The sequence below is a fragment of the Bradyrhizobium erythrophlei genome, from assembly GCF_900129505.1.
GTDB classification, from domain to species: domain Bacteria; phylum Pseudomonadota; class Alphaproteobacteria; order Rhizobiales; family Xanthobacteraceae; genus Bradyrhizobium; species Bradyrhizobium erythrophlei_D.
On the sequence record NZ_LT670818.1, the window covers coordinates 3084193 to 3196239 of the forward strand.

The 112047-nt window shown below is 60.7% G+C and carries 115 protein-coding genes, 2 tRNA genes and 4 pseudogenes (1 of these 121 only partly in view); 60 read left to right on the plus strand and 61 right to left on the minus strand.

Going from position 1 to position 112047, the window contains the following annotated elements; translation table 11 throughout:
- A protein-coding gene (locus B5525_RS14260; RefSeq protein ID WP_197687920.1) for a hypothetical protein crosses the window boundary here: on the plus strand, nt 1-1046 show its 3' portion. The gene continues 460 nt to the left of window position 1, outside the view; only the last 1046 of its 1506 coding nucleotides appear in the window; its start codon lies beyond the left edge, outside the window; the stop codon is at nt 1044-1046.
- A 964-nt stretch (nt 1047-2010) separates the two neighbouring features.
- Here the strand turns inward: B5525_RS14260 and B5525_RS43890 are convergent.
- Nucleotides 2011-2196 (minus strand): hypothetical protein, encoded by a 186-nt coding sequence (locus B5525_RS43890; protein ID WP_154073213.1) that lies wholly within the window; start codon nt 2194-2196, stop codon nt 2011-2013.
- Nucleotides 2197-2432: 236 nt separating this feature from the next.
- On the opposite strand from B5525_RS43890, the gene B5525_RS14265 reads away from it, so the two are divergent.
- A complete protein-coding gene (locus tag B5525_RS14265; protein ID WP_079566574.1) occupies nt 2433-2591 on the plus strand; it encodes a DUF2934 domain-containing protein in 159 nt (52 codons plus the stop codon).
- A 527-nt stretch (nt 2592-3118) separates the two neighbouring features.
- Here B5525_RS14265 and B5525_RS14280 read toward each other — a convergent pair.
- From B5525_RS14280 to B5525_RS14315, 10 genes are all read right to left on the minus strand, one after another.
- Nucleotides 3119-3430, minus strand: coding sequence for an H-NS family nucleoid-associated regulatory protein (locus B5525_RS14280; protein WP_079566577.1), 312 nt, complete (start codon nt 3428-3430; stop codon nt 3119-3121).
- A gap of 143 nt (nt 3431-3573) precedes the next feature.
- Complete coding sequence (locus B5525_RS14285) at nt 3574-4035, minus strand: PepSY domain-containing protein (protein WP_172899874.1); 462 nt, start codon at nt 4033-4035, stop codon at nt 3574-3576.
- 181 nt (nt 4036-4216) lie between these two features.
- Nucleotides 4217-4378, minus strand: a complete 162-nt coding sequence (locus B5525_RS43895) for a hypothetical protein (protein ID WP_154073214.1) — start codon at nt 4376-4378, stop codon at nt 4217-4219.
- A gap of 331 nt (nt 4379-4709) precedes the next feature.
- A complete protein-coding gene (locus tag B5525_RS14295; protein ID WP_079566579.1) occupies nt 4710-5000 on the minus strand; it encodes a hypothetical protein in 291 nt (96 codons plus the stop codon).
- Between the two features lie 368 nt (nt 5001-5368).
- Nucleotides 5369-5662: a hypothetical protein gene (locus tag B5525_RS14300; protein WP_244567897.1), complete on the minus strand. Its 294-nt coding sequence runs from the start codon at nt 5660-5662 to the stop codon at nt 5369-5371.
- Nucleotides 5663-5757: 95 nt separating this feature from the next.
- Nucleotides 5758-5949: a hypothetical protein gene (locus B5525_RS14305; protein ID WP_079566580.1), complete on the minus strand. Its 192-nt coding sequence runs from the start codon at nt 5947-5949 to the stop codon at nt 5758-5760.
- A gap of 607 nt (nt 5950-6556) precedes the next feature.
- Nucleotides 6557-6727 (minus strand): hypothetical protein, encoded by a 171-nt coding sequence (locus B5525_RS43900; RefSeq protein WP_154073215.1) that lies wholly within the window; start codon nt 6725-6727, stop codon nt 6557-6559.
- Between the two features lie 94 nt (nt 6728-6821).
- The gene (locus B5525_RS43905; RefSeq protein ID WP_154073216.1) at nt 6822-7016 is read right to left on the minus strand and encodes a hypothetical protein; all 195 of its coding nucleotides are present in this window, start codon (nt 7014-7016) and stop codon (nt 6822-6824) included.
- 89 nt (nt 7017-7105) lie between these two features.
- Complete coding sequence (locus B5525_RS47185; protein WP_276328850.1) at nt 7106-7234, minus strand: hypothetical protein; 129 nt, start codon at nt 7232-7234, stop codon at nt 7106-7108.
- A 239-nt stretch (nt 7235-7473) separates the two neighbouring features.
- Nucleotides 7474-7716, minus strand: coding sequence for a hypothetical protein (locus tag B5525_RS14315; RefSeq protein WP_079566582.1), 243 nt, complete (start codon nt 7714-7716; stop codon nt 7474-7476).
- A 998-nt stretch (nt 7717-8714) separates the two neighbouring features.
- Between B5525_RS14315 and B5525_RS14320 the strand changes: the two genes are divergently transcribed.
- Nucleotides 8715-9386 carry a helix-turn-helix domain-containing protein gene (locus B5525_RS14320; protein WP_079566583.1) on the plus strand — a complete coding sequence of 224 codons (672 nt, stop codon included), beginning with the start codon at nt 8715-8717 and terminating at the stop codon, nt 9384-9386.
- 5 nt (nt 9387-9391) lie between these two features.
- On the opposite strand, the gene B5525_RS14325 is transcribed toward B5525_RS14320, so the two are convergent.
- The 4 genes from B5525_RS14325 to B5525_RS14340 form a co-directional block, all read right to left on the minus strand.
- A complete protein-coding gene (locus B5525_RS14325) occupies nt 9392-9715 on the minus strand; it encodes a hypothetical protein (RefSeq protein ID WP_154073217.1) in 324 nt (107 codons plus the stop codon).
- A gap of 673 nt (nt 9716-10388) precedes the next feature.
- Nucleotides 10389-11822 carry a DUF1254 domain-containing protein gene (locus tag B5525_RS14330; protein WP_079566585.1) on the minus strand — a complete coding sequence of 478 codons (1434 nt, stop codon included), beginning with the start codon at nt 11820-11822 and terminating at the stop codon, nt 10389-10391.
- Nucleotides 11823-12001: 179 nt separating this feature from the next.
- The gene (locus B5525_RS14335; RefSeq protein WP_197687921.1) at nt 12002-12652 is read right to left on the minus strand and encodes a hypothetical protein; all 651 of its coding nucleotides are present in this window, start codon (nt 12650-12652) and stop codon (nt 12002-12004) included.
- A 634-nt stretch (nt 12653-13286) separates the two neighbouring features.
- Nucleotides 13287-13544 (minus strand): LexA family protein, encoded by a 258-nt coding sequence (locus B5525_RS14340; protein WP_154073816.1) that lies wholly within the window; start codon nt 13542-13544, stop codon nt 13287-13289.
- Between the two features lie 46 nt (nt 13545-13590).
- Here B5525_RS14340 and B5525_RS14345 point away from each other — a divergent pair, with 46 nt between their 5' ends.
- The 6 genes and pseudogenes from B5525_RS14345 to B5525_RS14370 all read left to right on the plus strand — a co-directional run bounded on the left by B5525_RS14345 (nt 13591) and on the right by B5525_RS14370 (nt 22412).
- Nucleotides 13591-14730: an IS630 family transposase gene (locus tag B5525_RS14345; protein WP_079566206.1), complete on the plus strand. Its 1140-nt coding sequence runs from the start codon at nt 13591-13593 to the stop codon at nt 14728-14730.
- A gap of 242 nt (nt 14731-14972) precedes the next feature.
- Nucleotides 14973-15520, plus strand: a pseudogene (locus tag B5525_RS14350) (transporter substrate-binding protein); the annotation flags it as partial.
- 413 nt (nt 15521-15933) lie between these two features.
- Nucleotides 15934-16659, plus strand: a complete 726-nt coding sequence (locus tag B5525_RS14355) for an endonuclease/exonuclease/phosphatase family protein (RefSeq protein WP_079566587.1) — start codon at nt 15934-15936, stop codon at nt 16657-16659.
- 1319 nt (nt 16660-17978) lie between these two features.
- On the plus strand, nt 17979-20546 hold the full coding sequence (locus B5525_RS14360) for a bifunctional diguanylate cyclase/phosphodiesterase (protein ID WP_244567898.1): 2568 nt from the start codon (nt 17979-17981) through the stop codon (nt 20544-20546).
- A 254-nt stretch (nt 20547-20800) separates the two neighbouring features.
- Complete coding sequence (locus B5525_RS14365) at nt 20801-21394, plus strand: hypothetical protein (RefSeq protein ID WP_172899875.1); 594 nt, start codon at nt 20801-20803, stop codon at nt 21392-21394.
- A 637-nt stretch (nt 21395-22031) separates the two neighbouring features.
- On the plus strand, nt 22032-22412 hold the full coding sequence (locus B5525_RS14370) for a cupin domain-containing protein (RefSeq protein WP_079566589.1): 381 nt from the start codon (nt 22032-22034) through the stop codon (nt 22410-22412).
- Nucleotides 22413-22955: 543 nt separating this feature from the next.
- Here B5525_RS14370 and B5525_RS14375 read toward each other — a convergent pair.
- Together B5525_RS14375 and B5525_RS14380 are read right to left on the minus strand one after the other, a co-directional pair.
- Nucleotides 22956-23423, minus strand: a complete 468-nt coding sequence (locus B5525_RS14375) for a phosphate-starvation-inducible protein PsiE (protein WP_079566590.1) — start codon at nt 23421-23423, stop codon at nt 22956-22958.
- Between the two features lie 127 nt (nt 23424-23550).
- Nucleotides 23551-23766 (minus strand): annotated as a pseudogene (locus B5525_RS14380) (2Fe-2S iron-sulfur cluster-binding protein); the annotation flags it as partial.
- Nucleotides 23767-23837: 71 nt separating this feature from the next.
- On the opposite strand from B5525_RS14380, the gene B5525_RS43910 reads away from it, so the two are divergent.
- The gene (locus tag B5525_RS43910; RefSeq protein ID WP_154073218.1) at nt 23838-24044 is read left to right on the plus strand and encodes a hypothetical protein; all 207 of its coding nucleotides are present in this window, start codon (nt 23838-23840) and stop codon (nt 24042-24044) included.
- Between the two features lie 525 nt (nt 24045-24569).
- On the opposite strand, the pseudogene B5525_RS14385 reads toward B5525_RS43910, so the two are convergent.
- The 3 genes and pseudogenes from B5525_RS14385 to B5525_RS14395 form a co-directional block, all read right to left on the minus strand.
- Nucleotides 24570-25374, minus strand: a pseudogene (locus B5525_RS14385) (IS30 family transposase); the annotation flags it as partial.
- A gap of 362 nt (nt 25375-25736) precedes the next feature.
- Nucleotides 25737-25952 carry a hypothetical protein gene (locus B5525_RS14390; protein ID WP_154073219.1) on the minus strand — a complete coding sequence of 72 codons (216 nt, stop codon included), beginning with the start codon at nt 25950-25952 and terminating at the stop codon, nt 25737-25739.
- A 187-nt stretch (nt 25953-26139) separates the two neighbouring features.
- Nucleotides 26140-26304 (minus strand): DUF3309 family protein, encoded by a 165-nt coding sequence (locus tag B5525_RS14395; protein ID WP_079566593.1) that lies wholly within the window; start codon nt 26302-26304, stop codon nt 26140-26142.
- 296 nt (nt 26305-26600) lie between these two features.
- On the opposite strand from B5525_RS14395, the gene B5525_RS14400 reads away from it, so the two are divergent.
- From B5525_RS14400 to B5525_RS14415, 5 genes are all read left to right on the plus strand, one after another.
- Complete coding sequence (locus B5525_RS14400) at nt 26601-26852, plus strand: hypothetical protein (protein ID WP_079573365.1); 252 nt, start codon at nt 26601-26603, stop codon at nt 26850-26852.
- A gap of 629 nt (nt 26853-27481) precedes the next feature.
- On the plus strand, nt 27482-27862 hold the full coding sequence (locus tag B5525_RS46280) for a hypothetical protein (RefSeq protein WP_244568040.1): 381 nt from the start codon (nt 27482-27484) through the stop codon (nt 27860-27862).
- On the plus strand, nt 27751-27993 hold the full coding sequence (locus tag B5525_RS45340) for a hypothetical protein (protein WP_172899775.1): 243 nt from the start codon (nt 27751-27753) through the stop codon (nt 27991-27993). The genes B5525_RS46280 and B5525_RS45340 overlap by 112 nt, the downstream gene beginning before the upstream one ends.
- A gap of 811 nt (nt 27994-28804) precedes the next feature.
- A complete protein-coding gene (locus B5525_RS43915; RefSeq protein WP_154073220.1) occupies nt 28805-29008 on the plus strand; it encodes a hypothetical protein in 204 nt (67 codons plus the stop codon).
- An 87-nt stretch (nt 29009-29095) separates the two neighbouring features.
- On the plus strand, nt 29096-29485 hold the full coding sequence (locus B5525_RS14415) for a hypothetical protein (protein ID WP_244567899.1): 390 nt from the start codon (nt 29096-29098) through the stop codon (nt 29483-29485).
- 446 nt (nt 29486-29931) lie between these two features.
- Here the strand turns inward: B5525_RS14415 and B5525_RS14420 are convergent, their stop codons facing one another.
- The 5 genes from B5525_RS14420 to B5525_RS14440 all read right to left on the minus strand — a co-directional run bounded on the left by B5525_RS14420 (nt 29932) and on the right by B5525_RS14440 (nt 32777).
- Nucleotides 29932-30126, minus strand: a complete 195-nt coding sequence (locus B5525_RS14420) for a hypothetical protein (protein ID WP_079566596.1) — start codon at nt 30124-30126, stop codon at nt 29932-29934.
- Between the two features lie 51 nt (nt 30127-30177).
- Entirely contained in the window at nt 30178-30450 is a 273-nt protein-coding gene (locus B5525_RS14425; protein WP_079566597.1) for a hypothetical protein, read from the minus strand.
- 551 nt (nt 30451-31001) lie between these two features.
- Entirely contained in the window at nt 31002-31187 is a 186-nt protein-coding gene (locus tag B5525_RS14430; RefSeq protein ID WP_244567900.1) for a hypothetical protein, read from the minus strand.
- Between the two features lie 200 nt (nt 31188-31387).
- Nucleotides 31388-31648, minus strand: a complete 261-nt coding sequence (locus B5525_RS47805; RefSeq protein ID WP_079566598.1) for a DNA-directed RNA polymerase subunit alpha C-terminal domain-containing protein — start codon at nt 31646-31648, stop codon at nt 31388-31390.
- Nucleotides 31638-32777 (minus strand): IS630 family transposase, encoded by a 1140-nt coding sequence (locus B5525_RS14440; RefSeq protein WP_079566206.1) that lies wholly within the window; start codon nt 32775-32777, stop codon nt 31638-31640. The genes B5525_RS47805 and B5525_RS14440 overlap by 11 nt, the downstream gene beginning before the upstream one ends.
- A 46-nt stretch (nt 32778-32823) precedes the next feature.
- Between B5525_RS14440 and B5525_RS14445 the strand changes: the two genes are divergently transcribed.
- Nucleotides 32824-33081 carry a LexA family protein gene (locus tag B5525_RS14445; RefSeq protein WP_154073816.1) on the plus strand — a complete coding sequence of 86 codons (258 nt, stop codon included), beginning with the start codon at nt 32824-32826 and terminating at the stop codon, nt 33079-33081.
- A gap of 62 nt (nt 33082-33143) precedes the next feature.
- On the opposite strand, the gene B5525_RS14450 is transcribed toward B5525_RS14445, so the two are convergent.
- Together B5525_RS14450 and B5525_RS43920 are read right to left on the minus strand one after the other, a co-directional pair.
- Nucleotides 33144-33389 carry a hypothetical protein gene (locus B5525_RS14450; RefSeq protein ID WP_079566599.1) on the minus strand — a complete coding sequence of 82 codons (246 nt, stop codon included), beginning with the start codon at nt 33387-33389 and terminating at the stop codon, nt 33144-33146.
- A gap of 140 nt (nt 33390-33529) precedes the next feature.
- Nucleotides 33530-33676 (minus strand): hypothetical protein, encoded by a 147-nt coding sequence (locus B5525_RS43920; protein ID WP_154073221.1) that lies wholly within the window; start codon nt 33674-33676, stop codon nt 33530-33532.
- Between the two features lie 501 nt (nt 33677-34177).
- Here B5525_RS43920 and B5525_RS14455 point away from each other — a divergent pair.
- Nucleotides 34178-34822, plus strand: coding sequence for a sensor histidine kinase (locus B5525_RS14455; protein WP_172899876.1), 645 nt, complete (start codon nt 34178-34180; stop codon nt 34820-34822).
- A 15-nt stretch (nt 34823-34837) separates the two neighbouring features.
- Here B5525_RS14455 and B5525_RS14460 read toward each other — a convergent pair whose 3' ends face one another.
- Nucleotides 34838-35026 (minus strand): hypothetical protein, encoded by a 189-nt coding sequence (locus tag B5525_RS14460; protein WP_079566601.1) that lies wholly within the window; start codon nt 35024-35026, stop codon nt 34838-34840.
- 127 nt (nt 35027-35153) lie between these two features.
- Here B5525_RS14460 and B5525_RS14465 point away from each other — a divergent pair.
- Nucleotides 35154-36237: pseudogene (locus B5525_RS14465) on the plus strand (IS630 family transposase).
- 333 nt (nt 36238-36570) lie between these two features.
- Here B5525_RS14465 and B5525_RS43925 read toward each other — a convergent pair.
- The gene (locus B5525_RS43925) at nt 36571-36858 is read right to left on the minus strand and encodes a hypothetical protein (protein WP_154073222.1); all 288 of its coding nucleotides are present in this window, start codon (nt 36856-36858) and stop codon (nt 36571-36573) included.
- A gap of 37 nt (nt 36859-36895) precedes the next feature.
- On the opposite strand from B5525_RS43925, the gene B5525_RS14475 reads away from it, so the two are divergent.
- The gene (locus tag B5525_RS14475) at nt 36896-37573 is read left to right on the plus strand and encodes a Crp/Fnr family transcriptional regulator (RefSeq protein ID WP_079566603.1); all 678 of its coding nucleotides are present in this window, start codon (nt 36896-36898) and stop codon (nt 37571-37573) included.
- A 666-nt stretch (nt 37574-38239) separates the two neighbouring features.
- On the opposite strand, the gene B5525_RS43930 is transcribed toward B5525_RS14475, so the two are convergent.
- The 4 genes from B5525_RS43930 to B5525_RS14495 form a co-directional block, all read right to left on the minus strand.
- Nucleotides 38240-38791, minus strand: a complete 552-nt coding sequence (locus tag B5525_RS43930) for a hypothetical protein (RefSeq protein ID WP_154073223.1) — start codon at nt 38789-38791, stop codon at nt 38240-38242.
- A 175-nt stretch (nt 38792-38966) separates the two neighbouring features.
- Nucleotides 38967-40937 carry an ice-binding family protein gene (locus B5525_RS14485; RefSeq protein WP_079566605.1) on the minus strand — a complete coding sequence of 657 codons (1971 nt, stop codon included), beginning with the start codon at nt 40935-40937 and terminating at the stop codon, nt 38967-38969.
- Nucleotides 40938-41393: 456 nt separating this feature from the next.
- A complete protein-coding gene (locus B5525_RS14490) occupies nt 41394-41702 on the minus strand; it encodes a LysR substrate-binding domain-containing protein (protein ID WP_079566606.1) in 309 nt (102 codons plus the stop codon).
- A 135-nt stretch (nt 41703-41837) separates the two neighbouring features.
- Nucleotides 41838-43259, minus strand: a complete 1422-nt coding sequence (locus B5525_RS14495; RefSeq protein ID WP_172899877.1) for an SEFIR domain-containing protein — start codon at nt 43257-43259, stop codon at nt 41838-41840.
- Nucleotides 43260-43401: 142 nt separating this feature from the next.
- On the opposite strand from B5525_RS14495, the gene B5525_RS14500 reads away from it, so the two are divergent.
- Entirely contained in the window at nt 43402-43692 is a 291-nt protein-coding gene (locus B5525_RS14500; RefSeq protein ID WP_079573369.1) for a hypothetical protein, read from the plus strand.
- Between the two features lie 1014 nt (nt 43693-44706).
- On the opposite strand, the gene B5525_RS14505 is transcribed toward B5525_RS14500, so the two are convergent.
- The gene (locus B5525_RS14505; protein ID WP_079566608.1) at nt 44707-45129 is read right to left on the minus strand and encodes a TIGR02300 family protein; all 423 of its coding nucleotides are present in this window, start codon (nt 45127-45129) and stop codon (nt 44707-44709) included.
- 400 nt (nt 45130-45529) lie between these two features.
- A tRNA-Thr gene (locus B5525_RS14510) sits at nt 45530-45604 on the minus strand.
- A 353-nt stretch (nt 45605-45957) separates the two neighbouring features.
- On the opposite strand from B5525_RS14510, the gene B5525_RS14520 reads away from it, so the two are divergent.
- The 7 genes from B5525_RS14520 (at nt 45958) to B5525_RS14550 (ending at nt 51215) form a co-directional block, all read left to right on the plus strand.
- Entirely contained in the window at nt 45958-46167 is a 210-nt protein-coding gene (locus B5525_RS14520) for a hypothetical protein (RefSeq protein WP_154073224.1), read from the plus strand.
- Nucleotides 46168-46220: 53 nt separating this feature from the next.
- A complete protein-coding gene (locus tag B5525_RS14525) occupies nt 46221-47936 on the plus strand; it encodes an FAD-dependent oxidoreductase (protein WP_079566611.1) in 1716 nt (571 codons plus the stop codon).
- Between the two features lie 42 nt (nt 47937-47978).
- On the plus strand, nt 47979-48287 hold the full coding sequence (locus B5525_RS14530; RefSeq protein ID WP_079566612.1) for an EthD family reductase: 309 nt from the start codon (nt 47979-47981) through the stop codon (nt 48285-48287).
- 6 nt (nt 48288-48293) lie between these two features.
- Complete coding sequence (locus B5525_RS14535; protein WP_079566613.1) at nt 48294-48602, plus strand: UBP-type zinc finger domain-containing protein; 309 nt, start codon at nt 48294-48296, stop codon at nt 48600-48602.
- Between the two features lie 39 nt (nt 48603-48641).
- Nucleotides 48642-49556 carry an alpha/beta fold hydrolase gene (locus B5525_RS14540; protein WP_425305268.1) on the plus strand — a complete coding sequence of 305 codons (915 nt, stop codon included), beginning with the start codon at nt 48642-48644 and terminating at the stop codon, nt 49554-49556.
- Nucleotides 49557-49694: 138 nt separating this feature from the next.
- Nucleotides 49695-50198: a hypothetical protein gene (locus tag B5525_RS14545; RefSeq protein ID WP_079566615.1), complete on the plus strand. Its 504-nt coding sequence runs from the start codon at nt 49695-49697 to the stop codon at nt 50196-50198.
- 192 nt (nt 50199-50390) lie between these two features.
- A complete protein-coding gene (locus B5525_RS14550) occupies nt 50391-51215 on the plus strand; it encodes an alpha/beta fold hydrolase (RefSeq protein ID WP_079566616.1) in 825 nt (274 codons plus the stop codon).
- A 28-nt stretch (nt 51216-51243) separates the two neighbouring features.
- On the opposite strand, the gene B5525_RS14555 is transcribed toward B5525_RS14550, so the two are convergent.
- On the minus strand, nt 51244-51882 hold the full coding sequence (locus B5525_RS14555) for a TetR/AcrR family transcriptional regulator (protein ID WP_079566617.1): 639 nt from the start codon (nt 51880-51882) through the stop codon (nt 51244-51246).
- Between the two features lie 101 nt (nt 51883-51983).
- On the opposite strand from B5525_RS14555, the gene B5525_RS14560 reads away from it, so the two are divergent.
- From B5525_RS14560 to B5525_RS14605, 10 genes are all read left to right on the plus strand, one after another.
- On the plus strand, nt 51984-52922 hold the full coding sequence (locus tag B5525_RS14560) for an SDR family oxidoreductase (protein WP_079566618.1): 939 nt from the start codon (nt 51984-51986) through the stop codon (nt 52920-52922).
- 31 nt (nt 52923-52953) lie between these two features.
- On the plus strand, nt 52954-53613 hold the full coding sequence (locus B5525_RS14565) for an epimerase (protein WP_079566619.1): 660 nt from the start codon (nt 52954-52956) through the stop codon (nt 53611-53613).
- A gap of 234 nt (nt 53614-53847) precedes the next feature.
- Nucleotides 53848-55137, plus strand: coding sequence for a UDP-N-acetylglucosamine 1-carboxyvinyltransferase (gene murA, locus B5525_RS14570; RefSeq protein WP_079566620.1), 1290 nt, complete (start codon nt 53848-53850; stop codon nt 55135-55137).
- An 18-nt stretch (nt 55138-55155) separates the two neighbouring features.
- Entirely contained in the window at nt 55156-55611 is a 456-nt protein-coding gene (locus tag B5525_RS14575) for a DUF2948 family protein (RefSeq protein WP_079566621.1), read from the plus strand.
- Nucleotides 55612-55805: 194 nt separating this feature from the next.
- A complete protein-coding gene (gene hisD, locus B5525_RS14580) occupies nt 55806-57101 on the plus strand; it encodes a histidinol dehydrogenase (protein WP_079573370.1) in 1296 nt (431 codons plus the stop codon).
- On the plus strand, nt 57098-57592 hold the full coding sequence (locus B5525_RS14585) for a UPF0262 family protein (RefSeq protein WP_079566622.1): 495 nt from the start codon (nt 57098-57100) through the stop codon (nt 57590-57592). Before hisD ends, B5525_RS14585 begins: the two co-directional genes overlap by 4 nt.
- A 6-nt stretch (nt 57593-57598) precedes the next feature.
- The gene (locus B5525_RS14590) at nt 57599-58066 is read left to right on the plus strand and encodes a low molecular weight phosphatase family protein (protein ID WP_079566623.1); all 468 of its coding nucleotides are present in this window, start codon (nt 57599-57601) and stop codon (nt 58064-58066) included.
- Nucleotides 58067-58353: 287 nt separating this feature from the next.
- Nucleotides 58354-58977 carry a Maf-like protein gene (locus tag B5525_RS14595; RefSeq protein WP_079566624.1) on the plus strand — a complete coding sequence of 208 codons (624 nt, stop codon included), beginning with the start codon at nt 58354-58356 and terminating at the stop codon, nt 58975-58977.
- The gene (gene yacG / locus B5525_RS14600; protein ID WP_079566625.1) at nt 58967-59185 is read left to right on the plus strand and encodes a DNA gyrase inhibitor YacG; all 219 of its coding nucleotides are present in this window, start codon (nt 58967-58969) and stop codon (nt 59183-59185) included. The genes B5525_RS14595 and yacG overlap by 11 nt, the downstream gene beginning before the upstream one ends.
- Before the next feature lie 163 nt (nt 59186-59348).
- Nucleotides 59349-59424 (plus strand) — tRNA-Phe (locus B5525_RS14605).
- 66 nt (nt 59425-59490) lie between these two features.
- On the opposite strand, the gene B5525_RS14610 is transcribed toward B5525_RS14605, so the two are convergent.
- The 12 genes from B5525_RS14610 to B5525_RS14665 all read right to left on the minus strand — a co-directional run bounded on the left by B5525_RS14610 (nt 59491) and on the right by B5525_RS14665 (nt 74060).
- Nucleotides 59491-60666 carry a tyrosine-type recombinase/integrase gene (locus tag B5525_RS14610; RefSeq protein WP_079566626.1) on the minus strand — a complete coding sequence of 392 codons (1176 nt, stop codon included), beginning with the start codon at nt 60664-60666 and terminating at the stop codon, nt 59491-59493.
- Nucleotides 60663-60935, minus strand: a complete 273-nt coding sequence (locus B5525_RS14615; protein ID WP_079573372.1) for a hypothetical protein — start codon at nt 60933-60935, stop codon at nt 60663-60665. The genes B5525_RS14610 and B5525_RS14615 overlap by 4 nt, the downstream gene beginning before the upstream one ends.
- A 206-nt stretch (nt 60936-61141) precedes the next feature.
- On the minus strand, nt 61142-62995 hold the full coding sequence (locus tag B5525_RS14620; RefSeq protein WP_079566627.1) for a prohead protease/major capsid protein fusion protein: 1854 nt from the start codon (nt 62993-62995) through the stop codon (nt 61142-61144).
- Nucleotides 62996-63028: 33 nt separating this feature from the next.
- Nucleotides 63029-63490: a hypothetical protein gene (locus tag B5525_RS14625; RefSeq protein WP_079566628.1), complete on the minus strand. Its 462-nt coding sequence runs from the start codon at nt 63488-63490 to the stop codon at nt 63029-63031.
- Nucleotides 63491-63655: 165 nt separating this feature from the next.
- Nucleotides 63656-64426, minus strand: a complete 771-nt coding sequence (locus B5525_RS14630; protein WP_079566629.1) for a hypothetical protein — start codon at nt 64424-64426, stop codon at nt 63656-63658.
- Nucleotides 64427-65347: 921 nt separating this feature from the next.
- Nucleotides 65348-67819 carry an arylsulfatase gene (locus B5525_RS14635; RefSeq protein WP_079566630.1) on the minus strand — a complete coding sequence of 824 codons (2472 nt, stop codon included), beginning with the start codon at nt 67817-67819 and terminating at the stop codon, nt 65348-65350.
- A 105-nt stretch (nt 67820-67924) separates the two neighbouring features.
- Nucleotides 67925-68518, minus strand: a complete 594-nt coding sequence (locus B5525_RS14640; protein WP_079566631.1) for a hypothetical protein — start codon at nt 68516-68518, stop codon at nt 67925-67927.
- 401 nt (nt 68519-68919) lie between these two features.
- Entirely contained in the window at nt 68920-69132 is a 213-nt protein-coding gene (locus tag B5525_RS14645) for a hypothetical protein (RefSeq protein WP_154073225.1), read from the minus strand.
- A gap of 321 nt (nt 69133-69453) precedes the next feature.
- Nucleotides 69454-71028: a primase-helicase family protein gene (locus B5525_RS14650; protein ID WP_154073226.1), complete on the minus strand. Its 1575-nt coding sequence runs from the start codon at nt 71026-71028 to the stop codon at nt 69454-69456.
- Between the two features lie 191 nt (nt 71029-71219).
- Nucleotides 71220-72296 (minus strand): DUF2336 domain-containing protein, encoded by a 1077-nt coding sequence (locus tag B5525_RS14655; protein ID WP_172899878.1) that lies wholly within the window; start codon nt 72294-72296, stop codon nt 71220-71222.
- Nucleotides 72297-72549: 253 nt separating this feature from the next.
- A complete protein-coding gene (locus B5525_RS14660; RefSeq protein ID WP_079566635.1) occupies nt 72550-72948 on the minus strand; it encodes a thioesterase family protein in 399 nt (132 codons plus the stop codon).
- Nucleotides 72949-73082: 134 nt separating this feature from the next.
- Nucleotides 73083-74060, minus strand: coding sequence for a LacI family DNA-binding transcriptional regulator (locus B5525_RS14665; protein ID WP_244567901.1), 978 nt, complete (start codon nt 74058-74060; stop codon nt 73083-73085).
- A 218-nt stretch (nt 74061-74278) separates the two neighbouring features.
- Here B5525_RS14665 and B5525_RS14670 point away from each other — a divergent pair, with 218 nt between their 5' ends.
- On the plus strand, nt 74279-75583 hold the full coding sequence (locus B5525_RS14670; protein ID WP_079566637.1) for a M24 family metallopeptidase: 1305 nt from the start codon (nt 74279-74281) through the stop codon (nt 75581-75583).
- A gap of 143 nt (nt 75584-75726) precedes the next feature.
- Entirely contained in the window at nt 75727-76689 is a 963-nt protein-coding gene (locus B5525_RS14675; RefSeq protein WP_079566638.1) for an NAD(P)-dependent oxidoreductase, read from the plus strand.
- A 7-nt stretch (nt 76690-76696) separates the two neighbouring features.
- Here B5525_RS14675 and B5525_RS14680 read toward each other — a convergent pair whose 3' ends face one another.
- Both B5525_RS14680 and B5525_RS14685 read right to left on the minus strand, forming a co-directional pair.
- Nucleotides 76697-77707 carry an aldo/keto reductase gene (locus tag B5525_RS14680; protein ID WP_079566639.1) on the minus strand — a complete coding sequence of 337 codons (1011 nt, stop codon included), beginning with the start codon at nt 77705-77707 and terminating at the stop codon, nt 76697-76699.
- Nucleotides 77708-77903: 196 nt separating this feature from the next.
- A complete protein-coding gene (locus B5525_RS14685) occupies nt 77904-78326 on the minus strand; it encodes a PaaI family thioesterase (RefSeq protein WP_079566640.1) in 423 nt (140 codons plus the stop codon).
- Between the two features lie 80 nt (nt 78327-78406).
- On the opposite strand from B5525_RS14685, the gene B5525_RS14690 reads away from it, so the two are divergent.
- Both B5525_RS14690 and B5525_RS14695 read left to right on the plus strand, forming a co-directional pair.
- Nucleotides 78407-79039: an NUDIX hydrolase gene (locus B5525_RS14690; protein ID WP_079566641.1), complete on the plus strand. Its 633-nt coding sequence runs from the start codon at nt 78407-78409 to the stop codon at nt 79037-79039.
- Between the two features lie 79 nt (nt 79040-79118).
- Entirely contained in the window at nt 79119-80264 is a 1146-nt protein-coding gene (locus B5525_RS14695; protein WP_244568042.1) for a hypothetical protein, read from the plus strand.
- 138 nt (nt 80265-80402) lie between these two features.
- Here the strand turns inward: B5525_RS14695 and B5525_RS14700 are convergent, their stop codons facing one another.
- A complete protein-coding gene (locus B5525_RS14700; RefSeq protein WP_079566642.1) occupies nt 80403-80714 on the minus strand; it encodes a hypothetical protein in 312 nt (103 codons plus the stop codon).
- 218 nt (nt 80715-80932) lie between these two features.
- On the opposite strand from B5525_RS14700, the gene B5525_RS14705 reads away from it, so the two are divergent.
- From B5525_RS14705 to B5525_RS14725, 5 genes are all read left to right on the plus strand, one after another.
- A complete protein-coding gene (locus B5525_RS14705; RefSeq protein WP_079566643.1) occupies nt 80933-81415 on the plus strand; it encodes a hypothetical protein in 483 nt (160 codons plus the stop codon).
- A gap of 171 nt (nt 81416-81586) precedes the next feature.
- On the plus strand, nt 81587-82534 hold the full coding sequence (locus B5525_RS14710; protein ID WP_079573376.1) for a TAXI family TRAP transporter solute-binding subunit: 948 nt from the start codon (nt 81587-81589) through the stop codon (nt 82532-82534).
- Between the two features lie 179 nt (nt 82535-82713).
- The gene (locus tag B5525_RS14715) at nt 82714-84822 is read left to right on the plus strand and encodes a TRAP transporter permease (RefSeq protein ID WP_079566644.1); all 2109 of its coding nucleotides are present in this window, start codon (nt 82714-82716) and stop codon (nt 84820-84822) included.
- Nucleotides 84783-85193: a DUF1850 domain-containing protein gene (locus tag B5525_RS14720; protein WP_154073227.1), complete on the plus strand. Its 411-nt coding sequence runs from the start codon at nt 84783-84785 to the stop codon at nt 85191-85193. The genes B5525_RS14715 and B5525_RS14720 overlap by 40 nt, the downstream gene beginning before the upstream one ends.
- A gap of 131 nt (nt 85194-85324) precedes the next feature.
- Nucleotides 85325-86110, plus strand: coding sequence for an SDR family NAD(P)-dependent oxidoreductase (locus B5525_RS14725; RefSeq protein ID WP_079566645.1), 786 nt, complete (start codon nt 85325-85327; stop codon nt 86108-86110).
- Nucleotides 86111-86161: 51 nt separating this feature from the next.
- On the opposite strand, the gene B5525_RS14730 is transcribed toward B5525_RS14725, so the two are convergent.
- Together B5525_RS14730 and B5525_RS14735 are read right to left on the minus strand one after the other, a co-directional pair.
- Nucleotides 86162-87706, minus strand: a complete 1545-nt coding sequence (locus B5525_RS14730) for a cation:proton antiporter (protein WP_079566646.1) — start codon at nt 87704-87706, stop codon at nt 86162-86164.
- A gap of 89 nt (nt 87707-87795) precedes the next feature.
- The gene (locus B5525_RS14735) at nt 87796-88563 is read right to left on the minus strand and encodes a hypothetical protein (RefSeq protein ID WP_079566647.1); all 768 of its coding nucleotides are present in this window, start codon (nt 88561-88563) and stop codon (nt 87796-87798) included.
- 142 nt (nt 88564-88705) lie between these two features.
- On the opposite strand from B5525_RS14735, the gene B5525_RS14740 reads away from it, so the two are divergent.
- The 5 genes from B5525_RS14740 to B5525_RS14760 all read left to right on the plus strand — a co-directional run bounded on the left by B5525_RS14740 (nt 88706) and on the right by B5525_RS14760 (nt 92537).
- The gene (locus B5525_RS14740) at nt 88706-89482 is read left to right on the plus strand and encodes a lysozyme inhibitor LprI family protein (protein ID WP_079566648.1); all 777 of its coding nucleotides are present in this window, start codon (nt 88706-88708) and stop codon (nt 89480-89482) included.
- A 190-nt stretch (nt 89483-89672) separates the two neighbouring features.
- Nucleotides 89673-91622 carry a propionyl-CoA synthetase gene (locus tag B5525_RS14745; RefSeq protein WP_079566649.1) on the plus strand — a complete coding sequence of 650 codons (1950 nt, stop codon included), beginning with the start codon at nt 89673-89675 and terminating at the stop codon, nt 91620-91622.
- A gap of 78 nt (nt 91623-91700) precedes the next feature.
- Nucleotides 91701-91970: a hypothetical protein gene (locus tag B5525_RS14750; protein WP_154073228.1), complete on the plus strand. Its 270-nt coding sequence runs from the start codon at nt 91701-91703 to the stop codon at nt 91968-91970.
- A 15-nt stretch (nt 91971-91985) separates the two neighbouring features.
- Nucleotides 91986-92192 (plus strand): DUF6494 family protein, encoded by a 207-nt coding sequence (locus B5525_RS14755; protein ID WP_079566650.1) that lies wholly within the window; start codon nt 91986-91988, stop codon nt 92190-92192.
- Nucleotides 92193-92318: 126 nt separating this feature from the next.
- Nucleotides 92319-92537, plus strand: coding sequence for an alkylphosphonate utilization protein (locus B5525_RS14760; protein ID WP_079566651.1), 219 nt, complete (start codon nt 92319-92321; stop codon nt 92535-92537).
- 200 nt (nt 92538-92737) lie between these two features.
- On the opposite strand, the gene B5525_RS14765 is transcribed toward B5525_RS14760, so the two are convergent.
- Both B5525_RS14765 and B5525_RS45345 read right to left on the minus strand, forming a co-directional pair.
- Complete coding sequence (locus B5525_RS14765) at nt 92738-93130, minus strand: tautomerase family protein (RefSeq protein ID WP_079566652.1); 393 nt, start codon at nt 93128-93130, stop codon at nt 92738-92740.
- A gap of 85 nt (nt 93131-93215) precedes the next feature.
- Entirely contained in the window at nt 93216-93365 is a 150-nt protein-coding gene (locus tag B5525_RS45345; RefSeq protein WP_172899879.1) for a hypothetical protein, read from the minus strand.
- Between the two features lie 468 nt (nt 93366-93833).
- Between B5525_RS45345 and B5525_RS14770 the strand changes: the two genes are divergently transcribed.
- Entirely contained in the window at nt 93834-94877 is a 1044-nt protein-coding gene (locus tag B5525_RS14770; RefSeq protein WP_079573382.1) for a serine hydrolase, read from the plus strand.
- 217 nt (nt 94878-95094) lie between these two features.
- Here B5525_RS14770 and B5525_RS14775 read toward each other — a convergent pair whose 3' ends face one another.
- From B5525_RS14775 to B5525_RS14790, 4 genes are all read right to left on the minus strand, one after another.
- Nucleotides 95095-96003, minus strand: coding sequence for a heme-binding protein (locus B5525_RS14775; RefSeq protein WP_079566653.1), 909 nt, complete (start codon nt 96001-96003; stop codon nt 95095-95097).
- Between the two features lie 179 nt (nt 96004-96182).
- Nucleotides 96183-96428 carry a hypothetical protein gene (locus B5525_RS14780; protein ID WP_079566654.1) on the minus strand — a complete coding sequence of 82 codons (246 nt, stop codon included), beginning with the start codon at nt 96426-96428 and terminating at the stop codon, nt 96183-96185.
- Nucleotides 96429-96911: 483 nt separating this feature from the next.
- Nucleotides 96912-98033: an amino acid ABC transporter permease gene (locus B5525_RS14785; RefSeq protein ID WP_079566655.1), complete on the minus strand. Its 1122-nt coding sequence runs from the start codon at nt 98031-98033 to the stop codon at nt 96912-96914.
- Nucleotides 98034-98036: 3 nt separating this feature from the next.
- Complete coding sequence (locus B5525_RS14790) at nt 98037-99224, minus strand: amino acid ABC transporter permease (protein ID WP_079566656.1); 1188 nt, start codon at nt 99222-99224, stop codon at nt 98037-98039.
- Between the two features lie 100 nt (nt 99225-99324).
- On the opposite strand from B5525_RS14790, the gene B5525_RS14795 reads away from it, so the two are divergent.
- Genes B5525_RS14795 through B5525_RS14805 form a run of 3 tightly spaced genes read left to right on the plus strand, consistent with a single transcriptional unit; the run spans nt 99325 to nt 102582 of the window.
- Complete coding sequence (locus B5525_RS14795; protein ID WP_079566657.1) at nt 99325-100200, plus strand: MurR/RpiR family transcriptional regulator; 876 nt, start codon at nt 99325-99327, stop codon at nt 100198-100200.
- Nucleotides 100201-100205: 5 nt separating this feature from the next.
- A complete protein-coding gene (locus B5525_RS14800) occupies nt 100206-101555 on the plus strand; it encodes an aspartate aminotransferase family protein (protein ID WP_079573383.1) in 1350 nt (449 codons plus the stop codon).
- 13 nt (nt 101556-101568) lie between these two features.
- The gene (locus B5525_RS14805; protein WP_079566658.1) at nt 101569-102582 is read left to right on the plus strand and encodes an amino acid ABC transporter substrate-binding protein; all 1014 of its coding nucleotides are present in this window, start codon (nt 101569-101571) and stop codon (nt 102580-102582) included.
- Nucleotides 102583-102704: 122 nt separating this feature from the next.
- Here B5525_RS14805 and B5525_RS14810 read toward each other — a convergent pair whose 3' ends face one another.
- Nucleotides 102705-104210 (minus strand): carboxylesterase/lipase family protein, encoded by a 1506-nt coding sequence (locus B5525_RS14810; protein WP_079566659.1) that lies wholly within the window; start codon nt 104208-104210, stop codon nt 102705-102707.
- A gap of 854 nt (nt 104211-105064) precedes the next feature.
- Between B5525_RS14810 and B5525_RS14815 the strand changes: the two genes are divergently transcribed.
- From B5525_RS14815 to B5525_RS14835, 5 genes are all read left to right on the plus strand, one after another.
- Complete coding sequence (locus B5525_RS14815) at nt 105065-105694, plus strand: L,D-transpeptidase (RefSeq protein ID WP_079566660.1); 630 nt, start codon at nt 105065-105067, stop codon at nt 105692-105694.
- A 261-nt stretch (nt 105695-105955) separates the two neighbouring features.
- Nucleotides 105956-108172, plus strand: a complete 2217-nt coding sequence (locus tag B5525_RS14820) for a lytic transglycosylase domain-containing protein (RefSeq protein WP_079566661.1) — start codon at nt 105956-105958, stop codon at nt 108170-108172.
- Between the two features lie 200 nt (nt 108173-108372).
- The gene (locus B5525_RS14825; RefSeq protein WP_079566662.1) at nt 108373-108564 is read left to right on the plus strand and encodes a hypothetical protein; all 192 of its coding nucleotides are present in this window, start codon (nt 108373-108375) and stop codon (nt 108562-108564) included.
- Between the two features lie 167 nt (nt 108565-108731).
- Nucleotides 108732-109607 (plus strand): hypothetical protein, encoded by an 876-nt coding sequence (locus tag B5525_RS14830; protein WP_154073229.1) that lies wholly within the window; start codon nt 108732-108734, stop codon nt 109605-109607.
- A gap of 420 nt (nt 109608-110027) precedes the next feature.
- The gene (locus B5525_RS14835; protein ID WP_079566664.1) at nt 110028-110960 is read left to right on the plus strand and encodes an FkbM family methyltransferase; all 933 of its coding nucleotides are present in this window, start codon (nt 110028-110030) and stop codon (nt 110958-110960) included.
- A 277-nt stretch (nt 110961-111237) separates the two neighbouring features.
- Here B5525_RS14835 and B5525_RS14840 read toward each other — a convergent pair whose 3' ends face one another.
- The gene (locus tag B5525_RS14840; RefSeq protein WP_079566665.1) at nt 111238-111930 is read right to left on the minus strand and encodes a DUF1013 domain-containing protein; all 693 of its coding nucleotides are present in this window, start codon (nt 111928-111930) and stop codon (nt 111238-111240) included.
- Between the last annotated feature and the right edge of the window lie 117 nt (nt 111931-112047).

Consider the following 112047-nt stretch of genomic DNA (forward strand, 5'->3'; position numbering starts at 1 on the left):
TCAGAGCAACACGCGGCTACACGTTGGTCGCTGCGTTGTGCGACGAGATCGCATTTTGGAGATCAGACGAGTCGGCCAACCCCGACAAGGAAATCTTGCAGGCGATAAGACCGGCAACGGCCACCATTCCGAACGCCATGCTGTTGTGTGCATCCAGCCCTTATGCACGTCGAGGCGCCATGTGGGACGCCTACCGAAAACATTACGGCAAGGACTCGCCGGTGTTGTTCTGGAAAGCGCCAACGCGAACCATGAATCCCAGTGTGCCGCAAAGCTTCATTGACGCCGCGTATGAAGATGACGCCGCCAGCGCGACCGCAGAATACGGCGCGGAGTTTCGCACCGATCTTGAATCCTTTATCAGCCGCGAAGTGGTCGACGCTGCGGTTTGCCTTGGCCGTCATGAATTACCACCACGCGATGGCGTCCCGTATGTCGCTTTCGTCGATCCGTCGGGCGGCAGCGGCACCGACAGCATGACGCTGGCGATTGCCCACATGGAAGGTGATCGGGCCATCCTCGATTGCGTCCGCGAACGCAAGCCACACTTCTCCACCGACGATGCAGCAAGGGAATTCGCCGACACGATCAAGACCTATGGCATCGCCAGCTGCCAAGGCGACCGATACGCCGGGGATTGGCCACGCCAGGGCTTTGCCGTTCATGGTGTCGATTATCAATTCACCACACTGACCCCCAAGGCCATCATCTATCTGAACCTGCTGCCCATGCTCAATTCAAAACGAGTCGAGCTGCTGGAGCTGGCTACGGTAACAGGCCAACTTTGCAGCCTGGAACGCCAGACCGGCCGTGGCAGGGATATCATCGACCATCCAAGCGGCGGCCATGACGACATCATCGACGCCGTCGCTGGCGCGCTGGTCGCAGCCGCGCAACGGCAAGCACAGGAAGTGCCGATTGTCGCGCCGATCATCTGTGGCGGACCCCATGACACGCCGATACCCGGCCAGCAGCTTTCAACCACCGAAAAGTTCTATCGGTATTACAACGGTGGCGGTGGCGGCCAGTGGTGGGGTCCCGTGTAATTGACGGAAGGGGTGGGATTTGGCCAGCTGTTGATATCATTCGGTAATTCAAGGCGACATGTTAAACATTGGCCCATATTGTACCGCTGTATTGTTTGAGTTTTTGGCGACGGTGCTAAATCTTGTTGGGCCATGCCGAATGGCATCAGTTTGAATCCCGAACCGTCCGCCGAACCCACGGGGCAACTCAGATGGCCCCTAGATGACTCAGCGGGACTCGCCCATACGTTGGGGCTGTCGGCCCCTCTTTTAGCATCGGCTCCGTGATAGCACTAAGTTCAGTGTCCATTCTAAGCCTAACGGTCAAAACCCACACCGGACGGGGCGCCCCCGGCGCGCGCCCAGACGGCGCTCGCCGGGCGGGCTTACGATCGCAACCATTTTTCAACCATCAGAAGCTATTCTGCCGGCATGGAGACTCAGCCTGCCGATAAAGCAAAGCGAGCGCTTCGCCGGCGCCAACCCCTTCTTGCGGCCTGGCTCGATGCCATGGACCGCCACGACAGCCTCGCGCGCCGAAGCGTCACCAAATTCCGGCAGACGCAGTGGCCCCGTCGGGAGACAGCGACGCACTGGACCCGACCCACGGACTTTGGCTGCAGACAAGGCTGTATGCCAACGCAGTGCAGGAACATGCTGTCCTTGCCCGAGAGCTGAACTCAGGGCTCCATAGGCACAAACAAACATCTCGTGGGTTTGGCCCCTATGGCCAAGTTTTTCCTCGCCCTCATTGCGACCGGGCTTTTGGTAGTGATCGCAGGATTTGTGTGGGCGGCCTTCGTCCTTTAGACCGCTGGGCACAGACGCGCCGTCAATTTTAAAAAATGCGACCGTCCGGGGCACGCCCCTTGCATCGATTTGGCCGCGGCGGCGGACGCCGGCCTGGCGTTTCCCCCGGCAGGGCGCGCCAGGCCGATCGTCCTAACCGTACGGCATCGGCCGGAAGAGCGAAAAAATCCCTTAACTACCGCGGGGGCTTCAACTCACCGGAGATCCAACTCTTAGCTTCCGAAAGGATTCTGTAGCTGTTCGCTTCTTTTTGGAGTTTGCGCTTCTCTTGTCCCGGCGGGAGTGCATCGGCTTCAGCTTGTTTTGTCTCGGCCACACCCCGGATGGTATTGTCATCAGGAAAAAGGGTTTTTTTGCCCATGTCGGACCTCCTCTCAGAGCGTCGTCAACAGTTCTCCTAATTTCTAAGTTTGTGGAAAAGTTCCCCGAGTTTTTAGGGGCTTTCTTCACCACTCACGTCCGGTTCCGAACTCTGGAACGGATAAGCGCCAAGGCGATTTATTCTGCGGGGGCTTCTCCCCCTCCCCGGAAGCTCCACTCCTGGCCCGTCCGGTTGCTCTCCCGCGCCGGGCGGGTTTGTCTTCAAGGTGAAAGCAAATGGCGCAACCAACTCACATTGAAATCGTCCGACGTGCCTATGAACTCTGGCAGCAAGCGGGCGAGCCTGAAGGAAAAGATCAGGAGTTCTACCATCAAGCCGAACAGGAATTACGAAATGAAGATAAGTCACCGTTGCGGACGCCCGATAATCTCTGATGGATAAGAAATGTCCTGTTTGTTTCGGCATCGGGTGGGTGTGTGAAAACCATCCCGACCGAGCCTGGGATGATGAGTTAGGTTGTCAGTGCGGCGCTGGGATGCCCTGCCAGTGCAACAGCGCCGACGAGCCCGACGTGAGTGAGATCATCGCCGAAAAGCCAACTACAAGGCATTAATTGCGGAGTTCCGTGAAAGCCGCTTTCTCCAGCAACGTCTGTCTCGTCGGTTCATCGACCATTCATGGCAAGCAAGATATTAAAAATTCCAATGGGTGGCGCGAGTCTGGCTCCGCAACTGCAACGCATTTCAGGATGCAGTGATGTAAGGCGTTCGTAAATGAAAAAGCCCAGGACGCCTGCGCCGAAGGACGTCATCCGCAAGCCGAGAGATACCAGGGCGCTCTGCTTTCAATATGCCGAGCTGCTTGATCTTCGAAAGGCAGTGGAAGATGCGGAAAGCAAAGGAACGTCGCGGGCTAAGCGCTCCCCGGACCAACCCAGCCGCTTGATCAAGCCGTTAATAAACTAAATTCTAAATTCGTCGACCCGCCTGCCGGATTTGAGCTGCGCCGTCAGCCACCGTGGCTGCTTCCCGCGACCCGCCCAGGTCTGCGAAAAGTCGTCCGGGTTTCGAAATTTTGGAAACACGCGGGGGTAGGGCCGGCGCTCGGATTCATGGATTTCAGACGCCTGACGCGAATTGGCCCGAAGTCGGATTAGACGCTCCTCAATCAATTTCTTTTCTTCGCCTATCCTTGCCGCAAGAATAGCAGAGATCTCCGCCCGCAGTTTCCACAGGTGGTCGACGCTCATCTGTTCAAACTCAGCTCGTTTCATTGCGCATCCCCAGCACCGATTCATTTCGTCTCATCTTGATTGGTCGGCGGGCGGGTGAAAAGGGCAATTGTTCTCAATTCATGATGCTGCAATGCGATGGTGTGGCAAAAGCGTGGCGCAGTTCAAAGGCGCTTACCAATCGTTCAATCGTTGGGGTTGAGCGGACGGATGGTGATGGACGGAGACAGTTCGGAGTAGATATTCCCTTCCAGATCGAGAATGACAGTTACGGGCCTTCCATCTTTCATTGTCGCTTCGCCACGCCAAATTCCGCGATTGTCCTTTTGCAATCCGGAAACATCTGAATAGCCCTTTGCTTCAATTCGCTGCTTCGCCTGATCACCGTTAAGGCTGTCGGCACCCGGTAGGGCCTGTCGATTTGTCGCGTTGGGAAATTCGAACGGCTCAATCGCAGTGTAGGACGGATACGAAGTACCGGAGTAGCAGGGGCTGGTGGGATTATACGACGAGCGGGCATAGCAAGGATTTAGGGGAGCGGTCGCGAAGGCCGAAGGCATCGTTGGGGCGGTCGGATAAGCGGACGGTCGCGTGGGCTGCGTCTGTCCGAATGCAGGGCCGATAACTGACGCGGCTAATGCAACCATAACCGGGATTCTCAAGTTCATTCCTCTCGGACGGACCTCTTATCCCCGTCGCAACATAAGCAGCCTCACAAATCTTCGCAACTTCAACAATCTCCGCAACATCAGCAGCCTTGATGTGGTGGAGCGGTGTTCGCTTGGCCCTGAGTCAAATTGACTCACCCGAGCCGTTATCAACAGCAGGTCACCGATCCCGCGCCAGCTTGCGCTTTCCCCGACGATGATCTTTCCGATCCGGATTGAACTCGCGCTCAACATGCCGGTTCAATGCCCTCAGCATTCCAACGTGGGCATGCATCAGCGGCCCGCGATCCGCCATGATCATCAGGGCCGCGCGGTCTGCCATTCCGCCGCTCCGCACCGAGGTTAGAAACTGGCACCCAACGTCAACAGAACTGCACCGATTGCCGTAAGGAGAATACCCGGCCAGTTCGCTTCGAGCCCCAAGAATCCCACTCCGCGCCGTCGCGGCTCCAGAGTGCCGCGAACCGGCCGGCCGGAATCCGGGCCGCTAAGCGATCCCCGCCAAATAGTAGCGCGCACCATATACAAGACACCGCCGAGAACGAGCAGCGCGCCAAGCCCCATCAGGAACATTTCTCGCATCTCAATTCATCGCTGCCATTCACAACAGAACCCGGATTCAAGCCCGAGCCGGCGGATTCGTTCCAACTTAGCTATCGAATGACCCTGTAGGCCTTGCCGCGCTTCCGGCGCGGCATCGGTGCCGGATCGGGCTTGCCGTGGTTCAATGCCCGCATGATCCCGATGCGCGCGAACATCGTTGGCCCGCCGGACGTCGCAACCAGGATCAGGGCCTCGATTGCGGCCTGCCATGCGTCGCTCTCGGCTTCCTTGCGCGGCAGGCCGGCTATGTAATTTTCTGCGTCAAGCAGCGTGACGAGCTGGCGACCGTTGGGGAGGATGACCGGATCCTCGAAGCGGCGTGACCAGCCCTTATCAGCCATATTTTCTAATCATTACCACCATTTGAAATGGATGCCGAGATTCAAAGCAAAGTTGCCAAAGGTACCCAAGGCGGCAAGTGCAGAGACAGCTATCGGAAACCAGCCAAGGTCGTAGGTTGTTTGTTGACCGCCAGCGACCGCAGCGTGGGTTACGCGTGTGAATAGTCGCATCGTTGTTCCTCCTTTTTTGCGGTTGTGTGTTGCGCCTCTTCCTCTCAATGGAAATTCGGACGGCCGTCCATGTGCGTCGCGTAGACATGCTGGTCCACGCCCGCGATATCGATCGTTTCACCGCAGAAGCACCGTGACCGGCCATCGGTCGATTGCGTCGGCATCCTGCAGCCATTGTCCCACATGGCATATTTCCATCAGGTCCGGGCGCACTGCCGGCGGCATTCCTCGAAGTCGGCCTGCGAGCACTTCGGGAGATATTCTCTCCAGGCGGCCTCGAAATCGGCCCGCGCCTGTTCGAAGGTTTCGGCCGTGCCTTGGAGCTGCAGGCCATGGTGTGACGGCGGATAGAAACCGCAGTCCCAACCCCATTGGTCGGCATCGACCGGGACGCCGGCGCGGATCGCTATCGTTCCCACATGCACGTCGCCGTAGTAGACGTGCCAGCAGTCGGGGCGCTCGGGATATCGGCGGCGGGTGAGAGCGGGCATGCGCCATGATCGCGCCGAATGCGCTGGGAGTGAAGCCGCTGGATATTGGGCCTTCGTCGCAGGGGCACACTAACAAAGCGTGCTACCGGGGAGCTCTAGTCGTCGAGCAGCATCACACTCTTGGCGTCGGCTTCGCATCGGACAAGTTCTCGAACCTCGGAAACTTCCCACGAATAGCCGTAAGCCAATTCCGTAGCCAACGCCAAAGAGTCGATCGCCGCGCCCCTTGGGAGACTGCCCATGCGGATCCTAATCTCACCGATCATCTCTCGATTTTGCTCACTCATTTGGCACGACCTCCGCGATTGATGGCGCCTAATCGCCATGCCGAAAAGCATGGCATGGACCCGTCAATGGTTTCCTAATCAGGCCGGGACACTGGGTGACGCGCGAAAGCCGCCCGGGAGGCTTGGCGATCGTCGCAAATTAGTAGATCGCGCCTAACCGTCCCGGAACAGCTTGTCAGCCGATTTGTCCAAACGCCTTTCGGACCTGCGGCCATCTGCAGGGAGGAGGTGACCGACCAATTCACCAGACAGTTTGTAGACGTTGGTACCTTTGAGGTCATAGATCCTCAGGCCTCTAAGGTCCAAAATGCACGAGCCCAGCACCCTGCCGACGTAGACGCCGCGGCTGTTGAATATTTTCCCGTCCACGACCTGGCCTCCTATCGCGAGGGGCCCGCGGCAAAGGCTGCGCTTGTTGGGCGGCGATAGCGAGACAAATCGCGCGCTCGAACTATTTCCTCTTCGCCTTCAGCCCGCCAGCACCGCAGCAACATAGCGCGCCGTCAAAACAGCCAGGACACCGAAAAGACCGATGCTAACTCCCAGGAGTAGGTTCTGCATCATTTTCCCTTCAGCCCGAGCTCGACCAGGCGGCGGATGGCACTCATCAATACGTCAACGGTAGCACTCGTTGCAAAATGGCGCCGAGGCAGATGAGCACCACGAGCAATTTGAGCAGATTCGACAGTCGGCGGTCGTTGGCAAACTTGTCGATGGCCCAAAAGCAGATTGCGCCGATGACGACAATAATCAAAACGCCGATCAAAACCGAAATCATAACCATCCCCCACCGTTGATTGCAGCCGCCACCACACTAGCGTAGCCGGCCGATGCGCGAAAGCTGCCCGAGAGGCGATCGTCATCCCGGATCGCTAAGACCCACCGTTGGATTCGCCTGCCGCTTCCGCCAGCTTCAGCCATTCCGCAGCCATCGCTCTGAGGATGGTGCGCGATTGGCTGTCGCCCGCAACCTTCGCCAGTTGCAGGCAATGAGTGGCATAGGCGACGTATTGCTCTCGTTTGTCGATTGATCGGTCTGCCATCGCCGTTCCATCGAGGCTGCTCAACTTATTTCGGCATCGCCGGCGGGCGTGACTACAGGGACATCGCCCCGCATTTCCACGAGGCCCATGTCGATCAGGATGGTCCCGTGCCGCTACCGGATGCTGCGAGAGATATCCCGCAGCATGCTCGTCGCGCCGGCTGTGAGAACGCCGCTATTGTAGTTGACGTCCCAGACATACAGGACGCCGAGAACGATCAGGAGCGGCACGAGCACTCGCATGTCATTTTCCCTTCGCCTTCAGCCCGAGCTCGACCAGGCGGCGGATGGCCTCGGAGCGATTAGGCTCATCGTCTTGCTTTTCCGCCAGTAAGCCCAGCCTAGTGTGCCGACGAGCATGCCGGCGATGCCGATCACCGACCCGAATAAATTGGCGAAAGCGACCTTTATCGTCTCCATTGCAAATTCCCTGCGAGCCTCGTTCTTGCAAGACTTACCGCGGCCAGGATCTCAAGCGCAGCTCAATATCTCGGATTCCGCGTGCCAACGGCGCCGGTGTACGGATTGACGTTGCCGCGCGTGCCGTAATTGTCAGTTTGCGTGCTGTTCGGATTGGTCTGCTGATGCGGCGGCACATAGGTCCCGCTGTTGGTGGTGTAGCCCTGAACCGGATGACTGTTCGGGTTCGAGCCCGTGCCCAGGTATTGCGCCTGTGCGGCGGTAGCGATCAGCGCCAGCGCGCCGACGAGCATCAGCTTTTTCATTTCCGTCCCCCTGTTGGTTTTATTTGCGGGCGGACGCAACCATATCGCGTAGCCCGCGTCTATGCTCCTTGCGGACCAGCCAGCGGGGCGGTGGGGCCAATAAAAACGGCCCCAGCGCCATAGAGGAACGCTGGAGCCGCCAACCTGGAGGCAGGTTTTCTTCCGGGGTGGGCGCGAACCCTCCCGGAAGCCTAGAATCGACGTTACTCCGCCGGATTTGTTCCAATCTGTTCGTCGGCACCGAATAACGGCCCGGCCGAATCCGCCCATGCGCTTGCGCCCATCGGCCGGTACTGACAACCCCTGAGCCGGGCCAGCACCAGCGGGCTTCCTAGAGTCATGGTGACGTTAAGCGGTGGGACCGCCGGCAATCGGCAGAAGGCTTTCCTCGATCACCGAGAGGGCAGTTTAGGCGCCGGCGATCTTCGCTCCGAAAAGAGATGCCCTGAGGAATTGGCGGTAAATCGCGTTGAGCAAGGTTGCCATGATCGACTCCATTGTCTGATCACTCGCAATGCTAAGCCGCCACTATTTCCGGAGTGCTTCGCGGGCCGGCCAAAATGGTTTCACGGAAGCCGAGGCGAGGCATGCGCTTGCGCCATTCAAGCGGGTAGAAACCTGCCTTTGTGCAGGGACCGCTTCAACGTCCGGGTGGAGAGGCGATCGAGGAGCGGTCCGCCAGCGAGAACGCTCCGCGATGCTGCGAACTTTATAAAGCAACTCCCCAAAGCCGAACGTGAAACGCCCGAATGGCGGCTGGCAATTCAGATGTTGATCGACGCTTCCGAAGGCTGTGGACCAATGTTTTTCGCGAAATTGGGGATTGAGCGCGCCGCCTTCCGACACGTGGAAGGTACCTTCGACCCGATTAATGACCCGCATCGGCGTCGCCGCAAGATGGCGCGGGATCGATAGTTAATACGGTCTCCGTTTCCCCTCTTGATTTAGCTCAAGCAATAAAGGAGCTTTGGCGTTTCAGACGCGGCAAGAGCCCCATTTTGAAAAGTACCTATTCCTACGCGAAAGACGAGGAAATCTACGGCGAGGGGAAGGCCGCAAACTTTTGCTATCAGGTCATCAATGGCGCGGTCCGCATTTCGAGAAAGCTCACCAACGGGCGGCGTCAGATTGGCGCATTCTATTTTCCCGGCGACATTTTCGGCCTTGAACCCTGGTTCCAATATCGCTGGAGTGCGGAAGCAATTGCCGAGGCAACAGCGCTTCGTCCGGTCAGACGAAAAGCCCTGCTCCGGAAGGCACAGTCAAACTTATCATTCGCACGCAGCGTTTGGAGCATCACGGAGCGAGACCTCCGGCACGCAGATGATCACCGCATCCTGCTTGGGCAACTTACCGCAACGGAACGATTGGCCGCTTTCTTCCTGCAGATGAATGATCGCATCGGTGTTAGCGGGCAAATTGAACTACCGATGTCCCGCACAGATATCGCCGATTACCTGGGCCTAACAATCGAGACAGTCTCGCGAGAAATCACCAAACTATCAGATGGGAGAATTCTGAGCCGGCCCGACGGACATTTGCGATGGAATAGCGGGATAACTCTGCTTCGTCCCGAGAGTTTGCGTGCGGCGCTCCCGCGCTCTTTCGCGTTCGATTTATCGGCCACCAGCGAAGATGTTATGCGGAAGGTTTTCTCTTCTAAGACTTGACCCGGCTAACCGCTGCCGATTTCTCTATCAGCGTTGGCGCGACCGAGATTTTTCGCAGCAATGGCAACCAGCAGCGTGAGAAGCTGGCGCACAGAGTAATTGGACAACCCGCGTTTTCCTTCGCGCGCGTTCTTGTATTCCAGAAACCCTATGCACGGGGTTGTCCGGCCGGCTCCGTGATCCGATTCATGACAGAGAAAAGTTTTGCCGAGATAATAGAGATAATGATCCCACGAACCGTGCATTGCTCTTCGCACAACCTTTGATGCGGTACCCCTGTGCAGTATGGAGGTGCTGCAGGGATCATCATAGGCTATCGGATCAGTCATGCCACGGTGGCCTTTCCCTCAGAAAGTGTTGAAGATCCTGGGACGACGCGCGCGTAAATGTCCTCCGACCGTGGCTTTGAACCGTAGGTTTGCTGCGTCGATGCGCAAAGGCGAGTGCTTTCAAGCGAGTGTAGGGGAGGGGATGTCCGCCAAGCGCCCGTCGCGGGACTATTGCGGTCGCTTGAGTACCAAGGCTCCTCATGCGGGCCGATGGCACGAATTGGCGGCGGCAGCATACAAGCGATACGGGTCAGCAATCCGTTGTTCGTATCACAAGTGCGTACGTTGCTGTCCCAAAGTGACGATTTGATTCGGGAAGTGAGACAGTGAAACAACAATCCTGCTGGTTCGCCGTTGGCGCGAGCGTTCGCGGGGTACCGGGTCCGGAAGCGGTAGCGTTCCCCACCTATCATGCACCGGCGGATGTCCGTTGTTGGGAGAACAGCGGAAGACATTTGCTCAATTCGAGTTCTTCCGATTTTGACCCACAACGGACCTTGCCCAAATTGTCGGCTCCTGCCCGCGCGGAGACTCAATATATGCCCCGCAGGCACCGGCATACGACCATGGTGATTTGCGTGAACTCCCAATTTCCGAAACAAAAGGCCGGAACAGGTGGAGGCGGTCTCCGGGTTGTGCGGAATCGACGCTGGCCCGGAGAGCCGTCCATAGTTCAGGCGGTGACTATCTTCACCGGAGGAATTTTCCATGAACCGTCGAGGATCGATGGGTTTTTCTCCTTTGGCCAATACATGCGCAGCATCAGAATGAAATCGCCGGCTGGAGCAGGCAGCCAGTTCGATTCCTTATCTTTTCCCGGCGAGTCCTTCTGGACGTAAAGATCGGTTGATCCATCCGGATTGGATTGGAGATTTTGCCTCGCGCTGATCGAATAGCGATTGATCGGATTGTTCACGAAGAAATAAGCGCTGTCGTACATGGTCAACGACCAGAAACCGTTCGCCGGCGGCAACTGGCCCTTCGGGAAATTCATCACATACTTGTTGGCACCGCTATATTTCCGTCCTTCGGCATCCTTTGTTGACGTCGGATAAATCGCATCCTGCGGCCGGTTGGCGCCAAGCCCAATGGCAGTGATGAACGCCCGCATCAGATAATCAGTGCCGTAAATGCCGGTCTTGGTTGTGAAGAACCAGCCGTTCTCGTCCTTGACGTCCTTGTTGACCTTGAACTGGAGCATGATGCGGTCAAAGCCGATTTCCGGGACTCGCTTGACGAAATCCGCCTTGAGCTTGCTCGCATCGAAATCCTGACCCGGCACGATTCCGATCCTGGCGAACTTGGCGAGTTGCGGCGCATCCACCGCGGCCGGTGGATTGTCTTTCATGAGCTTGCACAGCAGCGTGAAATACGCCACGGCATCCATTTTGTTCACCTGTTCGCGTACCGCCGTCTTCATGTCGATCGAGGGATCGACGGTCCCTGCAGGCGGCGTGTAAGGCTTGCCGTAAGAACTCAGCGGGACCAGTGCGCACTGGTCCTGCAGTTTGTGAACCTCGGCATAATCCTCCGGCGTGCCGGTGCAGTAGATGCGGCCGAGCAGCCACACGATGCTGGTGGGCGATTTGAGCTCCTTGACCCCTGCCGGCAATGTGCCCTTCCACCCCGGACCCGTGATTGCATAGGTCTGCGCGCCGGTGCCGGTCGTTCGCTTGCCCGGTACCTCGAAGACGGTGGTCCAGCCATCCAGCAACGGCATCAGGAAGTAGCGATCCTTCATGTCGGGAGTGCTGAACACCCAGGGCTCCTTGCCGACGTCGAAGAACGCCGTCGTATAGAGCGTGTCGGCATTTGGCGCGGTCACGTCCCGGAACGATGCATCTGGATATTGGCGCAGCTTGATGATCTGGCCCATCGGTCCGCGCGTTCCGACCGGCGCCGCGACGTTAGTGATAATGCGCCGAGTCATTTCCATGGTCACCAGCGGATAGCCGTAGACATAAGCATCGGTGGCGAGCGCGAATTCCTCAAGTCCTTCGCCGATGCCGGCGATGGCGCCGGGTTCGGCGCGGCCTGAGGAACTGATCGATGTTCCGGCGAGCAGACTGAGTCCGCCCAAGGTTGCAGCGCGACGGGTGATAATCATTTTAGCGGCTCCTCTGGAATTGCGTTTGGCTCGGTTGGGCTCGGTCACGTCCAAGAATTAGAGAGCTGCGGTGCGACAAGTAATGTTCATGCGTATCGCCCATGATGCTGGACGTTGCACAAGCTTCCCGCCGTCTAAGCGGGAAGCTGTGGCGCGGTACGCTCGGTGTAGATGACGCGTTAGGCCCGCTTTGCTACCGACGGACTTTTTCCCAAAACCATCTCGTCGAACGATGGAAGCGGCTTGATCAGCGGATCTAGCAGCTTGGCAGACTGCGCAGTCGTCAGCACCTCGCTGGGATCGAGCTTGGTGATCTCGGCTTTGTCCGGGTCCGGCTCCCACACGTCCTCGCCGACGAGCCGACCGCGGTCATCGTAGGGCCAGATCATTTGGATCACGTTCTTGTAGATGTACATCGAGTTCTCATCGGGTGTGAACCCTTTCGCTGCGAGCACCGTCTTGAGGACCGCCTCGGAAATAAAACCCGGAAGGTAGGATAGCACGCTGTTTATGGTCAGTGCCTTGCCCGACACCTGTTGGTACACCGTGGTTACGGAGGCGATGTAATTGTCTGCGACCGCCACCTGTTCGTTCTCCGTGTAGAAAATGGATTGGTTGGTCTCGGCCCACATCCGATAGAGACTCTTGACCGCGTCCTGGCCCTCGAGCTTCGCGTTCGTTTTGTTGGCATGCATGTGATAGACGGGCTTTTCCGACATCATCTCGGGGGCAAAAATCTCTTCGAAGCGTCCGGCCATCTCAAGGTTGCGGTGTCGGTCGTAGGCCGTGAGAAGGAATCGGTGCCGCGGGTTCTCCGTCTTCTCGATCAATTGCCTGACGGCCTGGTTTGTCTTGGTGATGTCATATTTCGCCATCGTAGTCTCCCGTGGGTGGTTGGTTTCAGCAGCAAGGCGGATTCGGCTGAACTTCCAGAAAAATCGCCCTCGCGCCGGATCACGCGCTTGCCAGACCTTGAAAGAGCCGCGCGGCGACGACTATGCAAAATCGGCGACCGGGCAAAAAAAATGACCGGGCATACACCATTGGCTGCGGTAAATTCGTCCGTTGTTGGCACTTTTCGGACGTGCCGGGTCGGCCTGACGATGTCCGTTCCCGGCGGAAGACCGGAAGTGCCACCGTAGGCAATGATCACCGTACAGCCTTCGGCGAACGGGTTAAGGTTGGTCGCATTCATGATTTTGACGAGCCCCGCAATACGGGCAGTAGTAGTGCGCACTGATTGGCTTGCCGCAGAATCTGGGGCAGCTTGCGCAGCGCCTTGTCTTGATAGGTGGCGGCCGCCCTTCCGGCAACGCCACCGCAGCCGGGTCCTTGCCTTCGTCCTCGGGCGTAGGGTCGCGGTCCGGCTTCTCCCCCGTCCGCTATATCGATGATCGATTTAGCAAGCTGGTTGGGGGTCCCCTAGTACCGCTGCACGGTGAATTTGACGGGTTGAATACTGGATCAAAGTAGCTCGGGAAGCTGCTGAGGATCAACGAGGAGTTCGATACTGCGGGCGACCCTCGGCTGCCGTCTGATGAAACCTGCCCGTTCGAGCGTCAGCACCATCTGATGAACGGATGGTGGGCTGACGCGAAAATATTCTTGCATGTCGGCTTCCGCCGGCGGCCTGCGATGCAGCCGCGTGTAGAGGTGGATAAACGCCAGATACTGCCCTTGCTTGGGCGTGAAGTTTTTTGCAGCGGGACTCACGCCGGCCATCCGATTCAGCTGTTCGTCCAAGCCTCACACGAGCGAGGAGGCAGGGATGAATGTACGCTATCGGGTCGAACTGAGCCAAACCGAGCGGGCAGAACTCACAGCGCTTTTGAGTGGCGGCAAGCACGCCGCGCGCAAGCTCAAGCGAGCGCAGATTTTACTGGCTGCCGATGCAGGCGCGAGCGACGAAGCAATCGCCACCGGTGTCGGCGCAAGCGGCTCGACTATCTACCGGACCAAGCGCCGCTTCGTGCTCGGCAACCTGGAGGCGGCGCTGAGCGAGGAGCCGCGCCCCGGAGCGGCCCGCAAGCTCTCAGGGAAGGAGGAAGCCCTGCTGGTTGCGACGGCCTGTTCGAGCCCACCCAAAGGCCGGGCGCGTTGGACCCTGGAACTCCTGGCGGGCGAGTTGGTCAGGCTCACCGAGCACGACGACATCTCCCGAGAGACTGTGCGCCGGCGCCTGGCTGAAAACGACCTCAAGCCCTGGCGCAAGGACATGTGGTGCATTCCGCAGGTCGACGGCGAGTACGTCGCCCGCATGGAGGATGTGCTCGACCTTTATGCCGAACAGCCCGATTCGAAGCGCCCGGTGGTCTGCTTCGACGAGAGCCCAACCCAGCTCATCGGCGAAGTCCGCCAGCCGATCCCAGCCGCGCCGGGCCAACTTGAGCGCTACGATTGTGAGTACAAGCGCAATGGCACGGTCAACCTGTTCATCTTCCTCGACGTGCACCGGCCCTGGCGCAAGGTCAAAGTCACTGACAGCCGCGCTGCGGTCGACTTCGCCGCCTGCATGCGCGAACTCGCCAATGTTCACTTCCCAAAGGCAGAGCGCATCCGGGTCGTGTTGGACAATCTATCGACCCACTCAGTCGGCGCGCTTTACCAAGCCTTCCCGCCGGCCGAGGCGCGACGCATCTTGCGCCGGCTGGAGTTCCACTACGTCCCCAAGCACGCCAGCTGGCTGAATATGGTGGAGATCGAGATTGGCGTGCTGCGCAGTCAGTGTCTGGACAGACGCATCGACAACCGGCAACAACTCGTATCCGAGATCGCCGCCTGGGAGCGGCAGCGCAACGCTTCACGCGCCCGCATCAAATGGATGTTCACAACCGAGAAAGCCCGCGCCAAAATGGGCCGTGCCTATCCCTCGGAAGGCTCTAAAACGCCCTCGCCCAATGAATCATAATCACTGTGCGGTACTACTAGGGCGTTTTGGGATCATTTTTCCTCACGGCCAGGCTTTGGCCGGTATTCTCTCTCAGCTTCTCTAGCGTCTTCCTCTGCGTCCTCAAGTGACCCAGCGATGGCGAAGAGAAAGCGACGGCCATCTTGCTCGACCCAAACTTCGAAACTTGGACCGTGTGCTGTTACTACGATGCGGGCCCTTCCCATGCCCTCATTATGCCGCCATAGGCCACCACCTTTCGAGTGAGTAACTCTGCCATAATCAAACTGACCCGCTACCCAATTGCGGGCACCGCGCCGAGCGAATCGGTACTTAAGGACACGGTTCTCATGCTGATAGCAGACCAAAACAGAAAGGCGGGCTGCTCGGACGGAAACTGGAACCGATCATCGTTGATCCGGCGTCCGATTGGGACGTCTTTGCTGAAAAAGCCCGGGAACTACTCACGAAGGAAAAGGTCGCGGTCGTGTTCGGCTGCTGGACTTCCGTCTCCCGCAAATCCGTACTGCCGATCTTCGAGCAGCTGAACGGCCTACTCTTCTACCCAGTGCAACACGAGGGTGAAGAAAGCTCGCGCAACATTTTCTACACGGGGGCCGCACCGAATCAGCAGGCAATTCCGGCGGTTCAATATCTGATGAGCAAGGAAGGAGGAGAAGTCCGCAGCTGGGTTCTGTTCGGTACTGACGCCGTCTTTCCGCGCACGACCAACCGGATCTTGAGCGCGTATCTGACCGCAGAGGGGGTATCGTCAGATGATATTATGACAATCTATACACCGTTTGGCTTTTTGTCATTCAGGGATTTTTTTCTCGCGCAGCCAAATTTCAGGCGTGAACGATCCGGTCATGCCGTGCCTGCCAATTTCAAGCAAGGAAAAGCATTGCAGTATCCAACGCTTGGGGGTTGGTGAGAGTCAGGGGCGAGCAAGTGCGCCTGGTTGCCGCTATTATTCAGGGCATTTATTTTCCCATTGCATCGGCCGTTGCTCACCGGTTGCTAGAGACGCAGATTGGCGATCCCGCCGATGCGTAAAAAGTGTCGCGAAATTCGTTAGGGGGAGGGGGTACTCAAATCTCTTTTCAGATTTGCTCGCGGACCGAGCACGTAATACGCAAAACGTAGTTCGGTTATTTAGAACTATCTCCAGCGGAATAACCGTGGCAAACCTTTCGTATGAGACTGGTGGCATGGAATTGCGCGATGGGTTTCGAGCGCAAATTGGCGGCGCTCTCTTCCCTCAGACCCGACATTGCGATTCTTTGCGAAGTTGCCTGCCCTGAAAGGCTACGATCCCAACTTCCTGTACTCGAAGGAATGCCTATCGTCTGGGTGGGCAACAAGGCGAACAAAGGTCTCGCGGTTGTGTCGTTCACCGGCAGCAGGATCGAGCTTGATTCTTCATACCGATCAAACAATCAATTCGTTGCGCCTGTTCATGTAAGTGGAGCGAAGTCGTTTCGCTTGCTCGCCACGTGGGATCACAATGACCGAACGGAAGGCCTGAATAGACGGCCTGGACCGCTTCTTCGATGTCTGGTGGATAGTGCCGACTTCTGCAGTAGGGGCGACCTGGTCGTGGCGGGGGATTTCAACAATAATCCGCGCTGGGACAAACCCAACGGGCCGAACAATATGAGCGTGCTTGCGCAGGAACTAGCAAGACGGCAATTGGTGAGCCTTTATCACCGCGGCACCGGAGAGGCGTTTGGCAGTGAACTGCGCGGGACGTATTGGCACTATCGTCGCAGCGCCATGCCCTACCATATTGACTATCTATTCGTGCCGATGACGTGGCTGACCGATCTAGTATCGTTTGAGCTCGGGGACTACGACGCTTGGTGCGCAAATGGCTTGAGTGACCACGCACCGCTTAGTGCCGAATTTCGTGATACGGAGACCTATCTTACGCCACCTTCGCGGGTCTAACCCGGCGCCAAGGTCAGATCCGAACCCTAGGTTCCAAAACCTCCATTGGCCAAGCGTTCGAGGGGAGATAGTCCACTGACCGATTTCTTCCATAACGTCTGGTCTCGGACTCCTACCGTGAGTGGCTTTCGAACCCGCAGGTTCCATAACGGCTAAGTCGCGAATTGCCTGAACAAGCCTCGCATTCACACGAAGTACGCCATCGCTTCACCCTCATCGCACAGCTGGAGCATGTGTTGCGTTGAGGACGACGCGTGTCGATCAGCGACCGGCCTAGTTTTTCCATGACCTCTGATTTGCGAGATTGGAGTGCAGGCAGCAATTGGGCCTGCAGACTGATGAAAACGCACTATCCCAATCGAGCCAAAGGACGGCTCGCCGGAACCGCCCTTTGTCGTAGCAAGTGTTAGTCACAGTATCCCGACCGACCATAAGCTGGGTTGAATAAACAATGCGCAGCGCCGTTGTATGGCACAGGGGCAGGCGGCCGCGGCGGAAGTCCTTCCGCGTAAGAGTAGGAGTACCCTGAGTCGTCAATGTAGGCCTGGGGCGCCGGGTACACTGATCGATGTCCTTCATAGAATGCCGGTGCTCCGTATACCTGCCCCGGTGGCACATAACCCGGCGCGTATGCGGGGGGGGCGTAGTACGTGGCGCTAGGCGCCCCGTAAGTCGGGTAACCGTTTTCGGTCCCAACATGAACGTGGGCAGACGCGATATAGACGCCTCCCGGCGCCACGTAGACGGATTGCGGCTCGCCTGCCGAAACTTGCGATGACCACAGAACGCCGAGCGCAAGGATAAAAATGCCGTATCTCATGGTGATAGTACTCCTGCTACACTACTCAGCCCTCGCGAAGTTTACTGATCATTAACTAAAGAACAAACGTTAACTGCGAGCGAGTGTGTCCCATTTTCGAACAAAATCACTCCTCGGCATTGTGCAAGATGCGCGTTGGCGGAGCGCGCGACGAGGCAAATTCCATAATGGGTGATGGGCGCAGACAAGGACTCCAAGAAAATTGCGCCGCTCTATGGAGCCTGCCGGCTTCCTCAGCTCCAACAGCTCGCTCGCGCAAAGCAGTCGTGCCTGGCCTTGCGGGTAGAAAATCCCTGATGACGACCGCTTAACCATTCCCTAACTGTCATTCCTAACCCGGTTTTGTCGAATTGGCGCCATTTTGAGCTCAGGGGGCTGGGGGCGCATGGCGAGAAGGTCTAAGGAATCGGCGCAACCGCGTGGGCGCGACCTATCCGCTCGATTCGACCGGCTGGGCCGAGCCCCGCTCACCTGGCTGATCACGGGTGGGCTCGTCTCGATGATGGCGATCGCCATCGGCACCGGACTTGCGGTCGAGCGTTTCCGGCAGGACGCCATCGAAAGCGGGCGCGAGGGGCTACAAAGCGCGGTGCTGCTGCTCGCGCGGCACTTTGATCGGCAATTTGAAGACTTTTCCGTGCTCCAGAAAAGCATTGTTGCAGAACTCGAAGGCCATACCTTCGATTCACCAGACGTGTTCCGCAGCGAGATGGCCACCCTCGCCGTGCACGAGGTGCTGCGGGCCAAGACCAGCGGCCTGGCTGACGTCGCCGGCGCCAACGTCTTTGATTCCAACGGCGTATTGATCAATTCATCGCAACGCTGGCCCGTGGCCGACGTGCGAATCTCCGACCGCGGCTACTTTAACAAACTTAAGAAAAATCCCGAGCTTCTGGAGGAAGTGGAGGTGGTCGCCGGCCGCTTCTCGCCTGCCAAGGCGATCGTCTTCGCCCGGCGAATCTCGGGCCCGCATGGCGAATTCCTTGGCGTGGTCTCGCGTGCGATCGCGCCTGACGTCCTGGAAGGCTTTTTCGCGTCCGCGGGCCTTGGGCCCCAGGCCTCGGTGGCTATGCACCATCGCGATGGCCAGCTGCTCGCGCGGTTCCCACATGCCGAGGCGTTGATCGGCGAGAACTTCAGGAAGGGGCCGCCGGAACAGCAAGCGGTGTTTGAACGGCAGTTCGTCGCAACGCGCCTGTCCAGCCCGGTTGACGGCAGAGACAGACTAATCGCCTCGCGCATGCTAACCAGTGAGCCGCTGGTTGTCGTGGCGACCAAGACGCTCGACTCCACTTTGGCGACATGGCGTTCTCAGACCAGGTTCTTTATCGCCGTCGCCGCAGCGTCAATCCTGCTGATCGTGATCACCCTGTATTTGATCTTTCGGCTGATGACGCGCCGGCTCAGCATAGAGAAGCAGAGATTGGACACGGCGATCAACAACATGACGCAGGGCCTGCTGCTGTTCGATGCGGCCAAGCGACTGATCGTCTGCAATCGACGTTATATAGAGATGTATGGACTCTCGCCGGACGTGGTGAAGCCCGGCTGCAGCTTCCGGGACGTCATTCGGCACAGGCAGGAGACTGGCTCCTTCACTGGCGATTTGGATGCTTATTGCAACGAGGTTCTGCACGATATCGGCCGATCCAAAAATGCGATTGTCGAGACATCGGATGGGCGTCTGATCGAGATCAGTAACGAGCCGGTCGCATCCGGTGGCTGGCTCGCGACCCACGAGGACGTTACCGAGCGCATCCGGGCTGAGGAGCAGATTGCGCATCTCGCTCATTACGACGCGCTCACCGACCTGCCGAACCGCGTCCTGATGCGCGGCCACCTTGAGCAGCGGGTGGCGGAGCTAGCCCAAGGCAAGCCGTTTGCGATCCTCTACGTCGATATCGACGAGTTCAAGGGGGTGAACGATTCGTTCGGCCACGAAATCGGCGATGAGTTGCTTCGGCATGTTGCCGCGCGACTACGTGGCTGCGTCGGCCCACAGGACCTGGTCGCCCGATTGGGCGGTGACGAATTCGCAATCGTCAAGGCCGAGACCCGTGACCGCGGCCAGCTGACGACGCTGGCAGAACAGATCCTGCAATCGCTGCGAAACCCGGCGCAATGCAAAGGCCAGGAAATCCCAATAGAAGCCAGCATCGGGATCGTGGTTGCGCCTGACGATGGCCGAAACGTCGAGGAATTACTTAAAAACGCAGATCTTGCCATGTACGCGGCGAAATCCGATGGTCGGCGTACTTACCGCTTTTACGTACCCGAACTCGATGCTCGGCAGAAGACGCGGCGCCAGATGGAGATCGATCTTCGCCAGGCCCTTGCGCGCGAGCAGTTGGAGATTCACTATCAGCCGCTGGTAGATTTGGCTACCGACACCGTTGCAGGCTGCGAAGCACTGCTTCGCTGGTATCATCCCGAGCGCGGCATGATCTCTCCGGCTGATTTTATCCCTGTCGCCGAAGACACCGGTTTGATCAACGAGATCGGGGATTGGGTGTTAAAGCGGGCTTGTGCCGAGGCTGCCGGCTGGCCGGGGCATATCCGGCTTGCAGTCAACGTCTCTCCGGTCCAGTTCAGGACAAAGACGCTCGCTTTGCGAGTCGCAACAGCGCTAAGGGATTCCGGCCTTGCCCCTGATCGCCTGGAGCTCGAAATCACGGAAGCTGTACTCATCCGCGATGACGATGAGGCCCTGGTCATCCTCCATCAATTGCGTGCCTTAGGAGTGCGGATCGCTTTGGATGATTTTGGAACCGGCTATTCCTCCTTGAGCTACCTTCGTCGGTTCCCGTTCGACAAGATCAAGATCGACCGCAGTTTTGTTAGTGACATCGGCGATGCCGAGGGCTCTTCAATGATCGTTCAGGCGGTCGTGAACATGGCGTCCGCATGTCGCATGTCTACGACCGCGGAAGGTGTTGAAACGGAGATGCAGCGCGAGATCCTGCGAGGTCTCGGTTGCAGTGAGATGCAGGGATATCTATTCAGTCCCGCTGTTCCTGCGTCGAAGCTGCAGCAGTTGCTTTTGTCCAAAGCATCCGACGCAGCCTGATCGTTTCGGCCATCGAAGGACAAACAAGACAGCGAGTTGAACCCGCAGGTTCCATAACCTCTAATCGGCGAATGACCGCTTTGCACTTTTCGGACGTACCGGGTCGGCCTGAGATGCCCGTTCCCGGCGGAAGACCGGAAGTGGTCCTCCTCCCATTTTCCTTCATGATATTCGCCAGACATGGGAACCCGATCCCGTGGAAAAGCGTAGTCACTTACGGGGTGGGGCGCGCCTCTGCGGAAGGAGAACAGGAGATGTTGCGTAAAACCATGATCACGCTTTGCGCGATAGCATCCATCGGCATGCTGGCGCCTGACATGGCGTTGGCGCGCGGCGGTGGGGGCGGCGGCGGTGGGGGCCACGGCGGCGGCGGTGGCGGTTTCGGCGGCGGCGGTGGTGGCCACGGTGGGGGCGGTGGCGGTTTCGGCGGTGGCGGTGGTGGACACGGTGGCTTCGGCGGCGGTGGTTTCGGTGGACATGCCGGCGGCTTCGGTGGTGGCGGCTTTGGCGGGCGAGGCTTCGGCGCGCGAGGCGTTGGCGCTGGAGGCTTCGGCAACAGCTTCGCGCACACAGCGCCGCGAGGCGGTGTCGGGGCGGTTCAAGGCAACCGTTTTGCCGGTGGCAATTTCGGTCACGGCTTCGGCCGCGGCGGCTTCCACCATGGCCGAGGCTTCCATCGAGGCTTCTTCGCCGGCGGCTGGGGACCCGGCTACTACGATGATTACTGGGATTACCCGGACTATGCCTACGACGATTCCTACTATGACAATGGCGGCTGCTATGTCGTGCAACGCCGTGTGCATACGCGGTACGGATGGCGCCTTAGGCCGGTTCAAGTCTGCGGCTGACGGCAGCCGCGCGTGCGGAAAAGAATAGCTCTTTTTTCACCAGAGCTGTTCTTTGCTGAAGTGAATGCCGATTTCTTCTACATTGTGGCCCTAGCCAACCTCTCGCCCGATCGACGACCCCGTTCGCCCCGGCTTATCGGCCCTCTAGAACTACAAAGCACGCGCCGCGAGTACCGTCGACGGAAATTAGCGGGATATGGGTACGTCCACGCGCCAGCCACGTTTTTGGGTGTCTCGACATCGTTACGGCAGTAGGCGAGCCACTCCCGCTTGGCACTTTTCGGGAATATCGATCTAGTTGAACGATGACCGCTCTTGAAGAACCGACATGCCATTCAGGCTGCGCCACTTCCGTTTGTGGCACGAACCGGACATGCCGACCGCACCGGTAAATGTCTGTTTTGAGAGGAGCGGACATGCCGCGAGCTTGCCGCGACTTCCGAAAACGAACCGCCCCTGACATCTGAGTGACTACATGATGGCGACGCGCCCGGTGTGGATCACTTTGTCGCTTGACAGCAAAATGCTTGGCTGCTGCTAATGCAAACTAGGTAAGCGTTTGCGTCCATCGAGGTCGTTCGGCGCTACCATGGCGAACAAAGGCCACGAACGGCCAAAAGTTCCTTAGGGGGATAACATGAGATGGCTTTTGTCTGCCCTGCTGGCTTTCGCTCTTGTTTCCGCGGCGCATTCCCAAGACTCGCCATACCGAAAAGAGTTGAAGCGAGCTGACCTGACCGGGACCGAAATGGAGGTCATAACGAGCATCAACGAGGTCAAACCAGGCGAGGCATCAGCTCTCCACGTCCATCATGGAGAGGAGTCATTTTATGTAATGGAAGGCGGTATGATCGAGCTTCCAGATGGCAAGCAAGTCCCCTTCCCAACAGGTACGACCGGCATCAATCGTCGCGATGTACCGCACGGCGCATTCAAAGTCGTGGGAGACAAAGCGATTAAGTATCTGTCCGTTCATGTCGTCGATAAGGGAAAGCCACTTTACGACGCCCCTAAGTAGGAGCTGTCGCGCGCAAAGTCCGCGGTATCCCGTGGGCCTTTCGTTTATGCAAACACCGATGATGGCCGCTATCCAAGCCGGGGCGCGGCTGTCCCGATCTGGAAGCCGGGTTCAACCATCCGGCGGCCACGTCTCCTCATGGCACTCAGCGGACGTAACCGACCACGCTGACGACGTCGGTTCGTTAGGGTAAAGCGGACATCGCGACGGCGTGCTCAATACAAGGGGCATTCCGACAGCGAGAGGTGATGGATTGTGGACCGCGACGCAGGTGCAGCGCGTGCTTGATCGCATCTGATCTTCTTTCTGCGCGCTCCGCTCCGGGCAGGAGCGCACCCGGACCAACTTGGCCCGCCCCCAGGTGGGAGCCTAGCCCCGGTAGGGGCCTGTGGGCACAGCCGGAGCCTCAGAATTACCTTGCCCCCAAGTCAGTGGACATGACGTGCCCGATGGTCGCGCTCGTGTCCGACGCAGCCCACCGAGCCGCGGACAACCCGCTGCGGGTCTCGGGCTCCCAGGAAGATCGAATGAAGGTTCGGTCGCCTAGGCTTCGTAACTGGGCCGGTCGGACGGATCGTCCTTGTGAGATGCGAACCGCAGTACCAGTACGGCAAACGACAGAACCAGAATTGCTCCTGCCACTATGAGAAGATCTTTCCCCGTCTTGTGTTCAGCGCCACCAATTTCGATCAGGACCCGGCCCAGCGCTGTCATCGCGATATAAATCAGGTAGCGAACTGGAAGCCTGGTCGTTTTGAAATAGATTCCGACCGTTGCGCCGATTTCAAGATAGATAAACAAAAGAAGGATATCCGAAAGTTCAGCGCGTCCCTTACCTAACATGCTGATGAAAGCGGCAAGGGCTGACCAGACGGTTGTCGCGCCTATCGCGAAGAGCGCCAAATAGTGAAATCCATCAACCAGCAGTATGCCAACCGCGTCCGCAGTTGCCTTCATCTTGCGATGAAGCTTTGCCGCTGTTTGGGTTAAGCCGCTTTGTGCGTCCGTCATCTGAAGACTCTCTCCGAAGTCGCCGGCACGCGCACAAGCATTGCGGACCTTGGAAATGATCGGTCGGGGTCGGTGCGTGGCTTATGCGGGTGCAACAAAATATAGTATCCATGTGCGCTCGCGGCCCTTACAGCCACGTATCAAGTTCGAGTGAACGCCGATGATCAGCCCCCCTCTGTGTGTTGGTGGCCGACTGAGCTGCATGCTCGATTGCGTCTCGAATGCGAACGTAAGTGCCGCAACGGCAAATGTTGCCCGACATCGCGTCATCTATATCGCTGTCACTCGGGTGGGCCTTGCTCGCTTGCAAGGCCGCCGCGGACATAATCTGACCGGACTGGCAAGTAAGACCGCTAAGGCGCTCGGCCTCGACCTTCCGCCGGCGCTGCTCGCCCGGGCCGACGAGGTGATCGAATGAGTGCGTTCACTTCCGCTATTGGCATTGTGTCACGAGTATCGCCGGTCCACACGGCGGTGCGCAACTGTATGAGAGATGAAGGAGGGCCCTTCGAGGCCGGCAATCAGGTGTTGGTCTCAAGCCACCGCAAGCTGCTGTCGTCAAAAGCGATGGTGGTGAACGTTGCGGAAAAGTCGAAACAAGATTTCGGCGGGCATGATTGAGAGAGGCGAGCGCAAGCGAACCGCTGATGACGTGTCGAAAGTGGATTAGGCGATGCCAAAACCGGGGGATTGCCATTCCTCCGGGATTAGCTTGGGGGATGTCCTGAGACTGCCCAAGCGGCATCCGGCATGGAGGCGGCGCGAAGCTCAATCTGGCTCTTGTACGGAACGTGAGAACCTGGCCGGCGATGCCAAGGGAAAAGGCACAAGCGGCTCCAACCGCGAGGCCGAAAGTACTGATGCGCCGGAGAGGGGCGGACTGCCCCGTAGTAGTGTTGAAGCGGGGTAATGCCCGTGGAGCGAAGGGGGCAGGCCACCGACGTTGGGAGCGAGCCAACTGGCAACAGGAGGAGCTCCAATTCTCGACGGAAGGCGGCAGCCTTCGCGCGGTGGCACGAGCCGGATGACGCGAGAGTGTCAAGTCCGGAATCTGTGAGAGGCTCGGGGTGAAAATCCCCGGGCCTACTCGGCCGAAACGGACATGCCGATCTTGTTGAGCGCGATGTCCGTTGTTGGGGTGCCGGCTCAACCGGTCGACGCAACACAGGCGTTAAATCTCTCTGCTGGGGTTTCGAATTGCAAGGTCTCACGTGGTCGTTCGTTCAGCTGACGAGCCACTTTGTTCAGATGGGCTTGCGAATGCACCGACAAGTCGGTGCCCTTTGGAAAGTACTGTCTCAGCAGGCCATTGGTGTTCTCGTTCGACCCGCGCTGCCACGGGCTTTGCGGATCGCAAAAATAGACGTCGATTTTGGTCGCCAACGTGAAGCGACGATGATCCGTAAGTTCCTTGCCCCGGTCCCAGGTCAGGGATTTATATAGCTCCTTTGGTAGCTTCTTCGCCTGCTTGATGAGCGCGGTGACGACCGTTCGAGTTGTCCTTGCCTGCCACCTTGGCCAACATCACGTAACGGGCATGACGCTCGACCAAGGTCGCGATGTAGGTATTGTTCGGCCCGGACAGGAGATCGCCCTCCCAATGGCCGGGCACCGCCCGATCTTCAACCGCCGCCGGTCGCTGACGGATTGAGACGATATCCTTGATATGCCCCCGTCTATCGCCGTTCGGGTCAACCGGTCTGGAGCGACGCATCGAGCGCTTCGATCGAAGATGGCTAAGCAGCTCTTTCTTAAGCACGCCGCGCGCTTGGACAAACAGGCTGCGATAGATGGTCTCGTGTGACACCTGATTACATTCTTCTTCAGGATGCGTTCTCTTCAGCCAGCCGGCTATCTGCTCGGGTGACCAATCCAATCTCAGCTTCCCCGCCACTGCCTGTCTTAGCCGTCGATTGTTCGCCAATTTACAATACTTTGGACGACGAGCTCGCGAGGGTGGCATGTGGGGACCCGGTCAAAAGACCGACCGTCTCTACCACAGCGAGCGCGAGTCGGCATCAAAAAGGCGGGACCAGTACCATCGCGCTTATCCAGAAAAGTGCAGTTAGCGATTCCGGCTGGGACTCGAACCAAGCCCTTCTTTAACTCAGTTGCACAGGTCAATCCGATCACTCACAAGTTTCGTTTTGGGCCGACCGCGTAGGAAGGCCGCTGGTGCGTTTATTTTCGATGGATGGTGCAAAGTGAGGGCACCATTGGGAGCCGGGTAGCCTGTTTTTCCGGCTCGCTGTCGGACCTCTCCGGGTTGGCCAGCGACTTGCCATCAACATTTTTCTGAGCAGCGGCGTGGAGCTAGTCCAGCGTATCGTCACTGCCTCCCCATCCCATCCGTGCGGCATGGGCCTCGATTTCCTCACGCACCGCGGTCAAAGCTGTCTGAAGGGCAGCGAGTTCGTGTAGCGCATCGGCAGAGAATTCGCCTCCCGTCTCAGCCAGCGCTTTGACAGCCTTGTGACGCGCAGCCAGAAGATTAGTTCTAAGCGTATCCACTGGGCGAGAATTTGTCATGGCAGTCTCCATTTTCGTGTATTGATCCATCAAGTACGACAACATCGTCCTTTCACTCAAGTCCCCCGCTGAACCGTTTGACAAGCAACCCGCCTACCGTGCCGCCCCGGCATTTGACCGGGTGCTACGGTAGCGCCGGATTGGCCCCGGTCATTGAGCGACCCGCGTCGAATGGTGACTGGCAAGATCAAAGCCGGCCCATCAGCAGCAATACAACGAGAATGATCAGGATGACACCGACGATTCCGATCCCACCGCGACCGTAGCCGTAGCCGTAGCCGCCGAAGCGGCCACTGAAGCCACCAAGCAGGAAGATGACGAGGATAATGACGAGTATAAGTCCGAGCGACATTGGTGTGGGCTCCTTTGTTTGCGGCGTGCAAAGGCGAGTAAATCGCGAATCGCATTAACTGCCGGAGCCCTCAACTTCTTGTTCTTGAGGAGCGCGCATCGATGATGATTTCGTTCGGAGCCCGGCGGAAATGGTGATGCCGGTTATTGAAGCCAGTCTGCGGCTACGGTCGCTCGAGTTGGTGGTCAAAATTGCTCACTTTCAAAACAATTATAATGAATCAGGAGCACGCCCAAGGAACCTTATCGGCTGACTCTATTTGCTCCCTTGTCCAATACGGACAGGAGGTAAACACCATGAAGAGCATTCTTTTAGCGACGGTTGCTATTCTTGCATTCGCTGCACCTTCATTCGCGGCTGAACCGGACAAAACTGTCGGTCAGGCACCACCATCATCGTTCTACCTGGCGCAGGATACCGCGACGATGAAATGTGAAGTTGTCAATGTCCAGCCTGCCGCTGGTGGCAGCATGAAGGCCATCGGTACGGCACATCCGACAAAGGCATCAGCGGAAACAGCTTTGAAGGCTGACAAAACTTGCAAGTAATGAAGTGACGGCGCGAGTACAGGGGCGGGTCTATTGGTTCGGCTCGGAATCCCGAAACTACTGACCCGCCCCGCCTACTATGTTGCCAAGACCCGGCCCGCCGATCTGGCGCTGGGCAATCCGGCAGGCGGCGCTGGCCGCGCCGCGCGGGTTGCGGGCATGGGCGGCCCGCTAATGATCGCCACGGAGTTGCCGTCGCCCGCCGCCGATGATGGTTTGGGGGGCGCGCTAACCGTGTCTCGGGGTAAACAGATCTGCTGGAAAGCCAGCTCGCGCAGGTAGTCACGATCCGTGGGCTCGTCGGCGTCCGATATTTCCGTAGAGCGCATAGCATCTCGAACTTGCTCCTGACGCAAGCGAGCCACCTGGGAGCGATCCGAATGGCTCGTAGCGTCGATCCCCCGTTGTGCCAAGACATAACCAAGCCTTGCGTTGCCTTGCCTGCCTTGCGACACGATCCGTCGCCTGGCAGCACGGCTTTGACGCGCTGCCTCCAACGTTCTTTACGTAACTCCCAACGCTACACAATGCACGTCAGAGGCGGTGCATTAAGCAGCCGCTCCAACGGAGCGGCACAACGGCCTAATCGACGGCAGCCGATTTTTGCAACAAATCTGTCACAAACGGAAATGGGCAGCTCATTCGATCATCTCGTCAGCGCGGGCAAGCAGCGTCGACGGAATTTCAAGGCCGAGCAAAAGATCGCAACCCCGGTTAACTGGAAACATGGCGAGGACGCGATCATCGCCGGATCGGCGACGGACGAGGACGTCCCGAGTAGTGAGACTTTTGTTCCGCCTACTTTGAGACGACAAAACACAAGCGGCCTCCCCGAGGAAGGCCGCCTGTGTTTCGCAATTATTGATCAATCGCGGTCGATAACAACCGGGCGACGGTCGTGGTCTCTGTCTGGGTCGTGGTCACGGTCCTTCCTAATGATAACCGTTTCGTCACGATCCCGGCGGTCCCGATCCCGAAAGTGTTCACGGTCACGATCGCGATCACCATGACCTTCACCCACGGTCACGCCATGAGGACCTACACCGATTCCGAATTCTTCCGCTCCAGCAGGAATTGCGCTGCAAATACCCACCACGGCGGCTACTGCTACTGCGTACTTAATCATTGCGTGCTCCTATAAATGTGAAACTCTGGAGTCAATCCCTTGCTAGGACGAATGTTCCGGTTAGCGCCGAAGCAGTGAGGTCGCTCAATTGCCAATACCGTTCAGCAAGAGCACCTACTACGAAATGTGATTTTGTATAAAATTGACCACCTTTCGCGGCCGCCGCGCCCGCAAATTGCAACTTGCGGAAAACCTCCGGATCACAGCTTTGTTTGCATTCTGCAAACGTGTCTCGTCCTATTGAGAACGGCGGGGCCAACGTCTGGGAAGAGGACCCGCGAGAGGCGATAGTTAAACGGCAGCCTGGTCAAACCAGCTCACTTAGTTTGCGCGAATTGGTCACAAACTGACTCGCGTGTGTGGGACCTTTTCATCGCACCAAGCATTTGGTGACTGCAGCATTTCGCGGCTCAAATTCGGCGAATTCGGTCAAATCCTCGAATGTGAGCAATATCGACCAGCGTCTCACACTGCAAAGACGCAAAGTGCATAATCGGCATACTGCTACGATCTCCGCACCGTTCCGGCATTCATTGGTGACAGAGAGTTCGGTCGTGTACCTGCCAGATTTTAGGAGAGGCATCTGTGCCCGATCCACAAACGCCCGCTTTATCGCTTCCCATGGCGGCGCGGCCTCGTTGTCCCAAATGCCAGTCGCGCATGGAGATCCACCATATCACCTCAGCACGCTCCGGGTTCGAGCACTGGACCGTGCGGTGTAAGTGCGGCCTTATCCATGAGGTGCAGGTAAACGCCGACCCGATGAAGTCCGATGCTATCGGTTGGGAGCGCAGCGACCTGAGACCGCCTCCGCAAGGACGATGACATGAAACCATTGACGCCCATCGATCTCGATGACCACGATTGGGATGGCCGAGCATCCGAGGCTCTGGGGCAGGCCAAAAAGTTGCCGCCCGGGATTGAAGAGATCCGAAGCCCTCAGAAAAGCCGGACAACTTCGCATTGCCGCAGACATGAACAATTGGCTGATGGCGAAAGAGCCTGCGGCTGGATGCAGGTAGCTGGCTGACGGGCAATCGATACCCGCAGGATTGCAAAGTTTGAAGGGCCTTTCAGAATAGCTGGTTCTCTAGACCAGCGCCGAAATGGATGCAGGATGTCCGAGGTCGAACGACTACGCGATCAAGTCGAGAAGTGCCGCCAGCTTGCGCTTGTGTCGAAGCTCGTGCCCTATGGGGCCGATCAGACCGTTTACCTCGTTGTGAACAGCTTTAGCGCAAGTGGCACCGTCTACCGCGAAACCGAGGTCGAGCGGACGGACTTCGAAACCATCATCGCCGATTGCTTAACCGGCCAATTCAATGATCCAGTCCGCGTTATCGCCTTCAACACGCTTGAGCATTGGTCGGACGATGTTTCGGAAGCGATTGCCATCGAAATCCAAACACTATGCGATATCGAAGGGGTTTCCGTGCCTGAGCATGTCAGCGACTTCGTGGACCGCCACATAGACCCGGTTCGCCAACTCACGCTGAGGCTCGCTTGAGACTTGGGATACTCCCCGGCCAAAGCCCGCCGGCGGGCGGTATCAAAGCCGAAGAATGACGCCCTGCCTTACGTTGGCGCGCGCAATTCGCTCTAGAGCCAGCCTGCCGTTTGAGAGGATTTCATCCGAGGATCTTGCCCCCTCTTGCAGTTCTGTCAAATACGCCATTTCCATCCCGTCGCCGCCATTAGGCGAACATCTCGGCACCGGCCTCGGTGAAGGATTCGTGCCGCCACAGCTGGCCCTTGGCGCTGGCGACGTCAAGACCGGCCTTGTATTTCGTCGGGGCTGCCGCCGGCCTTCAGGAATGGGCGATAGATCAGTTCGATAATAGTAAAGAACATGCTCAGAGTGCGAAGCAGCAGACCGCCAACCAACATCAAGCTCACTCAAAGAGCCAGCAACAGAAGTAATTGAATACAAGGGCCGGCTAGATCAACCGGCCCTTACTTTACCCGCCGTCCCTTAAAAAATCCGGCGTTGGTCGTGTTTTGTTTGATGTTGGCGGTCTCACCCTGTTCTGCAGTGTTCACTTCACCTTTAACCTTTGCCGCGTCCTTGTTAACGTCAGTATGATCCCCTGTTCCTTTAGGACTGCGATTAGCAGGCGGTACGGGCGGCATTTCGTTGTGGCGCGACATTGTTATATCCTTTGCTCAAATTGAAAGGCCTGTAGTACCGGCCCTTTCGAGTTACTTTTTCTTCGACTTCATCATTCCCATCTTCATGGCCTTGTTCATGTGATCTTGACATCCGGGCATATCTTTTTGCGACATCGAGGATTTTGCAGAAGTCATTTCCTGCATGCCCATCGTTTTATTCTCACCATCCGGCATCTTCATGAGCATGGCGTCTGCCTTATCCATGTTCTTTTGATTGCAGGACGCCATCTTCATCGCTGACGCGGGAGCAGCAGCGAACATAAGTGCGGCTACAGCCGCAGCACTAACCACCTTGGAAATCATTCTTTCGTCCTCCACATCGGCCTGATTGCCGACAACGAAGAACTTTCCTAATCGGCCAAAGTTCCTCCAAAGAACTCGGGCGTACCGAAATGAAGCGGGCGGCCAACGCGCTGAAAGCGACAGTTTAATGCGAGCGTCACAACGGGCTCATCGGGCCCATCGCCGAACTTTCGCAACACGGATGCATCGCGGAAATCGCCGGTCGCTGGATCACCGGTGCGACTGAGCGCGACGGCACCACCTAAACCGCATCTCGTGCCCAGAGCCATAGCCCTCATTGGATACGGCGACATCTGCTGCCATAGGCCAAGCTGAGCATTGTGGCCCTGCCGTGAAGAGGGAAACGACTTCGACCACGCTTCACGCGATGCAATCTCGTTCCAACGTTACTTAGTGAACCGACGGCGAGGCTCGTCGTCGATTAACTTTGCCGCATTGCCATCTTGGAAGATACTTGCGATCAGCCCGGCTGCGATGCCGGGCTTTTCGTTTCCACGGCGGTTCGCAGCCCAGCATCCGGCCGCTTCCGTCAGCCGCCGCCACTGTCGTCGTCATCGATCGGATCGCGCAGCCGCTTCATGGTGAACTCGATATTTGGCCGATTGCAGGTTGCGCCAGTTCTCGATCTCGGTTTGGTATCTTTCCTTCGGGAAGCGCTCGAAGTATTCCGCGGCCAGTTTTCTAGCGGCCGAGCGTTCCTTGGTGAACTTCTCACAGATGAAGGGGTCTTTCGGCATTCCGTCTCTCTGCGCGTTTCAGCCCAGCGCATCTCGGGTTCGGCGGAATAGTCGCACACTCTCAATTCTGTCGCACCGCCCGCACCGATATTGAATGATGTCCATCAGCGTCGGGAGAGCTTTTCTCGATCTTCATCGCCTGAGGTGCGGTAGTTGCCTGGCATGCAACTAAACAGCAACAGCGATGCTGTCCTATTCCTTCAGCCCGGCCGCACGCCATCCGTCGACGGCAGGCCCAGCGTTTCTCTAAGGTGCGCAACTGAGCGCCGCCCGAGATTTGGTAAGCTCACCAACGTTTCGTCAAACGCCTCGCGAACCTCGCCGACGGTGTTTAGGCCGGCGGCCGTCAACACGTTCCGGATCCGCAACGGCAGTTCAACATTATCGAGCGGGGTATCGTCCGTCCGGTAGCTCGGGCGTTGGCTGGAGCCTAGTAGTACCGCACAGTGATTATGATTCATTGGGCGAGGGCGTTTTAGAGCCTTCCGAGGGATAGGCACGGCCCATTTTGGCGCGGGCTTTCTCGGTTGTGAACATCCATTTGATGCGGGCGCGTGAAGCGTTGCGCTGCCGCTCCCAGGCGGCGATCTCGGATACGAGTTGTTGCCGGTTGTCGATGCGTCTGTCCAGACACTGACTGCGCAGCACGCCAATCTCGATCTCCACCATATTCAGCCAGCTGGCGTGCTTGGGGACGTAGTGGAACTCCAGCCGGCGCAAGATGCGTCGCGCCTCGGCCGGCGGGAAGGCTTGGTAAAGCGCGCCGACTGAGTGGGTCGATAGATTGTCCAACACGACCCGGATGCGCTCTGCCTTTGGGAAGTGAACATTGGCGAGTTCGCGCATGCAGGCGGCGAAGTCGACCGCAGCGCGGCTGTCAGTGACTTTGACCTTGCGCCAGGGCCGGTGCACGTCGAGGAAGATGAACAGGTTGACCGTGCCATTGCGCTTGTACTCACAATCGTAGCGCTCAAGTTGGCCCGGCGCGGCTGGGATCGGCTGGCGGACTTCGCCGATGAGCTGGGTTGGGCTCTCGTCGAAGCAGACCACCGGGCGCTTCGAATCGGGCTGTTCGGCATAAAGGTCGAGCACATCCTCCATGCGGGCGACGTACTCGCCGTCGACCTGCGGAATGCACCACATGTCCTTGCGCCAGGGCTTGAGGTCGTTTTCAGCCAGGCGCCGGCGCACAGTCTCTCGGGAGATGTCGTCGTGCTCGGTGAGCCTGACCAACTCGCCCGCCAGGAGTTCCAGGGTCCAACGCGCCCGGCCTTTGGGTGGGCTCGAACAGGCCGTCGCAACCAGCAGGGCTTCCTCCTTCCCTGAGAGCTTGCGGGCCGCTCCGGGGCGCGGCTCCTCGCTCAGCGCCGCCTCCAGGTTGCCGAGCACGAAGCGGCGCTTGGTCCGGTAGATAGTCGAGCCGCTTGCGCCGACACCGGTGGCGATTGCTTCGTCGCTCGCGCCTGCATCGGCAGCCAGTAAAATCTGCGCTCGCTTGAGCTTGCGCGCGGCGTGCTTGCCGCCACTCAAAAGCGCTGTGAGTTCTGCCCGCTCGGTTTGGCTCAGTTCGACCCGATAGCGTACATTCATCCCTGCCTCCTCGCTCGTGTGAGGCTTGGACGAACAGCTGAATCGGATGGCCGGCGTGAGTCCCGCTGCAAAAAACTTCACGCCCAAGCAAGGGCAGTATCTGGCGTTTATCCACCTCTACACGCGGCTGCATCGCAGGCCGCCGGCGGAAGCCGACATGCAAGAATATTTTCGCGTCAGCCCACCATCCGTTCATCAGATGGTGCTGACGCTCGAACGGGCAGGTTTCATCAGACGGCAGCCGAGGGTCGCCCGCAGTATCGAACTCCTCGTTGATCCTCAGCAGCTTCCCGAGCTACTTTGATCCAGTATTCAACCCGTCAAATTCACCGTGCAGCGGTACTAGTCGGTTCGCTCATTTCCCCTTCAGTCGCCAATCTCAATCAATCTGGATGCCTTTTGTAGGCCAGGTAGCTTTTTGCCGGTTCCCTTTGTTGATTTCTTCTTGGCGCCGGCGACGAGATGATCCGGCTTGCTTTCGAGATTCGCCATAAGCCTTTCCATAATGGCATCTCGAGTCTTTTTGCTTTTCAGGGAATATCGGTGAATGGTTATGGTCAGCTTGTCCTTGCCCGCATCATAGTCGTGCTCGATCTTTGGCTTTTTGGACATTTCTCTCTCCTCCCGGCGCTCGGTAGATCAGCGTTTCGGTTTGGCAGATCGACCCGATCCTCCCGAAATTTAGGAGGCCCCTTAGTCAGTCGGTGCTTGCGTTGAGCACGTTCTTCGGGCGTTCCAAGGCTTGCGCGTGCCTACTTCGATTTCCGAAGCTGCTCTTCCAACTGCTGCACCAGCTTTTGCAGGCGCTCCATGGTAACGGGGTCGCTAGGGACGGCAGCCATCCGCTTGGCCTGTCCCAGCCGCCGCTGCAGCTCTTCTCGGTCGCTCTTTTCATCCATGGCGACACTCCCTCTCGGTTAGACAAGAAAGCAGCGCAATGGTTCATATTCTTAGTGCGACATTTTGGGCTGCAAAAACTCAGTTGCACCCAGTAAAACGTAAAGCGTGTGCCGATTTGTTCAAGCGTGCAGCCCGATAAGGCTTGCGACAAAGAGAACGACGACGATGACGCCGATGATGTAGAAGATGTTCATGGTGTACTCCGATAGAGGCATCGCGATTTTCAGCATGAAATCGGCCACCTCCAATTGAGCCAATGTCTAATACGCGCAAGCGTTCCGCCTGCGGTGTGAGCCACCTCCATAAAAATCTGTGAATGTGAGCAATATTGATCAGAACTCGGGAATCCCGAAGCAAATGATGACTACATCACCGCACCGTCCCGGCATCTATCGGTGACTGAGAGTGTCGCGCTCCCACCCAACCAGGGAAGCGTGTCATGCTCAATCGTTCGGTTCCCTCGTTTTTTCATGGAAAACCCACTAGCGAGCGTCCGTTCTGTGCGGACTGCGAGTGATCGCAACCAACTTCTTCTTAAAGAAGTAAATCATCGCGTCAATAACAGCCTGGCGCTGGTGGCAAGTATGCTTCACTTGAAAGCCGCGACCGTCGAAGATGACGTTAAGGTTCATCTTGACGAAGCGTCGCATCGCATCACCGCTATCGCCCGCGCCCACCAGCGACTTTACCAGACGGAGATGTTCGAGAAAATTGAACTTGGTCCTTACCTCGAAGATATCTGTCAAAGCTTTTCCAAATCCATGCCCAACTGTCATCTGCATGTGAGTACAGCGGCTGGAATAGAAGTCCCCCCGGATCAGGCTATTCCGGTGGCCCTATTAGTGAACGAATTGATTACGAACTCTGCGAAATACGGACATCCTAACTCCAAATGCGAAGTGTGGATCGAGGTTGTTCGGGCCGATGCAAAAATATCGGTTTCCGTGCGAGATAAGGGAATAGGATTGCCTCCGAACTTCGAATCCACCTCCCATAAGGGCTTGGGGATGAGGCTGATAAATGCATTCGCCGCACAGCTAGGCGGTAAACTTGTAATTCGCCGACATGCCCCCGGCGTAGAGTTCGTCCTCACGTTCCCGATAGGGCGAAATGAGTTCGACCCTTACCTCGGCCAGCGCCGATGAATCACGAGCAAGTTGTTACTTTATCACCCGCAGCCCAAATCCGCGCTCTAACCGATTGATCGCTTCGGCCAGTTCGTTGGTGTCCAGCACTGCAACCAATCGGGTGATGACCTCATCGGCATCAGTCATCCCCAACTCTAGGTGTTCAGCGATAATCAAACCGACCTGACGCAGTGCGGAGAGAACCAATTCCTGATCGGTCATTGCGAGCTTCACGGTTCCTTGAACGAAAATGGGCGTTGCGCCGAAGACGGTCTAGTGTCCTGAATCAGAAGTTCGGCGGACTCCACTCGATGATAGCGGACTCTCCAGATTTTGGGGAGGATTGGCGATGGGGCGACGCTTTGCTCCGCTGGGGCTGGATGAGGTGGAACGCGCTGAGTTGACGTCGCTGGCGTCGCGCCGGAGCACTGCGCAGGCCTTGGCGCTGCGCGCCCGGATCATTTTGGCCTGTGCTGACGGCGAGCAGAGCAAGGTTTGTGGCGGCCCGTCTGGCTGTCGATCCCGACACGGTTGGCAAGTGGCGGCCACGGTTCTCCGAGCGTCGGCTTGAAGGTCTTTGGGACGAGCCGCGATCGGGGACGCCGCGAACGATCGAGGATACCCGGATCGAGGCGGTGATCGTCCGCACCCTTGAGACCCAGCCCCCCGTCGCCACCCACTGGAGTTCGCGCGGCATGGCGCGGGCCAGCGGGCTGTCGGTCTCGACAGTACAGCGGATCTGGCGCGCGTTCGGCCTGCAGCCGCATCGGTTGGAGACCTTCAAGCTCTCAACCGATCCCGACTTCGTCGCCAAGGTTCGCGACGTCGTCGGCCTCTACGTAGCGCCGCCCGAGCGCGCCATCGTACTGTGTGTCGACGAGAAGTCGCAGATCCAGGCGCTGGACCGCAGCCAGCCGATGCTGCCCATGCGACCGGGCCAGGCGGCGCGCCGTAGCCACGACTACAAGCGCCACGGCACCACATCGCTGTTTGCCGCCCTCGACATCGCAACCGGCCGGGTCATCGGCAAGTGTTACGGGCGCCATCGCGCCAAAGAGTTCCGCAAGTTTCTCGATGAGATCGAAGCCGCTGTTCCAGATGATCTGGACGTCCATCTCGTCATGGACAATTACGCAACCCATAAGACGCCGTTGATCCGCAACTGGCTGGCAAAGAGGCCGCGCTGGCACGTCCACCTGACGCCAACCAGTTCATCCTGGCTCAATCAGGTCGAACGCTTCTTTGCGCTCATCACCGAGCGCAAGATCAGGCGCGGCATCTATCGCAGTGTGGCGGCGCTACGCGCCGAGATTACGTCCTTCATCGAACATCACAACGCAGACCCGAGGCCGTTCCGATGGACCAAATCAGCCGACGACATTCTCCGCTCGATCGAACGCTTCTGCGCTTACAACTTGCCTCCCAAGATTTAAAATGCCACGAACGTTTGGTTCAGAACTATTGAACGGTTTTCCGCGCGGCACCCGTGCCACGGCATCGTTCGAAGGACTTCAAGGAAGTAAAATTGAATCGCGGGCGGCCGATGGCTCCGGCGCGTCAGGATGCCTAATGAGTTACACCATCAAGCGCGAAGTGCTTTCCGGTCATGACGCAATCGTTTTGGAGGTATTGACATGGGGCACGCTGAAACCTCGTAAAAGAAAGTGTCACTGACGCAATTCGTGCATTCGGACTGTACTTTTCCGAAGTTCCAGAATTCGATTGTAAGCCGGTTCTTTTCCCGAGTGACCGCAAATGACCACGCTTCAGGCAATCATTTTGGGAATGTTTTTGGCGTTGACTCCGTCAGCGTTGTTCTGACGTGGGTGGTTTGGCAGGAGGGCAAGTTGTCGCACGATCAGCTCGAATATCGCTGCTTTGAGAATGCCGCTTCCGATTTGATCGACTGCGCCGCGCATATCAACGACGAGATCACCACCCAGCAAGAACTCGTGGCGCGGCTCCGGTTGATCAATTCGTGCAGGATGGTCCTCGTCGCCGTAGGCTTCACCATCAGCATGGATCGCAAGCCCCTCGTCCTTGAGGACTATCAAGAGGGTCTAGCCACCCGCCGGGGCTAAGGAGGCTCCCGTGGAGAAGCCAGACAAGGACATGTTTGACCCTAAGGACTTTCTTGCCAAAGTGGGCGCGGGAAAGCGGGTGTTGGAATTCCATAAGAACCAGCACGTGTTCGAGCAAGGCGATGTCGCCGACACGGTGTTTTACATTCAAAAAGGCAAGGTCAAGCTTACTGTCCTGTCCGAGCAGGGCAAGGAAGCCGTCGTCGCGATCCTAGAGCCCGGGCAGTTCTTTGGTGAAGGCTGCATGAATGGCCACAAGCAACGCATCTCGACGACGACGGCGATGGAGGATTGCCTGATCACGGCAATCACGAAAGCCGCGATGGTTGCCGCAATCCACGACGAGCCGCAATTTTCGGAGTTATTCATGGCGTATCTTCTGACCCGGAACAGCCGGATTGAAGAGGATCTGATCGATCAACTATTCAATTCGAGCGAGCGGCGGCTTGCTCGGTTGCTGTTGCTGCTCGCGAATTTCGGCAAGGAAGGCAGCCCGCAGCCGATCAGTCCAAACATTAGTCAGGAAACATTGGCGGAGATGATCGGCACCACTCGATCCCGAGTCAGCCATTTCATGAACAAGTTTCGCATGCTTGGTCTCATCAGCTACAACGGACACATCGAGGTTCACAATTCGCTGTTAAGCGCGGTTTTACATGAGAAGCCCCTGCTAAAAGAGCGTGACTAGAAGCAATCCCCCAGAAGTGACGGCCCAGCGCGGCGGGCCCAACTTCGGCTACCAAAAACATTTAGAGCCTTGTGAGCAGTTTTGATCAGAAGGTTCGGATCGCCAGCGCGCATGATGTCTATGTCACCGCCCTGTCCATGGCATCTTTCGGTGGCTGAAAGTTCGGTAGCGCTTCCGTCTGGTATGGATTGCTTCGTCTACCGCGAAAACCCGGTGCACTATCGACAGCTCTTAGCCGAACGCACCGAATTCACTGACACCGGTGAGCGAGGACAACGGAGGATGTTATGAGCACAAGTTATGCATCAACTTTCCTTGCGTGCGGAGGGATTTTCGTTCTCTCCTTCGTTGCAATTTGGGCATTTTGGTTTGTGGACCGGTTGCGGGGAGCGAGTGCTCCACACTTGTGATTCTTCCATGGCGACGTGTGCAGTCGTTTGACCGTTGTCCCAATCTTTTGAAACGCCTGCACAATCGGTTTCAATAACGGTGCCCAAATCGGTCGTAGTGACACCCGAGCAAACGCGATCGAGTGGCTTTAGGAGTCTGGATTGGTCGCCGGTCATACGTCCAAAATCCTGAACTTTGTACTAGAGCCCATGGAGAGCAACCCGAACGATCCGCCGAACGGCTTCGAAACCGATAGGGTTCACTTCGTTTGTCTCATCATTCTATGTGCGTCCTCATGTATGACGTTGCCATGGTGAGAAGGTGAACAGCCGCAGTCCCCAATTCCTGCATCTCTTTGTCCATCGTGTAGGCGCCTGCTGCGCGGTGGTATGCGATGCCTACGGTAGCGCAGGCGTCGGTGACGAAGTCGGCAATTCGGTCATCCTTTTCAGGCGCGCCCCGCTCTTCACGCGCCAAGACCATTTTCAAAGCTGCGCCGGAAGTGAGTTCGGCAATTTGAGCATCTTCTAATTCGGGAGGAGGTAAACCTAATTCTGCTGGCTGGCATTGCCTAGACGCCTCTTCGACCGCTCGATAAAAATGAGGCTTTTGCGCTTCATCGGCGTTTAGATAATTTTTCAGGAAGCGCCGCGCCCTTGCTTCAAGGTGTTTGCGATCAAGCCTAACCTTCCTTCGCCGCTTGCGCTGCTCGGATTTGAACCAGCCAAACACCATTTCATACTGCCTCACGGCGCAGATAGGAGAGCGCGATATACCGATGCCCGACCAATTTTGAGAAGACTTCGCAATTTTATCGGTACGGCACATCCGACACGGGCATCAGCACAAACAGCTTTGACCTGAGAAGGACTTGCATCAAGTAATAAAGACGGCGCGAGTACTGGGGCGGGTCTAATGGTCCTGCAAAAATACTGATCCGCCCCGCCAACTGTGTTGCTCGACGGATGGCGTCGGGCTCAGTACGGTCAGGTCTTAGGTTGATTCAAAAAGTATAACGCAGCCAGCCCAGACCGGAGTATTTCCGTGAGTTCTCGGCGAATTCACCGTCGAACCGCGCGCCGACCGAAAACCCGTTCCTGAACCCGATCTCCGCCCCAGCCGACGCAAGTGCCAAATCGGTGGCCGGCGCTGCACCCGTCACGACGAAGATTGATCCGGGCAGCGCCTGGAACCCGGCGGTGATGTTCGGCGCGGACCAATTGTCGTGAGCCCAGGCGGCACGGCCAAGCAGGGTCAGTCTGGTGCCGTAGTCAACCGGAATGCTCCAGTCGAGCCAGGTGCCAAGCTCCGTGCGGGTCGTGGTGATCGTCCTGGCGTCGTAGGAAAGTGCGAAAACCGACGAGCCCGAGAGCGCAGTTTCACTGTAGGACGGAGTTCGGAAGGCCTGCACCTGCACGGCGGCATAGGGAGTGAACCCGGACTGACCCGGCCAACCCACGTTCGGAATGGCGAAGCGATATCCGCCTTCGAGCCGGCCACCAATGTCATTGGCGGAGAAATCGGCGGCGAGATGGTCGGCACCCGCCACGGTCACGAACCGGTCGGTGTTAAACTGATGAAAGCCGTAGGCGATTGCGGCCGAGACATAGGCCGCATCTACACGCGTCGTGCTGTAGATGGCCGCCTGGAACATGTCGCTGCGTCCGCTGCCTAGACCTTCCGACAAGCCATAGCGGGTAGCCCCGCCCGAAAGCGCGAAGCCGGCCACCGTGTAGGGCGTGACCCGATAGTCGAGGCCAGTAGCAAAGCCGACGTCGCTCACTGATCTGTCGTGGCTTCCAACACCCAACGCGTCACCGTTTGCATTGGTTTGCCCACCATAGGCCGCAGCCCAAACGCCCCAAGGACGAGGATCGGGGTTCCACGCGACAGCACCCGGGACAGCCTTGACGTACATCGGAGATACGGGGCGGGTCGGGGCGAACGGGCGGTTTTCGGCGTACGGATTGGTCACCAGCGACAGGAATGAGTTCATCGCCTGGGTTCCTGCCTGCGCGGCGCCGGTACCGACTTCTCCAGAAAGCTGCGTGAACGCGCTTTGCAGTTGGCTGGGTGGCAGGAACGAGAGCAGGCTGGCGAATGCCGGCGGCAGCGTACCGCCGTTTCTGACAAAGGTATCGATGGAATTTGCGACCGCGCGTTGATTGCCCGTGGCCGAGGATGGTAGCACCGACGAAGCCGAGGCCGTGGTCGTCGTGCATGTTGTGATGGTGTTGGTATCCAACGTGACCGCACCGTTTTGTGCCAAAGCATCACCGCAGATTATTTTAGCGCTGGTATTAAGGGTGATGCTCGTCAGTGCGAGAATATCCCCAACGAACGATGTGCTCGTGCCAAGCGTTGCGGAACTGCCAACCCTGAAAAATACATTGCCACCCTGAGCACCGTTGATCAGCGAAATGCTCGAACCGCTGGCAGTGGTCAGCGTGCTTCCGACGTTGATGATGAAGACTGAGTTCGGGTTGCCTTGCCCGTTAAGCGTGAGGTTCCCAGTCAATTGCGCTGACGTATTAAAACCGTAGACGCCCGCTACCAGCGTTTTGCCTCCGAGGTCCTGACCTGTCAGATTAGTTGTAATGGGCCTACCTGCCAGAACATTGAAAGCGTTCGTGTTATCAATTTGAGCTTGAAGGGCAACGGCATCGGCCGCATGTATCACCCCGCCGTTTACAAGGCCCGGGGGGAACCCAGTGATCGCGGTGCCAGGGCTGACGCCGACATTTCCAGTGATCACTGTCGAGCCTGTGTTGGTGACCGTTGAGCCGGCCAGAACTCCGAAGCTCCCCGCCGTCAACAGGGACGGCGCCTGCGCATGGCCAGGAGAAGTCAGGGCTGTTGCTCCCATCAGGCCCAGCACCGCCGCTGCGCCCCGAATTCCGGCCCGCTTTTCCGATGATGTCCGCACCCACGCGGGGACGAACGAAAACCTGCTCATATGACCGTTGGCACACATCGGGTTTCCTCCGGTTCTTAATCACGGGAACGTTAGACCCGGAATCGCGGTTCCATTGTGTTAAAACAGTGGTACAAGAGCTTTTTCGGCAACTGTTGCGAAAATGGCGCGAGCGCTCGCCTCGGCTCATCCGGATGAACCTAGACGTAGGGCGCGATCTCGCGCTCTTCCGTGCCCATTTGGGAGCATGAGTCTGGCATTCCCGCGCCGGTCATAATGCGCTACCTGCCGGTGTTACAGACGATCAAAAAAGCGGTCGATGTCGGAAACGGAAGTGTCCCCGCTCGCGCGGCTTATCCGTTCGACCCTCTGGAGCAGACATCGTCAGGCTACACGCGGTACATCTGGGGGAAAAGTTCGCCCTTGAAGGCGCTTGAGCCGTCGGTAGATCTTACCGGAGCGAGCGCCAGTCTGAGCTGTGTGGCGTGACACGGTAGGTCGGTCGTCCGCCGGAATTCATTTTTTTGCTGACTTTGCGGTCGACCGGACGGATCGCGCTTCCAGGGAATCAGAGCCCCCTCCTTTGCTGCGGATGAAGCGCAGCAGCGCGTTGACCCGCGACATCTTCAAGCGGTCGATGGGTACCATCGCCTTGATCCAGAGGTCCGGGACGGGAAAGTCGGGCAGCGGCACCACCAGGGAGCCTCTGCGGATCTTCGGGAGCGCTACGTAGTTGCTCAAAAGCGCGATGCCGAGATGCGTCTTGGCGGCCTCAAGCAGCACGCTCATGTCATTGGCGGACAGCGGTGCAGGCGCGACCGTCATGGCGCCCCGCGACCGCAAACCCCTTATACTGCAATAGACAACTGTCCGCCGCCCGATGCTTCGATAATTTCAGGCACCTTAGTAATCTCTATCTTCATCGGGATTATCCGTGAGGAGTTGCGGATTTAGTGATGCTCACGGCCGAGTTTGAAGCTTGGAAAGATTTGATAGCCCGGCGATATTTAGAACTTCATAATTCCAGTGTGGGAGCCATCGACCAGCTTTTCCGTCCCTGGAAAACGTCCCTATCAGTTCTTCAAGTACATTCTTGTTCTTAAAAGCAACCACCGGAGCCATGCGTTCGAAATAGGACCGCGATTCTGCGCGTGCAAATATTTCGAACGGTCCTCTTGTTCGTTGAGCGTAGAGCAGTGTCTCCGGATACCATGCTCTATAGTCGTTGGCATCCAATATTGCCGACCGCAAGAAAAGAACGAAGTCGGCGGCCATCACGTCGACGAATTTCAAACCGCTTGCGTGGCTCCTCTGTTCCAGAAAATCGCCTCGTAGCGAAATTCGTCGCAATTCGCTCTGTTTGGGACCAAGCGCTTTCATCGATTTCCACACGATAGAAAAGTTATGCATGAACTCGTCATGGTGCCTTTCGTCACTCACGTAAAATCTGAGATCCAGAAAATCAGCGAGTGTCTCGAAACGCTCATGCTTGAGCAAGATCGCTACAGCGTAAAGAAATAGCTCATGCACGATGAAGACGTAGTTGTCGAAATCCCAATCTTTCCAAGAAGACACAGCCTCTGGCCTCGACATCAGCGGAATGATGCGCTCAAAAAAATGCTGCAGCGACCTAGCAATCTCGGTGTCGGACGCGGGCGCGGCCGCAAGCATAAATTCGATAAATTCATTTCGATACGGGAGAAATGCCTCGATGTTGTCTATGACAGCTTGCGGAAAATCAGCGTGGTTTGGATCAACCTGAAAGCTCTCCAAAACCCTCACCAAAGAGTCTAGGTAGTTGGTGGTGGATGCTGATGCTGTACGCGACGACGTATTGAGCGCTTCGATTGTTCGTCTCGCTTTGGCTCTAGTAGGGCTGGGCGCTTCGTCATCTAAAAACGAAGGCATCTTTCCGAGTGCTGGCTTTACATATGCGGGCTTCTCGAAGAGCCAACGAAGCAACTGCTCGAAGTTTGTTGCATAGCGGCTCTCGGTCATATCAATATAGATTCGTGAACTCAGGAATGCGGGGAGGTAGGGTTCGCCGTTAGCATCGACCTCCGGTACCACCGCCGCAAACTTGCTTTGATCGGCTCTCCTATAGATTTCCGGCGACATTATTTGGGATTCGGTGCCGACACCGCCCTTCCTATTATTGGCTTTTTCCGCGTACTTGTTATCCGAAACAATGATCACTTTGGTGACTTCCGGGTTGGTCACCATTGCTTCCATGAACTGGACGGCATCGTTGCCCTCCCGCAAATCCCATTTGTCCAAAATGACGTCAACGCCGTTTTCGACAAGCTGCGTCGCGAGGTTGATGACCCACTGCTCGTGCGCGGGAGAGGTCCAACTGTACGAAATAAAGGCTTTAGGAGTCACCAAGCGTTCCTGAATTCAATCGGTCCCGACTAAACAAGCGGTGGTTGAACAGTGTCTCATAGAAACGTGATGCGCGTGAAGCATTTTTCTTCCTAATCAACAGGTGACTGGAAGACAAAAACACTTAAGCGAGGCTAAAGTCGTGTCATGGAATAAGAGTTTTTTCGATCCACTCGAATTGCCTAAGGGCAAGAGGCTGGTCACCCTCCGCGACGCCGCAACCTACATAATGAAGCTCCCCAAGGCGGAACACGATGCCGCCGAATGGCAGGCCGCGATGGAAGCGCTCCTGCTGGTTGCCGAGAGCGGCGGCCCGACGATGTTCGCCCGGATAGGCGTGATGCGAGCGCTCAATCGTCACGTCGAACGAGAGTTTAACTCGTCGCGGAAGGACACGCATTGGGGACAGAGGAAGTTGGCGCGGGATCGATGATTAGCGCCCGACGACGACCAACCGACAGGCCGTCGCAGTGAGCTGCGCGAGGTTACCTTGGCTAACGTCGGACAATCCAGCGCGCATCACGAAGAACCTGATCGTAGGAGCCAGAGGCGCCAGACCACCCCGGCCACAGCGGCAATGGCGAGAATGATCCAGATGACCATGTGAAATTGTCCATATCCGCCGTAGCCCCATGGCTCCATCGTTCCGAACATGATCAGTCCTCCGGTTCCTCTGGCATGGTCGTCCGCGTCACCGCTATTCTCCCTGCTTTGCGTTAAAGCATATCACGGCTTGCGGCAGGGGCGTGACGATCAATAATGAGCGGGGATTTCACACACACACACGCAAAAGCCGCCAAGGCTTCCCTCGACGGCTCGTGCCCGTTGCGTTTACGTGGAGGTGCGCTGCGTCGAGCGGTGCTCGAACGCGGTGCCTCTTCTTGTTTGGACGCACCGCCAAAATTAGGCGGCTGTTGCGTTGCCAGTGTGTCGGGCCAACGATCCCCGATGCTTTGTGATGTGTGACTGGCGGCGATGCTCTTCAAGCCAGTGCTGCTGTCCTAACGATGCATTGGCAGCGAACTAGCACGATCCGGAGATTCACAGATGTTGCTGGCCGCTACTTGCGACCCGGCGGTAATAGCTTCTCATCGCGGTCCTTCGAGGTGCAGTTCGTGTTGGCCTGAATGCGAACGGTCTTGCGCATGCTGTCCTCTCTGCGATCCGGGAACGCTTTCACGAGTACTGCTACGATTTCATCGCAGCCGGGAACCGCTTCGCAATGTCCCCGTTATCATCGTTGGGCGACGTCACCTCCGTGGTTCGTGGCTCGGGCGCGGTCCTGCCTTACCTGCCCCCTCTTAAGCCCAAGGCGGGACCGTGCTTTGAATCCTGCCCATGACCTCTTGCCATGCAAGCGCTCTCCCAGCTGAGCTATGGCCCCTTGGACCTTCCGCGCGGCTTGGGGGGCGCGGGGCAAAACCCTGAACACAGTTCAGGGTTGATCTCAAGTCTCCTTCTCCTTGTGATCGCCGATGATGTCGGTGAAGTCCTCGTCGCCTTCTTCCTCGTCGGCGATGATGGTGGAATCGTCATCATCGTCATCATCGTCGTCTTCGTCGATCTCGATATCCTCATCCGATTCGGGAACGACGGCCTTGACCTTGCCGGTGTTCTCCTCGGCGTCGGCTTCGTCGAGCGGCACCAACTCTTCAGCCTCGACGGGCTCCGGCGTTGCTTCGGCAGCGGCGGCAGCTGCGGCACGCCCTGCAGCGTCAGCGCGGGTCCGGGGCGGCGGGATCGGCGCGATCGGCGCGATCCGCACGACCTCGCCGGTATAGGGCGAGATCACCGGATTCTTGTTGAGGTCGTAGAATTTTTTACCCGTCGTCGGGCAAATCCGTTTGGTTCCGAGATCGGATTTGGCCACGTGTGCAATCCTTGAGAATTTTTCGAAAAATGGTGCTTCACTTGGCTAGTTGGCGCGCAGCGCGCCGCTGTCAATAGCGCTCTGCGAAAGACGGATGGCCCGCGTGACGCCGCGCGCCCCAGGGGGCGTTGTGGCGGTAAACCAGCGGCATTTGGGTCCCTCCCGGTGGCCATTAAGGCCCGCTAGGCCGCCCAGCGCGGCCCGTGCGCGCGGTTTGCCGGGGCCAAGGGGCGGCGGGGTTAGGCCGGGACCGATTCTCACCTACGGTTTTGGGCCGTTTCCGCGCGCGGATCAGGGCTTGGAGAGCGGATTCGCCCGCTGCTGCCCCAAATGCTGCCCCGGGCGCCAAACAGCGGTAACGGTATTTTGGAAAATGGCAGCTAAGTCATTGATTTTGTAGTGGTGCTGCCAGACAGGATTGAACTGTCGACCTCTCCATTACCAATGGAGTGCTCTACCACTGAGCTACGGCAGCATGCCCGGATCAGAGAATCGGCCGAAACGGCCCCTACAGGCGGGCCGATCCTTGCCACAAGCCTCCTGCTCGCGCAAGCGCGCGAACTGCCGGCGGGGCACCCAAAACGGCCAAAATCAGCCCGGCAGGCCGGAAGCAGGCTTCATTGGCGCGATTGCGGGCCGATCCAGTTCCCGATTTGGTCGGGGACCGGCGGCAAGCGTCCGTGCGGGTGAAAATTTTCGAAAAACCACGGCGCCGCGCGTAGGATCGGCAAAGTCGCAGCCGACCTTGCGGTTAGGCGATTGTCGGCGAGCGGAACACGATATATCCGGACAATGACGGCGTGAGGCGAGACGCATTCGAACGGGTCCATGATGACGGATGACGGCGATACAGCTGATGGCCGGGGACGCCATTTGGCGAAAAAAGATGCAAAACGGGACCGGCTGAAGGATGCGTTGCGCGAAAACCTCAAGCGACGAAAATCGCAGACGCGGGGGCGGGGCGACATCGCGCCGGCGCCTTCCCATGGTGAAGGCGCCGCACCCCATGGCGGCAGCGGCAAAAAGCCGGGCGAATAGCCGGGTTCGGCCGCGCGGCAGGTTTTGCTAGCTTCTTGCGACATGAGACGGAGATGGCTGTGACCCCCGCGACTGGAAACAAGACCGACGGCAGCGCATTGCTGGCAAGCGCGTTTCCGCGCCTCGACCAGACCTTTCCCACTCTCGCGCCGCCGGAGATCGCGCGCATGCGCCGGTTCGGCGAAGTGCGCCATTACGCGAACGGCGAAATGCTGTTCGAAACCGGCAAGCCCGGCCCCGGCATGTTCGTGTTGCTGTCCGGCCAAGTCGCGATCACCCAGCGCGACGGTCTCGGTCACGTCACGCCCATCATCGACCAGGGACCGGGACAGTTTCTCGCCGAGATCGGCCAGCTTTCGGGCCGCGTCGCGCTGGTCGACGGCCACGCCGAAGGCGACGTCGAGACGCTTCTGATTCCGCCGGAACGATTGCGCGCGCTATTGGTCGCCGAAGCCGATCTCGGCGAGCGCATCATGCGCGCGCTGATTCTGCGCCGGGTCAGTCTGATCCAGGGCGGGGTCGGCGGACCCGTGCTGATCGGACCGTCGAATTCCAGCGGCGTCATCCGGCTGCAGAGCTTTCTCACCCGCAACGGCATTCCGCATCATCTGCTCGACAAGGACAGCGATAACGACGCCGCCGAACTCATCGCGCGCTACTCACCGTCGCCGTCGGACTGGCCGCTGGTGGTGATGGTCAATGGCTCCGTGCTTCGCAATCCCACTGAATCCGAACTCGCCCGCGCACTCGGCATGATCGGCGGTCCCACTGGCGGCCGGATCTACGATGCGGCGATCGTCGGCTGCGGGCCGGCCGGTCTTGCGACCGCCGTCTATGCCGCCTCGGAGGGGCTATCCGTGGTGGTGCTGGACGCGCGCGCCTATGGCGGCCAGGCCGGCGCCAGCGCGCGCATCGAGAACTATCTCGGCTTCCCCACCGGCATCTCGGGGCAGGCGCTGGCCGGCCGTGCCTTCTCCCAAGCCCAGAAATTCGGCGCCGATATCATGATTCCGATGGCGGCGAAGTCGCTCGATTGCACGCGAACCGAGGGCACCTTTGCGCTGGCGCTTGATAGCGGCGACAAGGTACGCGCGCGAGCGATCGTGGTGGCGAGCGGCGCGCGCTACCGGCGGCCGGAGATCGAAAACCTCGATAAATTCGAAGGCCGCGGCGTCTGGTACTGGGCCTCGCCGATCGAGGCGCGGCTGTGCGCTGAGCAGGAGATCGTGCTGGTCGGCGGCGGCAACTCCGCAGGCCAGGCCGCGGTATTTCTGTCGGGCCATGCCCGCAAGATCTACATGATCATCCGCGGCGGCGGTCTTGGCGCCAGCATGTCGCGCTATCTGATCGAGCGCATCGAGGCCACGCCGAACATCGAGCTGATATTCAACACCGAACTGGTGGCACTCGAGGGTACGGAAGACGGATTGCTGCAGCGGGTGCGATGGCGCAGCCGTCTCGGCGGCGACGATCATGCCGCTGATGTCCGCAATGTGTTCCTGTTCGTCGGCGCCGATCCCGCCACCGATTGGCTCGAGGGCTGCGGCGTCACGGTCGATCGCGGTGGCTTTGTCGTCACCGGCGCGCAGTCGGAACAGAATCAGGGGCGGCTGGTGGCGCAACTGGAGACCTCGGTGCCCGGCGTGTTCGCGGTCGGCGACGTCCGCTCGGGCTCGGTCAAGCGGGTCGGCGGCGCGATCGGCGAGGGCGCGCAGGTGGTGGCGGCGCTGCACGGCTTTCTAGGCGACGTTGCGAAACCTGCACTATAGTAAGCACGCCAAAAAGGCTGTCTATAAAAAGGGAGGAACGCTATGGCTGACGTCGTCGTGTTGTACAAGACGCCGAACGATCCGGCTGCATTCGACAAATATTATGCCGAGACCCACATTCCGCTCGCCAAGAAGCTGCCGGGCTTGCGAAAATACCAGGTCAGCCAGGGGCCGGTCGTGTCGGCCGCCGGGCCGTCCGGCATCTATCTGATCGCGACACTGACCTTTGACAGCGTGGCCGCGGTCCAGAGCGCCTTCGGCAGCGCTGAGGGCAAGGCCACCGCGGCGGATGTCCCCAAATTTGCCACCGGCGGCGCCGATATCCTGTTCTTCGACGCGAAGGAGGTATGAACCGGGATGGCAAAGGGCTGTACCCATATTGCCGGCATCCGCAACGTGCAGCCGAGCGCGCTCGGCTGCGAGGAGTGCCTCAAGAGCGGCAGCGAGTGGCTGCATTTGCGGATCTGCCGCACCTGCGGCCACGTCGGCTGCTGCGACGATTCACCCAACCGGCACGCCACCAAGCATTTCCACGCCACGCAGCACCCGGTCATCGAGGGCTACGATCCGCCGGAAGGCTGGGGCTGGTGCTATGTCGATGAAGTGCTGTTCGATCTGTCGGACCGGAAAACGCCCCACAACGGTCCGATCCCTCGCTATTACTGAATCCAGTTTTTAAGAACCCAGGAATTATGAATGCCATGCGTGGTCAGACTCCCCCGTTTCGTCATCTGCATCGCGCTATTGCTGGTGGTTGCCCTGCTCTATCCTGGCAAGGCCTTCGCGCAGGCGCCGCAGGGCAAATTCGCCGACGTCAACGGCGTCAGGCTGCATTATCTCATCGCTGGCCGCGGCGATCCCGTCGTGCTGCTGCACGGCTATGCCGAAACCAGCCACATGTGGCTGCCGCTGATCGCAAAGCTGGCTGACAAACATACTGTGATCGCGCCGGATCTGCGCGGTTTCGGCGAGTCGTCCGCGCCGCCGGACGGCTACACCAAGGCGGCGATGGCGCGGGACATCCACGCGCTGGTGAAAGGCCTGAACTACGACCGCATCCGGCTGGTCGGCCACGATATCGGGCTGATGGTCGCCTATGCCTATGCGGCGCAATATCCCAGCGAAGTCGATCGGCTGGTGCTGATGGAAGCTTTCCTGCCCGGCGTCGGCGACTGGAACAGCGTCTTCCTGCTGCGCGATCTCTGGCATTTCCACTTCTACGGCAAGACGCCGCTGGCGCTGGTGACGGGGCGAGAGCGGATTTACCTCGACCATTTCTGGAATGATTTCGCCGCCGACCCGAACAAATCGCTGTCGGAAAGCGATCGCCAATTCTATGCGAAGGCCTATGCGCAGCCCGGACACATGGCGGCCGGGATGGAAGTCTTCCGCGCCTTTCCGAAGGACGCCGAGGATTTCGCGCAATTTGCAAAAACCCAATTGACGATGCCGGTGCTGGTGCTGTCGGGCGAAAAGGCCGGCGGTCCGTTCCTGATCGAGCAGGGCAAGATGGTCGCGACCAATGTCGAGGGCATACTCGTCCAGGGATCAGGGCATTGGCTGATGGAAGAGGCGCCGAACCAGGTGATCCCGAAACTAGTTGAATTCCTCAATCGCTAGCCGCTCGACCGGGCGATTCGGCAAAAACCCCGCGAAACGGAAAGCCAATCAGGCGCCATGTGTTACTGCACGAACGCTTGAATGGAAATTATCGATCGAGGATCGTAGCATCCGGGCTGGTTTAAAAGGGGGAATGTCATGATCCTGGGTATGAGTTTGTCTGTCTTCACCACCGTTCACGTGATCATCAGTCTGATCGCCATTGTCGCGGGCATCATCGTCATGTTCGGACTGCTCGGCTCGAATCCGATGCCGGGTCTCACCGGCATCTTCCTGCTGTTCACGATACTGACCAGCGCCACCGGCTTTCTGTTTCCGTTCGAGAAGCTGCTGCCATCGCACATGATCGGCATTCTTTCGCTGGTGCTGCTGGCGATCGCCTGCATCGCGCTCTACGGCATGAAGCTTTCCGGCCCATGGCGCTGGATCTATGTGCTGACCGCGATGATCTCGCTTTACTTCAACGTGTTCGTGCTGGTGATCCAGAGCTTCCTTAAGATACCGGCGCTGACCGTGCTGGCGCCGGGCAACCCGCCGTCCGGGCCGGCATTCGCCGTGATCCAGGGAATCGTGCTGCTGTTCTTCGTCGTCGTGATCATCGGCGCGATGCGGCGGTACCGCCCGATGCCGGCTTACGCCTGATAATCAGTTCCCGTCATTCGGGGGCGGTGCATCGAACCTGGGTCTACCCGAGTTCGGCCAAATAAGTGTCCAAGTCGGCAACAGCCGACTTGGAGCGCCGGCCCCGGAACCTCTATCAACACCATCCGAAATTCCCGGCGGCGCAGGGGCGCGCCGGGGAACGACGAGGTTATCTCAAAAAGGAGTTCTGCCATGCCAACGATCACCACAAAGGACGGCATTGAGATCTATTACAAGGACTGGGGCAGCGGCCAGCCGATGGTGTTCTCGCATGGCTGGCCACTCTCGGCCGATGACTGGGACGCGCAGCTGCTGTTCTTCCTCAATCACGGCTATCGGGTGATTGCCCATGACCGCCGCGGCCACGGCCGGTCCAGCCAGACCGCCGACGGCCATGACATGGATCATTATGCGGACGACCTTGCGGCTGTGACGGCGCATCTCGATCTGAAGAAAGCCATTCACGTCGGCCATTCCACCGGCGGCGGCGAAGTAGTGCACTATCTGGCACGCCACGGCGAGAGCCGGGTGGTGAAGGCGGCCATCATCAGTGCGGTGCCGCCGCTGATGGTCAAGACACCGGCCAATCCCAACGGTCTTCCCAAGGACGTCTTCGACGGATTCCAGACCGCGCTCGCGGCCAATCGCTCGCAATTCTATCGCGACGTCGCCGCGGGTCCGTTCTATAATTACAACAAGCCGGGCGCCAAGGCTTCGGAGGCCACCATCCAGAATTGGTGGCGCCAGGGCATGATGGGCGGCGCCAAGGCCCATTACGACGGCATCGTCGCCTTCTCGCAGACCGATTTCACCGAAGACCTCAAGAAGATCACCGTGCCGGTGCTGGTGATGCACAGCGAAGACGATCAGATCGTGCCCTATATCGCCGCCGGGCCGTTGTCGGCCAAGCTTTTGAAGAACGGCACGCTGAAGACCTACAAGGGTTTTCCGCACGGCATGCCCACTACCGAAGCGGCCACCATCAACGCCGACCTGCTCGCCTTCATCAAGGGGTAGGCCCGGCAATCTCGCTGCACGCGGGCGATCAGTCGAGGATCGCCCGCATCGCGGCGAATGTTCGCTTCACCAGCGCTTCCGGTTTTTCGCGCGCGCCTTCGGTCGCCCAGAGTTCGCCGCCGATCCGCATCGCGCCGGTTGCGATCATGGCAACCAGCCGCGCGTCGAGTTTTTCCGCTTTATGAACCGCGCGCCTGGCCAGCGCTTCCGCCAGCGCGCGCTCCAGCTGTTCGTATTTGACCTGGTCGCGCGCCTGCAGGGCGGGATTGTCGCGCTTGAGCCGCGCCATCGCGATCGCTTCGCCGGGTTCGATCTGCCTCACCATCGCGGCAATCGCGTTCTCCGCGGCGGCGAGCATGGATTCGCCGGCGGGCCGGACTGCGATCTCGGCAACCAGCGCCGCCGTGATTTCCTCGTGCCACGCGAAAACCACATCTTCTTTCGAGTCGAAATAGTGGAAGAAGCTGCGGCGCGAAATGTCGGCGGCGGCCGCGATGTCGTCGAGCGTGGTCGCTTCAAACCCGCGTTCGAGGAACAGCGCCATCGCCGCCCGGGTCAGCCGCTCGCGCGTCTGTTGCCGCTTGCGTTCCCGCAGGCCGGGTGCCGCCTTGGCGGCAGCGGTTTTGGATTTTGATATCAGTGGCTTACGCTGTTTGCGGGCGATCACTGTTCATGCCTTGTTTTACACCTCTTGCAAATTTGCACTTAGTGCACATTTAGCGCGGCGGGGCTGATCCCGCAAACGATTCGAGCGCAGGAGATATAAGCATGACCGGCTGGACCATCGCAGACATTCCGCCCCAGAACGGCAGGACCGCCGTGATTACCGGCGCCACCGGCGGCCTCGGCTATGAAGCGGCGCTGGCGCTCGCGGGCGCCGGCGCGACCGTGGTGCTTAGCGGCCGTAACGACGCCAAGGGGCGGAGTGCGATCGAGCGAATTCGCGGCCGCTTTCCCGAGGCCACGATAACCTACGAAACGCTTGACCTCGCGAACCTTGCGTCCGTGGCCGATTTCGCCGCGCGCTTCGCCACCGCCCATACCTCGCTCGATCTGCTCATCAACAATGCCGGCGTGATGGCACTGCCGCAGCGCCAGACTACGGCCGACGGCTTCGAAATGCAGTTCGGCACCAACTATCTCGGCCATTATGCGCTCACAGCCCATCTGCTTCCGTTGCTTCGTCGCGGCAACCAGCCTCGCGTAGTCAACCTCTCCAGCCTGGCGCATCGCTCAGGCGCGATCGATTTTGACGATCTGCAAGGTGCGAAGTCCTATAACCCCTTCAAGGCCTACTGCCAGTCGAAGCTGGCGATGCTGATGTTCGCTCTCGAACTTCAGCGGCGCAGCAATGCCGCCGGCTGGGGGTTGCTGAGCAATGCCGCACATCCCGGCTATGCGCTGACCGATCTGATCGCCAACGGTCCGGGCGCCCGGGGTTTGATGGGGCAACTCGGCAAGATCCTTCAGCCCTTTGCCAGTCAATCCGCCGCCGCCGGCGCGCTGCCTACGCTGTTTGCCGCGACCTCGCCGGAAGCGCAGCCTGGCGGCTATTACGGCCCGAACTGGTTTTACGAATTGAAGGGGCCGCCGGAGCCGGCGAAGATCATGCCGAGGGCGAAAGACGCCGCGGTGGCGGCACGGCTGTGGGATGTCTCCGCGGTTCTGACCGGTGTATCGTTCGATCAGGTCGCGGTCGCCGCTTGAACCTGCAACCCAACGCGAGATGGAAAATCGAATGAAGGTCATCCTGTTCGGCGCCACCGGCATGGTCGGGCAGGGCGCGTTGCGCGAATGCCTGCTCGACGCGGAGGTCGAAAGCGTGCTGGTGGTCGGACGCAGCCCGACCGACCAGCAGCACGCAAAGCTGCGCGAAATCGTCCATGACAATTTTCTGGATTATTCGGCGATCGAATCCAGGCTCATAGGCTACGACGCCTGCTTCTTCTGTCTCGGCGTTTCCTCGGTCGGCATGAACGAGGAACGCTACCGGCAGCTGACCTACGACATCACGCTTGCCGCGGCGAGAACGCTTGCAAGACTGAATCCGCAGATGGTGTTCGTCTACGTTACCGGCCGCGGCACCGATTCGAGCGAAAAAGGCAGGCTGATGTGGGCGCGGGTCAAGGGCAAGACCGAGAATGATCTGCTCAAGCTGCCGTTCAGGGCCGCCTATATGTTCCGGCCCGCCGGCATCCAGCCGCTGCACGGTATCCGCTCCAAGACCGCATGGGTTCAGGCGATCTATGTCGTGGCGGCGCCGTTGTTGTCGCTGCTCAATCGCGTGGCGCCGAAATATATGACCACCACCGAGCAGGTCGGCCGCGCCATGATCAAGGTGGCGCGGAACGGTTTTGCCCGGCCGGTGCTGGAGAGCGAGGATATCAACTCGCTCTAGGCTTCACCGTCATTCCGGGATGGTCCGAAGGACCAGACCTCAGATGTGCTATTGCACATCGGGGAATTTCGAGATTCCGGGTTCGGTGCTTCGCACCGCTCCGGAACGACGATTGATATCGATGCCTGCCCCGGAATGACCGGTAACCCCATCAAATAGCCGCAAATTTCACGCTTTTGCCATACGGGGCTCGTTCGCTCTATACTTTATATCTAGCCAAAATCGGGGATCGGCATGGATCGCATTCGCATCGTGGGTGGCAGCAAGCTCAATGGCACCATCCCGATCTCGGGCGCGAAGAATGCCGCACTGCCTCTGATGATCGCAGCCCTGTTGACCGAGGAAACCCTGATCCTCGACAACGTGCCGCGGCTGGCCGACGTCGCCCAGCTGCAGCGGATTCTCGGCAATCACGGCGTCGACATCATGTCGGCCGGCAAGCGCCCCGGCGATCGGGAGTACCAGGGACAGACCCTGCACATTTCGGCCGCCGACATCATCGACACGACGGCTCCTTACGAGCTGGTGTCGCGGATGCGCGCCAGCTTCTGGGTGATCGCACCGCTATTGACGCGAATGCATGTGGCAAAGGTGTCGCTGCCGGGCGGCTGCGCCATCGGCACAAGGCCGGTCGATCTCCTGATCATGGCGCTGGAAAAATTCGGCGCCGAACTCACCATCGATGGCGGCTATGTGGTGGCCAAAGCGCCTGGCGGCCTCAAGGGCGCGGCGATCGATTTCCCAAAGGTCACCGTCAGCGGCACCCACGTCGCCCTGATGGCGGCGACCCTGGCAAAAGGGACGACGGTTATCACCAATGCCGCCTGCGAGCCGGAAATTGCTGACGTCGCCGACTGCCTCAACAAGATGGGCGCGCGCGTCAGCGGCGCCGGCACGCCGCGCATTGTCGTTGAAGGGGTAACCAAGCTTCACGGCGCACGCCACACCGTGCTGCCGGATCGGATCGAGACCGGCACCTACGCGATGGCGGTGGCGATGACCGGCGGTGATGTGCAACTGGCCGGCGCACGGCCGGAACTGCTGCAATCGGCGCTCGACGTGCTGACCCAGGCCGGCGCGGTGATCACCCCCAACAACGAAGGCATTCGCGTCGCCCGCAACGGCGTCGGCATCAACCCGGTAAAGGTCTCGACCGCGCCATTCCCGGGCTTTCCGACCGATCTGCAGGCGCAGCTGATGGCGCTGATGGCCTGCGCCAAGGGAAGTTCGCACATCACCGAAACGATTTTCGAAAACCGCTTCATGCATGTGCAGGAGCTGGCGCGGTTCGGCGCGCGGATCAGTCTCGACGGCGAGACCGCGACCATCGACGGCATCGCGCAATTGCGCGGCGCGCCCGTGATGGCGACGGATTTGCGCGCCTCGGTGTCGCTGGTCATCGCGGGGCTTGCCGCCGAGGGCGAGACCATGGTCAATCGTGTCTACCATCTCGACCGCGGCTTCGAGCGGCTGGAGGACAAATTGTCGGCCTGCGGCGCCACCATCGAGCGCATCAGCGGATAGGTTTTCGGGGAGCCATCAGTGACGGCCCAGCTCAAATTGATCGCGCTCGATGCCGACGATCTGGCTGTCATCTCAGCGCATGTCCAGGACGCCCTGGTGCAGACCGCCGACATCATCTGGCGGCAGCGCGAAAAGCGGCTGGTGGTCGGCATGAGCCGGCTGGACTGGGAGCAGACGCTGTCGGGAGAAACCTCGCCGCGCCGGCTGATCGCGGCATTGCGGTTTGACCGGGTGCTGTCGTGCAAGTCGCGCAATATCGATCTGGGGAGGCCGGAGACCGGGCTGGAGCTGCTCGGAATCGAGTTTTATCCCGGCGACACCCCGAGCGGCAGCGCGGTGCTGCTGTTCAACCATGGCGGGGCGTTGCGGCTGGACGTCGAATGCCTGGAATGCCAGCTGACCGACCTCGGCGCCGACGATCTCGGGACAAGCGGCCTCGGCGAAGACGCCGAGTCCTCCGGCTTGGGCGCGTGATTCCTGTGCCTTTGATATAGAACGTCATTCCGGGGCATGCGAAGCCTGAACCCGGAATCTCGAGATTCCGGGTCTGGTCCTGCGGACCATCCCGGAATGACGGAATAATCTCGGAAAGCAAAGGGTTGACGGCCAATGGCCGCCGCGCCATTGAGCGGGGGGCCTTCGAACCAGACCCCGCCCGGAAAGCCATCATGCCCGTTCGCCTCGAAGCCAGCAGCGCCGATTTTGCCAGGAGATTCGCTGATTTTCTCGCGATGAAGCGTGAGGTGTCAGCCGATATCGAACTGGCCACCCGTGCCATTGTCGACGACGTGGCCAAGCGGGGCGATGCAGCGCTGATCGAGGCGACCAAGAAGTTCGACCGGCTCGACCTCGAGGCGGATGCCCTGCGGGTCACGACGGCCGAAATCGACGCCGCGGTGAAGGCCTGCGACGCCAACACCGTCGACGCGCTGAAATTCGCCCGCGACCGGATCGAGGTGTTTCACCAGCGGCAACTGCCGAAGGACGATCGCTTCACCGACGCGCTCGGCGTCGAGCTCGGCTGGCGCTGGAGCGCGATCGAATCGGTCGGTCTCTACGTTCCCGGCGGCACCGCCGCCTATCCGTCCTCGGTGCTGATGAATGCGGTGCCGGCCAGGGTCGCCGGCGTTGGCCGCGTGGTGATGGTGGTGCCGTCGCCGGACGGCAAGCTCAACCCGCTGGTGCTGGCGGCGGCGCGGCTCGGCGGCGTCTCCGAGATCTACCGCGTCGGCGGAGCGCAGGCGGTGGCGGCGCTGGCTTATGGCACCGCGACCATTGCGCCGGTTGCAAAGATCGTCGGCCCCGGCAACGCCTACGTCGCCGCCGCCAAGCGGCAGGTGTTCGGCAAGGTCGGTATCGACATGATCGCCGGTCCCTCCGAAGTGCTGGTGATATCAGATGACACCGGCAATGCCGGCTGGATCGCCGCCGATCTCTTGGCGCAGGCCGAGCACGACGTCAACGCGCAGTCGATCCTGATCACCGATAGTGCTGCGCTGGCCGACGAGGTCGAACGCGCGCTGCAGTCGCAGCTTGCGACCCTGCCGCGGGCGGACATCGCGCGGGCCTCGTGGAACGATTTCGGCGCGGTCATCCTGGTAAAACAGCTCGACCAGGCGGTGCCGCTTGCGGATGCGATCGCCGCCGAACATCTGGAAATCATGACCGCCGACCCGGAAAGCCTGGCCGCGAAAATCCGCAATGCCGGCGCGATCTTCATCGGTCAGCATACCCCGGAGGCGATCGGCGATTACGTCGGCGGCTCCAACCACGTGCTGCCGACCGCACGTTCCGCGCGGTTCTCGTCAGGGCTCGGCGTGCTCGACTTCATGAAACGGACCTCGATCCTGAAATGCGGCCCGGACCAGCTGCGCGCGCTGGGGGGAGCGGCGATGACGCTCGGCAAGGCCGAAGGCCTCGATGCGCACGCCCGCTCGGTCGGATTGCGCCTCAATTTGACATGACCAAACCGCCGCGAGACGAGGACGCCAACCATCGCATCGTCGCGGTGACGCTCGATGAGGAATCGATCGGTCGTTCCGGCCCCGACATCGAGCATGAGCGCGCGATCGCGATCTACGATTTGATCGAGCAGAACCTGTTCGCGCCGGAAGGTGCCGGCGAGGGGCCGTTCACGCTGCATATCGGCATCACCGGCAACCGGCTGATGTTCGATATCCGCCGCGAGGACGGCGCGCCGGTGGTGGTGCATCTGCTGTCGCTGACGCCGTTCCGCGGAATCGTGAAAGACTATTTCATGATCTGCGACAGCTATTATCAGGCGATCCGCACCGCGACGCCGGACAAGATCGAGGCCATCGACATGGGCCGCCGCGGCATCCACGACGAAGGCTCGCGCACGCTGCAGGAGCGTTTGAAGGGCAAGGTGCGGGTCGATTTCGAGACCGCCCGCCGGCTGTTCACGCTGATCTGCGTCTTGCACTGGAAGGGTTAAACTCCCATGGACGCGCCTTCCCGTGCGCGCGTTCCGCAGGCCGTGCTGTTCGCATGCGGCCTGAACAGCGTGCGCTCGCCGATAGCGGAAAGCCTGCTGCAGCACATGTTTCCGAAGGCGCTCTACGTGAAGTCCGCCGGCGTCAGGAAGGGCGAACTCGATCCGTTCGCGGTCGCGGTGATGGCGGAACTGGGCCAGGATATTTCCACCCACAAGCCGATCACCTTCGAGGAACTCGACGACTGGGAAGGGCTCAATTTCGATCTCATCATCACCCTGTCGCCGGAGGCGCACCACAGGGCCTTGGAACTGACGCGCACGCACGCGGCCGAGGTCGAATACTGGCCGACGCAGGATCCGACCGGCGCCGATGGCAACCGCGAGCAGAAGCTGGCGGCCTATCGCGAGGTCTGCGACACGCTGTCGATGCGGATTCGCCGGCGGTTTTCCAGGTCCGGGGCGGCGAGCGGGTGATGGCCGGCGATGAAGACCGAATGACAAACACGCGTCATTCCGGGATGGTCCGAAGGACCAGACCTCAGATGTGCCCTTGCACATCGGGGAATCTCGAGATTCCGGGTTCGATGCGGAGCCTGTCATCGGGCCGGCCAGAGGCCGGACCCGTTGGCATCGCCCCGGAATGATGTGATTAAACGCGCGCATTTTCGCAGCGGCGGGATACCTGCGCGGTTGTCTCGACGCATCCCTTCCGATAGGTTCCGCGCGCATTCTCGCCCCTTCCTCCCGCCGACAAATCCCGCATGCTAGGCCGCCCCAAAATCGTTCTTGCTTCCGGTTCGCCTCGCCGGCTGGCGCTGCTCAACCAGGCCGGCATCGAGCCGGATGCGCTGCGTCCGGCCGATGTCGACGAAACCCCGAGGCGGGGCGAGTTGCCGCGCGCCTGCGCCAACCGGCTGGCGCGCGCCAAGGCGGACGCCGCGCTGAAATCGGTGCAGCTCGATGACGAATTGCGCGGCGCCTTCATTCTGGCCGCCGACACCGTGGTTGCGGTCGGCCGCCGCATCCTGCCGAAAGCCAATCTGGTCGACGAGGCCTCGCAATGCCTGCGGCTGTTGTCGGGCCGCAACCACCGCGTCTACACCGCGATCTGCCTGGTGACGCCGAAGGAAGCCTTCCGCCAGCGTCTGATCGAGACCCGGGTGCGATTCAAGCGCCTCAGCGAGGACGATATTCAGGCCTATGTCGGTTCCGGCGAATGGCGCGGCAAGGCCGGCGGATACGCCATCCAGGGCATCGCCGGATCGTTCGTGGTTAAGCTGGTCGGTTCCTACAGCAATGTCGTGGGGCTGCCGCTGTACGAATCGATTTCGCTGCTCGGCGGCGAAGGTTTCCCGATCCGCTTCGGCTGGTTGAATGCCAGCTAAGTCACCAGGGAAGCCCGGGCCGGCCAAAAAGGGGCCAAAGGGAAGAGGGCCGGTCAAGAAGAAGTGCCCGATCTGCGGCAAGCCCGCCACCGAGGCGTCGCACCCCTTTTGTTCCGAGCGCTGCCGAGATGTCGATCTGAACCGCTGGCTGTCGGGCTCCTATGCGATTCCCGGCAGCAAGGACGAGGACGAAGACGGCGGCGAATAGCGATATTCCCGTGTTTTCCGGCGGTTAGTGCCCTTTGAGCGTCGCGCCGGACCGCCAGCTGAAGCCGGGCCGCGCCATGCGAAGCCGAAGGCGAAGCATGGTGGACATGGCTGCCCGGCCTGACTATAAACCCCCGCTCCCAACCCCCCGTGGGCGAGGGAATGCCCAGGTAGCTCAGTTGGTAGAGCATGCGACTGAAAATCGCAGTGTCGGTGGTTCGATCCCGCCCCTGGGCACCATCTGCTCAAGCCGATGCAAAGAAATCAAAGCCTTAGCAGCCAAAAATGCCCAACGGACGTTCGGTCCTATGATTGTTGGGCACTTTTGTTCGTTTTTTGCCCCGCCCCGATGAGGTGCATACCGCTCGCCGCGAGGCGTTTTTGGTCGGCTGACCGGGTGTAAAGTTCGGCCTGTTTCAGTGTTGACCATCCAAAGATTGCCATGAGCGTATGACCCGACGCGCCGTTGTCGGCGGCAATCGTCGCACCGGCCTTTCGCAGGCCGTGCGCGGAACAATGGCGCAAGCCGGCCTTGTTGCACTGATCGCGAAACCAGTTGCCAAAGCCGGCGGACGTGAAGCCGTTCCCGAAAGCCGTTACCAACCACGTCAAATCACCGAGCGGCGACGCGCCTAGGATTTCTTCAAGTTCGGGCAGGATCGGCAGCGTAAGAGTCACAGGTTTCTTTTTTCGATTCTTGTGCTGCGTGTATTGGAGCCATCGGCCGGCATGAACATCGCGCAACGCCGGCGGCATATGCTCGGCGGCGCGAACGTGTTGCTTGCCGAACTGCACAACGTCCGAACGGCGGGCGCCAAGAAACAAAAGCAGCGCCAGCGCAAGGCGCGCCTTCGTTCCTACGGGATGCGCCGCCTCGAATTGCCGAACCTCCCCGATGTCCCAAGCGTGGAAACCTTGCGAACCCGTTTTGATGTAAGAAACCTCGCGCGCCGGGTTGTGCTGGCAATACTGTGCAGCGATCCCGAATTTAAAAACCTGACGCAGCGCCTTCACGCGGCTGTTGCCGGCCTCGGGCGCGCCCTTCTTTCGGTCGCGCAATCGCCGCACGGCAAGCGGCGGCATGCCGGCGAAATCCATCGATCCCATCAAAGTTGGGTTTTCATCGCTGAACGGCTCGCTGCAAATTGCGTCCAGCACCATCTTGCGAACGTGTTTGGTCCGCGTATCCAACAAGGAAAAATCCTCGCTCTCGTCGTAGTATCGCTCGATTAACCATCGCAGCGTTCCGGCATTCGCGCGCGCGCGAATCAAGCCTTGCGAAGGGGCCACCTCCAATGCCTTGCCAGCGAACGCCTGCTTGTATTCGGCGATAAATTCAGCGGAGCCGATCGGCTGCTTGAGGCAAACTTTTCGAGCTCCCTTGCGGCGGAAATAAATTCGCACATTGCCGTAGCGGTCAACGTCCTCGTAGAGGTACTTGAGGTCGATCGTTCCGCTCCCGTCCCGCAATCTGATCTTCACGACATTTTACTCCAGTCAGGCACGTCGCTCTTAGTGGCCTGTTGGCCACGATGGGGCAGCGCCTTGAACGCCAAGTAAAGTTCCTCAGTATCCCATACCGTTCTTCCGCCGAGCAGTCGAGGCGGCGGCATGCGGCCATCGGTGACCATCTCGTCAAACAAGGTGGTCCCGACTCCGATATATGCCGCCGCGCATTCGCGCGACAAACCAATAGGAGCAAGCGACGCGGGAAGAATATCCCCACGCCGCGCGTGTCTTTTGTCGAGCATGGCGAACCGTCCAAGGGAACAAAAAACCCCGCCGGCGAGGGCGGGGTTTCTAAAAAAAAGTGGGGCCTTGCCGTCCTTGGCCCCCATGCACCTTGCGCGAGCAAGCGGGGAGGACAGCTTTCGCTATTGGGTGGGCCGCGCGACACCCTCATGGATGCGGGGGCTGAAAGAGAAAAAAGCCCCCGCGCTTGCTCGCGGTAGAAGTGTTATTGGCCGGGGTTCAAGTACGAACCACGGTAGTCGTTCAGTCCACAGCCGAAGTCGAGCACGGCGCGAACCTCGACGCCCAAGACGTCCCAGCCCAATTTCGTCTCGACCATCGGGCCGTCGGCGCCGTTCAAATACGCGACGAGGATCGTCGCCACCTCGGCCGGGTCCGCGAACAATCGCCAAGAGTTGTCGGTCAGCCGGGGATCGACATGCAGGGTCAGAGCGCCGGCGAACGGGTTGACCTTGGTCGAATCCACCGCCGAGATCGTGTGGAGGAATTGCTCTGCCGTGGTTTCCAATGACGGCCCGACCACCAAATGCCGGGGCGTCGCGTTGATCGGCGTGATGCCATCGATATCCTTCATTTCGCGGAGCGCTTGACGCGCGGCGCCGAGGGTATCGACGCCGATCGCGGCGCCGGTCGCTGCCTTGTTTCCCCGATTGGCGCCGGTGCCGTAGAGCGGGCTGCCATCGGTGAGGTTGGCGCCGTTGCCGGAATTGGCGGTGAGAAGGCTCACAAGCAATTCCGCCTCGGTTTGCGCGGCGCCCCGGCCGAACGCGGCGGACGCATCGGCAAATGCGCCGAGGTCGTCATTGATGATCGCTTGCCGCGTCAGCGAAAAAATCCTCGCGTAGGTCTTGAGTTTGAAACTCTCGACCGACTCCGACCTTGCGCCGTGCTTCACCTCGCCGCCTTCTTTGACTTCGGCCAACCTCGGCGCTTCGCTGAGTTTGATCGAATAGAGGGTTCGAAAATCAACCGCATCGCGGCGCTTGGCCAGAGACAGCAAAGGCGACTTCGCGACAACGTACGCCTGATTGAGAACGCGATTGCCCGTGCTCAAGAGCAAGTTCGGAAAATCGCTCGTGCTGAGATCGCCGGCGCGCGTAAAAATCTGCGCCGCCAGCCGTTCGCGGTTATTCCAGTTTGGCCGCTCGCCGCGCTGCTGGAGCAGCATCGCCCCCATGTCGAGCATGGTGCGTCCCATCAATTCCGCCGCCGCACCTTCCGGCCGCGTGCCGGTCATGCGGGCGAACAGCGCGCCCTCGATCGACTGCGCCAGAAAATCCGGATTGTCGAAGGTGGAGTCCGATCGCGAATTGATCGAAATGCGAGCGGCGTCGGCGGCCTGCCTGTCAAGAATGAGGCCACGGAACGCATCCAGCGATGCGCCCGCATCGATATGCTGTCGGGCAAAATCCGGCGCCAAGCCGTGCCGCACGGTCAAGCCGTAAGCCTCGTGAACTTCGGTATCAGACATGGCGCGGGTGATGGTTTCGGTGTTGGTATTCGAGGTAGGCATTGTAGTTCCTTTCTGTTGACTTCGGACGTGAGTGGCTGGATCGGCCGGGATCGGGACGAAGGACATTTCGAAGGGTTCCCAGTCCGTGCGCACGATCACGAGTCGGCCCTCCGCGTCGCGGCTTTCGCTGCTGGCGTAGACGCGATAGCCAACGGAGACGTTTGGCGGCGTCCCCGCCGCAAGATCGGCGGCGATCGGCTTCACGTCGTCGCGAGCCGATAGCCGTGCCTCGGCGACCAATTGCCCCGGCGCCTCGATGCGAGCCGCCGTGACGTTGCCGATCTGATCTTTCATCGAACCAGCGCGATGCGAGTCCAGGACTGGCGCGGCGCCGGATTTGAGCCGATCGAGGCGGACCGCCGACGGCTTAAGCGAAAGAATTTCCAGATATTCACCCTCGACCGGATCGCGCCGGGCAACGGGTGTTTCCGTCGCGATGACGGCGGAAAATGTCCCGGATTCGGGATCGAAAGACGCCGCGCGAAACGGTGCGCGGCGCGTAAAGAATTCCGCCGGCGATTGCCCGCGCGTTGATTGTTCTGTCATTTTGGATTTTTCCTAGTGAGAACGCCTGAAAAGTCAGGTGTCGGCGTTCTGTTCGTAGGTGTTGAGGCGTTCCAATGCCGATCGAATAACCTTGGAGACGTTCACTTGCAGGACGCCGGTCGGCTCGGTATCGAATTGAATGACCGATACAGGTGCGCCGGTGATGCTCTCAGGAAAACTGCAATCCGGATTGACCACGAAAGAAAGGTAATAGTCGTCGCCGGCGCCCGGAGCATTGCGCTCGCCGGCGGCAACCGCATCGATCGTCCAGCCGCGCTCGCCGACGATTTCGAACGCTTCACGAAGGCTTGCGCCATTCCGGGCGATGAAAGAGGCAACCGCGATCCGCGCCACGTCGGACTGGGTGAATAGGTGGCCCTTGCCCTTGCGTTCGCCGAGGCCCTTGAAAAACCCCAGCCGGCGCCAGTCGCGAAGGGTGTCCGGTTTGCAGCGCGCCGCGTAGGCGGTCGCGTGCGGTGAGTATTCTGTCAGCATTTTTAGTGTCTCCTATTTTCTCTCATGTGTGAGAAGCTCGGCCGAGTGGCCAAAAAAAAGCCCCGTCGCAACCGGGTTGCGCGGAGCCATGCGGGCAAACAAAAACCCGCCGGCGAGGGCGGGTCTTTTGTTTTCAAAAGCTTTTGTGGTGGCATCCCACCTACGTCAAGCGGCGCGTTCTAGTATGCGCGACACCGGCGCCTCGCCAGTGATCCATGGCATCGCCGGAGCGATTGGCGTGACCGGCTCAAACTCGGCAAGTTTGCCGGTAAGATCGGCGGCCAGCGAAGCCAGCGCGGAATGCCAAGCAACATATTCAGCGCGGCATTCGCCAATGTGAAGCGGCGCCGGCTGTTGCCAATCGAGCGGCGAGCGCGGCGACATCGCGAGCGTATATTCACCATCGCGTTTGCGCGCGCGGCCTTCATTGCGTTTCAACTCGACGAGATCGCCGTCGGCGTCGATGCCATACACGATCGCGCGCGGCCGCCCGGCGCCCGCCGTCGGCGCAAACATCTGATAGGGCGATGGATAGGCGAATTTCCAGTTCGGCCGCGTGCCTATCGACGCATGCGAGATCACGAGGGCTTGCTGATTGAACGACGACACCATGAGCGACGGGATCGATGCCTCGGCGATGCCGGAGAGATCGCCGAACAGATGCCGCGCATCATGCTCGCTTGCGATCGGAACCGATGTCGGCAAACGAGCAATCGAATCCGAAACCCTCTCCGCATCCTCATGCGGCGAGCCCGGCACATAGCCGAGCGAGTCAACCTCGGGCCGGTGATCGAGGTTGCGGGCAATGCTAAAAGCGCGCTGGCGCAAGCGTCGGCCGATCGCAAATCCGATGTCGGCAGAGACCGGCCGGCCCTTCGGCAACTCATCGCGGATTGCCCAACGCAACAGCTTTTCGATGTCGATCCGTTTTTTCATAAGGTGTCGCCTCAAGCGCCCGCCGGATGGGATCGGCTTTCCTTTGTAGCGCCATTTACATCACTTGCCGTGAGATACCCCACGAATTTCCTTCCGGTCAATGAACCCGGTCAATTCTTGCGAGTTAGGCCTGTGCCGCAGGGGTTTCTCGCACTTTTCGTCTAGGAGCCGGATCGCAGCTAAGGTGGGATTTCCTTTGTAGCGCCATTTACATCACTGGCCGTGAGATACCTCACGAATTCCCTTCCGGTCAACGCACCCCGTCAATTTTTGCGAGTTAGGCCTGCGCCGCAGTGGTTTTTCGCATTTTGGTGCGGATGCTGCTGCTCAATCTTCGCAAACGAAAGCACCGATTTCGATCGGATGAGCGAATACGTGCGCGCCGGATTCGTCTTGCGGCACGCGCCGATGGCACGGTTGTTTCGTACGATACAAAAGCGACACCGGCGCGCGCAAAATTACGTTTAAGGGGGCCGTGGATACGTCGGAGCTAACATCGATCGGCCCGTCGAGCCGGCCGATGCAGTGGCCGGCGAGCCAGAGGATTGGAACGCATTAACGAGCGTTCTGAACTTTCACGCGGGTGTCGGCCATGCCGGTGAATGTCTCCTATCGGGGCAAAAGCGGAAAACATGGGTTCCTTAGGAGCATTTCCGGGTTTGACCCAACTCGGACATAGAACGCAATGTTGCGTTCCTGCCGAAAACGCATAGCGGACATGGACCGACTTGCTGTTGGGTCAGTCGCGATCACCCCCTGCGCAGGGGACATCAATCCACGCGACGATGACGGTCCAACACCACCAGTGCTCCATCTCCGTTTTTCTCTGCCTCGTGAGCAACACCGATGGCAGTCCGATGTGTGGGCGGCCCGTTCGAGTGGCTCGCCGTGTCATGGCGACCCACGGGCGTTCACTGCTGGCTAATCGTGTACGCCATCGAGTTGCATTTTATGGAGGTTGTTCACATCCTCTGCACTCAGATTTCCCTGCTTGGCTTCGATCGTCACCGACTTGATGTTTCCCGTGAACTTGAACGGCACCTTGTAGGTTGGCGACACCGGTGTGCTCCAGTCCTCGCCCACATCAAATGTGTCGCCAAACGAGAAGAGAATTGGCACTGTGTGAGCGACGCGCCCTTCTGCCACTTTCCTGTTGTTGACGGAGAGCGTGGCCACGCCGCCCTTGCCCAAGCCGCTGCCGTCGTAGGCGAAGTCCAGCTGAATCGTGCTCTTGCCTTTGGGCAGTGGATTGGGAGAGGCGATCGTGTAACGCTCATACGCGAGCCAGTTGTAGATGAAGGTTGGCTTGCCATTCTGAACCAAGAGCGCGTAGCCGCCGGTCATCCCGCCCTCGGTCACGATCATGCCTTCGGCTTTGCCGTCCGGGTTTTCGACCTCGGCAATAATGGAGAACGACCGGTTCTTGATGTCGATGACTCCTTCCTCCGGGAGCCGGATAGTGCCTGGGCCATAGGTTGCCTTATCGCCGGCGACAAGCCTCGGCCGCGTACCGGTCTCATACATTTCAATACCGTTGTTAGCCATCGGATAGACGTTGTATTTGCGTGCCTCTTCCTCGAAGAGCGCCTGCAGTTCTTTGAGCTTTTCCGGATACTTGGCCGCGAGGTTGGTGGCGAGGCTGAAATCGATCCTCCGATCGGAGAGCTCCCAGATGTCCTCGTCGAAAGGTGCGATCGGCTTGGCTTGGATCACGGTTGTGCCGTCCAAGCCATGGCGTGTGCCAGCCCACCAGCGGTCGTGGTAGATGGCACGCGAGCCGGTAAGCTCGAAGTGCTGAGTCGTGTGACGGTCCATCGCCTGTGCATCGTCGAACGTGTAGGTCATGCTTACGCCTTCCATCGGTTTCTGGACGACACCATTGACAACCTTCGGCGCGGGCACACCGGCGGCTTCCAGGATGGTCGGGACGATGTCAACGAGATGGGTGAACTGCGGGCGCATAGCGCCCTTGTCCTTGATGCGCGCCGGCCAGGAAACCGCAACTGCGGTGCTGCAACCGCCCCCCGAGGTCACCATTTTGCCATAGCTGTATGGACCGCTTGTGGCGAAGGCCCAGGCAGCAGGAATGCCGCCCATGGAGTTCGGGCCGCCGAATTCTTCCAGATGTTTCGCGACTTCGTCAAGCGACTCCGGGACGCCGTTGGTGTAGGTCAGCTTGTTCATCACGCCGTGCATACCGCCTTCGGGAGTCGGGCCGTTGTCGCCAATGACGTAGATGATTAGCGTGTTGTCCAAGTCACCCAATTGGTCAATCGCTTCGATGACGCGCCCGATCTGGAAATCAATGTGCTCGACCGCGCCGCTGAAGACTTCCATCATGCGGGTGCCAACCTTCTTGTCGATGTCGCCGAGCTTGTCCCAAGCTGGTATGGTGTCGGGTCCCGGCGCAGGTCTCGTGCCGGGGGGCACAATCCCCATTTCCAGCTGCCGCGCCACGATGCGCTCGCGTAGCTTGTCATACCCGTCATCGAACTTGCCGCGGTATCTGTCGCTGAACTCCTTTGGCGAGGCGATCGGCGGCTTGGCTGAAGTCGGGGCGTAATACATGATCCACGGCTTGTCGGGATGGGTTGATTTTTGCCGCACAATCCAGCCGATCGCCTCGTTGGCCATGTCGTTGTCGAAGATGTAGCCTTCTTCCGGCGTTCTGGGCGGCCTTACCGGCGTTTGGTTGCGCCAAAGCGGAGTGTAGTATTGGGTCGTTCCCGCTCCGAAAAAGCCATAAAAATACTCGGCTCCTTGGGTCGGCCACTGATCAAACGGGCCAGCCGGGGTGACTTCGCTGACGGGGGTGTTGTCGGCCTTGCCGATCCAGGCGGTGGCGTAACCGTTCATGCGCAGGATTTCGAGCACGCTTGCTGCGCTGGGCGGGATCATGGAGTTATAACCCGGGAATCCGACAGCGCCATCCGGGATGAAGCCAAAGCCCACGGAATGGCCGTTGCGCCCCGTGAGGAAAGCAGCCCGCGACGCGGCGCAAACGGCGCTCGTATGAAAATCGGTGTAGCGCAATCCTTCCTTCGCGATCCGATCGAAAACCGGCGTATTCACCGGTCCGCCGAATGCGCTAGGCGTGCCGAAGCCGATGTCGTCGCCAATGATCATGAGGACGTTGGGAGCACCTTCCGGGGCCTTGAGCGGCTGCGGCCAGTCCTGCGTTGAGTTCTTCATGGCGGTCTCAATCTTGCCCTTGAACGGGCACTCGGGCGGCGGCAGAACAGTTCGATCCGATTGCTGGTCGCAAAGCAACTTGTTGTCCTGCGCGCTGGCGATGCCGCTCGAGCCGAGCAACGCCGCTACTAAGGCCGCGAGAAAGGGCCCTGGTGCAGGCATTTCCAGCAAACCAAGGCAGACGTTTCTGGACATACGCATGTGGCCTCCTTCAATGTGTGCCCCCTGACCCGGGCCGGCAGCCAGCGCCTGCTCGCGGACTGCCGACCGCCATGGTGCGAGTAAATACTACGACGCTACGACTTTTTACCGAGCGTCGGCCGGACTGCAATAATTGACCGGGGACTTCTTCAGGTTGAGGTCCTTCGTCAAGATATCGATCCCCGGAGACACTGCAGCGAGAGTGGTGCCGTTCAAAAAACCCTTACTGCAACTCTGCGTGTTGCAGTTGCCCGCCCACGTGACCCATTCGCCGGTTTGGAACATAGTCTCGCAGGCACAGATTGCTTTTGACGGATTGGCAGGGTCGACGGAGCACTTCGCGTTGAGGCACTCCGCCCACGGCGTTCCGGCGGCGCATTTCATCACGCGTTTGCCCTGATAGGATTGCGTGAGCGCGAAATAGGAATAAACGGTGCGCCAGCCATTGGCGTCGGTGCTCGGCTTGACGGCGTCGCACGAGGCAACCCCAATCGTCCCACCCTTGGTGTCCCACACATCGCAGGTACAGAGCGCCACCTTCGGATTGCCGGGCGCCGGGATGCAGTTGGCGCTCGTGCAGAGTGCAAATTGCTGGTCGCAAATCAAAGGCTTGTCCTGCGCGCCGGCGATGCCGCTCGAGCCGAGGAACACCGCTACTAAGGCCGCGAGAACTCCCAGAAGATGCTTGATGAGTGACATATGTAACTCCCGTTGAAGTTGCTGGTCCAGTCTAAACCTACCGTTCATGATTGGGATAAGGCTTTTTGGCGAATCTACTGCCAACCTTGTTCGCGCACTATGCGTTTCCGGCAGGGCTACTTCCCCATCGCGCGAAGCCAATCCTTCTTGTCGCCTATTGGCACATTTCGGACGTGGCGCGATGTCCGCTATTCGGTCGCTATCGGAGGGAAAGCGGACATTGAACAAAGCCGGCTCAGAAGTTCGGCGCTCCTTCCGGCGGCCGATGGCAGCCCATGCGGATGTCACCGCGCGTTGTCAGGGTGTCAGGCGTGTCAACCCAGAAAAATTTCATTCTGGCTGGCGTGATTGCGGGGCGCGCTTGGGCCGTATGCCCCACCCGGCCGGGAAGGACCCGCGACCTACAGCGCACCTCTCTTGATCCGCTGCGAGATCGCTCGGCCGGCATCGGTCACTCCCCACGACAAGCGCCCCTCAATGCCGGGCTGCACGTGATACCGAGCAAGCTGATTGCGGACGAGTTCACGAAGTTCATCGTTGGCCAACTCGCTGGCGCTCATGTAACAATCGAACATCGAGAGTGAGTTCAACACGCCGCGCTGTTTGATCGTCATGGTTTTCGCAAACTCGATTTGGCTCGTAGTCGGTCTCGTCACCTTTGTCTCCATTTAGGCATGTCCAAGCAGTCCAAGCGCACCGTTGGCGCTTGGACTGCGAGAAACCGTTTAAAATTGCGGGTTGGTCTAGGCTGTCTAAGCAGTCTAGGTAGTTTAGAGGGGTCAGCACAAAACGACCGGCATCGAACGGATGCCGTTTTTCATTTTGCCTACACGCGCGCGACCTAGACGCCTTGGACGCCTTGGACGCATGCCTGATTTTATTGATTAACTTGTATCGCGGGCACTTGGACCGCGCTTGGACCGCTTGGACCGGACCTAGACCGGAACCGAATCGTCCGACGACGATTTCAGCGCTCGCCCGCCCTCTCCGGGCGAAAGCGCCGGCCAATCGACGGGCTGGCCGAGCAACTCGTCGAACGCGGCGCGGCAATCATCTAGTGACGGAAACTCGTAACACCAGACCCGCCGCGTAACGCCCGGCTCGGTTTCGATCGCCGGCCGAGTTTTGCGCATGCTGGGTACGAGCTTGGCGAGCCGGGTGCCAAACTCGGCGTTGCTGCGTTTACGGCCGACGCCCATCTGAGTCGTTGCCTTGATGTACTCAGAATGAAAGTCGGTACAAATCACCCGGCTCGGCCAGTCTGAGCCGTCGTAAAGGCGATTGTACCAAAAGTCATCGATCGTATCGAACGATCGAATTTTCTGTTCGAGAAGCGCGCGAGTCTGCGGGGCGTGCCACAAATCGACTTGGGTAAGATCGAAGTTGAGCAAATCGTGCAACAGCCGCTCCCGGCCGCCGGCGTTCAGTTCGTCGTCCATTTCGCCAAAGTACTCGTGATTTTGGGCGCACCCCGAGCCTACGTCGAGGACGCAAAACCGTCGCTCATCCATCCCCGCCGGCACCACCCAACCCTCGTTGGAGGTCATGATGACGCGAAGGAAGTTGCGCAACCGGATTGGATCGACGCCCTTCGATTCGATCATTTGCGTTTCGCTGGTGATCAGACCCTTGAGCCGCCCCTCGGCCGCCTTGTCGCCCGCCCATACGGCCTCGTCGGCCTGCAAGAGCAAGCAACTCGCCATATGCGCGTTGAATTGGCCGGTGATGTAGCGGGCCTCGTCAACCTGAAAGTAATGCGACGAAAACAGCGAACCCAACACCTCGCCAACCTTACTCTTGCCGGTGCCGCGCCGGCCACGGAGCACGATCGCCGTCCCAAGCCGCTCGCGCGGCTTTTGAACGATGTGCGCCATCCAGCCGAACACATATTTGAAAAGGTTTTCGTCGCCGCCGCAGACGTTGGTGAGGAGGTGATCGCGAAATACGTGATACGAGCCGGCCGGCGAGGGCTTCACGTCGAAGCCACGCCAGAAATTCAGGTAACTCGGGGTGCCGGCGGCCCCGTCCGGATTGGGGAAAAATTCGACACCATCGTATTGCCGGCGGTCGCGGTGTGAGTGCCAAGCCTTCGCCCAGGTCACCGGCCTAACCTTGCCGTCGGACCCGACGATTTCGGTATACCGGTTCGCAAACCACGGATTCATGGATTCGAACGACATCACCCGCACCCGGTCATTGACCGGCCCGGAGGGCTGCTCATTGACCACCACGGCCTTGCCGCCCCAAATCGCCAGCGCGTAGCTACGGTTGATTTCCTCAACATCAAAGCCCCAAGCGCGGGGAGACGTGTTTTCCGCTTCCACGGCCTCGCTATCGTCTCCACCATCGATAAGGGCCGCGATCGTTTCGTGCGGATTTTCGGAGCCGGAACGAAAAACCCCGCCGGTTAGGGCGGGGTTCACTGAGGCGATTGTGGATTGGTTGGTATCGGGTCTATCTGTCATCTTAGTTTTCAGCCTTGCCCCGTTGGGCACCCTTGGCAAAAACATACGAGATTGCGCGGAAAGAAAAATTGCCCAATCGCCGCTTAAGCCATTGATTTATTATGATTGGCATAGTCCGCCCCTGGGCACCATTTTACCGAATATTCCGGTTCTGGGCAGTTGCGCATCTGCCTTCGCCGCCCAGCGCGCAAACGGCGGCCGGCATCTGAAGCAGTCCACGCGGATTTCCTAATGCTCTAGCTGGCGAGCGCTTCCGGGCTTGCGGACGCCCGTGGAGCGATCGGCGGGCTGTCGACGGTGCGCCCGTCGCGGCGCGCTTCGTAGAACTCGACCACGCGTCTTGCCGTCTGGATCTCAAGCCGTTGGTAGTTTTCGCGCGCGCCGGCAAGATCCGCTTCGGACATTCTGCGGTCCGCCGCATTCATCAGCAATAGCTCCTTGACCGTGGCCCAGGAGCAGTCGGCGGCTTTGGCGATCACCTGCACCACGCCGGGGTTTTCATTGAGGATCGCCCGTTCGGCCATCTCGATCGGACAGCAGGCGAGGACCGACAGGGACACGGCTGCCTGTTCGAAGTTTTGCGAACGCGCGGCTAAATGAACGTTGCTTTCGTTGAGTTCGTGCCAGTTCTGCAGCCGCTTGACCCGTGACTTTGCCCTGGCGTGATCCGGCGACTGTTTGCGGATTTCCGAATTGATGTCGTCGATCACCTCGGTCACCGCGTCCTGCACCGTATCGACATATTGCGGGTTTGCTGCCACGATCCGGGCGCAAACCGAAGCAGAGGCGGTTTCAAGCAGCTTCAGGAAGTGATGCCTGGGAATGTCGTGCCGCATGCCGACATGCAGCGCGAGCTGGGCATCGTCGCCGGCCCGGGCGACCAGCTCGCGGAAGCTGCCGTCCGAAAACTGGGCGCCCTCGTTCTTCGCCACCGTGTGGACGACGTTGGGTTCACCGCGCTCGATCAGGACTTCGGTGATGACTTCGCTCAGCGTCCGGCGGCGGGCGATGGCGTGAAGGTGCCCCTGGCCCTGCGTACTGGCGCTGGCGACAAGGTCGGAGTCGCTGAGTGCCGCCGACTCGCTGAGCACCGGCGCTGCCACGGCGACCGTGTCATCGAAGGCAAATGCCCGAACCAGCGCCGACGGCGCATCCGGAATGGTCGCGAGATGGCGCGAGAGCTTGATTCGGGTTTCCAGCTCGATCACGGCAACCAGGGTTTTGAACACCTCGTTGAACAGCTCGATCTGCTGCTTCGAATGGCGACCGGCCCCGGCGACGAATAGATCGGTGATTCGCGTGAGGGCCCTCAACTGCCTTTGCGTATGCCCGGATATCGGTGCGTCCTGAATTTCATTAACCAGAGAAGAAAACGTGGTCATGGCTGGCGGTCTCTCAGACATTTCGCGTTGGAGCAGGTAGAGGAAAGCGTGACGGTCAGGTGTTACCGGCCACGCGTGAAAATAACCCGCTCCAGTTGGCTCACAGATAATTTAAATTGTTGCGACTTCGAAGATGCCCGCGGGCTGCTCCCGAGCTTTCCGACCGGGCCTCGACGGCTTACGGTTAACGTTTACCCTTGGCGGCGAGACGCTCGTTGAACGAGCCGAGCTTGATCACCGCTCTCTGGTGGGTTCCGTTGCCGATCTCCTCGGTGTCGTCGCGCGCCGACACCTTGAACTCGATCCGCTTGCCGTCGACCTTGGTGACCTCCGCTTCGGCGCGAACGGTGTGACGGACGGGCGTCGCGGCAAGATGCCGGACGTCGATCGCGCTGCCGACCGCGCTCTCCCCCGGCTCCAGATAGGGCCGGATCGCGTTGAGGGCGGCGTTTTCCATCATCATGATCATGACGGGCGTCGCCAAGACCTCCGGCAGCATCGCGTCCTTGAATTGGTTGGCGAGATGCCCGGGCTCTATGCGCAGCGTGAACGTGCCTTTCGTTCCCGGCGGAATCTGGCGCATTTCGGTTGTCCTCGCGGCTCGACGGGGATTTGGCGGCGGCTCGTTCGGCCGGATATTACAGCGACCGCGGGGCCATTCTTTCCGAATAAACCGGTCTCGCGCCGGCACACGCCAAATAGCCGTTCAGAGTTGGATCAAGCGGATGGCTTGCCCGTCGACCCCCGCACGATCAGCGTCGGCTCCAGCACCACGCGCTCGCGACGGGCGGAAGGGGCGGCAATCGCATCGAGCAGCAGGCGGGCGGCCTGGTTGCCCATTTCGCGCTGAGCGATGCGCACGGTGGTCAAGGGCGGCGCCAGCATATCCACATAGGGCATGTCGTTGTGGCCCACCACCGAGATGTCGGCGGGGCATTTCAGGCCGCGCTCGCCGAGCGCGTCGTAGATACCGAGCGCGAGCAGGTCGTTGGCGGCGACGATCGCGGTGGGAGCATTTTTGCGATCGAGCAGGCGCAGCGCGGCAAGCCGCCCATCCTCGCGCGTATAGGCGCGGGCGGCCTCGATCAGGATGGTTTGCGGCGATAGGCCCGCACGCGCCGCGGCGGCCTTGAAGCCGGCCCGGCGCAGCGCGCCGGTCGAGACATCCTGCGGACCCGCAATATGGCCGAGGCGGCGATGGCTCAGGCTTACGAGATGATCGACCGCGAGCCGCATGCCCGCTTCATCATCGGTGACCACCGCCGGCAGTTTGCGGCCTGAATCGCTGCGGTTGACCAGCACCACGGGGATCGATGCCGCGAGGCAATGGCCGACCACGGGATCGTTGAGGACAACGGTCGCGAGCACCAGCCCGTCGACGCCGCGCGCGATCAGCCTGTCGACCAGTTCCTGCTCGCGCGATGGATCGGTCCCGACGTCGACGACGATCGCGGCGTAACCCGCGGCATTGAGTGCCTCGGTAACGCCGCTCAGGATCGGCGGGAAGCCGGGGTCGGCGATGTCGGGGGCGAGCACGCCGATCAGGCCGCTTCGTCCGGTGCGCAGGCCCGCCGCTGTCACATTCACTTGATAGCCGAGCGCCGCCGCCGCCGCGCGGATGCGTTTTGCCACTTCCGGTGCGACCAGATGGCTCATCGCCGGACTAAGCGCGCGCGACACCGTCGAGGGATGCACGCCGCATTTTTCCGCGACATCTTTTATCGTGGGACGCGGTGAAACCGCGAACCTGGCGGCTGTTCCGGTCGTGGCCCTGCTTCTCTGCACCATTCGACAAGTGGTTCCGTCGCTGCAAAGTCCGTCAGCGTGCACCGCACCCTGCCTGCTCACCCTTGACAGATGCCTATAAACCCCTTTATGCAATCGATTGCAACAACCTCCAGCCGGTCATCCCCATGAATGTCGCGAACGCGCTCAAGCCGCATCTCATTCGTCCCGAGCATCTCGAGCCGCATTGGCGCTGGGATCGGGCGATCCCCTCGCACGGGCACATGTCGGTCGATTTCGAACGCCGGATCGATTTCGACCGGCTGCGCCATTACCGGCTGGCCCGCGCCCGCCAGGCGCTGAAGGACTCGCCGTGCGGTGCGTTGCTGCTGTTCGACGTCAACAACATCCGCTACGTCTCCGGCACCAAGATCGGCGAATGGGAGCGCGACAAGCTGTGTCGCTTCGCGCTGTTGGCCGGCGATGGCGAGCCGATCGTGTGGGATTTCGGTTCAGCGGCGGTGCATCACCGCATCAATTGCGACTGGCTGGTGCCGGATAATTGCCGCGCCGGCATGCTCGGCATGCGTGGCACCGTGCCGCCTTCGGTCGGGCTGATGAAGGCGCATGCCGAGGAAGTCATGAGCCTCTTGCGAGCCGCAGGCGTCGCCGACATGCCGGTCGGCGTCGACATCGCGGAGACCGCGATGTTCTTCGAATTGCAGAAGGCCGGCATGAAGGTCGTCGACGGACAGCAGGTCATGCTGGACGCGCGCGAGATCAAGAACATCGACGAGATCATGCTGCTCAACCAGGCCGCCGCCATGGTCGACGGCGTCTACCATTCGATTTACGAGGCGTTAAAGCCCGGCGTGCGCGAAAACGACATCGTCGCCCTCGCCAACAAGATGCTCTACGAGATGGGCTCCGACGACGTGGAAGCGATCAACGCGATCTCCGGCGAGCGCTGCAATCCGCATCCGCACAATTTCACCGACCGCATCTTGCGCCCGGGCGACCAGGCCTTCTTCGACATTTTGCAGTCCTATCAGGGTTATCGCACCTGCTATTACCGCACCTTCAATATCGGCCGTGCCACGCCGGTGCAGCACGACGCCTACAAGAAGTGCCGCGAATGGCTCGACAACGCGATCGCATTGATCAAGCCGGGCGTCTCCACCGACACCGTCGCCAAGGTCTGGCCAAAAGCGGAAGAATTCGGTTTCCCGAACGAGATGGCGGCGTTCGGCCTGCAGTTCGGCCACGGCCTAGGGCTCGCGCTGCACGAGCGCCCGATCATCTCGCGGCTGGTATCGCTGGAAAACCCGATGGAGATTAAAACGGGAATGGTGTTCGCGCTGGAGACCTATTGTCCGGCCAGCGACGGCTTTTCGGCGGCGCGCATCGAGGAGGAAGTCGTCGTCACCGACAAGGGCTGTCAGGTGATTACGCTGTTCCCCGCCGAGGAACTGCCGATCGCCAACCGGTATTGAGGCTCACGGTCATTGCGAGCGAAGCGAAGCAATGCATTGCCGCGAAGAAGTGTGGATTGCTTCGTCGCTAACGCTCCCTTGCGCAAACGCTTCGCGTTTGTCGCTGGCAATGACGGCAACCAGGAATTCCAAGGAGTAGCAAAATGACAAAACATTCCCTCGGCTGGATCGGCATGGGACGCATGGGCTATCCGATGGCCGAACGGCTGCTGAAGGCCGGCCATTCGGTGGCGATCTGGAACCGGACGCGCGCCAAGGCCGAGCCGCTGGCCAAGAAGGGCGGTCAAATCGTCGATCATCCGAGCGAGCTTTCCGGCAAGGACATCGTGTTCACGATGGTGTCGACCGGCAAGGATCTCGAGCAGGTCTATTTCGGCGAGAACGGCCTGGTCGCCACTTCCTCCGGCCCGCGGCCGAAAATCCTGGTCGACTGTTCCTCGATCGGCGTCGAACAGTCGGAAGCGATCCGCGCCCGGCTCAAGCAACTGGGCTGCGAATTCATCAGCTCCCCCGTCAGCGGCAACGGCAAATGCGTCAAGGCGGGAAAACTCTCCACGGTGGTTTCCGGCCCGAAGGCGGCGTTCGACGAGGTAGAACCGTATCTCAAGACCATCGCGGCTTCCGGCGTCTCCTATGTCGGCGAGGGCGAGTTGTCGCGCATCTGCAAGATCGCGCACAACGTCTTCCTCGGCGTCGTGATCCAGAATCTCGCCGAGATCACCATCCTGGCGCAAAAGGCGGGCGTGCCGCGCCACGCTTTCCTCGACTTCATGAACGCCAGCGTGCTCGGCTCGACATTTACGAAATACAAGAGCAACGCGCTGGTCAATCTCGACTGGACCACGACGTTCACGCCGGCGCTGCTGCGCAAGGACCTCGATCTCGGGCTGAAAGCCGCGCGCGATCTCGACGTCGCGATGCCGGTGACGGCGGCGACGCGAGAAGCGCTACAGAGCCATTTCGGCGCGGCGACGCTCAAGCCCGATCCGGCCGCGCATCTGGAAAAGGATTTTGCCGCGTTGCTGGAAACCGTGGCACTGGCGGCCGGCCTGAAACTCGCGCCCGAGAACGTTCCGATGCCGACCGGGCTCGAGACCGAGGGCTGAGAGGCGGCTATCCCGTCCGCGCCCGTCGCCCCTCGATCGGATACGCCGGATCGTTGTAGCCCGGCGTCGACGGATGGCCCGATACGACCAGGCGATCGATCAGCGCTTCGTCCTCGGCGGTGAAGCGATAGTCGAGCGCGCGGACGTAATCGTCCCATTGTTCTTCGGTACGGGGACCGGCGATGACCGCGCTGACGAAGGCGGAGTTCAGCACCCAGGACACCGCGAACTGTCCGGCGGTGACGCCCTTGGCTTCGGCGTGCCTGCGGATTTCCTGCGCGAGCTGCAGCGATTCCGGCCGCCATTCGGTCTGCATCATGCGTTTGTCGTTGCGGCCCGCGCGCGTCTCCTTGTCGGGCGCGGCGTTGGGCGCGTATTTGCCGGTGAGCACGCCGCGCGCCAGCGGGCTATAGGGCACGATGCCGAGGCCGTAGAAATGGCAGGCCGGGAAATGCTCGACCTCGGGCATGCGGTTCATCGCATTGTAATAGGGCTGGCTGACCACCGGGCGGTCGATGCCGAGGCGGTCGCAGATGCTGCAGATTTCCGAAACGCGCCAGGCGCGGTAATTCGAAACGCCGAAATAGCGCACCTTGCCCTGCCGGAGCAGCTCGCCCATCGCGCGCACGGTTTCCTCGAGCGGCGTCGAATGGTCTTCCTTATGCAGATAATAGATGTCGATATAATCGGTGCCGAGCCGCTTCAGGCTTTCGTCCGCGGCCTGCAGCACCCAGCGCCGCGACAGCCCGCCGCGGTTGGGATCGTCGCCCATGGGATTGGCAAGCTTGGTGGCGACGACCCAGCTTTGCCTGCTGTTGGAAATGGCGCGCCCGACCACCTGTTCGGAATTGCCGTCATTATAGGCATCGGCGGTATCGATGAAGTTGATTCCGGCCTCGCGCGCCTTGGCGACGATCCGCGTCGAGGCCGCCTCCTCGGTCGGCCCGCCGAACATCATGGTGCCCAGGCAGATCGGCGAAATCTTCAGGCCGCTGCGGCCGAGTTGACGATATTGCATCGGGGGGTCCTCTGAGAATGCGCGAAAATTACTCGCCAGAATAGCAACTGTAACTCGTCATTGCGAGGAGCGAAGCGACGAAGCAATCCATACTTCCTTTGGCGCTATGGATTGCTTCGCGGAGCCTGTCATCGGGCGGCGCTTCGCGCCGACCCGTTGGCTCGCAATGACGGGGAGGCAGGCCAGCCCCGCTCCCTCAATCGCTCTTCAATATCTTGAACACGCCGCTGGCCATGGCGATGCAGCGTTTATCGACGGTGATTTCCGTGGTGATGAAGATCAGGCTCCGCGTGGAGCGGACCACGTGCGGCTTGGAAATCAGGGTCTCGCCGATCTTGCCGGCCTCGACAAAATGGGTGTCCATCTGGACGGTCGCCAGTGTCGGCTTGCCCGATACGTATCGCGCGGTCATGCCGCAGGTGCGGTCCGCGAACGTCATGAGAACGCCGCCCTGCACCAGGCCGCGGCGGTTGTGATGCTTGTCCTGCGCCACAAGCGCATATTCATGTTCGCCCGCGACGACCCGCTGCCACAGCGGTCCGATCAGATACAGGAACCCGGTGGTCTCGACCACGGTCCAGCCGGAGGCCTTGAGTGTCGCCGTGGCCTTGTCGGTCATGTCAGCTATTCCGGTTGGACGACGCGTTCGGAGGGGGCGAAGGCATTTCATCAGTCGCCGGCGTGTTGTAGTCAAGCGGGATGACCAGGCCGTTCGACGATGCCACACGGCGGAATATCGCGGCGCGTTGCGCCGGCTTCGCGCGACTTCCGGAAGACGAACCAGCGGGATCGCTGAAGCGCGCCGCGGTCGCGATCGCGCTGGTCGAGGCCGGCGATGGTGGAAACGGAACGGCGCTGTTGCTGACGCTGCGCGCCGCCAGCCTGCGCGCCCATCGCGGTCAATGGGCGCTGCCGGGCGGACGCTGCGACCGCGGCGAAACGGCGATCGATGCTGCGCTGCGCGAATTGCACGAGGAACTCGGCCTCGAACTGAACCCCAACGCGGTGCTGGGCCTGCTCGATGATTACCCGACCCGCTCGGGCTATCTGATCACCCCGGTGGTGGTGTGGGCGGAGGCGAGTGCCGTGATATCGCCCAATCCGCAGGAGGTCGCCTCCGTGCACCGGATCGGGCTCGATGCCATCGAGCACGCGCACGCCTTCGATTTCACCGCGATACCCGAGAGCACGCGGCGCGTGATCCGCTTTCATCACGATGGCGGCATCATTCATGCGCCGACGGCGGCGCTGATCTATCAGTTTCGCGAGGTGCTGGCCGGGCGCGATACCCGCGTCGCCGAGCTGGAACAGCCGGTGTTTGCCTGGAAGTAGCCGCGGTTTGGGCTACAACGGACCGATGCGCCATCAACCGATTCGCCATCCAAGCTATTTCGCGCTCGCGCTGCTTTTAATGGCGCCGCAGGCCGCGGCGATGGATGCCGTGCCAATGCCATCAGCCGCTTCCGGCGCGATGGCGCAGGCGGCCTCGCCCCAGGCGGTCGCCGAATATCGCCGCTTGCTGAAGGCGTATCAGGAAGCCCGTGCGACGTATGAAGAGGAGGCCAGCGCCTACTGGACGTCGATCGCCGAGAAGCGGCGCGGTCGCAACGCCAAGCGGCGCGAGCATCTCGCCATCGGGCTCGACGATTATGTGCTGACCCAGCCGCCGGTCTATGCCGGGCCGAAACGGCCGGTGAATCCGGAGCCGTCGGCCGAGCCCGAACGTCCGCCCCGCGAGCGCAAATATATCCCCGTGGTCGCCGATCTTCTGAAAGCAGCCGCCGAGCATTTCCAGTTCGTGCCGCAGCGGCCTACAAGCGAAATCGAGTTCAAGCGCGCCTATGCCCACACAGCCTCGGACGCTGGGTTGACGCGCGAGCAGGCGGTGCGCGTCTATGCGTTCGAGACCGGCGGCAACGGCAATCACGACATGCAATCGGGGCTGGAGTATTCGCGGGCCGCGCGCGCGATCTCCACCGCGATCGGCTATAACCAGCTGCTCACCACCAACAGCGTCGAACTGCTCGCCGAACAGGGCCGCGAATTCGTCCGCGCGCTCACCGAGAAAGCGGCGCAATTATCCGGCAGTCAGCGCGCCGCGATGGAGCACAAGATCGCCGTGCTGAAGCGGATGGTGGCACTGGCGCGCTCGGTGCCGGACGAATGGGGGCTGCACGAGAAGATCGGCGATACACCGCAGGGCTGGGCCATCCATGCCATGGTGCTGGACATTGACGTCGGCCCGCTGCTGCAGACCCACAAGCTCCTGACCTCGGTGATCTTCGCGCGCGCCAAGGGCTACACCAAGCCGCTCACCGCCGCCGAACTGGAGATGATGAACCTGACCGGCGACGGCACCGGGCTAGACATGGTGACGATGCCGCAGGCGCTGCGCGAGCAGGTCCCCACCGCGAATTTCTTCCAGCGCTCGGGCTATGAGCGCAATCCGGTGGCGATCCGCCACAACACGGTGGCCAAGCTGCTCGCCATCACCGACTCCAGGATGGACAGCAACAGCCGCCTGCCCGGCGCAAAGGAGCTGGCAGCGGCGTTTTAGCTCGGCGTCTCAGTCCTATCGTCATGCCCGCGAAGGCATCCAGTAACCCGCACCGCCGGAATAATATCCCGGGCGGCGCGGCGTACTGGATCATCCGCTTTCGCGGATGATGACATCATAACGTTACGCCGCTTCAGCTCAATCCGACCCGAACATGAATTTGCCGTCACCTTCGAGAAACGGCCCGGTCCGCATGTAGAGTTGTCCGTTCTGGCCAATGAAGAACAAGGTGCCCTTGGGCACCTTCTTGGCGCCCTTCAAGAGCAGGCCCGCATTGTTGGTGCCCATCTTGTAGGAAAAGGTCTTGCCTTCCTTGTCGTAGCCATAGCCCACGTCCGGCTTCAGCTCCCAGGGCGTCGGCGCGGCGGCTTCCGCGAAGGCGGCTGTCGTCAATGCGGCGCCCGCCAGCGCGGCTGCGATTAGCAATGTCCTGGTCGATAATCTCGTCATCCTGCATGCTCCCCAAAGGTCCGAAAAATCTGGTCTGCCATGGCGCCCAGCCATGTCCGAACAAAACACGAACGCTGATCTCGCGTCAATACGACAAGCCTGTTCGACGCGCGGCGCGCCGTTCAAGAGTTTGGGATTTCCCGCTGGTCCCTTCGCGACTATGTTCCGGTTTCGGGCTAGAAGAAACGCTTGCAAAGCACGTCACAGGGATGATTCGGATGAACCACGTCATGAAAATTTGTTGTGTTGTCGCGTTGGGAATGGTGACGCTGGTGCCGGTCGCCCGGGCGGAGGATTTGTTCAAACTGTCCAACAATCAGAGAATTTCCTGCAGCCGCGGCCTCGCCGCCGGCAAGCTCAATACCGCGACCTGCAAATCCTACACCTACATCTTCAATGTCAAGACGTCGGAGTATTACCGCTGCCAGGTCAGCCTGGCATTGACGCGCGACAACAAGGAAGTGATCAACGTCCAGACCGACGGCAGCTGCACCAAGAAGCCGCGCATCTTCGAGACCGATTCCAGTTACTCGTTCGACGCCACCGAAACCGAGCCGCCGAACACCAATTCGTTTTTCGGTCCTGGCGGCTACTCGATATGGGCGAGCGACAACACCGCGCAGAAGGTTCGCGGCTGCATCATCATCTCCTCCGGCCTCGGCTCCGATATCTCCAAATGCCTGGACATGACGTTCCAGTGAGCCGCATCGGCTGATCTGAAATCAGAGGCCCGGAGCTGTCTTGCGCGTGGCCGGCATCCCGCGCGCCGGCCCGAACGGCTGTTTTGCGCAACCCTGTTGGCCGATGGCATAGGTTGACCCCGGACCTCGCTCCGTCCAATTTCGCGGCCGTTTCTGGGGGGAATAATGATCATGAATTCGAAATTGGTTGCGGCTGTCGCCGCGCTCGCGGTGGTTTTGTCGGCGCCTGCGGCGCGGGCACAAGCATTCATTAACGTGCTGACCGGCGGCACCTCCGGCGTGTATTATCCGCTCGGCGTCGCCATCGGAAAAATCTTCAGCGACAATATCCCCGACGTGAAGACCCAGGTGCAGGCCACCAAGGCGTCGGTCGAGAATCTGATCCTGCTGCAGCAGGGCCGCGGCGAGATCGCGTTTTCGCTCGGCGATTCCCTGAAAGCCGCCTGGGAGGGCGACGAAGAGGCGGGCTTCAAGTCGAAACTGGACAAGCTGCGCACCATCGGCGCGATCTATCCGAACTACATCCAGATCATCGCCACCGCCGACAGCGGCATCAAGACGCTGGCCGACCTCAAGGGCAAGAGCCTCTCGGTCGGCGCGCCCAAGTCGGGAACCGAACTCAACTCGCGCGCCATCCTCGCCGCGGCGGGGCTGAGTTACAAGGACATGGGCAAGGTCGAATATCTGCCGTTCGCGGAATCCGTCGACCTGATGAAGAACCGGCAGTTGAACGCGACGCTGCAATCGGCCGGCCTCGGGGTGGCCTCGCTGAAGGATCTGTCGACCTCGACCGAGATCAGCGTGGTGTCGGTGCCCAAGGAGGTGGTCGACAAGATCGGCGCGCCGTTCAAGTCGGTCATCATTCCCGCCAACACCTATACCGGCCAGGACAAGGACGTGCCGACCGCGGCGGTGATCAACTATCTCGTCACCAGTTCGGCCGTATCCGACGATCTTGCCTATCAAATGACCAAACTGATCTACGAGTCGCTGCCGGATCTGGCCAACGCGCATGCGGCCGGCAAGGAGATCAAGCTGGAGAACGCCGCGACTGGCAGTCCGGTGCCGCTCCACCCCGGCGCGATCCGCTATTACAAGGAAAAGGGCCTGATCAAGTAGGTCCGCCGCGGACAGCCGTGGCCGGGCATCGTCGCAGCGGCGCCCGGCCAATCGATTTTTTAGACGAATTTAACTTTCTGGCGGGATGCGCGGTGCAGGTCCGCGCATGAATTATCCCAGGGCCGGGCGCCGATGCTATAAGGCGGTGGCTGGAGTTGGGTGCTGGGGAACGACAAAAAATGCTGCAGGCTGTGGGCGCAGAGGCGCCCGTCAAGGTTGAATTCGACAATTTCGAACACGGATTCCCGGAAGGTTTTGGCCCTGGCTTCTGGGGACATCTGGCCTATGCGATCGGCATCCTGTTCGCGGCGTTCCAGCTCTATGTCGCGGCGTTCAACTATTTGCCGAGCCAGGTGGTGCGCGGCGTTCATGTCGGCTTCCTGATCCTGATGACCTTCGGCCTGATTGGCAACTTCACCGCCAGGAGCAATGTCGGCCGCGCGGCCGGCTGGCTGATCGGCAGCGTCGGATTCATGTGCGGGCTCTATCAGTGGATCTTCTACGCCGACCTGATCGCGCGCGACGGCGATCCGACGCGGCTCGATCTCGTGGTCGGCACCGTGCTGGCTGTCCTGATCTTCGAAGGCACGCGGCGGCTGATGGGCCTTGCGCTGCCATTGATGTGCGGCGCCTGCATTCTCTACTGGTTCTTCGGTCAGTATCTGCCGGCGCCGTTCAACCATCGCGGCTACGGCTTCGACCAGATCATCACCCATCTTTCCTACGGCACCGAAGGTTTTTACGGCGTGCCGATCTACGTCTCGGCGACCTACATCTTCCTGTTCATCCTGTTCGGCTCCTTCCTCGAGCGCGCCGGGATGATCCAGCTGTTCACCGATGTCTCGCTCGGCCTGTTCGGCGGCACCCGCGGCGGACCGGCCAAGGTCGCGGTGTTCGCCTCCGGCATGATGGGAACGATCTCGGGCTCGGGCGTCGCCAATGTCGTTACCGTCGGCCAGTTCACGATTCCCCTGATGATCAAGTTCGGCTATCGCCGCGCCTTCGCGGCGGGCGTCGAGGCCACCGCCTCGATGGGCGGACAGATCATGCCGCCGGTGATGGGCGCGGTCGCCTTCATCATGGCCGAGACGCTGGGGGTCGAATATTCCGTCATCGTCAAGGCCGCGGTGATCCCGGCGATCCTCTATTTCGCCTCCGCGTTCTGGATGGTGCATCTGGAAGCCGGCAAATACGGCCTCGTCGGCATGAAGAGAGCCGAAATCCCGAGCGCCTGGAAGGCGCTGGTGGCGCGCTGGTATCTGGTGTTGCCGCTGGCGGCGCTGGTCTACATGCTGTTCGAGGGCTTTACGCCGCTCTATGCCGGCAGCATGGGCCTGGCGCTGACGGTGGCGCTGATCCTGGGCGCCAGCATTACACTCGGCTTCTCCAACAATGCGTTGCGCTACATTTTCTGGATCGGGCTCGCGCTGGTCGTCGCCGCGGTGTCGCACAGCGGCCTGGAGATCATTCCGGTGGCGGGCGTGGTCGGCGTTCTCGTGCTGATCTCGGCGCTGACGCGCGGTGGCCGGGCGACGCTCGCGGCATGCCGCGATTCGCTCGCCGACAGCTCCAAATCGGCGCTCACCGTCGGCATGGCCTGCGCCATCGTCGGCGCCATCATCGGCATGATGTCGCAGACCGGTGTCGGCACCATCTTCGGCAGCTGGGTCATTGGCCTCGGGGCCAAGAGCCTGTTCCTCGCGCTGGTCATGACCATGCTGCTGTCGATCCTGCTCGGCACCGGCATCCCGACCATTCCGACCTACATCATCACGGCGGCGCTCGCCGCGCCGGCCTTGGCGAAGCTCGGCGTGCCGCTGATCGAGAGCCACATGTTCGCGTTCTATTACGGCATCATGGCGGACCTCTCGCCGCCGGTGGCGCTGGCGGCGCTGGCGGCAGCCCCGATCGCCAGGGAAAACCCCGACAAGATCGGCTGGGAGGCGATGCGTATCGCGCTCGCCGGCTACGTGATTCCGTTCATCTTCGTCTATTCGCCGGCGCTGATGCTGCAGGCCGGCGATCCCATGGCCGTCCAGCTTGGATTCTACGGAGCGGTCGCGCTGGCGACCTTCAAGGCGCTGGTCGCCATCGCTTTGTTCGGCATGGTCGCGATCGGCTTCCTCTTTACCAACATGACGCTGGCCGAACGCGTCGTTGCCCTGCTGGCGGCGCTTTGCCTGCTCGGCGATTTCCGGTTCAGCGACACCCTGGGCTTCGCGCTGACGGCCGCGATCGTGCTGTGGCAATGGCGGCAGCGTGCGCCCACCGCGGCGGCGCCGGTTTGAGCCTTTGCCTCGCTTCGCTGGGCGTGGTGAAGACGCTGTCGATCGCGGCGTTCACGCTGGTGTGGACGCACTCGGTCGAAAAAGTCGACTGGCAGGAAGACTGGCGCGTCACCCCACACGGGCTGCAACTGGTGCAGGCGCGGGTCAAGGGCTCGGGCGCGGGGATGGAGCCGCCGCCGGAGGCGCGGCTCGTCGACGGCTGGTTTCAATGGCAGCCCGCGCGCCCACCGATGCCGCAAGTGCTGCTCGGCAATTCCGGCGCCGCCGGTGAATGGCGGCTGTGCAACGACGGGAGTTGCCGGACGCTGTCGGAGATTTTAGGGCATCCGATCGGAGCGAATGTGACGACGATGCAGGCATGTGATCCGTAGTAATTCGTAGCGCCCGGATGAAGCGAAGCGCAATCCGGGGAGCCGCACGGAAAGAATCCCGGATTTCGCTAACGCTCCATCAGGGCTACCATTGCTGCGAAGGATAACGATAAAAACACAGGGAGACGTCGATGGATCGGCTAAAAGGCAAAACCGCGCTCGTGGTCGGCGCCGGCTCGATCGGGCCGGGCTGGGGCAACGGCAAGGCTACCGCGGTGACCTTTGCGCGCGAGGGCGCGCAGGTGTTCTGCGTCGACCGCAACGGCGCCGCTGCGGAAGAGACCGCTGAAATCATCGCTTCCGAAGGCGGCAATGCCACCGCGTTCACCGCCGACGTCTCCCGCGCCGGGGATGTCGAGGCAATGGTTGCGGCGTGCCTGAAGGCCTACGGCTGCATCGACGTGCTCGACAACAATGTCGGCATTGCCGAGATGGGCAGCGTGGTCGATGTCACGGAAGCCGAGTGGGACCGCGTCTTCGCAGTCAACCTCAAGAGCGCGTTCCTCGCCATGAAACATGTGATTCCCGTGATGGTGCGGCAGGGCGGCGGCTCGATCGCCTCGATCCGGCATACCGGCGTGTCCTACGTCACCTACGCCGCCACCAAGGCCGCGATGAACCAGATGACGCGCACCACGGCGGTCGAATTCGCCCCGCAACACGTCCGGGTCAATGCGGTGTTGCCGGGCCTGATGAAAACGCCGATGGTGGAGCATTCGGCAGGACTGGCGTCGAGCTACGCCAAGGGCGACGTCGAGGCGATGTGGCGCGCGCGCGACGCGCAGGTGCCGATGGGGCACATGGGCGAAGCCTGGGACGTCGCCCATGCGGCGCTGTTTTTAGCCTCCGACGATGCGAAATACGTCACCGGCATCGAACTGGTGGTCGATGGCGGGATCACGCTCAAGATGAGTTGAGCCAACCAATCTCTATCGTCGTCCCTGCGAAAGCAGGGACAGCCAGGAAAATCACGCCTGCGCGCTCAATTCCGCGCGGTCGAATTCTTCCTCGAGTTGATGAAACGCATCGTCACTGATTTCTTCCGATTGCCGCAAATCGAGGATCGATCGCCGTGCCGCGGCGATCGCGCGCCGCCGCAGCGGGTCTGCCGGCAGTTCGCCGGTGGCAACGCCGCCATCGGGATCGCTCGCGGCGTGCAGCAACAACGCACGATATTCTAGCCTGAGGATTTCCGCAGCTTCCGACGGATCGCCGTCGATCTCATCCAATGCGGCCTGGAAGGCGACGGCGCGGGCGCGCGCGACTTCGGCGATCACCGGATTGTCCGCCTTCAGGTGCAGCGCCGATATCAGCGGGCGCAAGGTAAGGCCCTGAATCACCAGTGATCCAAGAACCACGGCGAACGCTGTCAACAGGATCAGGTCGCGATAGGGGAAGACTTCCGGCAGGGCGTAAGCGGCGGCCAGCGTCACGATGCCGCGCATGCCGCACCATGACACGACGATGCCGCTCGCAACGGTGGGTGCCGCGACCGAGCGCCTTGGATGGTAAATGCCTCGCGCGATCAAAAGCCGCATCATGACGCCATACGTCATCACCCAGCCAATGCGCGTCAGGATGACGACACCGAGCACGGCTGCGGCGGCCAGACAATATTTCAGCCGCACGGGATCGTCGAGCCGCTGCCAGATCGGCCGCAACTGCAGGCCGATCAGCATGAAGGCCAGCACATTCAGGACGAAGACGGCGGTGTCCCACACCGCATAGGATGGCACGCGCAACCGCGCGGGCGTCCGCTCCGGCGCCGTCCGCGCAATGGCGATCGCATAGGCGACGATGGTCAGGATGCCGGAGAGGCCGATCCGCTCGGCGACGATCCATACCGTGAAGGTGCCGGCGAATTGCACGATGATCGAGCTTGGCGCATCTGATATCCGCCTCATCGTCCACAACGAAATCCTGGCGAACAGATAGCCGGCTGCGAGGCTGCCAGCCAATGCCAGCAAGATGGCAGGCGCAAACTCGTTCCATCTGGAATGCTGGACTGCGGCGGCGCCGACCGCGACGCGGTAGATCAGGAGCGCGCTGGCGTCGTTGAGCAGGCTTTCGCCTTCGAGGATCTTGAGGATGCGGTAGGGCAGGTTGACCTGACGCAGGATGGCGGTCGCCGCGGCCGCGTCGGGCGGCGCCACAATGGCGCCGAGCGCGATCGCCGCTGCCCAGGGCATGTCCGGCAGCAACCAATGGATGAGCACCGCCACCGCCGAGGTCGTGAGGCCGACCGCCACGCATACCAGCGTCGAGACCAGTAGCCAGTTATCCCGGAGGTCGCGCAGCGACGTATCGTAAGCGGCATCCATCAGGACCGGCGCCACGAACAGCGCCAGCGCCAGACCGGGCTCTAGCGTCCAGGATGGACCGGAGGGCACGAAGGCCAGCAGCATGCCGCCGATGGCCAGGAAGGTCGGATAAGGGACTTTGATGTGCCGGGCCAGCCCCGACAGCAGCACCGCTGCAAGCAGCAGGGCAATAAGCCATTCGAATGTCGTCAAGCCACCGGTTCCCGTCGCACCCGTTCGATGTCGACGTCAGTCTAACATCGAAACGGGTACGTCGTCAGGGCGCGGCGAGGAAGCCAGTGCTATTGAGCAAGCGCCAGTATTCCGCCGGCGAGGGAATGCCAGGCCGCCGTCATGCTGATCGGCCAGTTCAGCAGCTTCACCGCCAGCAGCGCCGCGCCGCCATAGATATAGACGGGATGCGGGCGTCCGCAGCGGCGCCAGTCGGCGACGATCGCGACCACGAGCAGGAGATAGGCAACCATCGCAGGCCCGATGGTGACGGGGACCGGAGGCGGGCCGGGCGGTCCAGGAGGCGCCAGGAAAGTGAGAAACCAGCGCGCCACCGCCGCATCGAGGATCGAGATGGCGGCGAGCAGCATCAGCCGCTTGTGGGTTTCGGGCTGGCGCGTTTTGGCGATCGCCAGCCCAAGCACCACGGCAAAAAACAAAATTCCGCTGAGCGGGACGATCGCGAACGCAACTCCTGCGTCAAGCTGCCCGATCGCCGCCGAACGTTTCATCGCATTGACCGCCACCAGGAAACCGAAGATGGTCATCGCGGTCGCCAGCGATACGCCGATCACGCCGAGCGACCGATGCCGTGCCGTGCGGCCCGAGGCGGCGAGCCATGTCTGGAATGCAAAATACAGCGTCCAGGTGAAAAACAGCATGCCGTGGAAATGCACCACGGGTGTCGATGCGAACGATCCCGACGCCAGCGGCAGCCAATAGGTCGGCGCGAAGCCGAGAAAGGCCACCGCCATGCAGGCCAGCGCCATGTGGAAGTAGAAGTATCGCGCGGGTGCTGCAACGCCACGCACGCGAGGGTCGTCGATCACGGTTGTCATGCGGATTGAGTATACGGGCGCCGGATATGGTTCAAATGATTATTCGCCGTCCGCCGCGCGCGTGGGTCCTCGATTTTCGGCGCGCCGCTATTGCCTGATGGGCGCCTCTCCAATAAGGAAAGGCGATTCGCCGAGCGGAGTGATGCGATCTTTCCCGACAGTGCTGCTTTCGATGGCGGCCGTGGCGTTACTGCTTGCGGCGGCGCTGCCGCGCGTCGCGTTCGCGACGGGTACCGAGCCTGCCACCGATCCGCAGGCCGATCCTGCTCCTTGCGTAGCCGCGGTAGCGGCGGGCGAGGCCGACAAGGTCATCGCCATCTGCGGCGCGCTGATCGACAATCAGAAGACCCAGCGCGCCGACCGCATCAAGGCGCTGATCGCGCGCGGCGCAGCTTACGACCACAACCAGATGATCGATCGCGCCATCGGCGACTACGATACGGTGCTGCGGCTCGACCCCACGCTTGCCGATGTCTTCAACATCAGAGGCGAACTCTGGCGCAGGAAGGGCGACCGGCCGCGCGCGCTCGCCGATTTCGGCGCCGCCATTAAGCTCAACCCCGGTCATCCGGCCGCGCGCGGCAATTACAAATCGCTGGCGCAGGAACTGGAGCGGCTTGGCGCGCTGATGGCGGTCTACAACAAGCCGAGCTTCAACTGCGCCACCGCCAGGCGCCCGGTGCAGAAGGCGATCTGCGCCAATCCGGAGCTTGCCAATCTCGACCGCGAGATCAACGCCGTGAACACCAAGGTGGTCCGCGAGGCGACCTCCAACAGTCCGCGCGCCGGCCGCGCTTTGCAGCGCGAGCAGGACGAGTTCATCGCTCGCCGCGACGCGGCGTTCGGCCAGCCGGACTACGACCTGCAGAAGGCCATGCGGCAGCGGCTCGACCATCTGCTCGCGGTTGAGCGGTATTAGGGGCGATCGGGCCTTGAATTGACGCCGCTCCAGGAGAAGATGGCCTTGAGAAAAATTGCCTGGAATTGATCCTTGTCATGGCCGGGCCCGTTCCGGCCATCCACGTCTTGATTTGTCGACCAGCCCACGGACATGGATGCCCGGGACAAGCCCGGCAATGATGGGTAAAGTAGGTCCCGGGAGCAGCGCCATGAACATCCAGAGCAGCCGGTATCACGAAGTCCACGCCCGCTCGCTGGCCGACCCGGAAGGCTTCTGGGGCGAGGCCGCGCGCGAGATCGACTGGATCGAGCCGGCAAAAAAGGTCTTCGATCCCTCGATGGGCCTGTACGGCCGCTGGTTCGCCGGCGCCGTGGTCAACACCTGCTACAACGCGCTCGACCGCCACGTCGCTGATGGACGCGGCAACCAGCTGGCGCTGATCCACGATTCGCCGCTGGCGGGCAGCGTCACCAAGCTGACCTATGCGGAGATGCTGCATGAGGTGAAGACCCTCGCGGCGATCATGGCCGATTTCGGCGTCGCCAAGGGCGACCGCGTCATCCTCTATATGCCGATGGTGCCGGAAGCGATGGTCGCGATGCTGGCCTGCGCGCGGATCGGCGCGGTGCACAGCGTGGTATTCGGCGGTTTTGCGGCCAAGGAACTCGCGACCCGGATCGAGGATGCCAAGCCGAAACTGATCTTCTCGGCGAGCTGCGGGCTCGAGCCCGGCCGCATCGTGCAGTACAAGCCGCTGCTGGACGAAGCGATCAGACTCTCCAGCGTCAAGCCGGAGGGCTGTATCGTCCTGCAGCGGCCGCAGCAGGCTTGCGAGCTCGTTGCGGGCCGCGATCACGACTGGGCGGAATTGCGCGCCAAGGCCATCGCGGCAAAGAAATCCGCGCCTTGCGTGCCGGTGCTCGCAACCGATCCGCTCTATATCCTCTACACCTCCGGCACGACCGGAAAGCCCAAGGGCGTGGTGCGCGACAATGGCGGGCATCTGGTCGCGCTGAAATGGTCGATGTTCAATCTCTACGGCATCAAGCCCGGCGAGGTCTGGTGGTGCGGCTCCGACATCGGCTGGGTGGTCGGCCACAGCTACATCATCTATGGACCGCTGATCCAGGGTGCAACCTCGATCATGTATGAGGGCAAGCCGATCGGCACGCCGGACGCCGGCGCGTTCTGGCGGGTGATCGCGGAGCACAAGGCGGTGGCGCTGTTCACCGCGCCGACCGCGTTCCGCGCCATCCGCAAGGAAGACCCGGAAGGCGCGTTGATCCGGAAATACGATCTGTCGAAATTCCGCACGCTGTTCCTCGCCGGCGAGCGCGCTGATCCGCCGACGGTGCAATGGGCGGAGCAGCAGTTGAAGGTGCCGGTGATCGACCATTGGTGGCAGACCGAGACCGGCTGGTGCATCGCCGGCAATCCGGTCGGCCTGGGGATGCTGCCGGTGAAGCACGGCTCGCCGACGGTGCCGATGCCGGGCTATCAGGTCGACGTGGTCGACGAAGCCACAAAGCCCGTGCCTGCCGGCACCATGGGCTCGATCGTCATCAAGCTGCCGCTGCCGCCGGGCTGCCTGCCGACGCTGTGGGAGCAGGACGAGCGCTGCCGCGAAGCCTATTTCGCCGAATTCCCCGGCTATTACAAAACCTCCGACGCCGGCTACAAGGACGCGGACGGCTATGTCTTCGTGATGGGCCGCACCGACGACATCATCAACGTCGCCGGCCACCGGCTGTCGACCGGCGGCATGGAGGAGATTCTCGCCTCCCATCCCGACGTCGCCGAATGCGCGGTGCTTGGTATCAAGGACGCCATCAAGGGTGAGGTGCCCTGCGGCTTTTTGGTGCTGAAGGCCGGCGTCACCAGAAGCCCGATCGAGATCGAAAAGGAGATCGTGGCGCTGGTGCGCGAAAAGCTCGGCCCGGTCGCCGCGTTCAAGCTCGCGATCACGGTCGGCCGGCTGCCGAAGACGCGCTCGGGAAAAATCCTGCGCGGCACCATCAAGAAGATCGCCGACGGCGATCAATGGGCGATGCCCGCCACCATCGAAGATCCGAAGGTGCTCGACGAAATCGGCGACGCGCTGAAGGGCAGGGTGCAGCTCCTCTCGTCATGCCCGGGCTTGACCCGGGCATCCATCTGACGCAAACGCCTTGTTTTTGATGGATTGCCCGGTCAAGCCCGGCAATGACGAAATCGGAACAACGGACGGAATTCCGCGATGCGACGTAACTCCGCGCGACTCTACATAGCCCTCTTCCTCGTCGCGCCGATGCTGGCCGGCTGCCTCGAGCGGGGACAGCCGACCATGGTCGATACCAGCAGCGACGACGACGCGTACTGCCGCGCCAAGAATGTCGCGCCCGGTTCGAACGAATATATCGCCTGCCGCAAGGATCGCGACGTTCAGCACAGTAATGCCGACGCCCGCACCGACCGTCGCCAGCGAGATCTCGGCGAATACATGATGAACCATCCGGACCATCCTTAACAGCGAGAGGTCACCATGAACGAGGACGTCTTCAACGCCAGCCTGCGCAAGTTCCTCAAAAAGGTCGGCATCACCTCGCAGCGCGCGATCGAAAAAGAGGTGCGCGACGCGATCGACAGCGGCCGTCTCAAGGGCCACGAGAAGCTACCGGCCAAAATGGTTTTGACCGTCGGCGGCGTCAGCCTCACGCACGAGGTGACCGACGAGATCGAACTAGGCTGAACCTTCCCCATCGATAGACTGTAACTCCTCATCCGGCGCGGACTTCGTCCACGCCACCTTCTCGCACGAGGGGAGAAGGAAGAAATCGTTCGCTACTTACTTTTCATTCTCAAGAAAGCATCACGCATGGACATCAAGGTCAGGGATTCGAACGGCGCGCAGCTCGCCGAGGGCGACAGCGTCACGCTGATCAAGGACCTGAAGCTGAAAGGCTCGTCCACGGTGCTCAAGCGCGGCACCGTGATCAGGAACATCCACCTCATCGACGACGCCGACGAAATCGAAGGCCGCACCGACAAGGTCAAGGGCCTGGTGCTGCGCACGGAGTTTTTGAAGAAGGCGTGAGGGCCGCAACAACAATGCGGAGTTTCCCTACAAGGATTCCTTTGTCCGTCTCATCAAGACCGCCTTCGACGCAATGCTGCGAAACCGCGCCGGTCACAGCCAGCGGACCCCGCTTTCGGACGGGCCGTCGCTGTAACGCAGCTTTCAGCGTGCGTGGCTAGACAGCCACGATGTCGCAAGCGCCTCGGCGGAAGCCGCCGCTACTGCTTTGGCGCGTACTGCATCTCGCCATTCCCGAAGGACCAGTTCTCTGGCGAGACATCGACGAGATTGATGAAGACGTCCTGCTTGCGCACGCTGGCCTTGGCGTGGAGATCGTCGGCGATCTTGCGATAAAATGCCTTCTTCACCTCGGTGCTGCGCCCGGCGTTCCACGTCACCTGGATGAAGATAATGCCGTCGGTGTAATTGATGCCGAGATAGCCCTCCCTGGGAAACACCAGCTCGTCGGCGGCGTGGCCGGTGACGATCTGGAACTTGTCGTCGGCAGGGACCTTCGCGACGGTGATCATTGCGTCATAGACGACGTCACTGACGGTTTGCCGCAGTTTCGGCGACGCGGTGCTGCTGAGGTCGATCCTGACAAGCGGCATCTGGTTCTCCCTAATTGGGCGTTGTTGGATGCTGGCGGTATCCGGCCGCGCTCAACCGAGCGGATCGCAGTCCAGGAGAGATCGGCTAGCGATACTCCGTACGCGGGATCATCCATGTTGAAACCGTCTGCCAAAGACCATCGCCGAACTTCCGTTGATAGGCGATAAAGTCGGCATCTTCACCGTGCACGAGTTCGTAGCGATGAGCCTTGATCGAATGTTTGGTCTGTTTCATCACTGAAATTCTCCTCATGAGGAACTGAGCCACTGTTGAGCTAGTCGCACGTCATAGCCAGGCAATAGAATGACAATAGTCATATTTTCAAATTATCGAGAGTACCGGACGGGAACACAAAACGTCTGGCCTTTCCTCAGCGAAAACGAGTCGGTGCGGGTCCATCGAAACATTTAGATCATCCAGACAAAGGAAAGGGTTAGCCGCTGCCCGGAGCGCTCGACGCAAGAGACCCGCAAGTCGAGACCCGCAAGTCGGCGGAATTCGGCAACTTCACGGCAAATTGACGGGCGTCTCCCGATAAGCGCCAGAATCACGCACGCAAAAGCATCCCCGGCTTCAATGGGGCGATGGCTCAGCATGATGAAAAGTTCTATGCGCTGGTGGCGACATCGTCGACCGGCAGGCCTGATGATTTTTCCCGTTCTACTGCTCGCGCTGGCGCGCGCGGCGGTTGCGGATATTGGCATGGATGCCAACGTTGAGCACGTCGTGACGGCCTATCTGGCTCCGGAGACCGTGGGGAAGCCGGGCGGCCTCGCTGTGGCCGTCTACGCTGCGGGCTACACACAGTTTTTCAATTACGGCTTCGCCGACGAATCGACAAAGCGGCCGATCACTTCAGACACGTTGTTTAACGTGGCGTCGGTTCGAAAACCGTTCGAGGCAATCCTGGTCGCGCTGGGTACGCTTCGGGGCGAACTGAGCCTGGATGATCCAGTGAGCAGGTATGTCCCCGAGTTGCGCGGCGACTACATCAAAAGCGTGACGATCGGCGAACTGGCAACGCATACATCCGGACTCCTGCTGCCGACCGATCACCCGCCATGGCCGAACGATTCGTTCACGCTGCAGCAATTCTTCAACATGCTCAACGCATGGACGCCACCATCGGGCGAGCAGCCGGGGAAGCAGCGAATCTATACACACGCGGGATATGTCCTGCTGCAGCTCGCGCTCGAACGTCGCTACGGTCGACCTGTCGGCGAGCTTGTCGAAGAGCGCATCCTGAAACCCCTCGGCATGAACCAGACGTTCCTCCCCGAGCGCGGGCCAGACAATCGCGCTATCATGGCTCCGGAGCTCTTGAAACGTGTCGTGCAGGGCTACTCCGATACGGGCATGGTGATTGGCCCACCTGGAGACCAGCAGAGCTATTACGATTTCCCGGGGACTGGTCAGATGTTCTCATCGGCTCGTGATCTGGCCACCTTTCTTGCCGCCTGTATCGATGGCGAGGCGATTGATCCACAATTGCGGCAAGCATTGCAGATGACGCAGCGTGAGACGTTTCGTGTGACCGGGAAGTTCGGACAAGCGATGGCCTGGGAAAACGTCCATTTGAACGACGTGGACGTTGTGGACAAGCTAGGCGGACTCAATAACGCATCGGCCTATGTCGGCCTCGTGCCCGCACACAAGACCGGCATCGTCCTGCTGGCTAACAGCAGCAATTTCCCGCATGAGATCGCCCGCTACCGCGTGCTTCCGGAATTGGCGCGAGAAGAATAACCGTGAATCTCGATTGGTCCGCTCAGGTCGTCAGCATTGGCTGTTACCCGACCTCGCCAATCGCCAAAAGCAGTAAGTGGTGCAAAGCCGGAGGCGTGCGCCCCGACTGCCTCCTCAAGCGGACTGGACAAGTTCGATCGTGGGGCGCACCCGTTCAACCAGGTCCCACCGCAACGCGGGAAGCCGCATCTGCTGCCTCCCGCGCGGATGACGACCGTTACTTCACAGGTGGAAGACCGGCCACGGCGGCATCCGTTGGATTGTTCAGACACTTCGGATGGCCAAATCCGCCCGCACTCTGACCGACGCCACCCTGGCCGCTGGGAGCCTGGCCTGTGCCGCCCGTGCCGTCCGCGTTCGGCTTGATGTCGAATATGATGTTGTCCGGGTGAGCCGCATCCGCCACCCCTTTGACACCCTGGAATTGATCGAGGCCCAGGGCATTTCGTACCCGCCACGCGACCATATGGTCCGTGCACGAGGTGTCACCACTGACACCGACGCCACCCACCTTGATCCCGTTGCTGTAAAGCGCAAGGCCGCCGCCGAAGACGTTCACGCCGCCGACGCGCTGGCCAACCATGGGATCGTTCGGCGTGCCGAACGAGGCACCGCTGGAGGGGCCCTGGTTGAAACTGACCTGGCTCACGCCGGCGCTACCGAAAGGCGGGCGGTTGCCATAAGCGACGGCTGTATCGACCGGATTGCTGTGCTGCAAGCCGTAGAGGCTGCCGCCCGGTTGCACGGCCGTGAACAGATTGGCGGTCGACAGGGCCAGTCCACTCGGAAACAAACTGCCGGCGGGAGTGGCATTGCGTCCCACACTGAAATCATTCGCGGTGTTGGCTTTCTGTGCGGAGATGACGCGACTGCCCAGCCACTGAGAGGTGCCTTGGCTCCCCGAGAACGCGACGGCGCAGACAGTGCCATCGTTGGCGACGAGTGTCCCCCACATGTTGAAGCCCAGGCCGCCATTAGGGCCTGAAGCGGGCGTTATGGCGCTGATGAGCGCTGAGCGGAGTTCCGAAAAACCCGGCAGTGCGGAGCAATCCGCAAAGGCCGGACCAGCCACCATGGTAACGAGAGCGCCGATCGAACATGAAACTACCCGCTGTTGGATATTCATTGTGCTGCTCCTCTGGTGCGATGGATGATGGAATGACAAACAACACGCAGGTCCATCGTGCCCTGCGCGAACTGGGAATGAAATCCGCGCCACCTGCCGTGGTCGCGCTCCAGGTTGAAAATCAGGTCTGCGACCGCGGAAATCATGAAAGCGCGCGGTCATGAAATAAAAATATGACGCTACCTATCGGTGATTAATGTGACCCGTTCTTGCGACGCCTTTATGAACTCTGGTTGACGTGGGTCGATCTCACCCGCGGCGGTCAACCGCTGTTTCATCAAGGCCTCCATACCGTTCCTGTGCAGCCAGAGAAGCCCCATGGCGAGCTGCCGCAAGTCGTTGCGCTCCGCGCCAACCGGCAGACGTCGAGCCCGGCGCAACGCGGCGGCGGCTTGCTCTTCCAATGCTGACAGACTGCGTTCCACGTGGTGTCCTAACCGATCGATGCGTTGCCGCTTGGCTGTCTACCCCACTTCTCGCGTCAGCAAATGTGAACTACTTCACCATCCAGCTCCGTCGATGAGAAAGCTGCGCACCCGCTATTTACCCTTTAGTGCCCGCATTGCGTCTAGTTACCCGATATTTTGCGATCGGCCCGGCCTATCAGCCGGGCCTTTTCGTTTGAGATGCGCTTGGCACTGAGGAGCAGCTATGCGCAGCGCCGCCAAATATTTTGATAGCCGAGGCCGCTGAAGGCGCACCGCAAAGGCAGTGCTTACCGTCGAAGGTTTGGATTTCCAATTCGCAAGGTAATTTGGGAATTGGGAAGCCGCCCCAAAGACATCCTCGCTGAAATGGAATTCGCGCGCAGCCGCAAGGCCCGTTGATCCATTTGATGCCTGGCCGTGGATGATCCGGTCGGGGCGATCGATGTTGGCAAGTTCAAAACTGTCGGGCCGCTCCACCGGTCAGGTCGACTTGGCCTCCGTTTCGAGGCGCCGGCTGTAGCGTGACATGGCAAAAGAGAAGACAAAATAAATCAGGGCCACGAACAGGTAGACCTCGACGCTGAACGATTGCCAGGCGGGATCCACGATCGCGGTCTTCGCAGTCGTCAGCAGGTCGAAGATGCCGATGATCAGGACCAGGCTGGTATCCTTGAAGAACGCGAGAAACGTGTTCACCAAGGGCGGTATGACGTGCCGGATCGCCTGCGGCAGAATGACCAGCCCGTTCTTCCGCCAATACGACAGGCCGAGCGCGTCGGCCGCCTCGTGCTGACCGCTGGGAACCGCCTGCAAGCCGCCGCGAACGACTTCCGCCAGATAGGCGCCGGCGTAGAGCACGAAGGCGACCTGGGCCCGCAGCAGCTTGTCGATGTTGACGCCGTCGGGCAGGAACAGCGGAAACATCACGCTCGACATGAATAGCAGGCTGACCAGCGGCACGCCACGGACGAGCTCGACATAGAGCACGCAAAGCGACCGGATCGCGGGCAGTTTTGAGCGGCGGCCAAGTGCTACGACAATTCCGAGCGGAAAACCGAAGGCTAGTCCGAAGGTCGCCAAAATCAGCGTCACCGGCAGCCCGCCCCAGCGATCTTGCGACACGTAAGTCAGCCCGAAGACGCCGCCCCACATCAACAGGCCAATCACGACGAGTGCCGTGACCCAGACCAGCAAAAGCTCCCTGCGCCACCAGCTGCGGCGGCTCGAGACAAGGAATAGTGCGATGAAGGTCACGACCGCAAGGGCAGGGCGCCACTGCTGATCGAAGGGATAGGTGCCGAACAGGATGAAGCGATATTTTTCGGGGATGACGGCCCAGCAGGCGCCGAGCCCGCGGATGGCCCGGCAGGCGCCGGTCTCATTGCCGGGAACCGTCCAGATCGCGTTCCAGAACCCCCATTGCACGAAGCTGACGCAGGCCTTCGCGAGTAGGAAGATCAGCAGCAGCGAAATAAGGCTCGATTGTATCGAGGGGAAGAGATTGGCGCGCAGCCAACCGATCGCGCGGCCGCTTCCGGTCCTGCGCGATCGCGACCGGCCGAAGGGGGGCGTATCTTGCCGCGCATCCGTCAGCGACGTCATCGATCAGCGCTCCGACAGCGCAATGCGCGCATTGTACCAGTTCATGAACAGGCTGATGCCGAGGCTGATCGTCAGGAACACCCCCATGATGAGCGCGATCGATTCGATGGCCTGGCCGGTCTGGTTCAGCGTGGTATTGGCGATCGACACGATGTCCTGGTAGCCGACCGCGACGGCCAGCGACGAATTCTTGGTCAGGTTCAGGTACTGGCTGGTCATCGGCGGAATGATGACGCGAAGCGCCTGCGGCATGACGATGTGCCGAAGCACGAAACCGCGGTGCAGCCCGAGCGCCATGGCGGCATCCCACTGTCCCCTCGGAACGGCCTGGATGCCGCTGCGCACAATCTCGGCGATGAAGGCCGAGGTATAGGTGACGAGCGCGACCAGCAGCGCGAAATACTCCGGCGACAGCGTCAAGCCGCCGACAAAATTGAAACCGCGCAATTCGGGCATCGCGATGGTCCAGGATGCGCCCAGTCCCCACGACACCAGCGCCGGCAGTCCGACCACCAGGAAAAGCGCGTAGGGCCACAGCGAACGCGGCTTGCCATCGAGCACCTGCCGCGCCTCCAATCGCCGGCCCAGCGCGTACGACGCGATCAGCCCGAGCACGGCGGTGCCGATCACCCAGAGATTTGCCGCTTCAATCGGTATCGAGGGCAGCACCAGGCCGCGATTCGAAAGAAACACGCCGCCGACCGGCATCCATGCGGCGCGGGCCGCCGGAAGCCCCTGCATCAGCACGTACCAGAACAGAAGCTGGAGCAGCAGCGGAATATCGCGCAGCACTTCGACATAGACCGCCGCCAGGCGGGACAGCAGCCAATTGGACGACAGCCGCGCGATGCCGATCAGCGTTCCCAGCACGGTCGCGAACGCGATGCCGATCACCGCGATACGGAGGGTGTTGACGATACCGACGATGAAGGCGCGCAGATAGGTGTTCTGCGGGCTGTAGGCGATCCAGGCATCAGCGATCGGCATCCCGGCCTCGCGGCCCAGAAAGGCGAAGCCGGTCGAGATGCGGCGCGCCGACAGATTGTGAACCGCGTTGGACCAGAGCCAGAACACCACGGCGACCGCAAGGCCGACCACCACGATCTGCCAGAAATATCCGGCGACACGCGCGTTGCCGAGCGAGAAGCGCGACCGCTTGCGGCGAACGGTTCCGGAGGTAGCGGTCGTCACAGCACAAGGATCCTTCTGTCAGCAGCGATCTTCGGCCATGCGCCGGGGAAGGCGCGTTTCATATGTTGCACGAAATGACGTTTTATGCAACGTATGTTTCATGACCCAGCCGCAGCCGAAGTCCTCGCCGCTCACCGAGCTCTGCAGCGCCCTGCCTTCGCTGCCGATGCGGCTGCGTGAAGTCGGGCGCTTCGTTGCCGCTAACGACTACGACGCCACCACGCGTTCGATGCGCGAACTGGCCGCCGTGGCGGGTGCCGATCCCGCTTCCTTCACCCGGCTGGCGCAGGCGCTGGGTTATTCGGGGTGGGACGAACTCCGTGCCGCCCTGACCGAGGCGCGCCGGCCCGTGCAGCCCTCGCCGTTCTCGGGCCGAACCAAGGGACGGCGCCACGGTCCCAATGCCGATGTCACGCTGGTCGCCGACAAGCTAGAGGCCGAAGCGGCAGGCCTTGCCCGCATTTCCGCAAGCAGCGTGGCAACGGCTGCCAAGGCCCTGCATGCGGCGCAGCGGATCTGGATCGCCGGCTTTCGAAGCTGCCGCGGCGTGGCGGAACTGCTCAATTACCAGCTTCGGCTGTTCCGGCCCGAAGCGGTGCAATTGGTCGGCGGCTCGGGTCCCGAGGATCTCGACCTCGGAGCATTTCGTGCCGGCGATGCCGTCATCGTCATAGGCTTTGCGCCCTATTCGACCGCAAGCGTGCTGTCGGCGCGCGCGGCGCATCGTTCCGGCGCTGCGCTGATCGCGATCGCCGACACGATCGCCGCACCCATGGCGGAGGGTGCGGATCACCTGCTCCTGTTCGAGGCGGCCGCCTCACCCGGCTTCTTTCCGAGCCTGACCGGTGCGATTGCGGTCGCGCAGTCGCTTGCCGCCGTCACGTTTGCGCTCGGCGGCGCCGGCGCGAAACGCCGCCTCAAGGAGACCGAAGCCCGCCTCGCGGCGATGTCGCAATACGTTGCCGAGAAAGGTTGAATATGATGGGCGCCAGACACAGCCGCGTGCTGCATCGAAGCCTGCGCGAAACACCTCCGATAGCCGTCGGCGGCGACGGCGTTTGGCTCATTGCCGAGGATGGGCGACGGATTCTCGATGGCTCCGGCGGTGCCGCCGTTTCCTGCCTCGGACATCAACATCCGCGTGTGGTCGAGGCCATTTCCAGGCAAGCGTCGAAACTGGCCTATGCCCATACCGGCTTTTTCTCATCGGAGCCGGCCGAGGCGCTCGCTGACCTGCTGGTCGGCGAAGAGCCCGGCGGCCTCGGCTACGCCTATTTGGTCAGTGGCGGATCGGAGGCGATCGAAGCCAGCATCAAGCTGGCGCGGCAATATTTCATCGAAAGCGGCCAGCTGCAGCGCCAGCGTTTCATCGCCCGCCGCCAGAGTTACCACGGCAATACCCTGGGCGCGCTGGCCGCGGGTGGCAACGCCTGGCGCCGCGAGCCCTATGCGCCCCTGCTGTCGTCGGCCTTCAGCCATGTGACGCCTGCGTTCGCCTATCACGAGAAGCGCGACGATGAATCCGAGGCCGGGTTCACGGCGCGGCTCGCCGCCGAACTGGAAGCTGAATTCCGGCGTCTCGGCCCCGACACGGTGGCGGCCTTCATTGCCGAGCCCGTGGTCGGAGCCACCGCCGGGTGCGTGCCGCCGCCGGAAGGCTACTTCCGGGCGGTGCGCGAGATCTGCGACCGTCACGGCGCCCTGCTCATCCTCGACGAGGTGATGTGCGGCATGGGTCGCACCGGCACGCTTCATGCCTGGGAACAGGAGGGCATTGCGCCCGACATCCAGGCCATCGCCAAGGGACTCGGCGGCGGCTACCAGCCGATCGGCGCGATGCTCGCAAGCACCGGGATCATCGACAGGATCCGGCGGGGTTCGGGATCCTTCCAGCACGGGCATACCTATCTCGCCCACCCGATCGCCTGCGCGGCGGCCCTCGAGGTGCAGCGGATCATAGCTGAGGAAAAACTGCTCGAACGGGTCAAGGATCTCGGCCGCCATCTCGAGCAGCGCCTGATCGAGCGCTTCGGCAATCACCGGCATGTCGGCGATATCCGCGGGCGCGGCCTGTTCCAGGCCATCGAACTGGTTGCCGACCGCGGCAGCCGCACGCCGTTCGATCCCGGCCTCAAACTCCACCAGCGGATCAAGGCCGCCGCGTTCGAAGATGGCCTCGCCTGTTATCCGGCCGGCGGGACGATGGATGGCCGCAGCGGCGACCACGTCCTGCTCGCACCGCCCTACATCTCGACACCGGACGACATCGACATGATCGTCGACAGGCTCGGCTCTGCCGTAGACGGCGCATTGAAAACCATTGGTCAGTAGGAGGAGGAGCAGAATGAAGAGAATCATCATTGCTACGGGATTGCTCGCCGCCTGGATTTCGGGGGCAGCCGCCGGAACGCTCGACACGGTCAAGCAGCGCGGCACGCTGGTTTGCGGCGTCAGCGCCGGCTTTGCCGGCTTCTCCGCGCCGGACTCCCAGGGTAACTACAAGGGACTCGACGTCGACTACTGCCGCGCGCTGGCGGCGGGGGTTCTCGGCGACGCCACCAAGGTGCGCTACGTCTCGCTCACGGCCCAGAACCGGTTCACCGCGCTGCAGTCGGGCGAAATCGACGTGCTCTATCGAAATTCCACGCAAACCTATCTGCGCGGCGTGACCCTCGGCCTGCGACAGGGGCCGGTCAATTTCTACGACGGCCAGGGTTTTGTGGTCCGGCGAGACAGCGGGGTGAAGGATCTCAAGGGATTGAACGGCGCTACCGTCTGCGTCGCGCAAGGAACCACCCATGAGGTAACGCTCGGCGACTACGGCCGGGCCAACGGCATCGAGTGGAAGCCGCTGGTATTCGATCGCGTCGATACCATGTACCAGACATTCTTCGGCGGCCGTTGCGATGCCATGACCCAGGACGCCTCGGCGCTTGCCGGCGCGGTCGCGACCGCGGCGCCGAACGCTGCCGACTACATCGTCCTGCCGCAGACCATCAGCAAGGAGCCGCTCGGACCATTCACGCGCAATGGCGACGAGGTGTGGACCGACGTCATTGCCTGGCTTCATTACGGGTTGATCGAGGCCGAGGAACTCGGGGTGACCGCCGCCAACGTGGACGACATGGCAAAATCCAGCAACGTGCCGGCCATCCAGCGTCTGCTCGGCAGCTCAGGAGACCTCGGATCGCGCCTTGGTCTCGACAACAAGTGGATGGTGCAGGCCATTAAAACGGGCGGCAACTACGCGGAGATCTTCGATCGAAATGTGGGCCAGGCGAGCCCGTTGAAGCTCGAGCGCGGCCTGAACGCGACCTGGAGCAAGGGCGGCTTGATGTACGCCATCCCCTTCAAGTAAGGGCCTGACGCCGCGGCTCGGCGGGCAATATTTGGAACCGTCGCGCCCGCTCCGGTCCTGTTCTGGATGCCGACGGAATTTTGCCGCTCCGGCGAGCGAACTCTGATGTCCGGAATGATTTATCATTTCGGGCTTCGGCGCTCGATGCGGTCCAGCCGCTCCGACCAGGGATCGGCGCTGCTGGATATGTCAGTGTTCGAGATCAGCAGCAATTTTTCGCGGTTCGAGCTGGTTTCCCAGAGCGGCAGACCTGGCCCGTTGGGATCTCCCGTCTTCGCAAAGTTGGTCCAATAGGCCCTCAGAATATTTGACACTTCGCGGTCGCGGTGCGTGAACACTCCAGCGCCCGGCACGCCTTCGGCGCCAAAAATGAACTGAAGCTCCCGTCCGCGACTTCCTTCGCCGCCCTGAGCTTGAACTTCGGGCACATAGGAAAAACGATATCGGAATGTGGAGGAGCCGGTCGCCGCATGGCTTCGCGCAAAGAATCTTGCGGGCTCGGTGAAGACCCTGTCCGTAAATAACCTTGCCGCGAGCTCTGGATTGCGGGAGGCTTCAGGATAGAACCTTCGCAGGTCGTCCAGGGAGGCGCCTGCAAGGCCAAGCTCCTCATTGAGATCAGGTTCGCTGCCGGAAACCGTCTCCTCTTCATTCGATCCGATGATGAGCGGGATGCGGCTCTCCCGGCCTGCCCTGAAGCCGGCGGCAATATCCTCCTTCACCAGCATCCCGTCCTCTGTCGGAGCGAAGCTTCGCCAGGACCTGGAGAGCAGGATCTTTTCGGCGGCCAGCAGCGCCTCGGAATCAATCGCGCGCGGATCCGGTCCGTTGCCGTCGTACCCGACAGCTTGGAGAAACTGCTTGCCAACGGCCTCCGCCGTTTCCATCGAGCGCATTCGCTCGCGACCGGGCAGCGACTCAAGGATGGCTTTCTGGAACAGATCGCGCGACTGCTCGCAGAGCATGAGCAGCGCGACCGAAATTGCCCCCGAAGACGAGCCGAACAAGGTGACGTTGCCCAGATCGCCACCGAACGCCCCAATGTTCTCATGAACCCAACGCAGGGCCGCGATCTGGTCCATCATGCCGTAATTCGCGATACGGCTGTTCGAGGCGCCTTCGGCGAAGGCGGGATGCGCGAGCCAACCGAACGCTCCCAGCCGATAGTCCAGCGTGATCACAACGACCCCCGCCTGCGCGAGTTTCGCCCCGTCGAACAGGGGATCGCCTGCGGTACCGGCGACGAACGATCCGCCATGAATCCAGATCATGACCGGCAACGGATCTTCGGTCTCGAACGGTCTGAAGACATTGAGCGTGAGGCAGTCCTCGCTCATGCGGTACGAGCCGGGCCCGGGCATCGAAGGCTGCAAACATGCCGGACCATATTCATGTGCCGAGCGGATGGCCGGACTTTCAGGCGGTGGTTGCGGAGCTCGCCACCGCAGGGATCCGACGGGCGCCGAGGCATATGGAATCCCTTTAAAGGAGGCCACTCCCGCTTCGACCACCCCGAGCACCTGTTCTTCTCGCGTCAGGACGAACGGGAATTGCCCAACCTGAGCCGGGACAATACCGCCTTGCAGCAAGACGCCGGAAGCCGCAACCAGCGCAACGAGGTACCGCATCGATGAAATCTCAATGCGCGAGGGGGTTCATCAATAACTTACTTCCGTCAGACACGGCGAGGCAAGTCTTGTACCGACAAGCCGCCCCTCGACACCGTGATCAGGAACATCCACCCACCGACATTGAGGGACGAAATCGAAGGCGCACCGACAAGGTCAAGGGGCTGGCGCTGTGCTCGGAGTTCTTGAAGAAGGCGTGAGGGCCGGCACGGACGTCCACCTTGCCGCATGGCCCGAGTTTTTCGTCGGTCCCATCACGCGCCGAAACCAAACGGACGAGGCTGGGCAAGTACTCGGGGCGGCTGTCGACTTGTAGAACATCGTTCTTCGGTAGTGCGCACCGGGTGATGGCGGTAGAACTTCCTGCGCGCCACCGCCTGCCAGGGCGAATGGATTCTACTGCTTTGAGAGCTGATCGAATACTTGCCCAGCCTCGACGGGCAAATCAGCAAAAGGCTGTCCAGCCCCGCCGTGAAAATAATCCGCTTTCCATGTCGGGCTCGCCCCGTCCCGACCCGACAAGAGAGACGGCTCGCGATCGTCACGAGACGCCGGGCGGGATGCGGTGGACACAAACCACGCTGCTGACGAGTGCGTCTGCTGATGTGGACGGCGAAGGAAGCTTCCAATCTAGATCGTATGATCGGGCAATGCGCCGAAGACCGGTTCTCTACCAATCTTGTCGTGAATTGTTATCGCGCTGCACCTGCCACCCAATCAGCAAAGCCGATCATGCCGTATCATGGTAGCGACACATCGCATTCCGGCTCGACGCCGACCATTATCGCAAGGTTGCCTTGATTTCTGCACTATTCGAGCAACAAATAGCAGCGTAGCGCTTTGGAGGGCAGGCGGTGCCGCGGTTTGGGCTTGCGTGGTTACTCGTGGGGCTGCTTGGGCTCGCGCTTGGCGGTTGCATGCAGGCGACGCTCGCGCCGTCGTCGGACGCTAGCCTGACCCCAAGGGACCGGCAGCTGCTGGCGCACGCGCCGTATGCGCAGACGACCATTCCGGAAACCTTTCGCCGGCATCTCGTCGACTATTCGCGTCGAGAGGCGCCGGGCACGATCCTGGTCGATACCGACGCGCGTTTTCTGTATTTAGTCCTGCCGGGAGGCAAAGCGATCCGCTACGGCGTGGCGGTGGGGGAAGAAGCGATGGCCTTCTCCGGTGTGGCTTCGGTTGGCCGCATGGCCGAATGGCCTGACTGGATCCCGACGCCGGAGATTCAGGCGCGGCTCGGCCCCTACCCGCCGCGCATTCCAGGAGGTCCGGCCAATCCACTCGGCGCGCGGGCGCTCTACCTTTACGCGGGCAACAAGGACACCCTGTACCGCATCCACGGCACCAACCAGCCGGAATATATCGGCCAGGCGATATCGTCCGGCTGCATCCGCATGACCAACGAGGATGTCATCGATCTCTTCGATCGGGTGAAGCCGGGCGCGACCGTCGTCGTCCTCGCGCCGAATCAACACGCATAGACGGGGCGGCGCTTTGCAGGCTCCCCGACGTCCGCATTGCGGCGCTCACTTTCCGATCATCGGTTTGGCCGCCGCGGGCTGGGGCATTGCCGCGAAATCGGCAACGTGACCCGCGCGGTCCAATGCGGGAGAGATTTTTGCTGGCCGTCTGAGTTCCATTTTGCGTCAGGTTTTCCCGCGCTGTTGCCAAAGCGCGACAGTTGAAAATGGGCGCTGTGGTAGCCTCCAGGAAGCTCCAGCCGTTCGCGGGGGGACCATGCAATGAACCAGCGCTTGCGTCCGCTGTCTTGCTTCCTGACCTTGGCCTTGCTCGCCGTCTGTTCGACTGAGGCGGCCGCGCGCGCCGGCCATAAGCCTCAGCAGACTAGGAAGCCCCATGAAGCGACCGGCGGGCGGCACCACGGCAGCGCGGCGCTGAAGAAAGCCGCACACGCAAGGCATGTCGCAGCGGCACAACAGAAACCGGCGCGGTCCTCCAGTGACGTGCCGCCTCCGGCCGTCGACGCTGCCCCGCTGTCGGGCGATCTCGCGGCTGTAAGGGACGCGATGAATCTCGCGCGCAAGGCCAAGACGAGCGAGGCGACGGCCATAGAGAAGACGATCGGCGACCCGGCTGCGCGGAAACTGGTTGAATGGTTCATCCTGCGCCATCCGGCGACTGACGCGAACTTCAGCCGATACGCGGCGTTCATCGCCGATAATCCGGGCTGGCCGAGCAGGGCACTCATGCGCAAGCGGGCCGAGGCGGACCTGTGGCAGGAGCGCAGCGACGCCGCCACCGTGCGCAACTTCGTGGGCGATCAGCCGACAAGCGCCAAAGGCCGCTTCGCGCTCGCGCGGGCGCGGCTTGCCGAAGGCGATCGTGACGGTGCCGAGCGACTGGTTCGCCAGGCCTGGCGGTCGGATGAATTGTCGGAGCGCTCCGAAGCCGACGCGCTCGAGCTGTTCCGCGACCTGCTGACGCGCGAGGACCATCGTGCGCGCATGGACAAGCGCATCGGCGCGAAGGATCTCGCTGGCGCAAAGCGCGTCGCGCAGCGCCTTGGCAGCGACGAGCTTGCGATCGTGAAGGCCTGCGCGGCGGGCAGCGCCGACGAGGCGCTCGATTTGCTCAACGACGTTCCAGCCGAGGCCCGTGGCGATCTCGGCTACACGCTTTGCCGCCTGCGCTGGATGGTGCGTCACGACCGCATCGACGACGCAACGCGTCTTGTGCTCTCGGCGGCCCCCGAGAATATGGCGCTGCAGGATACCGACGAATGGTGGCGTGAACGGCGCGGTCTCGCTCGCAAGCTACTCGATCAGGGCAAGTCCGAAGCGGCCTACCAGGTCGTGCGCAACGCCGCTTTGCCGGCCAGCGAGCCTTACCGGGCGGATTTTCATTTCATGTGCGGCTGGATCGCCTTGCGCTACCGCAACGATCCCGCGGCGGCGCGTGCGCATTTCGCCCATATCGACGACGGCTCGGCCAATCCGATTGTACTGGCGCGGGCGTACTACTGGCGCGGCCGTGCCGCCGAAGCGACTGGCGAGCAAGCGGAGATGCGCACCTTCTATGAAGCCGCCGCGCGCTATCCCACCGCCTATTACGGGCAGCTCGCACGTGCGAGGCTCAGCCTCGACAGAGCCCAATTGCGAGCGCCGGTGCCGGCCGAGGCTACTGACGATGCAACGCTCGCGGACGAGCGCGTGCGCGCCGCAGACATGCTCTATGCGCTCGGCGAACGCGACGTCGTCCTGAGTTTTGTCGCCGATCTCGCCGAAGAGAGCACTGACGTGGCGGTGCTGGCCGCGCTCGCGGAGCTTACCGGCCGCCACAATGATGCGCGGGCGATGTTGCAGATCGGCAAGCCGGCGCTCGCCCGCGGACTCGCGCTCGACAATTACGCCTTCCCGACCATTGGAATCCCGCAGCACAGTCCCATCGGTCCCGAGATCGAGCGCAGCATCATCTATTCGGTCGCACGCACCGAAAGCGCGTTCGACCAGCGCGACAAGTCGTCGGCCAATGCGGTCGGCCTGATGCAGGTCACGCCGGAAGCCGGACGCGACACCGCCAAGCGATTCGGCGCCACCTATGATTGGGACCGGATGGTCTCCGATCCCGTCTATAATACGCAAATGGGCGCGGCAGAACTCAGCGCGTTGCTGAGGGAATATGCGGGCTCTCACATCATGACCTTCGCCGGCTATAACGCCGGCCGGGGACGCGTTCGCGACTGGGTGAAATTGTACGGGGATCCGCGGGATCCCAATGTGGACGCCATCGACTGGGTGGAGCGCATTCCGCTCTCCGAAACCCGAAACTATGTCCAGCGCGTCATGGAGAACCTGCAAGTCTATCGCCTTCGATTTGACGGCGGCGCGTCGGTGGCATCGAAATCCAATCAACGTCTTGGGAACTCGCACGAGGCCAACTCAGCGCTACTTTTGTTAGCCCCGACGCCGGCTCCCGATGGAGACCCGGTCATCCCATAGCATCGGATTTGGGAACAGCCGCTGCTGACGTGAACCGCAGCGCCGCCTCGCGAACCGCGCCCGTAACGGTTCCATCTGGAACCCAGGATGAGGCAATAATACAACAACCATCGTCCGAAATTCCGGAAGGTGAATCGTTAAGAAGCTACAGCCTGCCGGCAGAGATATAATCGCATCGATGATTCCAGAAGGAATTTTCGATGTCGAAGTTTGCGATCGGCGAGCAAGTCGAAATCGTCGCTGACGATCACGAGTCGGGCATGGTTGTTGCCGTGTTTCCGACCGTTGACGGAAGCTTCAGGTACGCTGTCGACACGGGTGGTTACGGCGCACTCCAGTTTTTCATCGAGGAGAAGCTGGCTGTCAATCTTACGGGGCGGGGTGCCGCATGACAGGCCGCCCAACTACGCAAGCCGCGACCGAACTGACGGAGGACGACGGTAGTCTTGTACTCGGTGGCTTTCAGTTCGACGGCTTGGCTAATGCTTCAAATCGGACGCCCAGATTAGTGGCGACAATCCCCGAAGACATAAGTGTCGAATCATCCGGCAAGGCGCCCTTGGCTGCAACGAAGCGCAGCCGCCCTTCTCCGGCAGCCAAGCGCACCAAGGCATCGAAGGCAACGAAGGCCGATGGCAAGCAAGAGGCGCCCGGCGCGCCGCCGACCGTTTCCGCCGCACTCGCCGTGCCGGCGGCTGTTCCCGCCAGCCCGGAACGCGCCGGCGGCGCCTTTGCCCTTGTTGCGGCTCTCGCACTGGCGACGGTTGCGGCGTACTTTTCAGTCACGGGCATGGCTGAAATATTTCCCGGAGCTCCGGTTGCGGTCATGGTGCTCGCCGCCACGATGGAGGCCGGCAAACTCGTCATAGCTGGATGGCTGGCCGCGCATTGGCGCCGGGTTGGATGGAAAATGCGCTCGGTCATGGTCGGCCTCGTGGCCGGCCTTGCGCTCATCAACGCCGCCGGTGTGTTCGGCAGGCTGGTCGAGGCACATGTCAGCGTGGCGGCCGCGGCGCGTTCCAGTGTCGCCGAACGCATTGAAGCGCTCGACGCCCGCGTCACGGCGCAGTCGGCGACCCTTGCCGACCTGGACAATCGCGTCGCACAGATCGATCGGGCGGTGGACGAATCGACACGGCGCGGCTGGGTGACTCGCGCCATCAACATAGCAACGCAACAGCGTGTGACCCGGGATGGGCTCGATGCGCAGCGGCAGGCGGCAACGGCAGCGCTGATTGGATTACAGACGCAACGCGCGACGCTGGTCGGTGAACGTTTCCGTATCGAAGCATCCGCAGGCCCAATCCAGTATCTTGCGATGATGGCCGGTGCCACGCCCGAAGCCGCGGTTCGATGGCTGATACTTCTGATGGTGCTCTGCTGCGATCCCGCGGCAATTGCCTTGACCGTCGCGGCGACTGGTTCGCGACGCTAACGAACGCAAGTAAGGGCCAACATCAAAAGCCCATTCCAAGATTGCTATTCCACTCCGGAACATCCGAAATTTTGCCAATGAGTCGGACCGGTCGGCGGCGCGAGGCGGCTAATGATTGATTTGAGCACCAACCGGCCTCCAGCTCGACCCGGTGTAAATTAGCCGCATCTGAGACCACTGCGACCGAGTCCGCATCTAACCTGAGACGGACGTTAGCCGATCGGAACGCCATCCGCATTCGCGGTCAGGCGAATGTGCGCTTTGCGTCAGAAGGCAACATCACCTCTGTTGTTAGATATTTTCGCGGAGAGTCTTGACATTAAATCCCGAAATTAGAGCAGTATACTGGAACGACACTGGAACGGACAGAATGCCAACAAGCCACTATGTGCGCTGGCCGGAAGAGAGTCGAGGACGCAAATGGAGCTATCCTACGCACAGAATCTTGAGGACTATCATCTTTCGCTTGCCTTCGCGGGACAGACCACCGGGACCTACATCGATATCGGCGCCGGGCATCCGATCGCGGACAATGTGTCATTCTGGTTCTATGAACGCGACTGGCACGGCATTGTAGTCGAGCCACAGCTTGAACTTGCGGCGCTGTACCAGCGACTGCGGCCGCGCGATCTGGCGGTTCGTGGCTTGGTCGGACGCCACTGCGGCGAAATCGACTTCTATGCGGTGGAGCGTCTGCATGGTCTCTCGACGACCGTGGAATACCTTGCGCAAAAAGCAAAAGCCTTCGGCGTCGACTATCAGACCGTTCGCATGCCTGTGACTACACTGGCCAATTTATGCGAAACGCACGATGTGGGCTCTATCGACTTCCTCAAAATCGACGTCGAGGGTGCCGAAGGCGACGTCCTGTTCGGTGGCGACTGGAAGCGCTTTCGACCCAAAGTGATCGTCATGGAAGCGGTAACGCCCGTGTCGTCGGAGCCGGCATGGCAGGACTGGGAGCCGTTCCTTCTCGCTCAGGGCTACGGCTTCGTTCTGTTCGACACCGTCAACCGCTTTTATGTCGCGCAGGAACATCGCGAGATCATGGCGCGCTTTCCGTCCGAGCGGGCGTCGTGGCACGCGGTTCGTCACATGTACGAGATAGGCCGTGCCCCCGAAAATAAGCAACATCCCGATCACGCGCTAGCGCAAGATCTCGCGCGCGGATTCTGGGCGAGCCTGCCTTATCTCGACAAAGATCTCATAACGTTCCTCTTGAGTCGCGCACGCCGAATCGCAAAACCGGACGAGTTCGCGGCGCTTGCATCCGCGGTCGATACCGCGGCATTTCGAGCGGCGCTCGGACGCATTGCTTGCGGCTATGACGGCGGCCAGATCGTTGACGAATGATAGACCGCGAAACCCGGCAACGGTCTTGGTTGTGTCAAACGCGCTAGGCGCGCAGTACCGACGCCTCGTGATGGCCGCCCGGAGCCCCCATCAGCGGCAGGGCCGTCGCCTGGACAGAGACGCGAATGCGTGACGCTCACCAACTGTCATCGTCCGCGAAAGCAGACGATCCAGTATCCCGGAGCAGTTGCGATGGAATCGAGAAGCCGCGGCGTACTGGATCCCCGCATGCGCGGGGATGATTGACGCGGCGGAGTGCCTTGATGCGACGCTCGCCTTACTCGTCGTCCGGCTTCTTGCCGCCGATCGTCTTCAGTTTTGCAAATACCGCGTCGACATTGAGGTCGTCGCGCTGCTTCTCGGATGGCTCGAATTCCGGCTCCTTGCGGGTGGTCTCGGAGGCCGGCAGCAGGGTGGCGCCGCCGTAGGCGGTATCGATCGGCTTCTCCTTGGCCGCGCGCTGCACCTCGAAATCGAGCTCGATCTGCGAGCACAGGCCGAGCGTCACCGGGTCCATCGGGGTCAGGGTCGAGGCGTTCCAGTGGGTGCGGTCGCGGACGCTGGCGATGGTGGTCTTGGTGGTGCCGACCAGCCGCATGATCTGGGCGTCCTTCAGCTCGGGGTGGTTGCGTACCAGCCACAGGATCGCGCTCGGCCGCTCGTGGCGGCGCGACACCGGGGTATAGCGCGGGCCCTTCTTCTTGGCGGCCGGCGGCAGCGCCACCTTGCTCTCGCCGAGTTTCAGGCGGTAATTCGGGTCCTTTTCGCCCTTTTCGATCTCGTCGCGGCTGAGCTGGCCGGTCGAAATCGGGTCCATGCCCTTGATGCCCTGGGCGGCGTCGCCGTCGGCGATGGCGCGGACCTCGAGCGGGTGCATCTTGGTGAAATCCGCCACCTGATCGAATGTCAGCGCGGTATTGTCGACCAGCCACACGGCCGTCGCCTTCGGCATCAGCGGTGCATTGCTCATGGCAAATCTCCTTTGCGCTTCGCCCACCCCTGGGGGGCGAAGCCGTGGTCATCAGCGATGACGGGAATTATCCCCTATATAAGCCGTCCGGGCCCAAGTCTGCAATGGTTAGCTAAA

Excerpts from the sequence above, each read along its gene's own strand:
- B5525_RS14295 (WP_079566579.1), bottom strand. The coding sequence starts at position 5,000 with ATGGCTGATAAGGGCTGGTCACGCCGCTTCGAGGATCCGGTCATCCTC.
- B5525_RS14370 (WP_079566589.1), top strand. The coding sequence starts at position 22,032 with ATGAGATGGCTTTTGTCTGCCCTGCTGGCTTTCGCTCTTGTTTCCGCG.
- B5525_RS14615 (WP_079573372.1), bottom strand. The coding sequence starts at position 60,935 with ATGCTCGACAAAAGACACGCGCGGCGTGGGGATATTCTTCCCGCGTCG.
- B5525_RS14300 (WP_244567897.1), bottom strand. The coding sequence starts at position 5,662 with ATGCCCGCTCTCACCCGCCGCCGATATCCCGAGCGCCCCGACTGCTGG.
- B5525_RS14810 (WP_079566659.1), bottom strand. The coding sequence starts at position 104,210 with ATGCGGTACCTCGTTGCGCTGGTTGCGGCTTCCGGCGTCTTGCTGCAA.
- B5525_RS14325 (WP_154073217.1), bottom strand. The coding sequence starts at position 9,715 with ATGACTGATCCGATAGCCTATGATGATCCCTGCAGCACCTCCATACTG.
- B5525_RS14795 (WP_079566657.1), top strand. The coding sequence starts at position 99,325 with ATGACCCAGCCGCAGCCGAAGTCCTCGCCGCTCACCGAGCTCTGCAGC.
- B5525_RS14700 (WP_079566642.1), bottom strand. The coding sequence starts at position 80,714 with ATGACGAGATTATCGACCAGGACATTGCTAATCGCAGCCGCGCTGGCG.
- B5525_RS14415 (WP_244567899.1), top strand. The coding sequence starts at position 29,096 with ATGTCCGAGGTCGAACGACTACGCGATCAAGTCGAGAAGTGCCGCCAG.
- B5525_RS14460 (WP_079566601.1), bottom strand. The coding sequence starts at position 35,026 with ATGACCGATCAGGAATTGGTTCTCTCCGCACTGCGTCAGGTCGGTTTG.
- B5525_RS14625 (WP_079566628.1), bottom strand. The coding sequence starts at position 63,490 with ATGCTGACAGAATACTCACCGCACGCGACCGCCTACGCGGCGCGCTGC.
- B5525_RS14550 (WP_079566616.1), top strand. The coding sequence starts at position 50,391 with ATGCCAACGATCACCACAAAGGACGGCATTGAGATCTATTACAAGGAC.
- B5525_RS47185 (WP_276328850.1), bottom strand. The coding sequence starts at position 7,234 with ATGCGAGTGCTCGTGCCGCTCCTGATCGTTCTCGGCGTCCTGTATGTC.
- B5525_RS43920 (WP_154073221.1), bottom strand. The coding sequence starts at position 33,676 with ATGGATGAAAAGAGCGACCGAGAAGAGCTGCAGCGGCGGCTGGGACAG.
- B5525_RS14680 (WP_079566639.1), bottom strand. The coding sequence starts at position 77,707 with ATGCAATATCGTCAACTCGGCCGCAGCGGCCTGAAGATTTCGCCGATC.
- B5525_RS14635 (WP_079566630.1), bottom strand. The coding sequence starts at position 67,819 with ATGCGTATGTCCAGAAACGTCTGCCTTGGTTTGCTGGAAATGCCTGCA.
- B5525_RS14375 (WP_079566590.1), bottom strand. The coding sequence starts at position 23,423 with ATGACGGACGCACAAAGCGGCTTAACCCAAACAGCGGCAAAGCTTCAT.
- B5525_RS14360 (WP_244567898.1), top strand. The coding sequence starts at position 17,979 with ATGATGGCGATCGCCATCGGCACCGGACTTGCGGTCGAGCGTTTCCGG.
- B5525_RS14620 (WP_079566627.1), bottom strand. The coding sequence starts at position 62,995 with ATGACAGAACAATCAACGCGCGGGCAATCGCCGGCGGAATTCTTTACG.
- B5525_RS43890 (WP_154073213.1), bottom strand. The coding sequence starts at position 2,196 with ATGGGCAAAAAAACCCTTTTTCCTGATGACAATACCATCCGGGGTGTG.
- B5525_RS14740 (WP_079566648.1), top strand. The coding sequence starts at position 88,706 with ATGCGATCTTTCCCGACAGTGCTGCTTTCGATGGCGGCCGTGGCGTTA.
- B5525_RS14630 (WP_079566629.1), bottom strand. The coding sequence starts at position 64,426 with ATGAAAAAACGGATCGACATCGAAAAGCTGTTGCGTTGGGCAATCCGC.
- B5525_RS14695 (WP_244568042.1), top strand. The coding sequence starts at position 79,119 with ATGGCGCCGCAGGCCGCGGCGATGGATGCCGTGCCAATGCCATCAGCC.
- B5525_RS14280 (WP_079566577.1), bottom strand. The coding sequence starts at position 3,430 with ATGAAACGAGCTGAGTTTGAACAGATGAGCGTCGACCACCTGTGGAAA.
- B5525_RS14345 (WP_079566206.1), top strand. The coding sequence starts at position 13,591 with ATGAATGTACGCTATCGGGTCGAACTGAGCCAAACCGAGCGGGCAGAA.
- B5525_RS14715 (WP_079566644.1), top strand. The coding sequence starts at position 82,714 with ATGCTGCAGGCTGTGGGCGCAGAGGCGCCCGTCAAGGTTGAATTCGAC.
- B5525_RS14490 (WP_079566606.1), bottom strand. The coding sequence starts at position 41,702 with ATGACGGTCGCGCCTGCACCGCTGTCCGCCAATGACATGAGCGTGCTG.
- B5525_RS14745 (WP_079566649.1), top strand. The coding sequence starts at position 89,673 with ATGAACATCCAGAGCAGCCGGTATCACGAAGTCCACGCCCGCTCGCTG.
- B5525_RS14835 (WP_079566664.1), top strand. The coding sequence starts at position 110,028 with ATGGAGCTATCCTACGCACAGAATCTTGAGGACTATCATCTTTCGCTT.
- B5525_RS14690 (WP_079566641.1), top strand. The coding sequence starts at position 78,407 with ATGACCAGGCCGTTCGACGATGCCACACGGCGGAATATCGCGGCGCGT.
- B5525_RS14565 (WP_079566619.1), top strand. The coding sequence starts at position 52,954 with ATGAAGGTCATCCTGTTCGGCGCCACCGGCATGGTCGGGCAGGGCGCG.
- B5525_RS14820 (WP_079566661.1), top strand. The coding sequence starts at position 105,956 with ATGAACCAGCGCTTGCGTCCGCTGTCTTGCTTCCTGACCTTGGCCTTG.
- B5525_RS43895 (WP_154073214.1), bottom strand. The coding sequence starts at position 4,378 with ATGGCAGACCGCGCGGCCCTGATGATCATGGCGGATCGCGGGCCGCTG.
- hisD (WP_079573370.1), top strand. The coding sequence starts at position 55,806 with ATGCCCGTTCGCCTCGAAGCCAGCAGCGCCGATTTTGCCAGGAGATTC.
- B5525_RS47805 (WP_079566598.1), bottom strand. The coding sequence starts at position 31,648 with ATGAATCATAATCACTGTGCGGTACTACTAGGCTCCAGCCAACGCCCG.
- B5525_RS43930 (WP_154073223.1), bottom strand. The coding sequence starts at position 38,791 with ATGTGCCGTACCGATAAAATTGCGAAGTCTTCTCAAAATTGGTCGGGC.
- B5525_RS14725 (WP_079566645.1), top strand. The coding sequence starts at position 85,325 with ATGGATCGGCTAAAAGGCAAAACCGCGCTCGTGGTCGGCGCCGGCTCG.
- B5525_RS14420 (WP_079566596.1), bottom strand. The coding sequence starts at position 30,126 with ATGTCGCGCCACAACGAAATGCCGCCCGTACCGCCTGCTAATCGCAGT.
- B5525_RS14660 (WP_079566635.1), bottom strand. The coding sequence starts at position 72,948 with ATGCGCCAGATTCCGCCGGGAACGAAAGGCACGTTCACGCTGCGCATA.
- B5525_RS14400 (WP_079573365.1), top strand. The coding sequence starts at position 26,601 with ATGAAGAGCATTCTTTTAGCGACGGTTGCTATTCTTGCATTCGCTGCA.
- B5525_RS14365 (WP_172899875.1), top strand. The coding sequence starts at position 20,801 with ATGTTGCGTAAAACCATGATCACGCTTTGCGCGATAGCATCCATCGGC.
- B5525_RS14675 (WP_079566638.1), top strand. The coding sequence starts at position 75,727 with ATGACAAAACATTCCCTCGGCTGGATCGGCATGGGACGCATGGGCTAT.
- yacG (WP_079566625.1), top strand. The coding sequence starts at position 58,967 with ATGCCAGCTAAGTCACCAGGGAAGCCCGGGCCGGCCAAAAAGGGGCCA.
- B5525_RS14545 (WP_079566615.1), top strand. The coding sequence starts at position 49,695 with ATGATCCTGGGTATGAGTTTGTCTGTCTTCACCACCGTTCACGTGATC.
- B5525_RS14595 (WP_079566624.1), top strand. The coding sequence starts at position 58,354 with ATGCTAGGCCGCCCCAAAATCGTTCTTGCTTCCGGTTCGCCTCGCCGG.
- B5525_RS14770 (WP_079573382.1), top strand. The coding sequence starts at position 93,834 with ATGGATGCCAACGTTGAGCACGTCGTGACGGCCTATCTGGCTCCGGAG.
- B5525_RS14390 (WP_154073219.1), bottom strand. The coding sequence starts at position 25,952 with ATGACAAATTCTCGCCCAGTGGATACGCTTAGAACTAATCTTCTGGCT.
- B5525_RS14440 (WP_079566206.1), bottom strand. The coding sequence starts at position 32,777 with ATGAATGTACGCTATCGGGTCGAACTGAGCCAAACCGAGCGGGCAGAA.
- B5525_RS14525 (WP_079566611.1), top strand. The coding sequence starts at position 46,221 with ATGGCTGTGACCCCCGCGACTGGAAACAAGACCGACGGCAGCGCATTG.
- B5525_RS14340 (WP_154073816.1), bottom strand. The coding sequence starts at position 13,544 with ATGGCCGGCGTGAGTCCCGCTGCAAAAAACTTCACGCCCAAGCAAGGG.
- B5525_RS14445 (WP_154073816.1), top strand. The coding sequence starts at position 32,824 with ATGGCCGGCGTGAGTCCCGCTGCAAAAAACTTCACGCCCAAGCAAGGG.
- B5525_RS14425 (WP_079566597.1), bottom strand. The coding sequence starts at position 30,450 with ATGATTTCCAAGGTGGTTAGTGCTGCGGCTGTAGCCGCACTTATGTTC.
- B5525_RS14705 (WP_079566643.1), top strand. The coding sequence starts at position 80,933 with ATGAACCACGTCATGAAAATTTGTTGTGTTGTCGCGTTGGGAATGGTG.
- B5525_RS14720 (WP_154073227.1), top strand. The coding sequence starts at position 84,783 with ATGGCGGCAGCGTGCGCCCACCGCGGCGGCGCCGGTTTGAGCCTTTGC.
- B5525_RS14650 (WP_154073226.1), bottom strand. The coding sequence starts at position 71,028 with ATGTTTTTGCCAAGGGTGCCCAACGGGGCAAGGCTGAAAACTAAGATG.
- B5525_RS14315 (WP_079566582.1), bottom strand. The coding sequence starts at position 7,716 with ATGAAAAAGCTGATGCTCGTCGGCGCGCTGGCGCTGATCGCTACCGCC.
- B5525_RS14535 (WP_079566613.1), top strand. The coding sequence starts at position 48,294 with ATGGCAAAGGGCTGTACCCATATTGCCGGCATCCGCAACGTGCAGCCG.
- B5525_RS14785 (WP_079566655.1), bottom strand. The coding sequence starts at position 98,033 with ATGACGTCGCTGACGGATGCGCGGCAAGATACGCCCCCCTTCGGCCGG.
- B5525_RS14430 (WP_244567900.1), bottom strand. The coding sequence starts at position 31,187 with ATGCCGAAAGACCCCTTCATCTGTGAGAAGTTCACCAAGGAACGCTCG.
- B5525_RS14640 (WP_079566631.1), bottom strand. The coding sequence starts at position 68,518 with ATGTCACTCATCAAGCATCTTCTGGGAGTTCTCGCGGCCTTAGTAGCG.
- B5525_RS14530 (WP_079566612.1), top strand. The coding sequence starts at position 47,979 with ATGGCTGACGTCGTCGTGTTGTACAAGACGCCGAACGATCCGGCTGCA.
- B5525_RS14750 (WP_154073228.1), top strand. The coding sequence starts at position 91,701 with ATGCGACGTAACTCCGCGCGACTCTACATAGCCCTCTTCCTCGTCGCG.
- B5525_RS14685 (WP_079566640.1), bottom strand. The coding sequence starts at position 78,326 with ATGACCGACAAGGCCACGGCGACACTCAAGGCCTCCGGCTGGACCGTG.
- B5525_RS14520 (WP_154073224.1), top strand. The coding sequence starts at position 45,958 with ATGATGACGGATGACGGCGATACAGCTGATGGCCGGGGACGCCATTTG.
- B5525_RS14825 (WP_079566662.1), top strand. The coding sequence starts at position 108,373 with ATGTCGAAGTTTGCGATCGGCGAGCAAGTCGAAATCGTCGCTGACGAT.
- B5525_RS14485 (WP_079566605.1), bottom strand. The coding sequence starts at position 40,937 with ATGTGTGCCAACGGTCATATGAGCAGGTTTTCGTTCGTCCCCGCGTGG.
- B5525_RS46280 (WP_244568040.1), top strand. The coding sequence starts at position 27,482 with ATGGGCAGCTCATTCGATCATCTCGTCAGCGCGGGCAAGCAGCGTCGA.
- B5525_RS14670 (WP_079566637.1), top strand. The coding sequence starts at position 74,279 with ATGAATGTCGCGAACGCGCTCAAGCCGCATCTCATTCGTCCCGAGCAT.
- B5525_RS14760 (WP_079566651.1), top strand. The coding sequence starts at position 92,319 with ATGGACATCAAGGTCAGGGATTCGAACGGCGCGCAGCTCGCCGAGGGC.
- B5525_RS14330 (WP_079566585.1), bottom strand. The coding sequence starts at position 11,822 with ATGATTATCACCCGTCGCGCTGCAACCTTGGGCGGACTCAGTCTGCTC.
- B5525_RS45345 (WP_172899879.1), bottom strand. The coding sequence starts at position 93,365 with ATGAAACAGACCAAACATTCGATCAAGGCTCATCGCTACGAACTCGTG.
- B5525_RS43910 (WP_154073218.1), top strand. The coding sequence starts at position 23,838 with ATGAGTGCGTTCACTTCCGCTATTGGCATTGTGTCACGAGTATCGCCG.
- B5525_RS14395 (WP_079566593.1), bottom strand. The coding sequence starts at position 26,304 with ATGTCGCTCGGACTTATACTCGTCATTATCCTCGTCATCTTCCTGCTT.
- B5525_RS14560 (WP_079566618.1), top strand. The coding sequence starts at position 51,984 with ATGACCGGCTGGACCATCGCAGACATTCCGCCCCAGAACGGCAGGACC.
- B5525_RS14355 (WP_079566587.1), top strand. The coding sequence starts at position 15,934 with ATGGGTTTCGAGCGCAAATTGGCGGCGCTCTCTTCCCTCAGACCCGAC.
- B5525_RS14800 (WP_079573383.1), top strand. The coding sequence starts at position 100,206 with ATGGGCGCCAGACACAGCCGCGTGCTGCATCGAAGCCTGCGCGAAACA.
- B5525_RS14590 (WP_079566623.1), top strand. The coding sequence starts at position 57,599 with ATGGACGCGCCTTCCCGTGCGCGCGTTCCGCAGGCCGTGCTGTTCGCA.
- B5525_RS14755 (WP_079566650.1), top strand. The coding sequence starts at position 91,986 with ATGAACGAGGACGTCTTCAACGCCAGCCTGCGCAAGTTCCTCAAAAAG.
- B5525_RS14710 (WP_079573376.1), top strand. The coding sequence starts at position 81,587 with ATGAATTCGAAATTGGTTGCGGCTGTCGCCGCGCTCGCGGTGGTTTTG.
- B5525_RS14775 (WP_079566653.1), bottom strand. The coding sequence starts at position 96,003 with ATGAATATCCAACAGCGGGTAGTTTCATGTTCGATCGGCGCTCTCGTT.
- B5525_RS14585 (WP_079566622.1), top strand. The coding sequence starts at position 57,098 with ATGACCAAACCGCCGCGAGACGAGGACGCCAACCATCGCATCGTCGCG.
- B5525_RS14645 (WP_154073225.1), bottom strand. The coding sequence starts at position 69,132 with ATGACGATCAAACAGCGCGGCGTGTTGAACTCACTCTCGATGTTCGAT.
- B5525_RS43900 (WP_154073215.1), bottom strand. The coding sequence starts at position 6,727 with ATGATTTCGGTTTTGATCGGCGTTTTGATTATTGTCGTCATCGGCGCA.
- B5525_RS14765 (WP_079566652.1), bottom strand. The coding sequence starts at position 93,130 with ATGCCGCTTGTCAGGATCGACCTCAGCAGCACCGCGTCGCCGAAACTG.
- B5525_RS14840 (WP_079566665.1), bottom strand. The coding sequence starts at position 111,930 with ATGAGCAATGCACCGCTGATGCCGAAGGCGACGGCCGTGTGGCTGGTC.
- B5525_RS14805 (WP_079566658.1), top strand. The coding sequence starts at position 101,569 with ATGAAGAGAATCATCATTGCTACGGGATTGCTCGCCGCCTGGATTTCG.
- B5525_RS14735 (WP_079566647.1), bottom strand. The coding sequence starts at position 88,563 with ATGACAACCGTGATCGACGACCCTCGCGTGCGTGGCGTTGCAGCACCC.
- B5525_RS43915 (WP_154073220.1), top strand. The coding sequence starts at position 28,805 with ATGAAACCATTGACGCCCATCGATCTCGATGACCACGATTGGGATGGC.
- murA (WP_079566620.1), top strand. The coding sequence starts at position 53,848 with ATGGATCGCATTCGCATCGTGGGTGGCAGCAAGCTCAATGGCACCATC.
- B5525_RS14450 (WP_079566599.1), bottom strand. The coding sequence starts at position 33,389 with ATGTCCAAAAAGCCAAAGATCGAGCACGACTATGATGCGGGCAAGGAC.
- B5525_RS14265 (WP_079566574.1), top strand. The coding sequence starts at position 2,433 with ATGGCGCAACCAACTCACATTGAAATCGTCCGACGTGCCTATGAACTC.
- B5525_RS14285 (WP_172899874.1), bottom strand. The coding sequence starts at position 4,035 with ATGGTTGCATTAGCCGCGTCAGTTATCGGCCCTGCATTCGGACAGACG.
- B5525_RS14305 (WP_079566580.1), bottom strand. The coding sequence starts at position 5,949 with ATGAGTGAGCAAAATCGAGAGATGATCGGTGAGATTAGGATCCGCATG.